The organism is Streptomyces sp. NPDC001407 (assembly GCF_042895325.1).
GTDB lineage: Bacteria > Actinomycetota > Actinomycetes > Streptomycetales > Streptomycetaceae > Streptomyces.
Genome location: NZ_JBIAWF010000022.1, coordinates 1 through 115343, shown reverse-complemented (window position 1 = coordinate 115343; position 115343 = coordinate 1). Strand labels below are relative to the sequence as shown.

The 115343-nt window shown below is 72.0% G+C and carries 95 protein-coding genes and 1 pseudogene; 44 read left to right on the top strand and 52 right to left on the bottom strand.

The window, feature by feature from the left end:
* Positions 1–172: 172 nt before the first annotated feature.
* A complete protein-coding gene (gene recQ, locus ACFY1P_RS26735; protein WP_361531621.1) occupies positions 173–2053 on the top strand; it encodes a DNA helicase RecQ in 1881 nt (626 codons plus the stop codon).
* Positions 2054–2324: 271 nt separating this feature from the next.
* On the opposite strand, the gene ACFY1P_RS26730 is transcribed toward recQ, so the two are convergent.
* Positions 2325–3425 carry a hypothetical protein gene (locus ACFY1P_RS26730; protein ID WP_390752071.1) on the bottom strand — a complete coding sequence of 367 codons (1101 nt, stop codon included), beginning with the start codon at positions 3423–3425 and terminating at the stop codon, positions 2325–2327.
* 70 nt (positions 3426–3495) lie between these two features.
* On the opposite strand from ACFY1P_RS26730, the gene ACFY1P_RS26725 reads away from it, so the two are divergent.
* Complete coding sequence (locus tag ACFY1P_RS26725; RefSeq protein WP_390752070.1) at positions 3496–4017, top strand: MarR family winged helix-turn-helix transcriptional regulator; 522 nt, start codon at positions 3496–3498, stop codon at positions 4015–4017.
* Here the strand turns inward: ACFY1P_RS26725 and ACFY1P_RS26720 are convergent.
* Together ACFY1P_RS26720 and ACFY1P_RS26715 are read right to left on the bottom strand one after the other, a co-directional pair.
* Positions 3935–4750, bottom strand: coding sequence for a class F sortase (locus tag ACFY1P_RS26720; protein WP_361531630.1), 816 nt, complete (start codon positions 4748–4750; stop codon positions 3935–3937). The genes ACFY1P_RS26725 and ACFY1P_RS26720 overlap by 83 nt on opposite strands.
* 367 nt (positions 4751–5117) lie before the next feature.
* Entirely contained in the window at positions 5118–5708 is a 591-nt protein-coding gene (locus ACFY1P_RS26715; RefSeq protein WP_390752069.1) for a hypothetical protein, read from the bottom strand.
* Positions 5709–6079: 371 nt separating this feature from the next.
* On the opposite strand from ACFY1P_RS26715, the gene ACFY1P_RS26710 reads away from it, so the two are divergent.
* The 4 genes from ACFY1P_RS26710 to ACFY1P_RS26695 are packed head-to-tail and all read left to right on the top strand — an operon-like array spanning position 6080 to position 13930.
* Entirely contained in the window at positions 6080–7879 is a 1800-nt protein-coding gene (locus tag ACFY1P_RS26710; protein WP_361531636.1) for a serine protease, read from the top strand.
* On the top strand, positions 7876–10176 hold the full coding sequence (locus ACFY1P_RS26705; RefSeq protein WP_361531639.1) for a tetratricopeptide repeat protein: 2301 nt from the start codon (positions 7876–7878) through the stop codon (positions 10174–10176). The genes ACFY1P_RS26710 and ACFY1P_RS26705 overlap by 4 nt, the downstream gene beginning before the upstream one ends.
* 14 nt (positions 10177–10190) lie before the next feature.
* Positions 10191–11666 (top strand): VWA domain-containing protein, encoded by a 1476-nt coding sequence (locus tag ACFY1P_RS26700; protein ID WP_390752068.1) that lies wholly within the window; start codon positions 10191–10193, stop codon positions 11664–11666.
* Positions 11663–13930, top strand: a complete 2268-nt coding sequence (locus ACFY1P_RS26695; RefSeq protein WP_390752067.1) for an ABC transporter substrate-binding protein — start codon at positions 11663–11665, stop codon at positions 13928–13930. The genes ACFY1P_RS26700 and ACFY1P_RS26695 overlap by 4 nt, the downstream gene beginning before the upstream one ends.
* 276 nt (positions 13931–14206) lie before the next feature.
* Here the strand turns inward: ACFY1P_RS26695 and ACFY1P_RS26690 are convergent, their stop codons facing one another.
* Both ACFY1P_RS26690 and ACFY1P_RS26685 read right to left on the bottom strand, forming a co-directional pair.
* Positions 14207–16069 (bottom strand): MFS transporter, encoded by a 1863-nt coding sequence (locus tag ACFY1P_RS26690; protein ID WP_361531980.1) that lies wholly within the window; start codon positions 16067–16069, stop codon positions 14207–14209.
* A gap of 203 nt (positions 16070–16272) precedes the next feature.
* On the bottom strand, positions 16273–18813 hold the full coding sequence (locus ACFY1P_RS26685) for a serine hydrolase (RefSeq protein WP_390752066.1): 2541 nt from the start codon (positions 18811–18813) through the stop codon (positions 16273–16275).
* Positions 18814–19093: 280 nt separating this feature from the next.
* On the opposite strand from ACFY1P_RS26685, the gene ACFY1P_RS26680 reads away from it, so the two are divergent.
* The 3 genes from ACFY1P_RS26680 to ACFY1P_RS26670 all read left to right on the top strand — a co-directional run bounded on the left by ACFY1P_RS26680 (position 19094) and on the right by ACFY1P_RS26670 (position 21535).
* Complete coding sequence (locus ACFY1P_RS26680; protein ID WP_361531986.1) at positions 19094–19870, top strand: GPP34 family phosphoprotein; 777 nt, start codon at positions 19094–19096, stop codon at positions 19868–19870.
* 408 nt (positions 19871–20278) lie between these two features.
* On the top strand, positions 20279–21139 hold the full coding sequence (locus ACFY1P_RS26675; protein WP_361532001.1) for a helix-turn-helix transcriptional regulator: 861 nt from the start codon (positions 20279–20281) through the stop codon (positions 21137–21139).
* 201 nt (positions 21140–21340) lie between these two features.
* Positions 21341–21535 (top strand): DUF397 domain-containing protein, encoded by a 195-nt coding sequence (locus ACFY1P_RS26670; protein WP_361531989.1) that lies wholly within the window; start codon positions 21341–21343, stop codon positions 21533–21535.
* A 539-nt stretch (positions 21536–22074) separates the two neighbouring features.
* Here ACFY1P_RS26670 and ACFY1P_RS26665 read toward each other — a convergent pair.
* The 4 genes from ACFY1P_RS26665 to ACFY1P_RS26650 all read right to left on the bottom strand — a co-directional run bounded on the left by ACFY1P_RS26665 (position 22075) and on the right by ACFY1P_RS26650 (position 28553).
* On the bottom strand, positions 22075–23196 hold the full coding sequence (locus ACFY1P_RS26665) for an ADP-ribosylglycohydrolase family protein (protein ID WP_361531992.1): 1122 nt from the start codon (positions 23194–23196) through the stop codon (positions 22075–22077).
* 93 nt (positions 23197–23289) lie between these two features.
* A complete protein-coding gene (locus tag ACFY1P_RS26660) occupies positions 23290–24348 on the bottom strand; it encodes a hypothetical protein (protein WP_390752065.1) in 1059 nt (352 codons plus the stop codon).
* An 82-nt stretch (positions 24349–24430) separates the two neighbouring features.
* Positions 24431–27025 carry a bifunctional FO biosynthesis protein CofGH gene (locus ACFY1P_RS26655; protein WP_390752064.1) on the bottom strand — a complete coding sequence of 865 codons (2595 nt, stop codon included), beginning with the start codon at positions 27023–27025 and terminating at the stop codon, positions 24431–24433.
* 670 nt (positions 27026–27695) lie between these two features.
* Positions 27696–28553, bottom strand: coding sequence for an LLM class F420-dependent oxidoreductase (locus ACFY1P_RS26650; RefSeq protein ID WP_390752063.1), 858 nt, complete (start codon positions 28551–28553; stop codon positions 27696–27698).
* A gap of 267 nt (positions 28554–28820) precedes the next feature.
* Between ACFY1P_RS26650 and ACFY1P_RS26645 the strand changes: the two genes are divergently transcribed.
* From ACFY1P_RS26645 to ACFY1P_RS26620, 6 genes are all read left to right on the top strand, one after another.
* Positions 28821–30290, top strand: a complete 1470-nt coding sequence (locus ACFY1P_RS26645; protein ID WP_361529958.1) for a CehA/McbA family metallohydrolase — start codon at positions 28821–28823, stop codon at positions 30288–30290.
* Between the two features lie 109 nt (positions 30291–30399).
* Positions 30400–30633, top strand: a complete 234-nt coding sequence (locus ACFY1P_RS26640) for a hypothetical protein (protein ID WP_361529955.1) — start codon at positions 30400–30402, stop codon at positions 30631–30633.
* Positions 30634–30799: 166 nt separating this feature from the next.
* Complete coding sequence (locus ACFY1P_RS26635; RefSeq protein WP_390752062.1) at positions 30800–31165, top strand: MarR family transcriptional regulator; 366 nt, start codon at positions 30800–30802, stop codon at positions 31163–31165.
* A 282-nt stretch (positions 31166–31447) separates the two neighbouring features.
* Positions 31448–32236 (top strand): maleylpyruvate isomerase family mycothiol-dependent enzyme, encoded by a 789-nt coding sequence (locus tag ACFY1P_RS26630; protein WP_390752061.1) that lies wholly within the window; start codon positions 31448–31450, stop codon positions 32234–32236.
* Positions 32237–32334: 98 nt separating this feature from the next.
* The gene (locus ACFY1P_RS26625; protein WP_390752060.1) at positions 32335–34050 is read left to right on the top strand and encodes an AAA family ATPase; all 1716 of its coding nucleotides are present in this window, start codon (positions 32335–32337) and stop codon (positions 34048–34050) included.
* The gene (locus ACFY1P_RS26620; RefSeq protein ID WP_390752059.1) at positions 34047–34907 is read left to right on the top strand and encodes an arylamine N-acetyltransferase; all 861 of its coding nucleotides are present in this window, start codon (positions 34047–34049) and stop codon (positions 34905–34907) included. Before ACFY1P_RS26625 ends, ACFY1P_RS26620 begins: the two co-directional genes overlap by 4 nt.
* Before the next feature lie 4 nt (positions 34908–34911).
* Here the strand turns inward: ACFY1P_RS26620 and tgmC are convergent, their stop codons facing one another.
* Both tgmC and ACFY1P_RS26610 read right to left on the bottom strand, forming a co-directional pair.
* The gene (gene tgmC, locus ACFY1P_RS26615) at positions 34912–36084 is read right to left on the bottom strand and encodes an ATP-grasp peptide maturase system methyltransferase (RefSeq protein WP_390752091.1); all 1173 of its coding nucleotides are present in this window, start codon (positions 36082–36084) and stop codon (positions 34912–34914) included.
* A complete protein-coding gene (locus ACFY1P_RS26610; RefSeq protein ID WP_390752058.1) occupies positions 36081–36647 on the bottom strand; it encodes a DUF6415 family natural product biosynthesis protein in 567 nt (188 codons plus the stop codon). Before ACFY1P_RS26610 ends, tgmC begins: the two co-directional genes overlap by 4 nt.
* 272 nt (positions 36648–36919) lie before the next feature.
* Between ACFY1P_RS26610 and ACFY1P_RS26605 the strand changes: the two genes are divergently transcribed.
* From ACFY1P_RS26605 to efeB, 5 genes are all read left to right on the top strand, one after another.
* Entirely contained in the window at positions 36920–37789 is an 870-nt protein-coding gene (locus tag ACFY1P_RS26605; RefSeq protein WP_390752057.1) for a helix-turn-helix domain-containing protein, read from the top strand.
* Positions 37779–38018 carry a DUF397 domain-containing protein gene (locus ACFY1P_RS26600; RefSeq protein ID WP_390752056.1) on the top strand — a complete coding sequence of 80 codons (240 nt, stop codon included), beginning with the start codon at positions 37779–37781 and terminating at the stop codon, positions 38016–38018. The genes ACFY1P_RS26605 and ACFY1P_RS26600 overlap by 11 nt, the downstream gene beginning before the upstream one ends.
* Complete coding sequence (locus tag ACFY1P_RS26595) at positions 38011–38232, top strand: DUF397 domain-containing protein (protein ID WP_390752055.1); 222 nt, start codon at positions 38011–38013, stop codon at positions 38230–38232. The genes ACFY1P_RS26600 and ACFY1P_RS26595 overlap by 8 nt, the downstream gene beginning before the upstream one ends.
* Before the next feature lie 205 nt (positions 38233–38437).
* Entirely contained in the window at positions 38438–40465 is a 2028-nt protein-coding gene (efeU, locus tag ACFY1P_RS26590; protein ID WP_390752054.1) for an iron uptake transporter permease EfeU, read from the top strand.
* A gap of 39 nt (positions 40466–40504) precedes the next feature.
* The gene (gene efeB / locus ACFY1P_RS26585) at positions 40505–41779 is read left to right on the top strand and encodes an iron uptake transporter deferrochelatase/peroxidase subunit (protein ID WP_361529922.1); all 1275 of its coding nucleotides are present in this window, start codon (positions 40505–40507) and stop codon (positions 41777–41779) included.
* Positions 41780–42029: 250 nt separating this feature from the next.
* Here efeB and ACFY1P_RS26580 read toward each other — a convergent pair whose 3' ends face one another.
* The 6 genes from ACFY1P_RS26580 to ACFY1P_RS26555 form a co-directional block, all read right to left on the bottom strand.
* The gene (locus tag ACFY1P_RS26580) at positions 42030–43583 is read right to left on the bottom strand and encodes an APC family permease (RefSeq protein ID WP_361529919.1); all 1554 of its coding nucleotides are present in this window, start codon (positions 43581–43583) and stop codon (positions 42030–42032) included.
* Positions 43584–43795: 212 nt separating this feature from the next.
* Positions 43796–45553 (bottom strand): D-aminoacylase, encoded by a 1758-nt coding sequence (locus tag ACFY1P_RS26575; protein ID WP_361529916.1) that lies wholly within the window; start codon positions 45551–45553, stop codon positions 43796–43798.
* A 773-nt stretch (positions 45554–46326) separates the two neighbouring features.
* Positions 46327–47445: an LLM class flavin-dependent oxidoreductase gene (locus ACFY1P_RS26570; protein ID WP_361531113.1), complete on the bottom strand. Its 1119-nt coding sequence runs from the start codon at positions 47443–47445 to the stop codon at positions 46327–46329.
* Between the two features lie 109 nt (positions 47446–47554).
* Positions 47555–48343, bottom strand: a complete 789-nt coding sequence (locus tag ACFY1P_RS26565) for an SDR family NAD(P)-dependent oxidoreductase (protein WP_390752053.1) — start codon at positions 48341–48343, stop codon at positions 47555–47557.
* Between the two features lie 13 nt (positions 48344–48356).
* A complete protein-coding gene (locus ACFY1P_RS26560) occupies positions 48357–49268 on the bottom strand; it encodes a TIGR03619 family F420-dependent LLM class oxidoreductase (RefSeq protein WP_390752090.1) in 912 nt (303 codons plus the stop codon).
* A gap of 67 nt (positions 49269–49335) precedes the next feature.
* On the bottom strand, positions 49336–50553 hold the full coding sequence (locus ACFY1P_RS26555; protein WP_361531119.1) for an amidohydrolase family protein: 1218 nt from the start codon (positions 50551–50553) through the stop codon (positions 49336–49338).
* Between the two features lie 154 nt (positions 50554–50707).
* Between ACFY1P_RS26555 and ACFY1P_RS26550 the strand changes: the two genes are divergently transcribed.
* The 3 genes from ACFY1P_RS26550 to ACFY1P_RS26540 all read left to right on the top strand — a co-directional run bounded on the left by ACFY1P_RS26550 (position 50708) and on the right by ACFY1P_RS26540 (position 55955).
* Positions 50708–53641, top strand: a complete 2934-nt coding sequence (locus ACFY1P_RS26550; protein ID WP_361531122.1) for a BTAD domain-containing putative transcriptional regulator — start codon at positions 50708–50710, stop codon at positions 53639–53641.
* A gap of 1078 nt (positions 53642–54719) precedes the next feature.
* A complete protein-coding gene (locus ACFY1P_RS26545) occupies positions 54720–54926 on the top strand; it encodes a hypothetical protein (protein ID WP_361531125.1) in 207 nt (68 codons plus the stop codon).
* A gap of 717 nt (positions 54927–55643) precedes the next feature.
* The gene (locus ACFY1P_RS26540) at positions 55644–55955 is read left to right on the top strand and encodes a hypothetical protein (RefSeq protein ID WP_361531128.1); all 312 of its coding nucleotides are present in this window, start codon (positions 55644–55646) and stop codon (positions 55953–55955) included.
* Positions 55956–56212: 257 nt separating this feature from the next.
* Here the strand turns inward: ACFY1P_RS26540 and ACFY1P_RS26535 are convergent, their stop codons facing one another.
* Positions 56213–57847: a FadD3 family acyl-CoA ligase gene (locus tag ACFY1P_RS26535; protein WP_390752052.1), complete on the bottom strand. Its 1635-nt coding sequence runs from the start codon at positions 57845–57847 to the stop codon at positions 56213–56215.
* A 93-nt stretch (positions 57848–57940) separates the two neighbouring features.
* Here ACFY1P_RS26535 and ACFY1P_RS26530 point away from each other — a divergent pair, with 93 nt between their 5' ends.
* The 3 genes from ACFY1P_RS26530 to ACFY1P_RS26520 are packed head-to-tail and all read left to right on the top strand — an operon-like array spanning position 57941 to position 60342.
* Positions 57941–59092, top strand: coding sequence for a lipid-transfer protein (locus ACFY1P_RS26530; RefSeq protein WP_361531137.1), 1152 nt, complete (start codon positions 57941–57943; stop codon positions 59090–59092).
* A 6-nt stretch (positions 59093–59098) separates the two neighbouring features.
* Positions 59099–59563 (top strand): Zn-ribbon domain-containing OB-fold protein, encoded by a 465-nt coding sequence (locus ACFY1P_RS26525; RefSeq protein ID WP_390752051.1) that lies wholly within the window; start codon positions 59099–59101, stop codon positions 59561–59563.
* Entirely contained in the window at positions 59560–60342 is a 783-nt protein-coding gene (locus ACFY1P_RS26520) for an enoyl-CoA hydratase/isomerase family protein (RefSeq protein WP_390752050.1), read from the top strand. Before ACFY1P_RS26525 ends, ACFY1P_RS26520 begins: the two co-directional genes overlap by 4 nt.
* Before the next feature lie 83 nt (positions 60343–60425).
* On the opposite strand, the gene ACFY1P_RS26515 is transcribed toward ACFY1P_RS26520, so the two are convergent.
* Positions 60426–62939, bottom strand: coding sequence for a PQQ-binding-like beta-propeller repeat protein (locus ACFY1P_RS26515; protein ID WP_390752049.1), 2514 nt, complete (start codon positions 62937–62939; stop codon positions 60426–60428).
* Between the two features lie 490 nt (positions 62940–63429).
* Between ACFY1P_RS26515 and ACFY1P_RS26510 the strand changes: the two genes are divergently transcribed.
* Positions 63430–64077, top strand: a complete 648-nt coding sequence (locus tag ACFY1P_RS26510) for a TetR family transcriptional regulator (RefSeq protein ID WP_361527648.1) — start codon at positions 63430–63432, stop codon at positions 64075–64077.
* A gap of 123 nt (positions 64078–64200) precedes the next feature.
* Here ACFY1P_RS26510 and ACFY1P_RS26505 read toward each other — a convergent pair whose 3' ends face one another.
* Entirely contained in the window at positions 64201–64680 is a 480-nt protein-coding gene (locus ACFY1P_RS26505) for a nitroreductase family deazaflavin-dependent oxidoreductase (RefSeq protein ID WP_390752048.1), read from the bottom strand.
* A complete protein-coding gene (locus tag ACFY1P_RS26500; RefSeq protein ID WP_390752047.1) occupies positions 64677–65894 on the bottom strand; it encodes an acyl-CoA dehydrogenase family protein in 1218 nt (405 codons plus the stop codon). The genes ACFY1P_RS26505 and ACFY1P_RS26500 overlap by 4 nt, the downstream gene beginning before the upstream one ends.
* 87 nt (positions 65895–65981) lie before the next feature.
* Between ACFY1P_RS26500 and ACFY1P_RS26495 the strand changes: the two genes are divergently transcribed.
* Positions 65982–67157 (top strand): acetyl-CoA acetyltransferase, encoded by a 1176-nt coding sequence (locus tag ACFY1P_RS26495; RefSeq protein ID WP_361527642.1) that lies wholly within the window; start codon positions 65982–65984, stop codon positions 67155–67157.
* A 74-nt stretch (positions 67158–67231) separates the two neighbouring features.
* Positions 67232–67915, top strand: a complete 684-nt coding sequence (locus ACFY1P_RS26490) for a pyridoxal 5'-phosphate synthase (RefSeq protein WP_390752046.1) — start codon at positions 67232–67234, stop codon at positions 67913–67915.
* Here ACFY1P_RS26490 and ACFY1P_RS26485 read toward each other — a convergent pair.
* Both ACFY1P_RS26485 and ACFY1P_RS26480 read right to left on the bottom strand, forming a co-directional pair.
* On the bottom strand, positions 67893–68492 hold the full coding sequence (locus ACFY1P_RS26485) for a GNAT family N-acetyltransferase (RefSeq protein WP_361527638.1): 600 nt from the start codon (positions 68490–68492) through the stop codon (positions 67893–67895). The two genes, ACFY1P_RS26490 and ACFY1P_RS26485, sit on opposite strands and share 23 nt — an antisense overlap.
* A gap of 9 nt (positions 68493–68501) precedes the next feature.
* Entirely contained in the window at positions 68502–68921 is a 420-nt protein-coding gene (locus tag ACFY1P_RS26480) for a Zn-ribbon domain-containing OB-fold protein (RefSeq protein ID WP_390752045.1), read from the bottom strand.
* A gap of 146 nt (positions 68922–69067) precedes the next feature.
* On the opposite strand from ACFY1P_RS26480, the gene ACFY1P_RS26475 reads away from it, so the two are divergent.
* The 3 genes from ACFY1P_RS26475 (at position 69068) to ACFY1P_RS26465 (ending at position 72970) form a co-directional block, all read left to right on the top strand.
* Complete coding sequence (locus ACFY1P_RS26475) at positions 69068–71314, top strand: acetate--CoA ligase family protein (protein WP_390752044.1); 2247 nt, start codon at positions 69068–69070, stop codon at positions 71312–71314.
* 37 nt (positions 71315–71351) lie between these two features.
* Complete coding sequence (locus ACFY1P_RS26470) at positions 71352–72227, top strand: enoyl-CoA hydratase/isomerase family protein (RefSeq protein ID WP_390752043.1); 876 nt, start codon at positions 71352–71354, stop codon at positions 72225–72227.
* A gap of 74 nt (positions 72228–72301) precedes the next feature.
* A complete protein-coding gene (locus ACFY1P_RS26465) occupies positions 72302–72970 on the top strand; it encodes a flavin reductase family protein (protein ID WP_361527630.1) in 669 nt (222 codons plus the stop codon).
* Positions 72971–72985: 15 nt separating this feature from the next.
* Here ACFY1P_RS26465 and ACFY1P_RS26460 read toward each other — a convergent pair whose 3' ends face one another.
* Positions 72986–73993, bottom strand: a complete 1008-nt coding sequence (locus ACFY1P_RS26460) for a hypothetical protein (protein WP_390752042.1) — start codon at positions 73991–73993, stop codon at positions 72986–72988.
* 289 nt (positions 73994–74282) lie between these two features.
* Positions 74283–74546: a hypothetical protein gene (locus ACFY1P_RS26455; RefSeq protein ID WP_390752041.1), complete on the bottom strand. Its 264-nt coding sequence runs from the start codon at positions 74544–74546 to the stop codon at positions 74283–74285.
* A 202-nt stretch (positions 74547–74748) separates the two neighbouring features.
* Between ACFY1P_RS26455 and ACFY1P_RS26450 the strand changes: the two genes are divergently transcribed.
* Entirely contained in the window at positions 74749–75777 is a 1029-nt protein-coding gene (locus tag ACFY1P_RS26450; RefSeq protein ID WP_390752040.1) for a GlxA family transcriptional regulator, read from the top strand.
* A 24-nt stretch (positions 75778–75801) separates the two neighbouring features.
* Here ACFY1P_RS26450 and ACFY1P_RS26445 read toward each other — a convergent pair whose 3' ends face one another.
* The 4 genes from ACFY1P_RS26445 to ACFY1P_RS26430 form a co-directional block, all read right to left on the bottom strand.
* On the bottom strand, positions 75802–76872 hold the full coding sequence (locus tag ACFY1P_RS26445; RefSeq protein ID WP_390752039.1) for an alcohol dehydrogenase catalytic domain-containing protein: 1071 nt from the start codon (positions 76870–76872) through the stop codon (positions 75802–75804).
* A gap of 48 nt (positions 76873–76920) precedes the next feature.
* On the bottom strand, positions 76921–78384 hold the full coding sequence (locus ACFY1P_RS26440; RefSeq protein WP_390752038.1) for an aldehyde dehydrogenase family protein: 1464 nt from the start codon (positions 78382–78384) through the stop codon (positions 76921–76923).
* Complete coding sequence (locus ACFY1P_RS26435; protein WP_390752037.1) at positions 78381–79541, bottom strand: acyl-CoA dehydrogenase family protein; 1161 nt, start codon at positions 79539–79541, stop codon at positions 78381–78383. Before ACFY1P_RS26435 ends, ACFY1P_RS26440 begins: the two co-directional genes overlap by 4 nt.
* 122 nt (positions 79542–79663) lie before the next feature.
* Positions 79664–80575: an SDR family NAD(P)-dependent oxidoreductase gene (locus ACFY1P_RS26430; RefSeq protein ID WP_361527618.1), complete on the bottom strand. Its 912-nt coding sequence runs from the start codon at positions 80573–80575 to the stop codon at positions 79664–79666.
* Positions 80576–80673: 98 nt separating this feature from the next.
* Between ACFY1P_RS26430 and ACFY1P_RS26425 the strand changes: the two genes are divergently transcribed.
* Positions 80674–81600: a cyclase family protein gene (locus tag ACFY1P_RS26425; protein WP_390752036.1), complete on the top strand. Its 927-nt coding sequence runs from the start codon at positions 80674–80676 to the stop codon at positions 81598–81600.
* A 324-nt stretch (positions 81601–81924) separates the two neighbouring features.
* On the opposite strand, the gene ACFY1P_RS26420 is transcribed toward ACFY1P_RS26425, so the two are convergent.
* The 4 genes from ACFY1P_RS26420 to ACFY1P_RS26405 form a co-directional block, all read right to left on the bottom strand.
* A complete protein-coding gene (locus ACFY1P_RS26420; protein WP_361527614.1) occupies positions 81925–82401 on the bottom strand; it encodes an ATP-binding protein in 477 nt (158 codons plus the stop codon).
* Positions 82402–82814: 413 nt separating this feature from the next.
* Positions 82815–83975 (bottom strand): acyl-CoA dehydrogenase family protein, encoded by a 1161-nt coding sequence (locus ACFY1P_RS26415; RefSeq protein ID WP_390752035.1) that lies wholly within the window; start codon positions 83973–83975, stop codon positions 82815–82817.
* Positions 83976–83977: 2 nt separating this feature from the next.
* Entirely contained in the window at positions 83978–85147 is a 1170-nt protein-coding gene (locus ACFY1P_RS26410) for an acyl-CoA dehydrogenase family protein (protein ID WP_390752034.1), read from the bottom strand.
* 6 nt (positions 85148–85153) lie between these two features.
* Positions 85154–86377: an amidohydrolase family protein gene (locus tag ACFY1P_RS26405; RefSeq protein WP_390752033.1), complete on the bottom strand. Its 1224-nt coding sequence runs from the start codon at positions 86375–86377 to the stop codon at positions 85154–85156.
* A 157-nt stretch (positions 86378–86534) separates the two neighbouring features.
* On the opposite strand from ACFY1P_RS26405, the gene ACFY1P_RS26400 reads away from it, so the two are divergent.
* Positions 86535–88109 (top strand): AMP-binding protein, encoded by a 1575-nt coding sequence (locus ACFY1P_RS26400; RefSeq protein WP_361527606.1) that lies wholly within the window; start codon positions 86535–86537, stop codon positions 88107–88109.
* A gap of 21 nt (positions 88110–88130) precedes the next feature.
* On the opposite strand, the gene ACFY1P_RS26395 is transcribed toward ACFY1P_RS26400, so the two are convergent.
* The 3 genes from ACFY1P_RS26395 to ACFY1P_RS26385 all read right to left on the bottom strand — a co-directional run bounded on the left by ACFY1P_RS26395 (position 88131) and on the right by ACFY1P_RS26385 (position 94973).
* Entirely contained in the window at positions 88131–90689 is a 2559-nt protein-coding gene (locus ACFY1P_RS26395) for a protein kinase (protein WP_390752032.1), read from the bottom strand.
* Positions 90690–90944: 255 nt separating this feature from the next.
* Positions 90945–92819, bottom strand: a complete 1875-nt coding sequence (locus tag ACFY1P_RS26390) for a protein kinase (RefSeq protein WP_390752031.1) — start codon at positions 92817–92819, stop codon at positions 90945–90947.
* Between the two features lie 447 nt (positions 92820–93266).
* A complete protein-coding gene (locus ACFY1P_RS26385) occupies positions 93267–94973 on the bottom strand; it encodes a glycerol-3-phosphate dehydrogenase/oxidase (RefSeq protein ID WP_361531104.1) in 1707 nt (568 codons plus the stop codon).
* Positions 94974–95273: 300 nt separating this feature from the next.
* On the opposite strand from ACFY1P_RS26385, the gene ACFY1P_RS26380 reads away from it, so the two are divergent.
* Complete coding sequence (locus ACFY1P_RS26380) at positions 95274–96545, top strand: nucleotide sugar dehydrogenase (protein ID WP_361531101.1); 1272 nt, start codon at positions 95274–95276, stop codon at positions 96543–96545.
* A gap of 39 nt (positions 96546–96584) precedes the next feature.
* Here ACFY1P_RS26380 and ACFY1P_RS26375 read toward each other — a convergent pair whose 3' ends face one another.
* The 6 genes from ACFY1P_RS26375 to ACFY1P_RS26350 form a co-directional block, all read right to left on the bottom strand.
* Positions 96585–97739, bottom strand: coding sequence for a rod shape-determining protein (locus ACFY1P_RS26375; RefSeq protein ID WP_361531098.1), 1155 nt, complete (start codon positions 97737–97739; stop codon positions 96585–96587).
* A gap of 247 nt (positions 97740–97986) precedes the next feature.
* Positions 97987–99114, bottom strand: coding sequence for a GuaB3 family IMP dehydrogenase-related protein (locus ACFY1P_RS26370; protein WP_116212340.1), 1128 nt, complete (start codon positions 99112–99114; stop codon positions 97987–97989).
* A 70-nt stretch (positions 99115–99184) separates the two neighbouring features.
* The gene (locus ACFY1P_RS26365) at positions 99185–99445 is read right to left on the bottom strand and encodes a hypothetical protein (RefSeq protein ID WP_390752030.1); all 261 of its coding nucleotides are present in this window, start codon (positions 99443–99445) and stop codon (positions 99185–99187) included.
* A gap of 48 nt (positions 99446–99493) precedes the next feature.
* On the bottom strand, positions 99494–100996 hold the full coding sequence (guaB, locus tag ACFY1P_RS26360) for an IMP dehydrogenase (RefSeq protein ID WP_361531092.1): 1503 nt from the start codon (positions 100994–100996) through the stop codon (positions 99494–99496).
* A 142-nt stretch (positions 100997–101138) separates the two neighbouring features.
* Positions 101139–101741 (bottom strand): sigma-70 family RNA polymerase sigma factor, encoded by a 603-nt coding sequence (locus tag ACFY1P_RS26355; protein WP_301886704.1) that lies wholly within the window; start codon positions 101739–101741, stop codon positions 101139–101141.
* Between the two features lie 369 nt (positions 101742–102110).
* Positions 102111–102722: a response regulator transcription factor gene (locus tag ACFY1P_RS26350; protein ID WP_003948568.1), complete on the bottom strand. Its 612-nt coding sequence runs from the start codon at positions 102720–102722 to the stop codon at positions 102111–102113.
* Between the two features lie 452 nt (positions 102723–103174).
* Here ACFY1P_RS26350 and ACFY1P_RS26345 point away from each other — a divergent pair, with 452 nt between their 5' ends.
* Entirely contained in the window at positions 103175–103486 is a 312-nt protein-coding gene (locus ACFY1P_RS26345) for a WhiB family transcriptional regulator (protein WP_361531089.1), read from the top strand.
* Positions 103487–103507: 21 nt separating this feature from the next.
* Here ACFY1P_RS26345 and ACFY1P_RS26340 read toward each other — a convergent pair whose 3' ends face one another.
* Positions 103508–104422: a LysR family transcriptional regulator gene (locus ACFY1P_RS26340; RefSeq protein ID WP_361531086.1), complete on the bottom strand. Its 915-nt coding sequence runs from the start codon at positions 104420–104422 to the stop codon at positions 103508–103510.
* A 284-nt stretch (positions 104423–104706) separates the two neighbouring features.
* On the opposite strand from ACFY1P_RS26340, the gene ACFY1P_RS26335 reads away from it, so the two are divergent.
* Complete coding sequence (locus ACFY1P_RS26335) at positions 104707–105480, top strand: SDR family oxidoreductase (protein WP_361531084.1); 774 nt, start codon at positions 104707–104709, stop codon at positions 105478–105480.
* A gap of 73 nt (positions 105481–105553) precedes the next feature.
* Here the strand turns inward: ACFY1P_RS26335 and groL are convergent, their stop codons facing one another.
* From groL to ACFY1P_RS26320, 3 genes are all read right to left on the bottom strand, one after another.
* Positions 105554–107176, bottom strand: a complete 1623-nt coding sequence (gene groL, locus ACFY1P_RS26330) for a chaperonin GroEL (protein WP_361526866.1) — start codon at positions 107174–107176, stop codon at positions 105554–105556.
* 136 nt (positions 107177–107312) lie between these two features.
* Positions 107313–107621, bottom strand: a complete 309-nt coding sequence (gene groES / locus ACFY1P_RS26325; RefSeq protein WP_215081936.1) for a co-chaperone GroES — start codon at positions 107619–107621, stop codon at positions 107313–107315.
* Positions 107622–107949: 328 nt separating this feature from the next.
* Complete coding sequence (locus tag ACFY1P_RS26320; protein ID WP_361526864.1) at positions 107950–108804, bottom strand: polysaccharide deacetylase family protein; 855 nt, start codon at positions 108802–108804, stop codon at positions 107950–107952.
* Positions 108805–108910: 106 nt separating this feature from the next.
* Between ACFY1P_RS26320 and ACFY1P_RS26315 the strand changes: the two genes are divergently transcribed.
* On the top strand, positions 108911–110098 hold the full coding sequence (locus tag ACFY1P_RS26315; protein ID WP_361526862.1) for a methyltransferase domain-containing protein: 1188 nt from the start codon (positions 108911–108913) through the stop codon (positions 110096–110098).
* A gap of 29 nt (positions 110099–110127) precedes the next feature.
* Positions 110128–110748 (top strand): Uma2 family endonuclease, encoded by a 621-nt coding sequence (locus tag ACFY1P_RS26310; RefSeq protein ID WP_390752029.1) that lies wholly within the window; start codon positions 110128–110130, stop codon positions 110746–110748.
* Between the two features lie 21 nt (positions 110749–110769).
* On the opposite strand, the gene ACFY1P_RS26305 is transcribed toward ACFY1P_RS26310, so the two are convergent.
* The 5 genes and pseudogenes from ACFY1P_RS26305 to ACFY1P_RS26285 all read right to left on the bottom strand — a co-directional run bounded on the left by ACFY1P_RS26305 (position 110770) and on the right by ACFY1P_RS26285 (position 113429).
* Positions 110770–111045 (bottom strand): DUF1876 domain-containing protein, encoded by a 276-nt coding sequence (locus tag ACFY1P_RS26305; protein ID WP_361526858.1) that lies wholly within the window; start codon positions 111043–111045, stop codon positions 110770–110772.
* 96 nt (positions 111046–111141) lie between these two features.
* Positions 111142–111447 (bottom strand): annotated as a pseudogene (locus ACFY1P_RS26300) (Uma2 family endonuclease); the annotation flags it as partial.
* 53 nt (positions 111448–111500) lie between these two features.
* A complete protein-coding gene (locus ACFY1P_RS26295; RefSeq protein ID WP_390752028.1) occupies positions 111501–112130 on the bottom strand; it encodes a hypothetical protein in 630 nt (209 codons plus the stop codon).
* Between the two features lie 322 nt (positions 112131–112452).
* A complete protein-coding gene (locus ACFY1P_RS26290) occupies positions 112453–112632 on the bottom strand; it encodes a DUF397 domain-containing protein (protein ID WP_390752027.1) in 180 nt (59 codons plus the stop codon).
* Complete coding sequence (locus ACFY1P_RS26285; RefSeq protein ID WP_390752026.1) at positions 112629–113429, bottom strand: Scr1 family TA system antitoxin-like transcriptional regulator; 801 nt, start codon at positions 113427–113429, stop codon at positions 112629–112631. The genes ACFY1P_RS26290 and ACFY1P_RS26285 overlap by 4 nt, the downstream gene beginning before the upstream one ends.
* A gap of 104 nt (positions 113430–113533) precedes the next feature.
* Here ACFY1P_RS26285 and ACFY1P_RS26280 point away from each other — a divergent pair, with 104 nt between their 5' ends.
* From ACFY1P_RS26280 to ACFY1P_RS26265, 4 genes are all read left to right on the top strand, one after another.
* On the top strand, positions 113534–113758 hold the full coding sequence (locus ACFY1P_RS26280) for a hypothetical protein (protein ID WP_390752025.1): 225 nt from the start codon (positions 113534–113536) through the stop codon (positions 113756–113758).
* Positions 113755–114150, top strand: coding sequence for a DUF6247 family protein (locus tag ACFY1P_RS26275; protein ID WP_390752024.1), 396 nt, complete (start codon positions 113755–113757; stop codon positions 114148–114150). Before ACFY1P_RS26280 ends, ACFY1P_RS26275 begins: the two co-directional genes overlap by 4 nt.
* 100 nt (positions 114151–114250) lie before the next feature.
* Complete coding sequence (locus ACFY1P_RS26270; protein ID WP_390752023.1) at positions 114251–114535, top strand: hypothetical protein; 285 nt, start codon at positions 114251–114253, stop codon at positions 114533–114535.
* Positions 114532–114780, top strand: coding sequence for a hypothetical protein (locus tag ACFY1P_RS26265; protein WP_390752022.1), 249 nt, complete (start codon positions 114532–114534; stop codon positions 114778–114780). The genes ACFY1P_RS26270 and ACFY1P_RS26265 overlap by 4 nt, the downstream gene beginning before the upstream one ends.
* Before the next feature lie 13 nt (positions 114781–114793).
* Here ACFY1P_RS26265 and ACFY1P_RS26260 read toward each other — a convergent pair whose 3' ends face one another.
* On the bottom strand, positions 114794–115159 hold the full coding sequence (locus tag ACFY1P_RS26260) for a hypothetical protein (RefSeq protein ID WP_361526846.1): 366 nt from the start codon (positions 115157–115159) through the stop codon (positions 114794–114796).
* Between the last annotated feature and the right edge of the window lie 184 nt (positions 115160–115343).

Here is a 115343-nt window from a genome sequence, read left to right as displayed (position 1 = left end):
GCCCGGCCGGCGATTGAGGCCACCCGCCGCAGGCGGCAACGGACCCGCACCCAAAAACCGCCCCCGCACCCAGCGGAAAGCGCAGGCGCACACAACCCGCACAAGACCACGGCCGAACCCCACTTATCCACAGTCACCCATCCGGGTAAGCCAACCCTCGTAGACTTCAAAAATGGCCGCTCCCACTGAGACCGCTCGTCCCGCCGACCCCACCGACCCCGCCAACCCCAGCGACGCCCTGCGCTGCCTCCAGCGCGTCTTCGGCTATGACGCGTTCCGAGGCGACCAGGAAGAGATCATCGAGCACGTCGTCGCAGGTGGGGACAGCCTCGTGCTCATGCCCACCGGTGGCGGCAAGTCGCTCTGCTATCAGATCCCGGCGCTCGTGCGGCCCGGTGTGGGTGTGGTGATCTCGCCACTGATCGCGCTCATGCAGGACCAGGTGGACGCGCTGCGCGCGCTCGGGGTCCGGGCGGGGTTCCTGAATTCGACGCAGGATCTCGACGAGCGGCGGACGGTCGAGGCGGAGTTCCTGGCGGGCGAGATCGACCTGCTCTATCTGGCACCGGAGCGGCTCCGGGTCGAGGCCACGCTGCGGCTGCTGGACCGCGGCAAGATCTCCCTCTTCGCCATCGACGAGGCGCACTGCGTGGCGCAGTGGGGCCACGACTTCCGGCCGGACTATCTGGCGCTGTCCCAGCTCCACGAGCGCTGGCCGGACGTCCCGCGCATCGCGCTGACCGCGACCGCCACGGAGGCCACGCACGCGGAGATCGCGGGGCGGCTGAAGCTCCAGGACGCCCGGCACTTCGTGGCGAGCTTCGACCGGCCGAACATCCAGTACCGCATCGTGGCGAAGGACGACCCCAAGCGTCAGCTGCTGGAGCTGCTGCGCACCGAGCACCCGGGCGACGCGGGCGTCGTCTACTGCCTGTCCCGCAGGGGCGTCGAGGACACGGCGGCCTTCCTCGTGCAGAACGGCATCGACGCCCTGCCGTACCACGCGGGCCTCGACGCGCGGACCCGCGCCGCGAACCAGGCGCGCTTCCTCCGCGAGGACGGCGTGGTCGTGGTGGCCACGATCGCCTTCGGCATGGGCATCGACAAGCCGGACGTACGCTTTGTCGCCCACCTCGACCTGCCGAAGTCCGTCGAGGGGTATTACCAGGAGACCGGCCGCGCCGGGCGCGACGGCCTGCCGTCCACGGCCTGGCTGGCGTACGGGCTCCAGGACGTCGTCCAGCAGCGCAAGATGATCGACGGCTCCGAGGGTGACGACGCCCACCGCCGCCGGCTCGGCGCGCACCTCGACGCGATGCTGGCCCTGTGCGAGACGGTCGAGTGCCGCCGGGTGCAGCTGCTGGCGTATTTCGGCCAGCAGAGCACCCCCTGCGGCAACTGCGACACGTGCCTGACGCCCGCCGAGACGTGGGACGGCACCATCGCCGCCCAGAAGTTCCTCTCCGCGGTGCTGCGGCTGGCCCGGGAGCGGCGGCAGAAGTTCGGCGCGGGGCAGATCATCGACATCCTGCTGGGCAAGAAGACCGCGAAGGTCATCCAGCACGACCACGACGGCCTGACGGTCTTCGGCATCGGCACCGAGCTGAGCGTCGCGGAGTGGCGGAGCGTGGTCCGCCAGCTGCTGGCGCAGGGCCTGCTGGCCGTCGAGGGCGACTTCGGCACGCTGGTCCTCACCGACGCGAGCGCGGAGGTGCTCGGCAGGCAGCGCGAGGTGCGGCTGCGGCGCGAGCCGGCCCGCGCCGCGAAGAGCGCGTCCCGCTCGTCGTCCGGTTCGGCCAAAAAGAGCGCGCCTGTCGACCTCCCGGCGGAGCTCGTCCCCGTCTTCGAGAAACTCCGCGCCTGGCGCGCGGCCACCGCCCGCGAACTGGGCGTCCCGGCGTACGTGATCTTCCACGACGCAACGCTGCGGCAGATCGCGACGGCCGCGCCCACGTCGCTGGAGGAGCTTTCGGGAATCAGCGGGGTGGGCGAGGGCAAGCTGGCGAAGTACGGGCAGCCGATCCTTGACCTGCTGGCGGCGTCGGCCGAGTAGCTGGGGCTGTTTTTGGTTCCCCAGCCCCGCCCCTTCCCGGCTGCGTCTGATATGCGGCTCCGCCGCGTGGGGGGTTCCGCCCCTGACCCCTGACCGCGCTTCGCGCGGTGTCCTCAAACTCCCCCAGCTACCTCCCCCAGACTCCGTCCGGGGGTGCCCCCAGAGGTGCCCCCAACGGGCTGAAATCAGCCCGTCCGGGGTTTGAGGACTAGCGCCGCAGGCGCTGCGCGTCAGCCGACGGACCCACACATCGGGGTCTAGGGCAGAGCCCCTACCCCACCACCGGCCGCGCCGAAATCCGCCGCTGCGCGGCAACCACCGCCGCCCCGAACCGCGCATCCGGCCGCAGCGCGTACTCCCTCGCGCACGCCTCCGTGAATTTGAGGACGTGTTCGTCGCCGTGGCTCACCGCACGGGCGATGAGTTCCTCGAAGGGCGGGACGTCCGCCTCCGCCGCGTCCCGGGCCACTGACGCCTCGCCGCCGCGGTCGCCGGTGAAGGCGAGCAGCAGGGCGGTGTGCACGTGCCAGAGCGCGGCGAGCGAGGGCTCGTGGAGCTCGTCGGGCAGGTGGGGCAGTACGAGGCGTACGGCGGCGGGCGCGGTGACGCCGTGCACGAGGGGGACCGCCGGGAGCTCCGGATGGGCGAGGTAGACCCCGGCGAACTCGGTGGTCATCTCGCTGAGCAGCCACTGCGTACGCGCGGGAGCGAGGGCGTCGAGGGCGTCGGCGTAGCCGGGGAGCGTGTCCACGACGGCCAGTCGCCGCGCGGCGACCCCGGGCACGAATTCGCCGGTGTGCGGGGTGCGGGGCAGGGCGGCGACGGCCCCCGCGAGGTCCTGCGTACCGCGCATCCGCACCTCGCCGGGCAGGTGGGCGAACCGGGCCGCCCAGTAGGCCAGGCCCCGGGCCAGCTCGGTGAGCTGGCCGGGAGTGGGCTGCGGCGCGGCGGCGAGGGAGCGTACGGCGTGGGCGGTGCGGATCACACCGTGGGTGAGGCCCGCGAGCAGTCCGGGCAGCAGCCGGGGCCACCAGCGGGCGAGCACCTCGCGCCAGGGGGCGTCGGCGAGTTCGCGGGCGAAGAGGACCTCCCAGTCGCCCGCGCGGGAGAAGTCCCCGAGGGCCGGGCGCCAGGAGGTGGCCTCGGCCGGGTCGAGCGCGAAGCGCGGCGCGGGCACCTCGTGGTGGGGCATGACGGTGCGGTAGCCCTCGACCCACGCGGCGACCTCGTCGCCGTGGCCGAGCACGGCGAGTGCCTCGGCGCCCATGGGGCCGTGGTTGGCGAGGTCGCCCTGGGCCCCGCGTTCGTAACCGAGGTCGTGCATGCGCTCCAGCGCGTCGTTGACCGCGTCCTGGTAACCGATGGACGGCATGGTGGAGCCCCCTGTCCAGAAGTTCGGATTTCCGAATGGTTTGGATTTACGAAGCATCTACAATCGCAGTATGCCGCACGCCGCCGAATCCGGGAAACACCGGCTCCCCACACCCGAGGAGACCGAGGCCATCGGCCTGGTCCCCCTGCTGGCGCCCTACATCCGCCAGGCGACCGCCGAGATGCCCGACGAGCTGCGCACGGTCTTCGAGACCCACAACCTCACCGCGCGGCACGGCGCCGTGCTGCCGCAGCTGATCGCCGAACAGCCGCTGGCCGTGAGCGAGCTGGCCCAGCGGCTGAGGCTGTCGCTGTCGACCACGAGCGAGCTGGTCGGCGCGCTCGACCGGGCCGGGCTGGTCGAGCGCCGCGAGGACCCCGCGAACCGGCGCCGCACGCTGGTCGCCGTCGCGGAGCACCGGCTGCCGGTGGTCGAGGCGTTCATCGCCACGCGCTCCCGGCCGCTGCTGCGCGCGCTCGACAGCCTGTCGCCGCGCGACCGCGCGGGCTTCATCGCAGGACTGACCGCATGGGCGCGAGAGGTGCGGGACCGGCCGGCCGGGCGCGAGGGAAAGGCTCCCGCACCGAAGTGAGGTGCGCGTAGACGACGACGTTGCCCAGATACGCGTGCGCGTCCGTGTCGAAGCCGCCACCACAGGTGATCAGCCTCAACTCGGCCCGGGCGGAGGGTCCGTAGACCTTCTCGGACGGGAAGTCGTCGTTGCTGTACACCTCGATCGCGTCGATCGTGAAGACCGCCGTCCGGCCGTCGGCGCGGGCGACCTCCACGGCCTGCCCCTTCTTCAGGGCGCCCAGGCTGTAGAAGACGGCGGGGCCGGCGGCCGTGTCGACATGCCCGGCGACGATCGCGGTCCCGGGCGCTCCGGGCGTGGTGCCGCCCGCGTACCAGCCGGCGAGGTCGCGGTCGTCGTCCGGCGGACTGGCGAGGCCGCCGTCCGGCAGCAGCGAAAGGGGCCACGTCGGGGCGTCGACCTGGATATCCGGGATGCGGATCCGCGTCGGCGGCGAGGGCGGCAGCGGCGGCACGCTGGGGCCCATGCGGGGTACGGGGGCGCCGGGGCGGTACGGGGCGAACGCCTGGGCGGCGGACGGCTGCGGGGGCGGGCCCTGGGTTCCCGCGCCGTGCCGGATCAGCCAGCTGCCGATGCACAGGGCGATGGCGAGTGCGGTGGCGACGATCGCCTTGCGGCGGGCTTCCGCGGCGGGTGTACGGGGCGGGGGTGCGGTCGCTGCGCGGGCTTGCCGGGATCGTTCGGCGCGGGCGGTGCGGGCTCGGGCGTGGCGGGTCTTCCGCGTCTCGCCCATCGTGGCCTCCGCGTCGCTTTTCCGGGTGCGGGTTGCTTGCGCCTGCGGCGGGCTTTGTTCCCCTACCCCGCCCCTTCCCGAAACTGGGGCTCGTGCCCCAGACCCCCGACTGCGGGTCCGTTGCCGCCTGCGGCGTGAGCGCCCTTCGGGCGCGTCCTCAAACGCCGGACGGGCTGATTGGTGCGGACCGTAGCCAACACATCCAGCCCGTTGGGGGCACCTCTGGGGGCACCCCCGGACGGAGTCTGGGGGAGGTAGCTGGGGGAGTTTGAGGACACCGCGCGAAGTGCGGTCAGGGGGGGCCGGGGTCTCCCCGGTTTCGGGAAGGGGCGGGGTGGGGAACAAAGCCCCGCCGCAGGCGCGAACCTCAGATCCGCCCACCCCCACGCCGCCGCAAGAACAACGTTCCCCCCACCGTCGCCGTCGCCAGAAGAGCCGCTCCGGCCATGATCTCCGTCAGGCCCGAGTTCTCGCTCGTGGAGCCGACGCCCGTCTTCACGCCGCCCTTCGGCGGCTTCGTGGTCATCGTGCCCGCGCTCGCGCCCATGCTGGGGCTGCTGCTCATGGCATTGCCACTGCCGCTGCCACTGCCGTTGCCGCTGCCGCCTCCGCCCACCATCAAGTCCCCCGTCGCCTCCTTGCCGTTGCGGCACTTGACGCCGATGCCGTACGTGCCGGACTTCGCCTTGGCCGGGACGTTGAACTGGCCGATGACGGACTCCTTGCGGTTGTCCGGCTTCAGGGCGAAGGAGGCCGGGCCGCCGACCGCGCTGGCGTCGCCCGTGCCCGAGCCGTCGGGGCCGCAGGCGGTGGTGTTCACCGTGACCATGCTGCCGGGCTGGGCGGGGCTGGGGCTGACCTCGAGTTTCCCGAAGTCCCCGGCGAGCGCGGGGCCGCCCGCCAGCCCGAGGGCCGTCATGGTCAGAGCGGCCCCGGTGAGCACTCGTGCAGTACGCATGCTTGTCCTCCGAGAACGCGGACGCGGCACACCGATGTGCCACCGAAGGCGTGAGGAATTCCGCGCTCCTATGAAGCCGAGAAAAACCGCGTTCCGGCCCCGCCGCACCTTGACGTCACATCAGATCCGCCGCCCCCGGCGAGCCGCCCGGAAGGCGTAACGGCAGGTCACCGGGGGTGACCGTACGACGACCGGAGCAACCTCCGGCGGGCGTGGCGAACGGGTGAATCCCGCGGCGCCCGCCCGCCGCGCACGCTGCCGGTCACGCCCCGGGGCACGCGGACGCAGGTCCGGACCGCGACCACACAGAACGGTGACCCCTGGGTCACAAGGGGTCACTTCGCGCCGGGTCGCGCGTATGCTCTGCGCCCATGGGGGAGGAGACCGAGGTCCCCGTCAACGGCCATACGTTCGAGGAGACTTGGCGGGTTCGTATTTCCACGCCCGGCGGCGAGATGCTGGGCGCGGGCATCCTGGTCAGCGCGGACACCGTCCTGACCTGTGCCCATGTCATTCCCTGGGACGGCGGCCCCGAGCCCACCGCCGAGGTGGTCGCGGAGCTCGTCGGCGTGGCCGGGGCGCCGGCCGTGCGGGCGCGGGTCGCCGAGCGGTGCTGGGTGCCGGAGCTGGCGGACTCGCGGGGCGACGTGGCGCTGCTCAGGCTCGCCGAGCCGCAGGACGCCCGGCACGCGGCGCCGCTGCACCGCGTGGCGCCGTCGCCCGGCCGGGCCGTGCGGATGTGCGGCTTCCCGCGGACGAAGGGGCTGGCGGACGGGGTGTGGTTCCGGGCCACGATCGCGGGCCCGAGCGGGCCGCGCGGCGAGTGGGTGCAGCTCTTCCCGGCCACGCCGGAGGAGACGGTGCGGCCCGGTTTCAGCGGGGCGGCCGTCACCGACGCGGAGACGCACCGGGTGCTGGGCATGGTCGTCAGCCGCTACGACGACCGGAGCTCCGCGGCGCCGGACGGCAAGCTGCACCTGTCGTACATGATCCCCATCGAGACCGTCGTGCGGTACCTCCCGCTCATCGGCGACCACGTGACCGGACGGCCCGGCAACTCGCTGCCGCCGGTGCCCTCCGGGGCGCCCCGCGACCGGGAGTTCGGGCGCTGGCTGGCCCGCTGGTTCCGCGCCGCGGAGGGCATGCGCGACGTCGAGGCGATCGTCATCAAGAAGGGCGAGGCGGCCCGCGCCGCGACGCTGAGCCGGGCGGTCGCGCTGGCCGACCGCGAGGTGGTGGCCGACCCGCCCCCGCCGCTTCCCGCGCGCGCCGGAAGGGATCCGCGCGTCCCCGCGCCCCGCTCCCCCGCCCGGCCGGGCGGGGGCACCAACGGGCACGTCGTCACCCGGGCGCTGGACGACACCGTGCCGCCCGTCGGCAGCGTCGACCTCGCGCTCGAGGTGTCCGGGGAGACGGTCGCGCAGTTCGCCGAGCGGGTCGCCGACCGGCTCGGACTGCGGACCGGGAACGGCGACTCCGTGGTGGGCCGGTTCGGTGACATCCGTGCCGTGCCGCTGACGATCGTCGCGGAAGGGGTGGACTACGCGGCCGACCCCGTCGCGCTCGTCGAGTTCACCGACCTGCTCGCCGCCCGGGGCGCCCGCCTGTTGCTCGTCTTCCGCAACCCCGACTCGCAGAGCCTGGAGCTGGCGCTGAGGATGGCCGACCCGAGCAAGGACGAGATCGCCGCACGGCTCGACCGGGTGCGCGAACGGATCGAGCACATCGCCCGCCGCGAACGCACCGCGTACGACAGGGCCTCCCTGATCGCGCCCGTGCGCCCGGCGCCGCGGGAGGCGGCCGGGCTGCGCCTGGATCTGACGGGGCTGCGGCACGACCCGGAGCTGGGCAGCAGACGGTTCCTGCCGAAGCTCGCGGCGTTCGAGAGCGCGGTGGAGTCGGGGCTGCTGCGGGTCGAGGAGGCGATCGGCCGGGCGGAGGCGGCGATCGCGCGCCGCGACGAACTGCGCGGCCGGCTGGAGGCGTTCTTCGCACTGCTCGCCGCCCGCAGCCTGGAGGAGGAGCAGGCGGCGGCCCCGCTCTACCGCACGGCCCACAACCTCCTCTACCAGGCGCCCTGCGAGCTCACCGAGGCCGAGGAGGCGGTGGAGGGCTTCGCGGAGGCCGTACGGCGGCACACCCACCGCCCGCGAGGAGGCGACCGGCCATGACCGTGCCAGGAGGAGCCCGGCCACCCGACTGCGACCGCCCCGGCTGCGAGGGCTGCTCCGCCGACGGCACGGGCTTCTGCCGGGTCACCGGGCGGCGGATAGGGCCTCCGGCGCAGCGCTCCCCCGTGGAGAGCCCGCCCACCGCGGGCACCCGGCGGCGGATCGCCGCCGACCGGCTCTTCAGCGTGGAGCCCGCGGGCGACGGCCTGCTCGACCTGCCCTTCGTGCGCACCCCCTCCCCCGAGGCGCTCGTCGTGCCCGACCCCCAGGTGCCGCTCGGCGGCAAGACGTGCGGCTACGAAGGCTGCACCGCGGTCGTCGGCCGCCCGCACGCCGGCCAGCCCGCCCTCGCCACCGGCTACTGCTCCCACTGCGGGCACCCCTTCGACTTCACCCCGCGCCTCGCCGCGGGCGACCTGGTGGGCGAGCAGTACCGCGTCGTCGGCTGCCTCGCCAACGGCGGCCTGGGCTGGGTCTATCTCGCCCACGACACCCGGCTGGAGAACCACCCCGTCGCCCTCAAGGGCCTCATCCACACCGGGGATCCCGTCGCCCTCCACCTAGCCGGCGAGGAACGGCGCTCGCTCACCCGCCTCGACCACCCCGGCATCGTCCGCATCATCAACTACGTGACGCACCCGGCCCGGGGCACCGCCGAGGACGACGGGCGCACCGGCTACATCGTCATGGAGTTCGTCGGCGGCATGCAGCTGTCCCAGGTCAAGGACCGGATCGGGCGCGGGGACGGCCCGTTCGGCGGGCCGCGCGTCTTCGAGTACGTCCTCGCGTACGGCTGCCGCGTCCTCGACGCGCTCGGCCACCTGCACCGCGAGGGCCTGCTCTACTGCGACCTCAAACCCAACAACGTCATGCACCACGAGGACCGGGTCAAGCTCATCGACCTGGGCGCGGTCCGCCGGATCGGGGACCGGGACGGCACGATCCTGGGCGCCCGCGGCTTCGTCGCGCCCGAGGTCGCGCACCACCGGGCCGCCGGGCTGTCGCCGCGCTCGGACCTCTTCAGCGTGGGGATGACGCTGCGGGCGCTGTCCGACGAGGCGTCCCCCGCCGACCGCCCGCCGGGCCTGGGCGGCGAGTCCTACGAACGCGCCATCGCCCGCGCCACCGCCGAGGACCCGCGCGGCCGCTACGCCTCCGCCCGCGACATGGCCGAGCAACTGCGCGGCGTGCTGCGGGAGATCCGCGCGCTGCGCACCGGGCGCGAACACCCCGAGCCGTCCACGCTGTTCGCGCCGACGGCCGCCCTGATGGACGCCTCGCTCGGGCGCGTGCCGCCGCTGGAGCGCTGGCTGAGCGGGCCGCGACGGCCGGTACTCGACCACGGGCTGCCCGAGCCCGACCGGGTGCCGCTGGTCCTGCCGGTGCCCTATCCGGACCCGGCGGACCCGGGCGCGGCGCTGCTCGGCCAGCCGACGGCCAGCGGGCCGCGCCGGCTGATCCAGCAGCTGTACGCGTCGGACCGCAGCTCGGTGGAGATCCCGCTGCGGCAGTGCCGGGCCCATCTGGAGCTCGGCGAGCTGGAGGAGGCGGCGGAGCGGCTGGCGGCGGCCCGCTCGGTGGTCGGCGCCCCGGCCCCGTACGACTGGCGACTGAGCTGGCACCGGGGCCTGTTGCACCTGGCCCGGCGCGAACCGGCCGAGGCGGAGGCCGAGTTCGACCGGGTCTACGCCGACCTGCCGGGTGAGTACGCGCCGAAGCTGGCGCTGGGCTACTGCGCGGAGCACCGCGGGGACGCGCCCGCCGCCGAGCGCTACTACCAGGCCGTGTGGCAGCGGAACCGGTCGCAGGGCAGCGCCGCCTTCGGCCTCGCGCGGCTGCGGCTCGCCACCGGGGACCGCGGGGCCGCCGTCGAGGTGCTGGGCGGCGTGCCGGCGGTCTCCCGGCACCACGACGCCGCCCGTACGGCGTGCGTGCGGATCCTCGCCGGGCGGCTGCGCTCGGAGGGCGGGCCGCGCCTGCCGGAGGCGGCCGACCTCACGGAGGCGCTGGCGCGGCTGCCGGAGCTCTATCTCGACGAGGGCCATGCCGCGGGCCCGGCCCGCGACCGGCTGGAGGCCGAGCTGCTCGACGTGGCCCTGGACCGGGTCCGGGCGGACTCCAGGGCCGATGCCGAGCGGCGCGGCGGCACGCTCTTCGGCACGGACGACGAGGAGTTCACCATCCGCACCCGGCTCGAACAGCGGCTGCGCGGCCTCGCCCAGCAGGCCCGCACCCCGGACGGCCTCGGCGCCCTGGTCGACCTGGCCAACCGCGTCCGCCCGACGACCCGCGTCTGACCAGGGGGAGAGCGATGAACCGAGCGAACGGCGCCGCCGGTGCGGGCAGGCCCGCGCTGAGCGCGCTGATGGGCCAGAACTGGTATCTGCCGGCCGGCTCCGGCACCGTGCCGGCGCACGCGATCCTCACCGTCGAGGCCGGGGGCATGCGTCCGCTGGCCCGGCGGGCCGAGTCCGCCGAGGTCATCGTCATCGACTGCTCGGGGTCGATGAACTCGCCGAGCACGAAGATCGCGGCGGCCCGGCGGGCGGCGGCCGCGGCGGTCGACGTGCTGCGCGACGGCACCCGGTTCGCGCTCGTCGAGGGCACCGCGCAGGCCCGCGTCGTCTATCCGGGGCCCGGGCGGATGGCGGTCGCCGGACCCGACTCGCGGGCCGACGCCGCGCATGTGGCGGCCGGTCTGGTGGCTGCGGGCGGCACCGCGATCGCCAGCTGGCTGGACTGCGCGCACGGCCTGCTCGCCGCCGAGGACGCCCCGATCCGGCACGCCCTGCTGCTGACCGACGGCCGCAACGAACACGACCGGCCGGGCGAGCTGGAGCGCGTCCTGTCCGCGTGCGCGGGCCGGTTCCGGTGCGACGCGCGGGGCATCGGCGAGGCGTGGGCGGCCACGGAGCTCCGCGAGATCGCCGCCCGGCTGCACGGGGTGGCCGACGCGGTCGAGCACGACTCCGACCTGGAGGCGGAGTTCCGCACGATGATGACCAGCGCCATGGCCAAGGCCCTGCCGGACGTACGGATCCGGGTCAGCCTTCGCGACGGCAGCGAACTCCGCTTCGTCAAGCAGGTCTTCCCCACCGAGCTCGACCTGACGGCCGAGGGCGTGCGCACGGACAGCCGCACGTGGGAGTTCCCGACCGGGGCGTGGGGCGACGAGTCCCGCGACTTCCACCTGTGCGTCACGGCCGACCCGGACGGGGACCCGCCGGGCGAGGAACTCCAGCTCGCCCTGGTCACGTTGGTGGCGGCCGGCACCGACGCGGCACAGGCGCCCGTCGCCCTGCCGGACCCCTGTCAGCTGAAGGTCGTGTGGACCGACGACCGCGCCCTGTCGACCCGTATCCACCCGCGCGTCGCCCACTACGACGGGCACGCGGAGCTGGGCCGGTCCGTGGTCGCCGGGTGCGAGGCGTACGAACGCGGCGAGCCGGACGCGGCGGAGGCCGCGTGGGGGCGGGCGGTGCGCCTGGCGCACGAGCTGCGCGACGAGAAGACGCTGCGCAGACTGCAACGCCTGGTGACGGTCACCGACGCGGCCCGCGGGGAGGTCCGGGTGCGGCCCGGCCTGTCGACCGGTGACCTCAACGCGGCCTGGGTGACGGCCGATCACAGCACCCTGTGGACCGAGGAGGCCCAGCCGGCGCCGCCACCGCGGGAGGCCCCGGACCTGGTGTGCCCGCGCTGTTCCCGCCGTTCGGCGGCCGGGGCCAACGTCTGCACCGAGTGCGGGCACCGCTTCGCCCCACCGCCCGCCGGCCCGACGGCATGAGCGGCACCTCCGGCACCCGCCCGTACCTCATACGGCGCCTGGCCGCCCTTCTCGTCGGCACCCTCGTCACCTGCGCGGCCCTGCTCACCGCGTACTACGGCGTCAGCCGCAACTCCCCGGCGGTGAACGGCCGGACGACCCCGGCCGTCGTGGAGGTCGCGGCCGCCGAGACCTCGCTGAAGGCGTCGTTCGCCGCCGCGGAGGCCGCACTGACCGGGCCGACCGGGCCGGTCGAAGGGGCCGGCGAGGAGTACCGGGCCCAGCTCGACGCCGCCAGCCAGGCGCTGGAGAAGGCCACCATCAACACCGTCGCGGGCGTCGACGGCCGGCAGACCCTGCGCACGGCCTCCGGCCTCGTCTCCTCCTACGGCTATCTCATCGAACAGGCCGTCCGCAGCGGCGGCGACCCCGTGCTGCGCGACGCGTACGTGGCCGCCGCCCACTCCACGCTGACGCGCCCCCGCAGCGGCATCATCGACCGCCTCGAAGAGGTCCAGCTCGACCAGCGCGGGACGCTGGACCAACAGGTCTCGTTCGGCTGGCTGCTGACGCTCGCCTGGGCCGTGGCCCTCGTCCTGTGCGCGGGGCTTGTCTGGCTGCTGGCCGACACCCAGCGCACGCTGCGCCGCCGGTTCCGCCGCCGCGTGAACCCGGCCCTGGCGGCGGCCACGGCGCTGCTGGCCGCGCTCGCGCTGACGCTCGCCCTCTTCGCCGTCCAGATCCAGGGCAGGCTGCACGCGGCGGCCGCGCACATCGAGCACGACCGCACGCACGGCGGGATCCGCGCGGAGACCCTGCACTGGGTCAACGGCGCCTTGCGGAGCACGCAGTGGAGAGCGTCGTTCACAAGCTGCGTGGGGCTCGCGGCCGTGCTGATCGCCGCGCTGGTCATCGTCGGGCTCCAGCCGCGCATCGACGAATACCGCTTCCGGCACCCGGTCGGGGCCCGGCCCGCCGAGCACCCGATGAGCGTGGTGCTGGGCACGCGGGACCGCGGACAGCCGGTCACCGCGGCCCTGCTCGCCTTCTGGCTGGTGGCGATCGGCGCCATGGCTTACGGCGACCGGCAGGGCGAGCACCCGGGCCGGGTGACGGTGCTCGCCTCCTGGACCGGACTGGAGCAGCAGCGCTTCGAGAAGGTCCTGCGGGCCTTCGGGCGCACCCACCGCGGCATCAGCGTCAGCTATCAGGGCACCACCGCCCAGCGCGAGCTGCTGCTCTCCCGCGAGCGCACGGGCGACCCGCCCGACATCGCCATCCTGCCCAGCCGCGGCGAGGCCGCCGACTACGCCGCGCGGAACGCGCTCACGCCCCTCGACGGCGTCCTGCCGAAGAACACGCTGGACGCGTACGGCCCGCAGTGGACGTCCCGGGCGGGCGGCCGGGTCTACGCCGTACCGGTCAAGGCCGACCTGAAGAGCATCGCGTGGTACGACGCCGCCGCCCCGCCCCGGGACCTCACCGCCCTCGCCGCCGACGGCGCCCACTGGTGCGCGGGCATGGGCGGCGACGACACGTCCGGCTGGCCGGGCACCGACTGGATCGAGGACATCCTCCTCCAGCAGAGCGGCACGAAGGTCTACGAGCAGCTGGCGAACGGCGAGCTGAAGTGGGACGCCGACGTGATGGCCAGGGCCTGGCGGACCTTCGGATCCGTCTTCTCCACGGGCCCGGCGCGGACGGCGCTCGCCGGGGACTACACCCAGGGGCTCTTCCACTCCACCGGGCCCGGCGCGTGCGCGCTGGAGCACCAGGGCACCTTCATCCGCAGCGGCTACCCCAAGGACCGGCACCCCGACTTCGTCCCCAGTCCGCGGCTGCTGCCCGGCGCGGACCCGAACTCCACCGCACGCGAGGTCTCCGCGGACTACGCGGCGCTCTTCCACGACAGCCCCGCCGCGCGGGAGCTCCTGCGCTTCCTGACCACCGACGAGGCAGAGCGCGTCTGGTCCGAACCGGACAAGGACCGCCCCGGGAACCCCTTCCGGCCCTTCTTCCCCTTCACCAAGGGACGCCCCTCGGCACCCATCCCGCCCGACGAGCAACTGAACGCCCACATCGACCGGGAGCTGCGGGGGGCGGGCGCGCTGTGCCTGGACGCGTCCGACTCCATGCCGCCGCGGATGCGGTTCGCTTTCCAGCACGGCGTGCTCGACTATCTGAGCGCGCCGGGGGAGTCGAAGCTTTCGGCTGTGCTGCGGGACTTGGAGACGGTGCGCGGGGGGATCCCGCCGCGTGGGGGGCATGTCTGCGGGGGTACGTAGGGGGCCCTGCGGGCGGCTTTTTCCCCAGCCCCGCCCCTTCCCGAAACCGGGGAGACCCCGGACCCCCACCCGGCTTCGCCGGGTGTCCTCAAACGCCGGACGGGCTGAAAACCAGCCCGTTGGGGGCACCTCTGGGGGCACCCCCGGACGGAGTCTGGGGGAGGTAGCTGGGGGAGTTTGAGGACAGCGCGCGAAGCGTGCTTCGGGGGTCTGGGGGCGCAGCCCCCAGTTTCGGGAAGGGGCGGGGTGGGGAAAAAAGCAGCCCGCCGCAGGCGGTCAACGTGCCAGATTCTCCGGGCAGCCCGTCCCCCGCGGCAGCTTGTAAGGCGAGGCGATCCGATACGTGCCGGCCCGCGGAGCGTAAAGCATCGTCCAGTCGTCCTCAGGCTCCCCCGCCCGCGGCTCCTGCACCTGCTTCATCAGGCACCCGTTCACATTGACCGCCGGCTCCCCGTGCGGGCCCGGCCTGGGCGGCTGGACGGCCTTGCCGTCCTTGTCGACGACGCTCAGCCACGGGGAGTAGGGGATCCGGATGAGCACCTGGCCCGCGGACTTCACGGTGATCGTGACCTCGTTGGCCTCGACGCGGTCCACGACGGCCGGCGGGTCGGCGAGCGGGGTCGGCGCGTCGACCTCGTAGACCCGCCAGTTGTCGTCGGACCACACCTGCCGCAGATACGGCTGGCCCTTGACGACGAGCTTGGCCTCCGCCTTGGCCGCGTCGTCCGGCTCGTCGGTGGGCAGCACGACGTAGTGCACGGCCCAGCGGTCGAGCCAGGCGCGGTAGCTGGAGGGGTTGAGCAGGTCGGGCTCGTAGAAGAGCGGGTTGCGCTCGCGGTCCGCCTGCCGGTTCCAGCCGCGGGCCAGGTTGACGTACGGCGCGAGGGCCGACGCCTCGCGGTGGCTGCGGGCGGGGACGACCTCGACGCGCCCGCGGTCGGCGTCCAGCTTGTGCAGCCGGTCGACCAGCGGCGCGAGTTCCCGCGCCCAGGAGGCGGCGGGCGTGGTGTGCATGATGTCGCCGATCGCGCTGGTGGCCTGCCAGATCGTGCAGGTGAGCAGGGCGAGGACGAGCGCGGTCCAGTTCCGGGCCGAGCGCAGCAGCTCCGCGCGCGGCGGAATCTTGCGCTCCGTGAGGACGGCGACGAGCACGATCCCCCCGAAGACCATGCCGAGCCGGGAGATGTTCGTGCCGATCTGCGACGGGATCAGCCAGACCAGCAGCACGCCGAGGACGTAGAGCGCGGAGACGGTCCGCACCGTGCGCCACTGCTTGGGGACGAAGACCACCCCGAAGATCCCGCTGAGCAGCGGCAGGATCGCCGAGGGGAAGAACATCGGCTGCTGGCCGGAGAAGGGGAACAGCCAGGCGGACAGGGCGACCACCGCGACCGGCGGCAGCCCCAGCGCGTACGCGGCCGGACGGCGCTTGCCGAGCCACAGCGCGGCCGCCACTATGCCCACGAAGAGACCGGCGACCGGGCTGCCCGCGGTGGCCAGCGCGGCGGCCGCCCCGGCGAGCGCGGCCCGCCCCCACTTGTACCTGCCCTCGGTGCGCCAGCGCACGGGCCACGCGAAGATGGCGGCCACGGCCGCCAGCCCGAACATCGTGCCGAGCCCGAACGTCACCCGCCCGGAGATCGCGTTGCAGGTCAGCGCGAGCGCGCCGTAGAGCGCGGGCCACAGGGGGCGCCGCACGGCGCGGCTGCGCACCAGCAGGAGGGCGATCAGCCCGGCGGACACCGTGCCCGCGATCATCATGGTCGGCCGGACGCCGAGCTGGGCCATCAGATACGGCGAGATCGCGCTGTACGAGACGGGGTGCATCCCGCCGTACCAGGAGAGGTTGTACGCCGAGGACGGGTGCTGGAGCGCGAACTCCGCCCAGGCGTCCTGGGCGGCCAGGTCCCCGCCGCTGTTGGCGAAGACCAGGATCCACAGGATGTGCAGCAGCGCGGCCACGAGGAGCGTGGCGAGCACCGGACGCCCGGCGAGGGTGCGGGCGGCGTGCAGCAGGCGCTCCCGCACGCTCCCGCCGCCCTGCGGCGGGTGGTCGGGTACCCGTATCCGGGAGGGGGTGTCCTTCTTGCCGGACGGCTCCTCCGGTTTCCCGGCGCGCGTCGGCCCCACGGTGGTCACTGCTGCTCTCCCCGTCTCCCCCGAGGTCTGTCCCCCATCTTCACGCTGTCCCGGTTGCCACGGGTAGCGGCACGGCCTTCCGGCCGTACTCAAACCCTCGCGACGCTAGCACGCCGGGCAGATCCGCCCTTCACCGAGAAACGGCTCCTGGTCCGTACGCACTCGTACGGACCAGGAGCCTTGTGTCCGGTCTGCCGGGCGGCTCAGCCCAGGCGGGTCAGCTTCGCCCCGAAGCCGGGCTCCGCCAGGTCCTTCTGGAGGGCCACCGGCACCTTCATCGCGCCCGGGCCGCTGCCCACGGTCAGCTCGCCGACCTCGGTGCCCGCCTTCGCGCTGTGCGGCACGGGCTTGCCGCCCTTGCCGACGACGAGCTTCGCGGTCATGCCGGGCCAGCCGACACCGGTGAGGTCCCGGGTGGCGACGACCGGCGTCTTCCCGCCCAGACCGTCGTCGACGTAGCCGACGACGTCGCCCTTGCTGACGAGCTTCGCCGAGGTCAGCGCGTTCTGCACGTCCTCGATCATCTTGTAGCTGACCCTCTTGACCAGCTTCAGGCTCATCTCGGCGTTGACGTCGGGACCGCCCTTGAAGTGCTGGGCCATCGTGACGCCGAGGATCAGGTTCTCCTTGCCGTTGATGGTCCGCTTGGCGGCCCACATCAGCGTGCCGCCCGCCGGGGTGGAGGAGCCCGTCTTGATGCCGAGGCCGCCCGGCTTGATCAGCAGCTCGTCGTTGTTGTTGTTCAGGTGCTGACCACCGGCGACGTTGGTGTTGGGCTTGCCCACGATCTCCCGGAAGACGTCGTCCTTCATGACCTCCTCGGCCAGCTTCAGCTGGTCGACGGCCGTGCTCTTGGTCGTCTCGTCCAGGCCGCTGGGGTCGGTGTAGGTCGTGTGGGTCATGCCCAGCGACTTCGCGGCGTCGTTCATCTTCGCGACGAACGCCTCCTTGGACTGGGCGTCCCAGCGGGCCAGCAGACGGGCCGCGTTGTTGCCGGAGGGGATGAGCAGCATCTGGAGCAGGTCGTACTCCGAGACCTTCTCGCCCTGCTTCAGGGTCACCAGCGACTCGTCCTTGGCGTGCGAGTCCTGCTCCGCCTGCGCGTCGACCGTGATGTCGGGACCCTTGTCGCCCTTCTTGAGCGGGTGGCCCTTGAGGATCACGTACGCGGTCATCACCTTGGCGACGCTCGCGGTCGGCGTGGGCGTCTCGTCGCCGTACGTGCCCAGGCTGCCGACGCCCGCGACCTTGGCCGCGGCCTGGCCCTGGTCGGGCCACGGCATGGCGAACTTCGGGCCCTGGAAGGTGTACGTGGCCTTCGCGGAGGCCGTCGTCAGCGTCGGGTCCGGCAGCGGGCGGAACGCCTGCACCACGCAGAAGATGATCGCCAGCAGCGCCACGATCGGCGTGTAGATCTTCACCCGGCGCAGCGTGCTGCGGACCGGGGTCGGCGGGGGCGGCGGCGTGTTGGTCAGCTGCGCGAGGAGGTCCAGCGGCGCGGCGGGCTGTGCGGGCGCCTCGTCCGCCGCGGGCTTCGGCGGCACCGGCTCCTGGGGCTTCGCCGCCGCCTTCGGCCTGTCCTTCGGCGGGGCGGCGGGCGGTGTGACCGTGACGGGTATGGCCGGCTTCTCGCCGGACTTCGCGGGCGCGCCGTCGAGGGACTTCAGCGGCACGAACTGGCTGGTGCGCTCGGAGTCCGACTCGGCCTCGCGCCTGGCGGGCGCGTCAGGTGCCTTGGGCGCCTTCGGCGCCTTGATCAGCGCGGTGGGCTGGTCGTCGGAGCCGGCCTTGGCGGGGGTCTTCGCGGGGGCAGCCTTCGCGGGCGCTTCGGGAGCCTTGATGAGCGCGGTCGGCTGATCGTCGGAGGCGGGCTCGGCGGGGGCCTTGACCGCGCCGAAGACGGCGGTGGGCTGGTCGGCGGCGGGCTTCTCCGCACCGTCCTCGGACTTCTTCGCCGCGCCGTCGGTCACCCGGACCCAGGAGGGCTTCTGGGCGCCGTCGCCGGAGCCCTTGCCGGAAGCTTCGGCGGACTTGCCGGTGCCGGCCTTGTCTGCGCTCGGCTTGTCGCCGTTGGGCTTGTCCGTGTCGGCCTTGGGGCGCAGGGTGCCGAAGACGGCGGTGGCGCGGTCGGCGGCGGGCTTGCCGTCGTCGGACTTCGCCTTGCCGGACTTTTCGGCGTCGGACTTTTCTGCGTCGGACTTCTCGGCGTCGGGCTTCGGGCGCACGGCGCCGAACACGGCCGTGGCGCGGTCGGCGGCAGGCTTGCCGGAACCATTCGCCGGCTTGTCGCCGCCGGACTTCTCGGCGCCTTCAGCCTTCTCGGCGCCGTCCTTCGCCTCGTCGCCCTTCGCCTTCGGGCGCAGCGTGCCGAAGACGGCGGTGGCGCGGTCCGCGGCGGGCTCGGGCTTCTTGTCGCCGTCCGCGGCGTCGGCCGCACCGGCGGCGCCGTCCGCCTCGTCCGCGCCGTCGGCGGCCGCGTCGGCCACCCATGCCGCGACGGCGGCCTTCAGGCGCGCGTCGCCGCCGCGCACGGCCGCCTTGCCCGCGTCCTCACCCGGCGAAACGGGCGGCTTTTCGTCGGAATCCGCGCGCTCGGGGGTTTCCGCGGACTTCGAAGGCCGCGCCTCGGACGCGGCGGGGGTTTCCGATTCCCGGAAAACCCCCAGCCGCGGGTCGCGCTCGCCGCCAGTCGTCTCCCCCGACGACTTCCGCTGCTCCGACTTGTCGGGGGACTCGCCCGCCACCGATGCCTCCTCGAATTCCCACGCCATAACACGCCATACACGCCATACACGGCCGTCACGGGGCGCAACTGCCCCGCCCCGGACGTTCACAACGCTTACCAGTGTCCTTCGTCGCCACCTCGCCACCGCGCAACCGCACCGTCAAAGGGCTTCGACTGGCCTCACCGACGTGCTAGACGAGACGACATACCTACCGGTTCCCACCCGAAGCCACCACGCACTCTCGACAGACCAATGTGAGAGGGGTCACCCTGTCACTCATCCACGCGGGGAGGCATGGATGGGCAGGAGCCGCAGAACAATTCCGGAGGAGCTTCTGCTGCTCGCCTTGGACCCGGCCACGGGTACCACGGCGCAGCCGCAGTCGCTCGACCTCGGTCTCGCCGGGGCGCAGCTCGTCGAGCTGGCTCTGGCCGGACGGATAGCCCCAGACGGGGATCGTATCGCCGTGGTGATGCCACGGCCGACAGGAGATCCGACCCTGGACTCCGCACTGGAGCTGCTGCGCCGTCGCGGCAGCCCGGTCCGCGCCGTCCACTGGATCGGCGGGCCCCGGCTGGGGCTGCGTCAGACGTATCTCACGCACCTGGAGCGGTGCGGCATGGTGCATGCCGTGGCGGGCCAGATGTGCGGGGTACTGCCGACGACCCGCTATCAGGCCACGGACACGGCCATCAGCCGGGAGATCAGGGCCCGGCTGGACAGCGCGATCCGCACCGGCGTCCCGCCGGACCCGCGGACCGCGGCGCTGGCCGCGCTGGCCCACGCGGTGGGTCTGGGCAAGCACCTCTATCCCGGAAACGAAGGGCGGTCGTCCCGCTCCCGGCTCCGGGATCTGATCAGGCACGACCCGATGGGCGGGCTCGTGGCCCACGCCGTCATGGACGTGCAGAACGGCGTCGCGGCCCAGCCGCGGCGACAGCCGGCCGCGGCCGGCGGCAGCAATGGCTCCGGGCGCCGCACGACGTCCGTCCGGGCCGCGGTGGAGCCCTCCGGGGCCTCCGCTCAGCAGGTGGCGCACGGGGCGGGCGTGATGGCCCGCGCGGGTGCTTCCTGATCCGGTCCCCCAGCCGGTGAACCGACAAGCCGCCAGGCAGTCCGGCATCGCGGCGATGCCGCGGCCGGCACCGCCGGCGGCCCCGGCAACACCCTCGGCACGACCCGCAGTACGAGCTTCGGCACATTTCTGACACACCCTCAGCTCCACCGACCGCACCGCAGTCCTCCGGCCCGGTTCGGGAGCCGCGGAACCGCGCGGGGTGGTGGGCCTGTCGCCCGGGACGGCGGCACGGTCCGCCGCCCCGCGCGCGCATCTGCCGTCTCACCGCGCCGCCGCACGTCACGGCCCTTGCCGCGGGTCACCGCCGGTGGACCCTGTGTAGGCCATTTTCCAGCGCCGCCCCGGCCAGTGGTGGCAGGCTGCGAGGTCAGGAGACAGAGCATGACGGAGCCGGAGGTGCGTCCCGTGGCGTCCAGTGTCAATCCCACCGTTAGGCGACGCCGCTTGGGGCAGGAGCTGCGCAAGCTCCGCGAACTCAAGGGCATGACAGCCGAGGAAGTGGCCGAGCGGCTACTTGTCTCGCAGTCGAAGATCAGCAGGCTGGAGAACGGCCGACGGAGCATCAGCCAGCGTGACGTCCGCGACCTGTGCGGGGTGTACGGGGTCGAGGACCACCGCATCGTCGATTCGCTGATGCAGATGGCGAAGGAGTCGCGCCAGCAAGGCTGGTGGCACGCCTTCGGCGACATCCCCTACAGCGTCTACATCGGCCTGGAGACCGACGCCGCCTCGCTGCGGGTGTACGAGGCTTCGCTGGTCCCGGGCCTGTTGCAGACCCCCAACTACGCGAGCGCGGTGACGGAAGGCTCCTGGCCGGAGGCCACGGCGGCCGACATCGAGCGCCGCGTGCAGGTCCGCATGCGACGGCAGGAGCGCATCACCGACCCCGACAACCCGCTGCGCCTGTGGGCCGTCATCGACGAGTCCGCGCTGCGCCGGATCGTGGGCAGCCGCGCCATCATGCAGGAACAGATGCGCAAACTGGTCGAGTTCAGCATGGAGCCGCACATCACCGTGCAGGTGCTGCCGTACGACGTGGGCGCGCACCCGGGGATGTACGGCAAGTTCTGCATCCTCGAATTCAATGACCCGCAGGACGCCAGCACCGTCTATCTGGAGGGCATCACCAGCGACCTGTATCTGGAGAAGCCGAATGATGTCCAGACCTACAGCGTGATGTATGAGCATTTGCGTATGCAGGCACTCAATGCCGAACACTCACGGCAGTTCATCGACCGGGTCGGCGAGGAGTGGGCGGCCGGCTGAGACGCGAAAGGGCCGCACGGTACACCGCACATCCTGTTTCAGGGAAGAGGCTTCCGGGATATGCCATCCGGTCGAGTGAATGGGCCATTCGTCAGCTGATGTTGGCGCGTACCGTCGGTGGCGTCGGGGAAATCCGGCTCGGCAACGGGCCTGCCACCCAGGCGATATCGACAGCGACTCACCCAAGGCATGGGAGCAATCATGGCGATCCAGCAGGGAAACACCACGTGGCGTAAGTCTTCGTACTCGCTGGCCAACGGCGACTGCGTGGAGGTCGCCTCCCCCCTCCCCCGGACCATCGCGGTTCGCGACTCCAAGGAGCCGGAGCGCGCGGCGCTGAGCTTCAGCCCGGACGCGTGGTCCGCGTTCGTGGCGACCGTCACCGACGCGGTCTGATCCATCGGCCGATCCTTCTTTTGGCAGTCCCGTGCGGAGCCCTCTCATCCTGGCGGCTGAGAGGGCTCGGCCGTTTCCGGGCTCCTGTTGGTGGCGCCTGCGGCGGGCTTGTTCCCCAGCCCCGCCCCTTCCCGAACTGGGGCGCTGCCCCAGACCCCGATGTGCGGGTCCGTCGGCTGACGCGCAGCGCCTGCGGCGCTAGTCCTCAAACTCCCCCAGCTACCGCTGGGAGGTGCCCCCACGGGCTGGATTGCAGGGACCGTAGTCCGCACCATCCAGCCCGTTGGGGGCACCTCTGGGGGCACCCCCGGACGGAGTCTGGGGGAGGTAGCTGGGGGAGTTTGAGGACACCGCGCGGAGCGCGGTTGGGGGTCTGGGGCGAAGCCCCAGTTTCGGGAAGGGGCGGGGTAGGGGAAGAAAGCGCCGCAGGCGCCCACCCACCCGCAGCCGGGGGCCTGGGGCACTCGCCCCAGTGCGGGAAGGGGCGGGGCTGGGGAACAAGCCCGCCGAAGGCGCCCACCGGCCCGCAGGCCAACCCCCTACCTCGGATACCGCGTCAGCCAAGCCGACTTCGACACCGCAGGACCGTGCAAGCTCGCCCCCTGCGTCAACTCCATCGCAAAATCATCCGCCAGCTCAAGGATCGTCGCCCGCCCCTCAAGCTCCGCCACCCACCCCGCAGGCAACGCCGTCTCCCCATGCAACGCACCGAGCAGATTGCCGCACAGAGAGCCCGTCGAGTCCGAATCCCCGCCGTGGTTGACCGCGAGCAGCAGGCCGTGGCGGACGTCTTCCGCCACCAGCGCGCAGTAGACGCCCATGGCCAGCGCCTCCTCCGCCACCCAGCCCTCGCCCAGGGAGGCGACCCGTTCCGGTGACGGCATGCCCTGGCGTACCGCGCCGAGTGCCTGCTGGAGGGCGCCGCTGGTCTCCTCGTGGCCGGGGTGGGTCGCCAGGATGGCCAGTGCCCGCTGGACCGCGCCGTCCAGGCCGTCGCCGCGCGCCGCGCCGTGCACGATGACGGCGAAGGCGCCAGAGGCCAGATATCCCGACGGGTGGCCGTGCGTCTGCACGGCGCACTCGGCGGCGAGCTGGAAGACGAGTTCCGGCTCCCAGCCCACCAGCAGCCCGAAGGGTGCGGAGCGCATCACCGCCCCGCACCCCTTGGAGCCGGGGTTCTTCGGCGCCGCCAAGGTGCCCATCGTGGTGTCGGCGAGGCCGGACAGACAGGCGTTGCCGGGTGCCCGCCGCGCGTACAGCCACTCCTCGCGCGCCAGCCAGCCGGCGTCCGGCTCGCGCTCGTCGGGACCCCAGGCACGCTGGGTGGCGGCCCAGCGGAGGTGGGCGCGGTGCACGTCGGTGGGCGGGTGCCAGGCACCCGTGTCCCGCCGCACGTGGGCCCGTATCAGCCCGTCCACGGTGAAGAGCGTCATCTGGGTGTCGTCGGTGACGGCGCCACGCCGCCCGTACGCGGGCACGTAGTCGGTGACGCCCTCCGGTCCGTGGGCGGCGCGGATCGCGTCGAGGGAGTCGAACTCGATCCCCGCGCCGAGCGCGTCACCGATCGCCCCGCCGAGCAGGCAGCCGCGCACCCGGGCGCGGAAGTCCTGCTGTTCTGCCCGGCTCCACAGCGCGGGGGTCGCGCCGGCGGTCGTGGTCACGTCCTGGCCTCCTGGCGTCGCTCGGTCGCGTCGTCATCTCTGTCGCCGTCCGACACGGCTACAGCACTGTAATCGAGCCCCTCAAGGGGGCCTTCAGCCCTTGACCGGCCGGACCGTGGCCATGATCTTGTCGATCTCGGCCTCCGGCAGCGCGTCGGGCACGCCCTGGTCTGCGTAGATGACCCAGCTGTGGAACTTCCCGTCCGGCAGCTTCTCCACGATGCTCTTGGAGATCGCGGTGGCCGGAACGCACGTGCTCGGGCGGTTGGTCACGGTCACCTTGGCGGTCGCCGTCCAGCCGTCGATGCCGTTGTGCTTCCAGGGCTTGGCCTCGGACACCTCGATCTTCGGCTTGTTCGTCTTGCCGCCGTAGGCGAAGAAGCCCCAGTTGCCCGCCCAGTTCCGGGCGTTCTCCTGGATGCTCAGCGAGGGGTCGCCTCCCATGGTGCCGACCGTGGCGAGCTGGCCCTTGCCCGCCTCGCCGAGCGCCTTGGGGTTGGCGCTGGAGGCGCAGCCGCCCTCACGGAAGTGGGCGACGTCGCGCATCGTGATCTCCGGCTTGCCGGACTCGTCGACGTACGAGTTCATCGTGTCCTGCGGCAGGAGGTTCCACTTGGCGTCCTTGCCCGGCACGTCGTAGCGGAAGCGGTACTCCCTGGCGGTCTGCGTCTGCCAGCCGGCGACCATCGGCTGCGCGCCGGTGGGCGCCGGGCTGTTGTCACCCGCGGGCTTGTCGCCCTTCTTGGCGCCCGGGTCCGGAGCGATGACGCTCTGGTCCTTGTCGTCCTTCTTGGCCTCGTCGCTCTTCTTGTCGTCCTTCAGCAGGAAGAACGCGCCACCGCCGATGACGGCCAGCGCCACGACGCCGCCGACGACGGCGAGCAGGGTCTTGTTGCCGTTGCGCTGCGGCGCGGGAGCGGGCGCCTGCGGGAGCGGCTGCATGCCGTACGGGGGCTGCTGCATGCCGGGCGGCGGAGGCGGCGGCTGCATGCCCGGCGGCGGGGGCGGCGGGGTCACGGCCGGCTGTGCGAAGACGGTCGGCTGGGCGTGCAACCCGCCGCCGGGCGGCGGCACGGCGGGCTGGTCGACGGCCGTGGCCTCCGGGTGCTGCTGAGGATTGTGAGGCTGCTGTGAATTCTGAGGCCAAGACATGCGCGCCACTCTATGCAGCGCACTGTTGCTGATCTGTCGAGGCAAATCAACAGATCAGCAACGTTCGCGGGGAACCGTGTCCCTAATCCTCCAGGACCGGCAGCAATTCCGGCAGATGTCCGTCCGACCTCTCCGCGGCCGCCAGCCTTTCCGGCGGCACCTCGCCGTAGAGCGTCGTACGCGCGCGTGCCGGGCGGCCCGCCGACTCCGCTATGGCGACGAGGTCCTGGACAGAGCGGTACGAACCGTAAGAAGAGCCCGCCATCCGGGAGATGGTCTCCTCCATCAGCGTGCCGCCCAGGTCGTTCGCCCCGGAGCGCAGCATCTCCGCCGCCCCGTCCGCGCCCAGTTTGACCCAGCTCGTCTGGATGTTGGTGATGTGCGGGTGCAGCAGCACCCGGGCCATCGCCGTGACCGCCCGGTTGTCCCGCATGGTCGGGCCGGGGCGGGCGATGCCCGCGAGGTAGACGGGGGCGTTGGTGTGGATGAAGGGCAGGGTCACGAACTCCGTGAAGCCGCCCGTCTCCTGCTGGATGCGCGCGAGCGTCCGGAAGTGGCCGAGCCAGTGGCGGGGCTGGTCCACGTGTCCGTACATCATCGTGGAGGACGACCGGATGCCCACCTCGTGCGCGGTCTTCACGACGTCGATCCACGTCGCGGTGGGCAGCTTGCCCTTGGTGAGGACCCAGCGGACCTCGTCGTCGAGGATCTCGGCGGCCGTGCCGGGGATGGTGTCGAGCCCGGCCTCCTTGGCGGCGGTCAGCCACTCGCGGACGGACATGCCGGTGCGTGTCGCGCCGTTGACGACCTCCATCGGCGAGAAGGCGTGCACGTGCATGCCGGGGACGCGCTCCTTCACCGCGCGCGCGATGTCGAAGTAGGCCGTGCCCGGCAGGTCCGGGTGGATGCCGCCCTGCATGCACACCTCGACCGCGCCCACGTCCCACGCCTGCTGGGCCCGGTCGGCGACCTGCGACAGGGACAGGGTGTAGGCGTCGGCGTCCGTACGGCGCTGGGCGAACGCGCAGAAACGGCAGCCGGTGTAGCAGACGTTGGTGAAGTTGATGTTGCGCGTGACGATGTACGTGACGTCGTCACCCACCGTCGCCCGGCGCAGGTCATCCGCGATGCGGCACAGCGCGTCGAGCGCGGGGCCGTCGGCGTGCAGCAGGGCGAGCGCCTCGGAGTCCGTGAGCTTCGTGGGGTCGTCGGCGGCCTGCGACAGGGCGGCACGCACGTCGCCGTCGATGCGGGACGGCACCATGCCGGGGGCGGCGGCCTCGCGCAGCGCCTCCCAGTCGCCGTACACCTCGTCGAAGTCCTCGCGCCGGTCGCCGGTGCGGCCCTCGGTGTCGACGGCGCGGTGCAGGTCCGTACGGCCCGCGGCGACGAAGACGTCCTCCGGCTCCTGCCAGGGGTGGCCCTCCACCACGGCGTCCTCGCGGGCCAGGCCCGTCGCCGGGTCGGCGAGGGCGCGGACGTGCGGCAGCAGCCGGGGGTCCAGCCAGGGCTCGCCGCGCTGGACGAACTCGGGGTAGACGGCGAGACGTTCCTTCAGCCGGAAGCCCGCGGCGGCCGAGCGCTCGGCCAGCTCCTCGATCTGCGGCCAGGGGCGCTCGGGGTTGACGTGGTCGGGGGTGATCGGCGAGACGCCGCCCCAGTCGTCGATGCCCGCGCCGATGAGCCGCGCGTACTCGTCGTCCACGAGGTTGGGCGGCGCCTGGAGGCAGGCGGACGGGCCCATGATGTGCCGGGCGACGGCGACGGTGGCCACCAGGTCGTCGAGCTCCGCGTCCGGCATGCCGCGCATCGCCGTGTCCGGCTTGGCGCGGAAGTTCTGCATGATGAGTTCCTGGATGCCGTGGTAGGCGCGGGAGACGCGGCGCAGCGCGAACAGCGACTCCGCACGCTCCTCGGGCGTCTCCCCGATCCCCAGCAGCAGCCCGCTGGTGAACGGCACGGAGCTGCGGCCCGCGTCCTCCAGGGCGCGCAGGCGCACGGCCGGCTCCTTGTCGGGCGAGCCGTAGTGCGGACCGCCGGGCTCGCTCCACAGCCGCTCGGCCGTGGTCTCCAGCATCATCCCCATCGAGGGGGACACCGGCTTGAGCCGCTGGAAGTCCGTCCAGGTCATGACGCCCGGGTTGAGGTGGGGCAGCAGCCCGGTCTCCTCCAGGATGCGGATCGCCATGGCGCGGACGTACGCGATGGTGTCGTCGTACCCCTCGGCCTCCAGCCACTCACGGGCTTCCGGCCAGCGGTCCTCGGGCTTGTCGCCCAGGGTGATCAGCGCTTCCTTGCAGCCGAGCTCGGCGCCCCGGCGGGCGATGGCCAGCACCTCGTCGGGCGACATGAACATCCCGTGCCCCGCGCGGCGCAGCTTGCCCGGCACGGTGGCGAAGGTGCAGTAGTGGCATTTGTCCCGACACAGGCGGGTGAGCGGGATGAACACGCTCTTGGAGTACGTGATGACGCCCGGGCGCCCGGCGGCTTCCAGCCCGGCGTCGCGCACCCTCGCCGCCGACGCGCACAGGTCGTCGAGGTCCGCGCCTCTCGCTTGCAGCAGCACGGCCGCCTCGCCGACGTCCAGCGCCACGCCGTCACGTGCGCGCCTGAGCGCGCGGCGCATCGCGTTCGCGGTCGGTCCTGCCTGCGAGTCTTCGTGCGCACGGGAAGTCATTGTCCGAGCCTATGCGACGGGGTCGCGGGCGGTTCTGGGGCACCGTCAGTAACCCACGCGGCGGCGCCTTTGCCTGCGGGTCGGTGGCCGCCTGCGGCGGGCTTGTTCCCCACCCCGCCCCTTCCCAGCTGCGTCTGATATGCGGCTCCGCCGCGTGGGGGCTACGCGCCCCGGAACCCCGCCTCCGGGTCGGTGGCCGCCTGCGGCGGGCTTGTTCCCCACCCCGCCCCTTCCCGAAACTGGGGCGCTGCCCCAGACCCCGACGTGCGGGTCCGTTGCCTCCCCCAGCTACCTCCCCCAGACTCCGTCCGGGGGTGCCCCCAGAGGTGCCCCCAGCGGCGGGAGCGCCCTTCGGGCGCGTCCTCAAACGCCGGACGGCTGAAAGCAAAAGCATGGCGCCCCCACAACCTGATCTCGCTCTCCGGCGGGAGGGGGTGGGGTCGGAGGGTGGGGTTCTGGAACGCGGTGCGTCGTCACAGCAATCAATACGTCCAAGGGTGCCCGCACCGCGTTCCAGGTCCTCAGCCCGGAGGCCCCACCCCCGGCACCCACCACAACCCAGCCCGGCCAGCGATTGAGGCCACCCGCCGCAGGCGCACACAACCCGCACAAGACATCGGACCCGCACCCAAAAACCGCCCCCGCACCCAGCGGAAAACGCCCCCACAGGTCACAAGAAATCCGCATGCGCATCCAGCGCCCGAAGCACCTCCCCCTCCCCCGCCGACGGCAACCCCACCACAACCTCCCGCAACCCCAACTCCGCGAAATGAGCGAGCTTCCCCGCAGAAGGCCGCACCGCATACGGCACAACCTCCGGCTCACCAGGACGCCCCGCCGAAGCCCACGCCTCCCGGAGCTGCGGGATCGCGTCCCGCAGCCCGCTCCCACCCACAGGCAGCCAGCCGTCCGCGTACTCCGCGATGTGGGCGAAGAGCTTCGGGCCGGCCGCGCCGCCGAGCAGGATCCGCGGCCCGACCAGCGGCTCGCCGTTCTTCCGGGCGCGCGGCGGCCGCACCGGCTTGGGGTGCGCCCAGCTCGCGCGCACGGAGCCGAACTCGCCGTCGTAGGAAGTGGGTTCGTCCGTCCACAGCGCGCGCATCAGCGCCATCCGGTCGCGGACGAGCTCGCGCCGCCGCGCCCAGGGCACGCCGTGGTCGGCGGCCTCCTCCTTGTTCCAGCCGAAGCCGATGCCGAGGGTGAACCGGCCGCCGCTGACGTGGTCGAGCGTGGCGGCCTGCTTCGCGAGGTGGACCGGGTCGTGCTGGGCGACGAGCGCCACGCCCGTGCCGAGCGTGATCCGTTCGGTGACCGCCGCCGCCTGGCCGAGCGCCACGATCGGGTCGAGCGCGCGGCCGTACTCGCGCGGCAGCGGTCCGCCCATCGGCGCCGGGGTGTCACGGCTGACCGGGATGTGCGTGTGCTCGGGGAGGTAGAGCCCGTCGAAGCCGCGCTGCTCCAGCTCGCGCGCGAGCCGGACGGGGCTGATCGTCTCGTCGGTGAGAAAGACCGTGGTGGCAATCCGCATCCGGGGCACCTCCGTCGTGGCTGTGGCTGGCGCGGGGTGACGTGGGTCACCCCCGGGTTCCGGCTGTGGTCACCGTATGCCCAACCGGGCGCCGGCGGAGCCGACCGGGCGGCCGTGCCATGCGACTGTCGTAATCCCGCCTTCCCCGTACGGCCCTCCCGGGACCGTACGCGGGCCGCAATCCACCCGCCCGCACCCGTTCCCCCGCGCGCCACCCGGGCGTACAACGGTGTCCCTGGCGGCCCTCCCTTCCAGCCGGAGGCACAGATGCACCGACGTGAACTGCTGAGGATCACCGCGGGCGCCGCGGGCGCGCTTACGCTCGAAGGCGTGACGTTCGCCCATGCCGACGCGCGGAGCGGCGGTGAGGAGTCCCGCAAGGTCACCGGGCGGCTGCCGGCCGGTGCGCCGGACTTCGTCTATCTCCCCGTGGAGGTGCCGCGCGGTGTGCGGGAACTGGCCGTGTCGTACACCTACGACCGGCCGGCCGTCCCGCCCGGCACGCAAGGCAACGCCTGTGACATCGGCGTCTTCGACGAGCGCGGCACGGAGCTGGGCGGGCGCGGCTTCCGGGGCTGGTCGGGCGGGGCGCGCACGGAGTTCGCGATCAGCGCCGAGCGGGCGACGCCCGGCTATCTGGCGGGTCCGGTGCGGGCGGGCACCTGGCATGTGGTCCTGGGCCCCTACACCGTCGCGCCGCAGGGCCTGGCGTACGAGGTGACGGTGACCCTCCGCTACGGTCCGGCGGGCCGTACGCCGGCCCCCGTCCACCCGCCGCAGCGGGCGAAGGGGCGGGGGCGGGCGTGGTACCGCGGTGACAACCACCTGCACAGCGTCCACTCCGACGGCCTGCGCACCCCGGCCGAGATCGCCGCCGCCGCACGCGCCGCCGGGCTCGACTGGATCACGACGACCGAGCACAACACGACGTCCGCGCACGGCGCGTGGGAGGGGCTGTGGGGTGACGACCTGCTGATCCTCACCGGCGAGGAGGTCACCACCCGCAACGGTCACGTGGTCGCCCTCGCCACCGACCCCGGCGTCTTCGTCGACTGGCGCTACCGCGCCCGCGACCACGCCTTCGCCCGCTTCGCGCGCGTCATCCACCGCGCGGGCGGCCTGGTCGTCCCCGCGCATCCGCACGCGACCTGCGTCGGCTGCGGCTGGAAGTTCGGCTTCGCCGACGCCGACGCGGTGGAGGTCTGGAACGGCCCGTTCACCTCGGACGACGAGATCGCGATCGCCGAGTGGGACAACACGCTCGTCGCCTCCGTACGCGAGGGAAGACCGTGGCTGCCCGCCATGGGCAACAGCGACGCCCACCGCGAGCCGCAGGTCGTGGGCCTGCCCCAGACGGTCGTCCTCGCCGACGACCTCTCCCGCCCCGCGCTCCTGGAGGCCATCCGTTCCGGCCGCAGCTGGATCGCGGAATCCTCGGCGGTGAAGCTGTCGTTCACGGCGACGGGCGACCGGGGCGCGCACGCGGGCATCGGCGAACGGCTGCGGGTGGACGCCGCCTCGCAGGTCACGGTGCGGCTGGAGGTGGCGGGCGTGCCGGGCTGCACCGCGCGCTTCGTGACGGACCAGGGCCAGCTCTTCACGGCGCCCGTCCCGGCGGACGGCCGCGTCGAATGGCGGACGACACCGGCGTACGCGGCGTACGTACGGGCGGAGGTCCGGCACGCGTCGGGCGACATGGCGGCGATGACGAACCCCGTCTTCCTGGGACGCGAGTGATGCGGCTAGGAGGGGGACCCTTACGGGGCGTTGCCCGGCCCGGAGCACCGTGACCCCCCGAAGATGGGCCGAGCCGCCCGGCTCACCCATCACGAGGAGGAGGCGTTTCATGCGCGCTCACATCCGTAAGCCCGTCACCGCCGGTGTCCTGACCGCCGCGGTACTGCTCACCGGCGCCGGCACCGCGCGCGCCGGCGACGGCGCCCCGGGCCGGGACAGCGGAGCGGCCGGAATGATCTCGGGCCAGAACCTCCAGATCCTCAGCAACCTCCCGCACGCGTGCGAGACCGACCTCGCCACCGCCCACTTCACCCACGCGGCGGCGAGTTGCGTGAGGAGCTGAGCGGGGCGGTCACCGGCGCTTGACCTCAAGTTCGCTTGAGGTCCTACGTTCGTCCTCACCAGCAAAGATCCACAACGGGGAGGGCGACACCATGGAGTTTTCGCACAGCGACGCCGAACTGGCCAAGCAGCCGATCGGCTACTGAGCCACCGCGGCCGGCCGTGCCGTGGTCGGGAACATCCGCGCCGGACTCGCGCAGTACGGGATATCGCAGCCGCAGTGGTGGGTGCTCAACCGCAACGGCGAGACCCGAGAGGAAGCGACGTCGGTGCTGCTCCACTACGTCATGCCGGGCGACGACCTCGACGCGGAGATCGACGACCTGCTCGACCGGGGACTGATCACACTCGGCGAGGGGAACCGCATCGCCCTGACCGGCGAGGGCGAAAGGGTCCTCGCCCTGTGCACAGCCTGGCAGAGGGCCGCGCATGACCGCACCCACGACGGCATCACGGACGAGGAGTACGTCTCCACCCTCAAGGTGCTCCAGCGGATGATCCACACCGTGGGCGGCAAGGCGTGGCACCACTGAGCGGGCTCGGCGGCCGGCCGCGAACCACCCGCGGCTGACGCACGGGACTTCCGGCGGAGCGCCCAGGCAGTACCTGATCCACAGGCTGACCGCGTCCCGCGGCTGCCGCCACCGACCCATCACGCAGGCCCCTTTCGAGTGGTTGGCGTTTCTCGGATGATCCGAGCGGTGAAGACGAAGGCAGCAGCCGAGCCACCCCCGCCCGGACCCACCAGCCGCGGGCCCGGTCGGGGGCAGCGCGGCTCCTTCGCGGCCGGGGCACGGCGGGACTAGCCTGCCCGCATGCCCCTCAGCCACGAGCGCCTGTGCACCGAGATCCTCACGCAGGCACGCCTGCTGAGGTCCCGTCTCGAAGGCGCGGACCTGACCACTCCGGTGCCGTCGTGTCCCGGGTGGAACGTCGGGCAGCTCGTGCGGCATCTCGGTGGTGCGCACCGGTGGGCCGAGGCGGTCGTGCGGACACGGGCCGGCGAGGCGGTGCCCGACGGGGACTTCAGAGACCTGTCCGCCTACACCCGCGAGGACCCCGCCGTGGTCGGGCCGTGGCTCGTGGAAGGAGCCGAGCACCTGGTCGGGGCACTGCGCGACGCCGGGCCGGACGCGCGCGTGTGGACTCCGGTCCCCGGCGGGAACGCGGCCTTCTACGCGCGCCGCTTCACGCACGAGACGGCCGTCCACCGGGCCGACGCGATCCTGGCCCTCGGCGCGGAGTTCGGCATCGCCGAGGAAGTCGCCCTCGACGCCCTCGACGAGTGGATGGAACTCGGCTCACTGCCCATGCACTTCGAGGTGCACCCGTGGATGCGCGAGTTGCTCGGCCCGGGCCGGACGATCCACCTGCATGCCACCGACACCGCACCGGAGGCGGCGGCCGAGTGGCTGGTCGACCTCACCGGCGACGCCATCACCTGGCGCCGGGCGCACGAGAAGGCAGCGGTCGCCGTACGCGCCCCGCTGACCGACCTCCTGCTGATCGTCTACAAGCGCCGGCCCGCCCACACCGAAGGTGTGGAGATCCTCGGCGACGCGAGCCTGCTCGACTTCTGGCTGGAACGCGTCGGTTTCGGCTGACCATGCCGGGGCCCCAGGGCCTCCGTCGCCCACCCCGTAGCATCGAACCCCGCGTGTGATCCCAGGCCTCCGCGGGACGACTTCCGGGGAGGACAGACGTGTCGGGCGGAATCATGAACCGGCTCGCGACGAAGCGTGCCGAGCGCTCCTGGCTGCAAGGCGTCAATCTGCTGAGGCAGGGGGCCACCGCGCAAGCCGCCGGGCTCTTCGGACAGGCGGTCCGGGAGGACCCCTCGGCGGCCGATGCCTGGCTCGGCCTGCACGCGGCGGGTGAGCGCAAGGAAGAGGCGCTGGGCGCGATGGCGTACCACTCGGCGTCGTTCGGGGCCCTGCGCACGAAATACCAGAGCCCGCTGAAGTCACGCTTCCAGATCGGCGAGTTCGTCACCTTCCGCCTGGAGACCCCGCGGGACCTCTGGCTGGCGACGCAGACGGCACTCCTGGACGCGGGCTCCCTCGACGCTGCGTGGGCGGCGCTGTCGGAGGCGTACCTCGACTGCGACGAGACCCGTTTCGTCTGTACGCGCTATGCCTACCTCAAGCAGGACTGGCAGAAGGTGCTGACCTTCTCCCCCGCGATCCAGGACTCCTTCCTCCGCGACGAGAGCCAGCTCTACGTCGCGCAGGCGCTCATCCGGCAGAACGTCTGGCACGAGGCGCTGAACACCCTCGCGCCCCTGCCCCAGGCCGTGCAGAAGGGCAGCCAGTTCGACGCCGAGGCGGCGTACTGGCGGGGCCGGGCCCACGAGGGTCTGGGGGCGCACGAAGCGGCTCTCAAGAATTACCAGTACGCGTTCCGCTATTGGCCCGGGCTCTACGACGTGGCCGAACGGGCCAAGGCGGCCCCCGCAGGACCGGCTGTCGTCACGGCGCCCGCCCCGGCCGCCGCCACCGCGCCGGAGCCGGCACCCGCCACGGCGGCGGACCGCTCGCCGGACGAGGAACGCGCCGACATGCTGGCGGAGGCCCGTGCCGAACTCGACGGCATGATCGGCCTGGAGTCGGTCAAGCAGCAAGTGCGCACGCTCATCGCCCAGTTGGAGATGGCGATGCTGCGCGAGAAGGAGGGGCTCCCTTCCCGGCAGCAGTCCCAGCACTTCGTCTTCGCGGGGCCTCCCGGCACGGGCAAGACCACCGTCGCCCGCATCGTGGGAAAGATTTTCGCCGGGCTCGGCCTGCTGGAGAGCGGGCACGTCGTGGAGGCCCAACGCGTCGACCTCGTCGGCCAGCACCTCGGATCCACCGCCCTGAAGACCACGGAGGTCATCGACAGGGCGATGGACGGCGTGCTGTTCATCGACGAGGCGTACGCCCTCCACAACACCGGCTACTCCGGCGGTGACGCCTTCGGGGCAGAGGCCGTGCAGGTGCTGCTGAAGCGCGCCGAGGACGACCGCGACCGCCTGGTGGTGGTCCTGGCCGGCTACCGCGAGGAGATGGAGCAGCTGCTCGCCACCAACCCCGGCCTGCGGTCGCGCTTCACCACCCGCGTCGACTTCCCCTCGTACACCCCCGACGAGCTGCGCCGGATAGCCGGGACGATCCTTTCCGGGAGCGGTGACGAACTCTCCCCGGAGGCGGCCGACGCGCTCGACGAGACCCTGAAGCGCGCGGCCGACAGGGTCGACACCCTCGGCAACGGGCGTTTCATCCGCAACCTCTGCCAGAAGGCCACCGCCCAGCGCGACCTCCGGCTCTCGGCGGCCAGCCGGCAGGGGGCCGGACCGACCCGCCAGGACCTCGTCACCGTGACGGCACCGGACATCCTCACCGCCGCCGACGAGCTCCTGACGACGGCCCGGGAGGCACCATGAGTACGACGCGACGGCACAAGGAGACCCACCGCATGTGGAACGGCGACGCACTCGACCTCGACGCCTATCTGGCGCACCTCGGCCACGATGGCGACCGCGCGCCCACCCTCGCGACGCTGCGCGCGCTGCACCGGGCGCACGTCCTCTCCGTGCGGTGGGAGAACGTGGAGGCGGTGCTCCGCAAGAGCCGTTCGCTCGACCTGACTTCGGTCCAGGCCAGGCTGATCGGCAGCCCGCTGGGCGGCACCTGCTTCGAGCACGTCACCCTCTACGCGGCGGCCCTGGAGCGCCTCGGCTTCCGGTTCTCCGCGATCCAGGGCCGCGTCCAGATGGGCGCGACCAGCATCAGGCCGGCGACGCACGCCATGGTCGTCGTGGAGCTGGAAGGCAAGCGCTGGCTCAGCGACATCGGCTTCGGCGCGAGCCCGCTGGAGCCCATCGAGCTGACCGACGCGACGGACACGACCGACGGTGTGTGGGCGTACCGGCTGCGCCGCGAGGAGGTCACGCCCGGTGCGGACGGGTGGGCGCTCTACCAGCCCACGGACGAGGGCGACGGGTGGCTGGTCCGGCACACGTTCACGCTCGACCCGCAGTACCCCATCGACTTGCGGGTGACGAACCACTACGGCGCGAGCAGCCCGCAATCCCCCTTCAGCGACCGCCTCGTGGCGCAGCGCATCCACCCGGACCGGCGGCACATGCTGGACAACCGCACACTGACGACGACCCGTCCGGGGGTGCGACCGGAGACGCGGGAGCTGGAGCGGCATGAGGTGCCGAAGGTTCTGGCGGATGTCTTCGGGGTGGAACTACCGGTGGATGATGCGGCGTTGCTGGTGTCGAAGCTGACTTGATGCCTCAAAGGGTCAGGCTGTGCTCCCAGCGCAGGTGCGGGTTCCCGCCGATCTCATAGGTGTGCGCCTGCATGGTGACGTGCAGTCGCACTGAGTCGATCTCCGGACGGCCGGCATCCTGCCAGGTCGCGAGCGCGCTCTCGATGTCGTCCCAGAGGGCCACCGGGCCGCCCTGCCGGACCGTCCAGTCGTCACCGTGCGACGTGAGCTCCGCGAAGGACTCGCGCTCGGTGTCGAAAAGGTACACCTTCTCGGCGTCATCGTCCGGGACGAGGCGGATCAACTGGGCGCCTGGAGCGGCGAGCTGGGCGAGGAAGGCGGGCATCCACTCCTCCAGCAGCCGCGGGCTCACGGAGGTGGCGCGCTCGCTGTCCGCGTCCGCGGTCCGGGCCGTCAGATCGCCCACGTGCGGTACGACGGCCTGCGAACGGGCCGGCATGAACGACGAAGGGCCGGTGATCCGGCCCTCGGCCGTGCCGTCTCCCCGCACGGTGAGCTTGGCCAGCCCGGTCCCGTACGACCAGGAGCCGACAGTGGCCAGGATGATGCCGCCGGGCTTGGTCTGGCGGACCCACGCGTAGGGGATCCGGCGGACCGCGCAGGTGGCGATCACGCGGTCGTACGGCGCCCGCCAGGAGTGACCGAGGAGCCCGTCCCCGACGACCGTCCAGGTCGAATATCCGGCCGTCTCCAGTGCGGCGTCCGCCCGGGCCGCGACATCGGGGTCCACCTCGACGCTGGTGACGTTGTCCTCGCCGAGCCGGTGACACATCAGCGCCGTCGAGTAGCCGGTCCCGGTACCGACCTCCAGTACGGAGTGGCCGTCCTCGACGCCCAGCGCCTCGATCATGCCGATCACGGTTGCCGGGATCGCGGAGGAAGACGTCGGGAAGCCGCGGACGGTCTCGTCGGCCTGATCGGCAGTGAGGAGGCCGTCGAGCTGGGTGACCAGCGACTGGTCGCTGTAGGCGATCTCCACCCACTCCTTGGGGTCGGCCCCGAGCGCGGTGACCGGCCTCCAATGACCGTCATCAGTAGGCAGGAAGACCCCGGGCCGCAGGAACAGCTCCCGAGGCACGGCCTCGACCGACGCCCGCCACGCGGAATGGGACAGGTCACCGCTCGCCTCCAGCCGGTCGGCGAGCGCGCGGCGGTGGAGGGCCTTGCCATCGCTCAGATTGCCAGCGGTGCTTCACCGTGCGCAGCCGTTCGGTGCCCGGCGAGGCGGGTATTCACTTCGCGCGCACCGAGCCAGTCTCGTTTGACCTCCAACTCGTAGCGCTGTTCGACGAGTTCGTGGCACGCGGGGCAGGGTTCCGAGTCTCCCAGGGCGATGACGCCCGGCCCTGAGGAGCCCGCCACCGGGACGAGGCCGCGGCGCAGGCGGCGCTGCTCGTGGCGGAGGGCTTCGGCGGCTCGGCCGAGGCTTCTGACGCAGGCGATCGCGGATACGTATCCGTCGCCCGGCCCGAGCCGCAGCCGGTAGCGGGCTTCCCGCACGACCGTGAGGGCCTCCAGCCGTACGGGGTCTCCGGCGGGCCGGGCGCTCGCAGTGGCCTCGACGGCGTCGGCGGTGGCGCCGATGAAACGGCGAAGGCGAGCGGTCAGCCACGTCAGCCGGCCTGGGGGTGCGAGGAGGCGGTCCATGGCGTTGGCTTCGCGGATCACGTCCTCGATGACGGACTCGTCGGAGCGGATGGGCTTTTCGCCGAGGTGGCTGGTGTGGGGGAACGGGGGCATGGCTGTGCTCCTTGGAGAGCGATTGGGTGGTTTGCCGACGCTTCAATCAGGCTTCCGCACCGGCGACTTGATTAGCAACCGCTCCAGCAAAACGCCGCTCACATTGGCATATGACAAACCTCAGGCAAAGGTTGTCCGAGGGGATGCAGGGGGTGGAAGACTGCCAACAGGGCGGCCAGGAGTACCAACACGGCCCCTGTGGGAACCAACAGGAACGCGCCGTCGGGGTACAGACACCCGCTGACGGGGAACAGCACCAGGAGGGCTCAAGGGTGGCAGCACGACGCGGTCCGACGTTCAGAAGGCGAGAACTCGGCAAAGAGCTCCGGCGCCTGCGCGAGAAGCACGGGATCAGCGTGAAGGACGCGGCAGCTCACATCGAGGGCTCCGAGACAAAGCTCAACCGGGTCGAGACGGGACAGAACCAGCTACCACGCGTCCGCGACCTGACGGACCTGCTCGACCTGTACGGCGTCACCGACCAGGTCGACCGCGAACTGCTGCTCACGCTCCACCGGGACTCGCTCAGCAAGGACTGGTACAGGCCGTACCAGAACGTGATGCCATCGGGCACGACGATGTACGTCGGACTGGAGGCCGACGCTCGCACGATGCGCGCCTGGAACTCTCAGGTGATCTTCGGTCTTCTGCAGACCGAGGCGTACGCACGAGCCCTGTTCATGACGGCGAAGCACGTGGAGGAGAGGACGAGCGAATTCGTCGACAAATCCGTGGCGCTGCGCATGGAGCGCAAGGCCATCCTGACCGGAGAGGATCCCGTCGAACTGCGCGTGATCCTGGACGAAGCAGCTCTGCGCCGAATGATCGGCGATCCAGAGATCATGCGTGAGCAGTACGCGGAGATCGAGCGGGTCGCCGAGCTGGATCATGTGACAGTGCAGATCCTCCCGCTGGCTCTCAACACCTTCCGTGCGAGCGCGAACTTCGTTCTGCTGGATTTCGATCACAACCTCGATCCCGTTGTCATGGAAGAGGGGTCTGCGGTCATGACCGTGTCCGACAGGAAGCGCGAGGTCTGGAAGTACGACCGGAGGTTCGACGCGATGCGCGACGGAGCTCTGGCCCCGGCCCAAACGCCTGAGTTTCTGCACCGACTGACAAGAGAGATCGATGACCACTAACGCCTGCCTGACGGCCCTCGAAGTGGCTGACGAGAACTCCTGGTTCAAGTCCTCGTACAGCGGTCAAGACAACGGCGGCGGCTGCGTATCGATCGCCGCGCTCCCGGAGGACGTCGCCATCCGCGACTCGAAACAACGAAACGGCGCCGCCCTGGTCGTACCGACCGGGGCTTGGTCCTCATTCATCACCGGGGTCCGGACCGGGCGGCCCGGGCTCGGCCGTGTCTGACGCTCGCCCGGCCGCTCCGCGCGACCACGCCTGGGTCACGTCTTCCTACAGTGGCGACAACGGGGGCGGGGGATGCGTATCGATCGCCGCACTCCGCGAGTACGTCGCCATCCGCGACTCCAAACAACAAACCGGCCCCACCGCACTCGTCCCCACCGACACCTGGGCCACGTTCATACACAGCCTGAGGACCGGCCGGCTGGGCCCCCTCTGACCGGAAGCGATCTCTCACGCCCATTACCCATTCGTCAAGCGGATTACCAGACCAGAACCATCTATTGACCGCACCCTTGACATTCATCCCCGCACCCCCCACTAAGGTTTGGCTTCGCTAACCAAAGTGCCATCACGGTCGCGTCGCCGACGCCTCCGCTGCCCCGGCCGAGAGACCAGCCGGCGTCGTGCCGGGGAGGACGCCCATGTGGGACGACGCGTTTCCCAGTTTTCTGATCGGGCTCAGGGAAGGGCTCGAAGCCGGGCTCATCGTTTCCGTGCTCGTCGCCACGCTCGTGCGGGCAGGCGCGAAATCGCGGCTGCCCCAGGTGTGGACGGGAGTGCTGGGCGCGATAGCCCTGTCGCTGAGCTTCGGGGCCGTGCTCACGTTCACCGCCGCCACGCTTTCGGCCACCGCGCAGGAAGCGTTCGGCGGCACGCTCAGTGTCATCGCGGTCGCCTTCGTCACCGCGATGGTGTTCTGGATGCGGCGCTCGGCCCGCAACCTCTCCGGGGAGATCCGGGAGAAGGTCACCAGCGCGCTCGCCATGGGCACGGGGATGCTGATCATCACCTCGTTCCTGGCCGTCGGCCGGGAGGGGCTGGAGACGGCGCTGTTCCTGTGGACGACGGCGCGCGCCGCCGGTGAGTCCGCGGGGCCGATGACCGGCGCCGGTGCCGGGCTCGTCATCGCGGCGGCGCTCTGCTGGGGGCTCTACCGGCGCGTACTGAAGATCAACCTCACGAAGTTCTTCACCGCCACCGGCATCGTCCTCGTCGTCATCGCGGCGGGCGTGCTCGGGTACGGACTGCGTGATCTTCAGGAGGGCGGCGTGCTGCCCGGGAAGAGCGCGTTCGCGTTCGACCTGAGCCAGAGCATCGACGCCGGTTCCTGGTACGGCACGCTCGCGCAGGGCGTTCTCAACCTGACGCCGTCCATGACCTGGCTCCAGGTGATCGCCTACGTCGCCTACCTGACTGTGGTGATGACCCTCTTCGTACGCGGCGTCCGCACGAAGCCGGCCAAGGCGGAAAGCCCGAAGGCGGAGAAGGCCGAGAAGACCGAGAAGGCACCCAGCAGCCGCCCCGCCTGGGTCGTTCCGGCCGCCGTCGTGGCCGTGCCCGCGGTCGTCGCCGGTGCCGTCGTCGCCTTCAGCGGCTCCAAGCCGGCCGGTGACCAGACCGTCGCCGTCTCCGAGAAGGACTGCGGCAAGGGCTTCACCGCCCCCGAGCCCGGCCGCCGGACGTTCCAGATGCACAACACCGGCGACAAGGTCTCCGAGGTCTATCTCGTCGAGCCGTCGACGAACGCGGTCCACGGCGAGATCGAGGGCCTGGCCCCCGGCACCACCCGCGAGCTGGTCGCCACCGTCGGCGGCGGGGAGTACGCCTGGCGCTGCGTCCCGACCGGCGGGAAGACGGTCACCTCCACGCCCGTACGCGTCAACGGCGCCGCCGCCAAGGCCGTCGTGCCGGTCTCCGAGAAGGACCTGGCCGCGCCGCTGGCCACGTACAAGGAGTACGTGGACAAGGGCCTGGCCACCCTCACCGACCAGACCGGCAGGCTCGACCAGGACATCGAGAGCGGCGACCTCGACGCCGCCCGCAAGGACTGGCTGACCGCCCACCTCTCGTACTCCTCCCTCGGAGCGGCCTACGGCACCTTCCAGGACTTCGACAAGAAGATCAACGGGCGGACCGCCGGGCTCGCCGACGGCGTCAAGGACAAGGACTTCACCGGCTTCCACCGGCTCGAATACGGCCTGTGGCACGGGCAGTCGGCCGACGACCTGCGCGGCCCGGCGCAGCAGCTCGCCAAGGACACGGACGGTCTGCGCAAGGCGTTCCCGGACCAGGACTTCGACCCCGGCGACCTGCCGCTGCGCACGCACGAGATCCTGGAGAACACGCTCCAGTTCGAGCTGACCGGCGACGCCGACCAGGGCAGCGGCACGACGCTGGCCACCGCCGACGCCAACCTCGCGGGCACCCGTGAACTCCTGGACGTCCTGCGCCCGCTGCTCACCGCCCGCGACACCAAGCTGCTCCCCACGGTGGACGCCGATATCGCCCGCGTGCAGAAGCTGCTGGACGCCGCGCACCATGACGACCGGTGGACGCCGGTCGACAAGCTCGACGCGGGCGACCGGGCCCGGCTGAACGGGGCGACGGGGCAGCTACTGGAGGATCTCGCCCCGATCCCCGACCTCCTTGAGATCCGCAAGGCCGGCTGAACCGTGCCCACCGCCGACCGCCCCGAAGGGAAACCGCACATGACCGCCGACTCCGCCCGCCCGCAGGGCTGCCCCGGCCCCGGCCGCCGCGGCTTCGTCAAGACGGCGCTGGGGACGGGCGCGGCCGGCGTCGCCCTCGCCGGTGGCGGCTTCGCCCTCGGCCAGACCGTCGGCGCGCAGCCGGCGCGGGCCGCCGACAGCGAGGCGCCGGGGAAGACGGAATTCCACGGCGTGCACCAGGCGGGCATCACCACCCCGCAGCCCGCGGCCGCCGCCTTCATATCCTTCGACGTGATCGGCGAGAACCGCAAGGACCTCGCCGGCCTGTTCAGGACGATCACCGAGCGGGCCCGCTTCCTGACCGCGGGCGGCGCCCCCGCCGACCTCGGCGTCGGCGCGCCGCCCTCCGACAGCGGGATCCTCGGCCCGACCGTCCCCGCCGACGACCTCACCGTCACCCTCGGCGTCGGCGCGTCGCTCTTCGACGGGCGCTTCGGGCTCGCCGCCGCCAAGCCGCGCCGCCTGACGCCGATGCGCACCTTCCCCAACGACAATCTGCGCGCGGCGGAGTGCCACGGCGACCTGTCACTCCAGATATGCGCGGCCCGGCAGGACGTCGTGCTGCACGCCCTGCGTGACATCGCCCGGCACACGCGTGGCGCGATGCAGGTCAAGTGGCGCATCGACGGCTTCCAGAACGCGCCGCGCCCGACCGGCGCGCAGCGCAACCTGCTCGGCTTCAAGGACGGCATCGCCAATCCGGACACGGATTCCTCGCGCGAGATGAGCCGTCTGGTGTGGGTGACGGACCAGCTCGGGGAGCCCGCCTGGGCCGTGGGCGGCAGCTATCAGGTGATCCGGATCATCCGGATGCTCGTGGAGTTCTGGGACCGGGTCTCGCTCACCGAGCAGGAGAAGATGTTCGGCCGCCGCAAGGACACGGGCGCGCCGCTGGACGGGGCGAAGGAGACGGACAGCCCCAACTACGCCAAGGACCCCAAGGGCGAGGCCATTCCGCTCACCGCCCACATCCGCATGGCCAACCCCCGCACGGCGAAGTCCGACGACTCCCGCATCCTGCGGCGCGGTTACAACTACGACCGGGGCATCGACGCCGTCGGGAACCTCGACATGGGCCTGGCCTTCTGCTCCTACCAGCAGGACGTGAAGCGGCAGTTCGAGGCCACGCAGGAGCGGCTGATCGACGAGCCGCTCGTCGACTACATCTCGCCGACCGGCGGCGGCTACTTCTTCGCGCTGCCGGGCGTCAGGGACTCCCGGGACTGGCTGGGCAGGGCGCTGCTGGAGGGCTGACGCCCAGGGCTGCCAGGTGGCCTCGGACCGTTGCCCGACTGCGGGTCCGTTGCCGCCTGCGGCGGGAGCGTCCTGCGGTCGGCCGCGTCCTCGAGCGCCCCAGCCTTCGTCCGGGGTGCGCCCCATGGGCTGAATTGTGCGACCGCATCAGCCACATCAAGCCCGTCCGGCGTTTGAGGACACCGCCGCGCAGCGGTGGTACGGGGACAGCACAACCCGCAGTCCACTCGCGAGGTCCGCCGGGATCGGTCTAGTCCTCCACCACCAGCGCCGGCGTCGACCGCGTCAGCACCTCGCCGCGGAAGAACGCCGGGCTCCTGCGCCGCATCACCAGCATCAGCACCACACCGAGCAGCAGCAGGCCCACGCCGATCACGAACACCGACCCTACTCCCATGACCGAACTGCCGCTGCCGTACGCCGGGTTCCACATGTCGTAGAGCGTCTTGCCGAAGACGGCCGCCAGCAGCACGCCGCCCAGCAGGGGGAAGACGCCCTTGAAGAGCGCGTCGCGCGGCGAGCGGCCGAGCTCGCGGCGGAAGTACCAGGCGCAGGCGAAGGCCGTGATCGAGTAGTAGAAGCAGATCATGAGGCCGAGGGCGTAGATGGTGTCGATGAGGACGTTCTCGCTGAGGAAGCTCATGACGGCGTAGAAGGCGCCGGTGGCGGTCCCGGCGGCGACGGTCGCGCGGCCGGGCGACTTGAAGCGCGGGTGGACGCGGGCGAAGGACGGCGGCAGGGCCTGGTACGTACTCATGGCCAGGACCGTGCGGGCCACGGGCAGGAACGTCGTCTGGAGGCTGGCGGCCGCCGAGGCGAGCACCGCCACGAAGAGCAGCACGCCCAGCGCCGTGCCGAGCACGGGGTCGGCGAGGGCGGCGAAGACGTTGTCGGCGGTGCCGGGGTTGCCCAGGCCCGTGCCCTCGGTGCCCACGCCCGCGAACATCTGGGCGGCGACGGCGGTCAGCAGATACGAGCCGACCAGGACGGCCATGGAGATGAGCGCGGCACGGCCGGGTGTCTTCGCGCTGCCCTGGGTCTCCTCGTTGACCGTGAGGCACGCGTCCCAGCCCCAGAACATGAAGATCGAGAGCGAGAGCCCGGCGGTGAACGCCGCGAAGGACTCGACGGCGAAGGGGTTGAGCCAGCTCCACGAGAAGGCGATGGAGCCGGGCAGGCCGCCGGTGCGGGCCTTGACGAGCGCCATGGTCACGAAGGCGGCGAGCACGGCGAGTTGGAGGCCGACGAGCGCGTACTGCACACCCTTGGTGGCCGTCATCCCGCGATAGCTGACGGCGGTCGCGACGGCGATGAAGGCCAGACACGTCAGGACGTGGACGGGCCGGTTGCCGTCGAGGCCGGCGACGGTGCCGCTGCCGGTGATCTGCCCGAGGAGGAGATAGAAGAACGAGGTCGCGACGCCCGCGAGGTTGGACAGCACGATGATCGTCGCGATGACGAGGCCCCAGCCGCACATCCAGCCGATCCGGGGACCGAAGGCCTGCACGGTCCAGGTGAAGGACGTGCCGCAGTCGGGCACGGCCTTGTTGAGCTCGCGATAGGCGAAGGCGACCAGCAGCATCGGCAGGAAGCCGGCGAGGAAGACGGCGGGCATCTGCACGCCGACCTGGCCGACGGTCGGGCCGAGCGTCGAGGTCAGACAGTAGACGGGGGCGACCGTGGAGATCCCGATGACGGCGCTGCCGAGCAGCCCGACGGAATTCCCGCTGAGACCCTTGGCGCGCCGGTCGCCGACGCTCGTTACCGTGTCTCCGGCCCTGGGCCGTGGGGCTGTCTGAACCATGAACAGGACGTTAAGTGCTGCTGTTTCCGCAACCGGAGCCTCGCAATCCAGCGGCGCCCCCTTGAATAGGGGCCGCCTTAGGGGCAGTTGACCTGGCTTTAAAAGGCGGCCTGGTCATTACGCCAGGTAACACCAAGGAGTAACCCCCTCCCGGCCGCCCTGCGATAACCGCAGCAGTGCACGATTTGTCCCGTTTCAAAAATTTCCCGCGCTCAGCCCTTCGTGGCCACCGTCTCCGTGTCCCGCCCCGACCGCAGCACCCTCCCGGGCACCTTCCCCGTCACCACGTCGTGCCGCACGGTCTCCACGCCGTTGACCCGCACGCTCACCACCCCCACGGCCCGCGCGTCCAGCCGCGGCCCGTCGCCGGGCAGGTCGTGGACGAGCGTGGCCGGGCCCGCGTCGACGCGCTCGGGGTCGAAGAGGACGAGGTCGGCGCACCACCCCTCCGCGACCCGGCCCCGGCCGCGGAGCCCGAAGAGCCGCGCCGGATCGTCCGTGAGCATCCGTACGGCCGCCGGCAGCGGCACCAGCTTCCGGCCGCGCAGGCAGTCACCGAGGAAGCGCGTCGTGTACGGGGCTCCGCACATGCGGTCCAGGTGCGCCCCGGCGTCCGAGCCGCCGAGCAGCACGTCCTCGTGCTCCCAGGTGCGGCGGCGCAGCTCCCAGCTGTCGGGGTCGTCGTCGGTGGGCATGGGCCACAGGACCGTACGCAGCCCGTCGGCCGCGCAGATCTCCACCAGGCAGGCGAAGGGGTCCAGACCGCGCTCGGCGGCGATGTCGCGGACGACGCGGCCGGTGAGGCCGTCGTTCTCCCGCGCGTACGTGTCCCCGATGACGTACCGCCCGAAGTCGGCCAGCCGCCGGAATACCCCGGCCTCCTCGCTCCGCGCCCGGCGCAGCAGCTGGGCCCGTACGTCCGCCTTGCGCAGTTCGGCGATGCGGCGCGGCACCGGCAGGGCGAGGACCTCGCCCCAGCCGGGCAGCAGGTTGAGCGCGCAGAAGGTGCCCAGGGACATGTTCATCGGCGTGAGGATCGGCATCGTGAGCGCGACGATCCGGCCGCCCGCGCCCCGGGCCCGCTCACTCGCGGCGAGCTGCCGGGGCACGCGGGCGGGAACGGCGGCGTCGACGGTGAGGACGTTCCAGTTCAGCGGCCGCCCGGCGGTGGCCGTGAGCTCCACCAGCAGATCGGTCTCGTCGTCCGAGAAACGGTCGAGGCAGCCGGTGACGATGGCCTCCAGCTGGGTGCCCTCGTGCTCACCGACGGCCCGCGCGAACGCGATCAGCTCGTCGGGCCGCGCGTGCCGCGAGGCGACGGGCCTGCCGTCCCCGTCGGAGTGGGTGGTCGAGCGCGTGGTGGACAGCCCCCAGGCCCCCGCTTCCATGGCGTCATGGAGAACCGCGGTCATCCGCTCCAACTGCTTCCCGTCCGGCACCCCGCCGACGGCCTCGGGCCCCATCACATAGCGCCGCAGCGCGCAATGCCCCAGCATGAACCCGGCGTTGACCGCGATACGCCCCTCAAGCGCGTCCAGATAATCCCCGAACGACGACCAGCTCCAGGGCGCGCCCTGCTCCAGCGCGGTGAGCGGCATCCCTTCGACCTTGCTCATCATCCGCCGTGTGTAGTCGGCGTCTTCGGGGCGCGAGGGGTTGAGCGGCGCGAGCGTGAACCCGCAGTTGCCGCCGACGACGGTCGTCACGCCGTGGCTCATGGACGGCGTGGCGTACGGGTCCCAGAAGAGCTGCGCGTCGTAGTGCGTGTGGGGGTCCACGAAACCGGGTGCGAGCATCAGCCCGCTCGCATCCTCCTCCGTTCGCGCGCGCTCGCCTATGCGGCCGGCCAGGGCCCGTCCGGGACGGCCGATTGTCGCAATACGGCCGTCCTTTATTCCTACGTCGGCGACGTAGGGGGCGGCTCCTGTGCCGTCTACGACTGTGGCGCGGCGGATGAGATGGTCGAGCATGGTCGGTCACCTCTGTCTCTGACGGATGGCTGACGCCGGCGGCGGGCTTGTTGCACAGCCCGCCGCTATCCGCACTGGGGCACGCGCCCCAGCCCCCTGACTGCGGCGGGCTTTTTCCCCCTACCCCGCCCCTTCCCGGCTGCGTCTGCTGCGCGGCCGTGGGGCTCCGCCCCAGACCCCGAACCTGCACGCCCGTTGCCTCCCCCAGCTACCTCCCCCAGACTCCGTCCGGGGGTGCCCCCAGAGGTGCCCCCAGCGGGCTGAAGACAAAAGCATGGCGGACCCGGGCTGGCATGAGCGCCCCGGACGGGCGAAAGGAAAAGCGTGGCGCACCCCACGACCCGATGTTGCCCTCCCGGGGGAGGGGGTGGGGTCGGAGGGTGGGGTTCTGGAACGCGGTGCGACTTCACGGCACCCAATACGAGTAAGGGCGCCCGCACCGCGTTCCAGGTCCCCAGCCCGGAGGCCCCACCCCCGGCACCCACCACAGCCCAAGCCCGGCCGGCGTTTGAGGCCGCTCGCCGCAGGCGCACACAACCCGCACCCAGCGGAAAGCGCACCGCGTTCCAGGTCCCCAGCCCGGAGGCCCCACCCCCGGCACCCACCACAGCCCAAGCCCGGCCGGCGTTTGAGGCCGCCCCGCCGCAGGCGGCAACGCACCCGCACCCAAAAAGCGCCCCCGCACCCAGCGGAAAGCGCACCCACCACACACCCAGCCCGGCCGGCGTTTGAGGCCGCCCGCCGCAGGCGGCAACGCACCCGCACCCCACCGCTCAAACCCCCCGCATACGCCCAGTCCGATGCAAAGGATCCACATCAATCTTCGGAATCACATGCTCCCCGATCAACCGAATCGTCCGCAGTGTCGCCTCCCGCGGCACCCCCACCGGCAGCCCGAAGGACAACTGATCAGCCCCCGCCTGCTCCCACCGCTTGCACTGGCGGAAGACCTCGTCCGGATCGCCGCAGATCATCAACTCCTCGGCGATCAAGAGCTCGATGATCTCCTCCGTGTACTCCGGCAGCAGCTCCGGCCACCGAGGGATCCCCTCGGGACGAGGAAACGTGTCGTGATAGCGGAAAAGAAGAGACTGAAGATAGTGCAGCCCACCGCTCACCGCCGTGGCCACAGCCTCCTCGTGCGTCTCGGCGCAGATCGCCGTGGACGTCACCATCACATTGTCGTTGACGAAGGCCCCCACCGGCTCCGCCTCCTTGATGGCCGACTTGTAGGAGTCGACGACCCACTCCATGTCGGAGACCTTCTGCACACTGAACCCCAGCACGCCGAGCCCCTTGCGCGCGGCCATGGCGTACGACGACGGGGAACCGGCCGCGTACCACATGGCAGGGTGGGCGGAGCCGTACGGCTTGGGGAGGATCTTCCGGGGCGGCAGTGACCAGTGCTTTCCCTGGAAGCCCGGGTATTCGTCCTGGAGCCACATCCGGGGGAATTCGGCGATCGTCTCCTCCCAGATCTCCTTGGTGCGGTCCATGTCGGTCACGCCCGGCAGGAAGCCGAGGATCTCGTGGCTGCCCGCACCCCGCCCGGTGCCGAACTCGAAGCGGCCGCCGGAGAGATGGTCGAGCATGGCGGCCTTCTCGGCGACCTTGACGGGGTGATTGACCTGGGGCAGGGGATTGAAGATCCCGGAGCCGAGGTGGATGCGTTCGGTGGCGTGCGCGAGGTAGCCGAGGAAGACGTCGTTGGCGGAGAGGTGCGAATACTCGTCGAGGAAGTGGTGCTCGGACGCCCAGGCGTATTTGAAGCCGGACCGGTCCGCCTCGATGACGTACTCGGTCTCCTCCAGCAGCGCGTGGTGCTCGGCCTCGGGGTCGGTCCGCTGCCTGCTCGCGGGAACGTAACCCTGCACAAAGATCCCGAATTCCACGGAGGTTCACCGTCCCTAGATTTCTGACGCACCGTCAGATCCACGACTGTGGCATCGGCGGCAGGGAGCGTCAAGGGAACGTGCTCGCAGGGTGCCGACCAGGCCCCGGTCAGGAGAACAGCCGCGTTCCCGCCAGCCACCCGCCGTCCACGACGAACGGCTGCCCGGTGACGTAGGAGGAGGCGTCGGAGGTCAGGAACAGCACCATCCGGGCCACCTCCGCCGGCTGCCCGATCCGCCCCATCGGCACCACCTCGCGGTAGAGCTCCGCGGCCGCGGCCCCGGCCCGTTCGGCGTCCGCGGCGGGGTCGAGCCGGGCGGGGTTGGTCATCGCGGTGTCGATGCCGCCGGGGCAGACGGCGTTGACGCGGATCCCCTTGTCGGCCAGCTCCAGCGCGGCGACGCGGGTCATGGCCACGACGGCGGCCTTGGTGGCGGCGTAGGAGGCGACGTACGGAAGCCCCGCGAGCGCGGCGAAGGAGGCCGTGTTGACGATCGTCCCGCCACCCGCCGCCACGAGCTCGGGGATCGCGGCACGCATGCCGAGGAACGTACCGAGCTGATTGACGCGCACGACCTCCAGGAACTCCTTCTCCGGCGTGTTCACCAGCTCGTTGAAGCGCAGGATCCCGGCGTTGTTGACGAGCCCGTCGAGCTTCCCGAAGGCGCTCTTCGCGGTGGCCACGGCCCCGTCCCAGCCGGCCGCCTCGCCGACGTCGAGGTGGACGTACGCGGCCCGCTCCCGGCCGATCTCCGCGGCGACGGCCCGCCCCTCGTCGTCCAGCACGTCGGCGAGGACGACCCGCGCGCCCTCGGCGGCCAACAGGCGGGCCTCCTCGGCGCCTTGGCCGCGCGCGGCGCCCGTGACGAGGACGACCCGGCCGTTCAGTGGGGACATGGGCGTACGCCTCTCATTCCGCCAGCAGGGGGGCGATCTCGGACGCGAACCGTTCCATCTGCTCCAGCAGTTCCTCCGGCCCGCGGCTGCGGAAGCGGACCTGGATCTGGTCCGCCCCCAGCGAGCCGTACACGCGCAGCGACTCCGCCAGCGTCCCCGGCCTGCCGGATAGCGTGCGCGGGCCGACGTCCCAGCCCGGCGTGCCGATGTAGAGCGCCTCCGTGATGGCGCCGATGGCGAACGGGCCCTCGCGGCCCGCTTCGGCGCGCAGGTGACGCAGTTCGGCGACGCGCAGGGGCAGTTGCTCGCGGGAGTCCCCCTGCGAGAGCCAGCCGTCACCACGCAGCGCCGCGCGGCGCAGGGCCGCCGGGGAGGAGCCGCCGACCCAGATGGGCGGGCGCGGCGTGCGGACGGGGCGCGGGGCCTGGCCCAGGCCCCGGAAGGCGAAGCGGGAGCCGTGGAACTCGGGGAACTCCTCCGGCCCCAGGGCCGCCTTGAGGGCGTCGACGGTCTCGTCCAGGATCGCGCCGCGCCGGTGGAAGTCCACGCCCAGCGCCCGGAATTCCTCCGGTACGTGCCCGGCGCCCACGCCCAGGACCAGCCGCCCGCCCGAGAGCCGGTCGACGGTGGCGTACTGCTTCGCCAGGGCCAGCGGGTGCCGCAGCGCGGCGACGGAGACGTGGCTGAGCAGCAGGGTCCGCTCGGTGACGGCGGCGAGGTGGGCGAGGGTCGCCACCGGGTCGTACCACGTGGTGCCCATGGCGGCGGCGAGCCGCTCGGGGACGGCGACGTGGTCGCAGGTGGCGAGGTAGGTGAAGCCGAGGCGGTCGGCGGCGCGGGCGATGCCGCGGAGCTCGGCGGGCCCGGCCTCGACCTCCCAGGGCTCGGCGTAGAGGGTGCTCAGCGAGGTGACGGGCACCTGCATCCCGTAGCCGAGCCGGCCGGCGGGCAGCACGTCCAGTCCGTTCACCTCAGCCCTCCCCAGGCCGTGCTCAGCCGGCCCACAGGCCGTCCTCCGTCAGGCCGAGCAGGGAGATCGCGTTGCCCCGGACGATCGCCTCGACGACGTCGTCCGCGAGGTGTGCCATCTGCTCCCGCGCCACCTCCCGCGAGCGCGGCCAGGTCGAGTCGGAGTGCGGGTAGTCCGTCTCGTAAAGGACGTTCGCCGTGCCGATCGCGTCGAGGTTGCGCAGGCCGGCCGGGTCGTCGAAGAAGCAGCCGTGGACGTGGCCGGCGAAGAGCTCGGAGGGCGGGCGGCGGACCTTGTCGGCGACGCCGCCCCAGCCGCGGTTCTCGGACCACACGGCGTCCGCGCGTTCCAGGATGTAGGGGATCCAGCCGATCTGCCCCTCGGCGTACATCACGCGCAGCCCGGGGAAGCGCTCGAAGGCGCCCGACATCAGCCAGTCCACCATCGAGAAGCAGCAGTTGGCGAAGGTGAGGGTGGAGCCGACGGCGGGCGGCGCGTCGTCGGAGGTGGACGGCATGCGCGAGGAGGAGCCGATGTGCATGGCGACGACGGTGCCGGTCTCCGCGCAGGCGCGCAGGAAGGGGTCCCAGGCGTCGGTGTGGACGGACGGCAGACCGAGGTACGGCGGGATCTCCGAGAAACAGACGGCCCGCACGCCCCGTGCGGCGTTGCGCCGCACCTCCTCGGCGGCGAGGGCTGCGTCCCACAACGGGACGATGGTCAGGGGGATCAGGCGTCCGCGCGCGTCCGGGCCGCACCACTCCTCGACCATCCAGTCGTTGTAGGCGCGGATGGCCAGCAGGGCGAGAGTGCGGTCCTTCGCCTCGGTGAAGGTCTGTCCGCAGAAACGCGGGAAGGTGGGGAAACAGAGCGCGGACTGGACATGGTTGCGATCCATATCGGCCAAACGTTCCGGGACGTCGTAGGACCCCGGACGCATCCGCTCGTAGGTGATGGCCTCCAGCTTGATGTCGTCCCTGGAGTATCCGACGGCGGTATCCAGCCGCGTGAGCGGACGGTGCAAATCCTCATAGATCCACCAGTCGGCCACCGGACCGTCGTCCCCGGGGCCGCCCATGACCGGGGTGAACCGCCCCCCGGTGAAGGTCATTTCCCTGACCGGCGCGCGCACCACACGTGGTCCGACGTCGTGGTACTTCGCCGGAAGCCTGTTCCGCCAGACGTGCGGGGGCTCGACCGTGTGGTCGTCCACCGAGATGATCCTGGGGAAGCTCACCATGGCTGACACGGTAGCGATGAACTGACGATCCGTCAGCACTGTGGTGAGGCAGTCTCTTGCAGGGCTTGTGGAGAGGCCGGACCACTGCTGACGTAGAGGCCACGGACAAGGCAGACTGGCCGGTGCGACCGAGCGGGACAGGCAGGGGGTCACAATGGCCGGCGACACAGGGCACGGGCACCATCTGCGCTTCACCGTGCTCGGGCCCGTGCGGGCCCGGCGCGGCAGGGAACTGCTGCACATCGGCTCGCCCCAGCAGCGGGCGCTCCTCGCCGCCCTGCTGCTGCGCGGCGGCCGCACCGCCACCGCGCCCGAGCTGGTGGACGCGCTGTGGGGCGAGGAACCCCCGCACGCCGCCCTCGCCGCGCTGCGCACCTACGCCTCCCGGCTGCGCAAGGCCTTCGGCCCCGACGCCGACGCCCTGGTCAGCGAGTCCGGCGGCTACGCGATCCGGGTGGGGCACGGCTGCCTCGACATCGACAAGGCCGAACACCTCGCCACCGAGGCCGAGAAGTCCCGCGTCGCGGGCGACCGCACCCGCGCCCGCGAGCTGATCAACGAGGCGCTCGGCGTCTGGGACGGCGAGCCGCTGGCCAATCTGCCAGGCCCGTACGCCGAGACCCAGCGCGCCCGGCTGGAGGAGTGGCGGCTCACCCTCATCGAGACCCGCCTCGACCTCGACCTGGAGGTCGGCGCCCACGCCGAGGCCGTCTCCGAGCTCACCGCCCTGACCGCCGCCCACCCGCTGCGCGAGCGGCTGCGCGAGCTGCTGATGCTCGCCCTCTACCGCAGCGGCCGGCAGGCCGAGGCCCTCGCCGTCTACGCCGACACCCGCAAGCTCCTCGCCGAGGAGCTCGGCGTCGACCCCTGCCCCGAGCTCGCCGAGCTCCAGCAGCGCATCCTCCAGGCCGACGCGGACCTCACCCTGCACCTCACGCCGGACGACCGGCCGCACGCGGGCCCCACGTTCATCCGGCCCGCGCAGCTCCCCGCGACGGTCTCCGACTTCACCGGGCGCACCGGCTTCGTCGACGAGCTCAGCGACCAACTGGTCACCGCCGAGGGCCGGATCATGGCCGTGTCCGCCGTCGCGGGCATCGGCGGCGTCGGCAAGACGACGCTGGCCGTGCACGTCGCGCACGCGGCCCGGCACCACTTCCCCGACGGCCAGCTCTACGTCGACCTCCAGGGCGCCGGGCCGGTGCCCGCCGAGCCGGAGGCCGTCCTGGGCTCCTTCCTGCGGGCCCTGGGCATCCCCGACTCCGCGATCCCCGACGGCCTCGAGGAACGGGCCGCGCTCTTCCGCTCCACCCTCGACGGCCGCCGCGTCCTCGCGCTGCTCGACAACGCCCGCGACGCCGCCCAGATCCGCCCCCTGCTGCCGGGCACGGAGGGCTGCGCCGCGCTGGTCACCAGCCGCTCGCGCATGGTGGACCTCGCGGGCGCCCACCTCGTCGACCTCGACGTGATGAGCCCCGAGGAGGCGCTGGTGCTCTTCACCCGCATCGTCGGGGCCGAGCGGGTCGGCGCCGAGCGCGACGCCGCGATGGACGTCGTCGCCGCCTGCGGCTTCCTGCCGCTCGCCATCCGCATCGCCGCCTCCCGGCTCGCCGCCCGCCGCACCTGGACCGTCTCCGTCCTGGCCCGCAAACTCGCCGACGAGCGCCGCCGCCTGGACGAGCTCCGCGCCGGCGACCTCGCCGTCAAGGCCACCTTCGAGCTCGGCTACGGCCAGCTGGAGCCCGCCCAGGCCCGCGCCTTCCGCCTGCTCGGCCTGGCCGACGGCCCCGACATCTCCCTCGCCGCCGCCTCCGCCGTGCTCGACCTCGACGCCGACGCCACCGAGGAGCTCCTGGAGTCGCTCGTCGACACCTCGCTCCTCGAATCCGCCGCACCGGGCCGCTACCGCTTCCACGACCTCGTCCGCCTCTACGCGCGTGCGTGCGCGGAACGCGACGAGCAGCCACCGGCCGAACGCTCCGCCGCCATGTCCCGGCTGCTGGACTTCTATCTGGTCACGGCCGCGGGCGCGTACGTCCTGGAGCGCCCCGGCGACCAGCTCCTCACCCACCTCGCGCCCACCACGCACCCCGGGCTCACCTTCGTCGACGGCGGGGCGGCCAGCGACTGGCTGTTCGCCGAGGCCGGCTGCCTGCTCGCCTGCGTGCGCCAGCAGGCGGGCGAGGGCGGCGACACGCTGCGGCGCGCCGTCGACCTGCTGCTGGCGGCGAAGGACCTCGCCGAGTCCGGCGCCGACTCCCGGCAGTACGAACAGGCCGCCAGCGCCCTGCTGACCACGGCCCGCGCCACCGGCGACACCCGGGCGGAGGGGCGGGCCCGGACCGTCCTGGCCCACGTGGACCGCATCGCCGGCCGCTTCGCCCCCGCCGACGAGCACGCCCGGCTGGCGATCCTGCTCGGGCACGCCTGCGGCGACGTCGTCCCCGTCTGCCACGCCACGAACATCCGCGGCATCATCGCCATCTACCAGCACCGCTACGACGACGCGGAGCTGTATCTGGAACAGGCCCTGGTCGCCTTCCGGGGCGACGGCAACCGTCCGGGCGAGGCGAGCGCCCTCAGCAACCTCTCGCGCGTCCTCCTCGACACCGGCCGCACCGCGCAGGGCGTGCAGATGGCGGAGCAGGCGGTCGCGCGCTACCGCGAGATCGGCGCGTCCTGGCGGATCGCCAACGGCCTCTACGCCCTGGGCGTCGCCCTCACCCACGCCCGCCGCTACGAGGAGGCGCTGAGCCGCCTCTCCGAGGCCCTGCCGATCTTCCGCGACAACCGCCAGCGGCTGTGGGAGGGCATGACCCACTACCGCATGGCCAACGTCCACCTGGGCGCCGACCGCCCGGCCGCCGCGGCCCACCACGCGGAACAGGCCCTCAAACTCCGCTACATCGGCGGCGCCTGGCGCCGCGCCAACATCCTCACCATCCTGGGCCGCTCCCTCGACGCCCTGGGCCAACCGGGCCGCGCCCGCGCCTGCTGGACGGAGGCCCTGAGCATGTACGAACAACTGGGGGCCTCGGAGGCGGACGAGGTACGGGGGTTGCTGGCGGGGGTGGTGGCGGCGGCGTAGGGGGGGGTGGAGCTGGGTTCGGGGGCGGAGTCCCGGCTCGGGGACGTGAATCCCGGCTCGGTGGCGAAGCCCCGGCTCGGGGACGGAGCCCCGGCTCGGTGGCGAAGCCCCGGCTCGGTGGCCGGGGTCGGTCGGCGGACAGCAGGGGCCGGGGCGGTCGCCGGCGCGGTGCGCTGCTTCGGTGAACGGGCCCGAGGGCGGGGCCGAAGGCCCTGCGCAGGGCCGCGATTTGGCGTCAGGGGTCGCGACCCGGAACGGCCGGTTCCGGGGCCGGGTGCCGGCTCGGTGGCCGGGCCGGGGGCCGGGGGCCGGGTGTTGGTTCCTGAACCGGGTGGCGGCTCAGTGGTCGGCCTCGGGAGTGGGTGCGCGCCCCCTTCCGGATGCCGGGCCGGGCCACGGCTCGGGGCGGCCCCGACCTGGCAGTCGGCCTGTTCCGGCGCCTGCCCGGCCACCGGGCACAACGGGGTCCGGGGCGGAGCCCCTGTTCCTGGGGTGCGGGGCGGAGCCCGCTTTTCTTTTCAGCCCGTTGGGGGCACTTCTGGGGGCACCCCCCGGACGGAGTCTGGGGGAGGTAGCTGGGGGAGTTTGAGGACAACGCGGCGAAGCCGTGTTGCGGGGTCTGGGGCAGCGCCCCAGTTTCGGGAAGGGGCGGGGCTGGGGAACAAACCCGCCCACTGAGGGGGCACCCCCAGGCAGCAACGAACCCGCCGGGGGGCCCAGGGCGGAGCCCCGGTTTCGGGAAGGGGCGGGGTGGGGAATATCCGCCGGACACCCCCCGCACACCCCCGCGGCCCACAACCGCCACCCCCACCCCGCCCCCGCGAAGCGCCCCGCACAACGCGCTCACGTGCCCGTTCATCGATCGTTTATCGGCGCACGGCAGTCTTACTCATGTCGATCCGTCGCGTCGGGGGGCAGGCGGGTCGTAGGTGAAACCTCACCTAGGGGTGATCAACCTGATCAGCCCTCATGCCCGTCCGGCGATCCTCGGGGGAGTCGCCGGGCGGGTTCTGCAATCCCCGAGGATCACCTCCCCTTCACACCAAGAGACTCGCACTGACCAACGGAGTTGATCGACATGAGCGATGAGCGGAAGCTCAAGCCAGTCGTGGCCACACCGCAGGACGATCACGTGACGGGCGGAGGCGGCGGCACCCTCGCCGCGGCCAAGGAGTTCGCCCCGGAGTTCGCTCCGGAATTCGCGCCGCCGCCGGACGACCACGCCACTGTGGGTGAGCCGGTGATCAAGCTGGACGACCACGCGACGGACAGTCCGCTCACCTAGACCTGATCCGACCGGGCTCGTCCTGGTGGCAACACGGACGAGCCCGGGAGGGCAGCAGGACCGACAGGACCGCGGAGCGACACGGGGGAACACGGGGGCCCGCGGCCCGGTCAGCAGGGAAAGGCCCTACGGGGGACGTTCGACGGGGGAACCGTCCAGGGGGACGGACGGCGAACGGCCAAGGGCCCGGCCCTGATCACGGGGGAACGCCGCACGGGGGGAAGAACGGAGGGGGCCGACCACACACGGGGGACGCACGGGGGGGGGACACGGGGGAAACCGACGGGGGAAGACACGGGGAAACCCGACAGGGGAAAAGCGCGACGGGGGAAGCGCGAACGGAAACGGGAACGTTCGAGGGGACCGGCCGAAACGGGGGACGGTCCCACGGGGGAAACGTTCACGGGGGGCCGTTCGCGCAGGAACAGAGCGACGACCGAGCCCGGGGAGCGACGGGCACCCTCCGCCGGGGGGTGCCACGGGGAAGCTCAACGGGCTGCTCGACGGGGGAAGTTCCGCGTACGACAACTGAAAAGGAACGTCCCGAGGGGGGACAGACCAACGGGGGACTGTCAGGGGCCGGCGTCGGCAGCACGGAGGGGGAGCCGTCGACGCCGGCCCCTGCGGTCATGTTCAAGCGACGTCGGAATTCGTCAGGACCGCAGGCGCCGAGCGCGTCACCACCGCATTGCCACCCCCGATCCAGAGGAGTCGAAAATGAAGAGCTCGACCACGCGCATGAAGAAATCCGCCGTCATAGCCGCCTTGGCGGTGACGGCCGCCCTCGCCGCCGCGGTCCCGGCTGCCGCCGACGACCATTCGACGCTCGCCGGCGCCCACCTCCAGATGCCGTTCGCCGGTCAGGCGAGCCCGCACGACGACCACACGACGGGCAGCACGGACGACCACTCCACCCTCGGCGCGGACGACCACACGACAGGCGGCGTGGACGACCACTCCACCCTCGGCGCGGACGACCACACAACGGGCGGCGTGGACGACCACACGACCTCCGGCGACCTCGGCTGACGCCACCCGGACGGGCTCGACCACCGCGCTCCCGCACGACGCGCGACCGGACCGAGCCCGTCCGGCACGTGCGGCCCGCCCAGCGCATGCGGCACGTCCGCTCGCACGCCCGGCCCACCCAACGCATCCGGTGCGTCCGGCTCGCCCGGTGCATCCAGGTCACCCGGGGCGTCCAGCGCATCCAGCGCGTCCAGCGCATCCAGCGCATCCGCGAGACGTGTCCCCAGAGCGTCAGCCGAGGGCCGGGATAGCCGAACTCACCCCTCGTCGCCCACCAGCCGCCGCAGCTCCCCCTTGCGCACCTTGCCCATCGCGTTGCGCGGCAGCGCCCTCAGAAACTCCACTCCCCTGGGCACCTTGTAGTTCGCCAACTCCCCACGTACCCAGCGGATCAGCTCCTCCTCCGTGGGCGAACCGGCCGCGCCCCGCCGGACGACGAACGCCCTGCCCACCTCCCCCAGCCTGCCCTCCGGATCCGGCACTCCGACGACCGCCGCCTCGATCACCCCGGGATGCCGGGTCAGCACCCGCTCCACCTCGGCCGGATAGACGTTGAAGCCACCGACCACGTACATGTCCTTGAGCCGGTCCGTGATGCGGAGGTTGCCCGCCCTGTCCAGCACGCCGACGTCCCCGGTGCGCAGCCAGCCGTCCGCGTCGACCACCAGCGCCGTCGCCTCGGGGTCCTCGAAATAGCCCGGCATCACCTGATAACCGCGCACCAGGACCTCCCCGCGCTCACCGGCCGACAGCGTCCCGCCGTCCGGCCCGACCACCTTGACCTCGGTGTCCGGGACGGCGCGGCCCGACGTGCGGGCCACCACCTCGTCCGGGTCGCCGCGCCGGCACATCGTGACCAGCCCGGTCGCCTCGCTCAGCCCGTAGGCGGTCAGCACCGTCACCCGCCCCAGCTCGTCCCGCAGCCGGGCGACCAGCCCGCGGTCCACCGTCGCCGCGCCCGTCACCACGACCCGCAGCGACGAGAGGTCGTACAGCTCCCGGGCCGGGTGGTCGAGCAGCGACCGGAAGAGCGTGGGCGGCCCCGGCAGCACCGATATGCGTTCCGTGGCGATCCGCGCCGCCACCTCGTCCGCGGCGAAGACCGGCTGCGGCACCATCGTCGCGCCCCGCATCAGGCAGGCGAGCACGCCCGCCTTGTAGCCGAAGGTGTGCGAGAAGGGGTTGACGATCAGGCAGCGGTCCCCCGCCCTGAGCCCGGCGAGATCCGCCCAGGCGCCGAAGGCGCGCAGGCTCTGGGCCTGGGTGGCGACGACTCCCTTCGGCTCGCCCGTGGTGCCGGAGGTGAAGACGATGTCGGACGGCGCGTCCGGGGCCACGGCGTTGGCCCGCGCCCGCACGGCCCAGGCCGGCACCTCGTCCCCCGCGGCCAGGAACTCCTTCCACCTACGGAACTCCGCGGGCGCCTCCCCGCCCAGGACCACGACCTGCCGCAGACAGGGCAGCTCCGCCAGCGGCGGCCCGTCCCCCCGCTTCCGCGCCCCAGCGCCCGCCGCACGGCGCAGCGCGGCGACATAGGACGTACCGAGGAAGGTGCCGGTCACGAAGAGCAACTCGGCCCGCGTGCGCTTCAGCACCTGCACCGCTTCGGCGCCCTTCAGCCGGGTGTTGAGAGGGACGAGGACCGCGCCCGCCGAGACGGCACCCAGTGCGGCGACGATCCAGTCGAGGGTATTCGGGGCCCAGACGGCCACCCGGTCGCCGGCCTGGACCCCCGCCGCGAGGCAGCCGGCGGCGGCGCGCTCGACGCGGTCCCCGAGCCGCCCGTAGCTGATCCGGGTCCGGCCGCAGACCACGGCCTCGCGGTCGGCGTACCGCGCTGCGGCCGTGCGGACCAGCCGGGGTACGGACATGAATTCCAGGTCCCCGCGCATCGCGCCCCCTCACCCACTAGCTGACTAAACGTCAGATTAGCGATAGCCTTCCGCGCTGTCAGCAGCGACAGCAGCCACAGCGTGGAGGTGACGATGGCGGCGGCACTCAAGGACTCCACTGCGATCGTCGGCATAGGACAGACTCCCTTCGCACGTCAACTCCCCTCATCCGAGAAGACTTTGGCCTGCCAGGCGATCCTGGCCGCGCTCGACGACGCGGGCATCCCTCCCTCCCAGGTCGACGCCTTCGCCTCCTACACCATGGAGGAGACCGACGAGGTCGAGGTCGCCAAGGCGATCGGCGCGGGCGACGTGACCTTCTTCTCCAAGGTGGGCTACGGCGGTGGCGGCTCCTGCGCGACCGTCGCCCACCTGGCCGCCGCGATCACCACCGGGCAGGCGACCGTCGGCGTGGCCTGGCGCTCCCGCAAGCGCGGCTCCGGTCCCCGCCCCTGGCGGAACACCGCCGTCCAGCTGCCCACGCCCGCGCAGTGGACCCGTCCCTACGGCCTGCTGCGCCCCGTCGACGAGATCGCCGTGCTCGCCCGCCGCTACATGCACGAGTACGGCGCGACGCGCGACCACTTCTTCAACGTGGCGCTCGCGTGCCGCAACCGCGCCAACCAGAACCCCGCCGCGATCATGCACGAGCGCCCGCTGACCCGGGAGACGTACATGACCTCGCGCTGGATCAGCGAGCCCCTCTGCCTCTTCGACAACTGCCTGGAGACCGACGGCGCCCTCGCCTGCGTGGTCACCTCCGCCGAGCGGGCCCGCGACTGCCGCCGGAAGCCCGTGCTGATCCACTCCGTCGCCCAGGGCCTCCCCGCCCAGCACCACGGCATGGTCAACTACTGGAACGCGGACCCGCTGTCGGGCCCCGCCTGGACCGCCGCCCGGCACCTCTGGAAGGCGGCCGACTTCGGCCCGCACGACGTCGAAGTCGCCCAGATCTACGACGCGTTCACCCCGCTCGTCCTGCTCTCCCTCGAAGGCTACGGCTTCTGCGGGCGCGGCGAAGGAGCGGCCTTCACCGAGGGCGGCGCCCTGGAGACCGACGGGCGCCTCCCGCTCAACACGGCGGGCGGAGGGCTCAGCGAGGCCTACGTCCATGGCTTCAACCTCATCAACGAAGGAGTCCGGCAACTCCGCGGCAGCTCCACCGCGCAGGTGCCCGGCGCCTCGACCTGTCTGGTCACGGCGGGCGAGGGAGTCCCCACTTCGGCGCTGCTGCTGAGGAGTTGAGTCTTCATGTCCTCCATCATGAGGGGCACCACTGACAACGGGCTCCTCGCGCCCGCCCCGGACGAGGACGGCGCCCCCTTCTGGGAGTTCGCCACCCGCGGTGAACTGCGGATACAGGCGTGCGCCGACTGCCGGCGGCTGCGCTTCCCGCCCCGGCCGTGCTGCCCGCACTGCCAGTCCTTCGCCACCGAGTGGCGCAGGATGAGCGGCCGCGGCCGCATCTGGTCGTACGTACTGCCCCACCCGCCCCTCCTGCCCGCCTACGCCGCGCACGCCCCGTACAACGTCGTGGTCGTGGAGCTCGCCGACGCCCCGCTCATCCGCCTCGTCGGCAATGTCGTCGCCGCCCCCGACGCGCCGCCCGACTCCGTCGACCCGGCCCGGCTGCGCATCGGCGCGCCCGTCCGCGTCGTCTTCACGGAGCTCACCGACAGTGTGACGGTGCCGTGTTGGCTGCTGGAGCGCTCATGACGGCCGACAGCGCACCGGTGCGTACGGAGGTGGGAGAGGACGGCGTCGCGCTCGTCACCCTCGACCGGCCCGCCCGGCACAACGCGATCGACCTGGCCACGGCCGCCGCCCTGGCCGCCGTGTGGCACCGCTTCCGCCGCGACGACGGCGTACGGGCCATCGTGCTCACCGGCGCCGGTGACCGGGCGTTCTGCTCCGGCATCGACCGGTCCGTGAGCGTGCCCCAGCCCGGCTCGCCCTACTCCGTCGACGACCCGCTCCTCGCCGTCGGCCCCAAGGCCGCCGACCTGTGGAAGCCGGTGATCGCCGCGGTCGGCGGGCTGGCCTGCGGAGGGGCCTTCTATCTCCTGGGCGAGTCGGAGTTCGTCGTCGCCGACCTGAACGCGACCTTCTTCGACCCGCACACCACCTACGGCATGGTCAGCGCGTACGAGTCGATCCACATGGCCCAGCGGATGCCGTTCGGCGAGGCCGCGCGCATGGCGCTGATGGGCACCGCCGAACGCCTCTCCGCGCGGCGCGCGTACGAGATCGGGCTCGTCTCCGAGCTGACCGCCCCCGGCCAGGCCGTGCCCGCGGCCCTGCGCGCCGCACGCGTCATCGCCTCCTGCCCCACCGAGGCGGTCCAGGGAACCGTACGGGCCCTGTGGGCGGCCAAGGAAGCGGCCCGCGACCGCGCCCTCGCCCTGGCCCCCCACCTGATCTCCCTGGGCAACCTGCCGCCGGACGGCCAGGAGCACCTCTTCACCACCCGCGACCGGACGTACCGCCTGCGGTGAACCGCCGACGGCTGGCCCGCGCGGACCCGCCCGCCACCGGACGGCCCCGGGGTCAGTCGGCAGCCGACCGCGCGGCGGTCACCTCAACGCCGGGACAGGCCGGTCCCCTTGGCCGCGTCCAGCGCGTACACACAGCGGTCCTTGCTACAGGCATAGACCACACCGCCCATGGCCACCGGAGACCCGGTGATCTCACCGCCGGTGGCCAGCTTCCAGCGGAGCTGGCCGCCCGCCGCGTCCACCGTGTACAGGCAGTGGTCCGCGGAGCCGAAGTGGACCCGGCCCTCGGCGACGACGGGCGCGCCCACCACGTCACCACCGGCCGCGAAGCGCCACCTGGGCGTGCCCGTGACGGCGTCCAGCGTGTACAGCGCGCCACCGCTGCCCAGGTGCACCGCTCCGGACGCCACGAGCACCGGCTCCGTGGTCTGCCGGGGCTCCGTGGCGATGCGCCAGCGGTCGCGGCCGGTCGCCGCGTCCAGGGCGTAGACCGTGCCGAGATAGTCCGCGATGTAGACGCCGCCGCCCGTGACCGCCGGGCCCGGTGCGAAGGCGGGCGGGCTCAGGAAGACCGCCGGTGCCTCGAACCGCCAGCGCACGTCGCCGCGCGCCACGTCGATCGCGAGGACACGCGTACCGGCCGCGACGTACACCACGCCGTCCGGCGCGGCCAGCAGCCGCACCGGCACACCGCCGCAGGAGGCGGTGTCACCCACGGGATACGACCAGCGCTCCGTGCCCGTACGCGCCTCCAGGGCGCGCAGCCGCCCGTCGGCCCAGACGTACACCGTGCCGTCCTGCGCGAAGGGGCCGCAGTCCGGGGTCTCGAAGTCGGTCTGGAGGCCGCTCATCTCCCACAGCAACTCGCCGTTGGCCGCCTCCCACGCCTGGACACCGCCGCCGCGCGTGCCGGTGACGATCGTGCCGCGGTCGGCCCTGAGCGAATACACCCAGCCGTCCGTGGCCAGCCGCCAGCGCTCGGCGCCGTCGGCCGCGTCGAGCGCGTAGAGCGTGGGCCCGTCGGAGGCGTGGATGCGGCCGTCCGCGACGGCCATGGCCCAGGCCACGTCCCGCGTCTTGAACTGCCGCCGCCCGCTGGCCACATCGAGCGCGTGGACCTCGAACGACGTCACGTAGAGCAGGTCTCCGGCGACGGTCGGCGTGCCCCACACGTCGTTGGACATGCGGAACCGCCAGGGCCGCCAACGGCCCTGGTCACCCGGCGTGTTGCCGGCGTCGGCGGAGGGGGCGGGGGGCTGCGCGGGCACGGGTGCCGCGCCCGTCGTCCCGGCGGGCGGGCGCACCCAGCCCGTCGCGGGCCCCGCGCCGGGGTGGACCTGTGGCTCGCGGACATCGGCGACGCGCGGGCCGGGCCCGATGGGGACCTGTGAACCGGCCAGCCGTACGGAACCGTCGGGCACGGCGGGCGCACCCGCGTGCCTGCCGTGTGCGGCGGCCACGACGGGGGCCTCGGCGGAACCGCCCGGCCCGCCCCGCGGATCGGGGGCACCGGCCATCCCGGAACGGCCGGTCTCGCCGCCCAGGTGCCCGCCGCCCCAGGCGGGCCCGCTGCGCGCGCCGGGTGGCGCGTAGGAGGCAGCGGGCGCGCGGGACGGCGTCGGGGGCTGCGTGGGTCGGGGCGGCACCCCGGAGCGGTTGCGGCCGCTCCGCGCGGCCGCGGCGGCGGGCGCGGGCCGGGTCCCGGCGCGGCGCTGCTCGATGAGGGTGACGGCGTTGTCCGGCAGCCAGGCCGAGGCCGTGCCGCTGTCGTCGTCCCCGCCGGAGGCGAAGAGGTGCGGGGCGAGCTGTGCCTGGAGGTCGGCCGGGGTGGGGCGGTGCTCCGCGGCCATCTGCATGCAGGAGTCGATGAGCGGACGGAGCTCGTCGGGCAGCCCGGCCAGGTCCGGGCCCTCGCGCAGCAGCATGAAGACGGTCTCCACCGGGTTCGCGCCGTGGAAGGGCGCGTGACCGGTCGCGGCGAAGACGAGCGTCGAGCCGAGCGAGAAGATGTCGCTGGCCCCCGTCACGCTGCGGGAGTCCCGTGCCTGCTCGGGTGACATGTAGGCGGGCGTGCCGACGGCGACGTTGGTCATCGTCAGCCGGGTGTTGGAGACGCCGGAGGCGATGCCGAAGTCGATGACCCGGGGGCCGTCCTCGACGACCAGGACGTTCGACGGCTTGAGGTCGCGGTGCACCAGGCCGGCGCCGTGGATGGACTGCAGCGCCTCCGCGACACCGGCGGCCAGCCACCGGACGGCCTGGGCCGGGAGCGGACCGCACTCGTTGATGATCTCCTCGAGCGAGGGCGCGGGCACATAGGCGGTGGCCAGCCAGGGCACGGCGGCGCGCGGGTCGGCGTCGACGACGGCGGCGGTGTAGAAGCCGCTGACCGCGCGGGCAGCCTCCACCTCACGGGTGAAGCGGACCCGGAAGAGCTGGTCCTCGGCGAGCTCCGTGCGCACCGTCTTGATCGCGACCCGCCGGCCGGACGCCGAGCGGGCGAGATAGACCAGCCCCATGCCGCCGGCGCCGAGTCGGCCGAGCACCTCGAACGGGCCGATCCGTCTCGGGTCGTGCTGCGTAAGCTGCTCCACCACTGGCCTGCCACCTCCCCGTGGGGGCTTGAAGGGTTTCAGCCCCGTGCAGCGTCTCACCGCGAATTATCTCCGGGGTACGCATACTGATTCTTCCTGGCGACGGGCGCGGTTGCGAACCCGGGTCGCGCTTCGCCGTGTCTCCACCACATGCGGAACGCCCGGCCCCGCACGCCGCACCCCCACCTTCCGTCCCGTTACTCCGCGTAGCCGTCGCGAGGCGTGGGCGCCGCTCCGCGAGGTGTTCCGTCCGCAACGTTATCGGGGTCCCGCCGTTTCCACGCGGCCTGTGGATAACTGTGCGAAGAGCGCCCCGACCGGCCTTGTCCACAGCCTGTCGATAGGACGATTCACCGGTACGGGCCAATCCGCCCCGGCGCTCGCGGCGACCCTCACATGCCGCCTGAGCTGGCCTTACGTACCACCTCGCACCCCTCCCCCCATTTGCATGCGGCCGGATCGCGCTCCGATCACCCCTCGGTAAGCTGACGGCATGACAGGACAAGTACGCACCGTCGACGGCCGCGTGGCCGGACGACGCGGACAGGCGACGCGGCAGAAGCTGCTCGACTGCCTCAGTGAAATGCTCAGCTCCTCGCCGTACCGCGACGTGAAGGTGATCGACGTCGCGCGCAAGGCCGGCACCTCGCCCGCCACCTTCTACCAGTATTTCCCGGACGTCGAAGGCGCCGTCCTGGAGATCGCGGAGGAGATGGCGAAGGAGGGCGCGAGCCTGACCGATCTCGTCGCCGGGCGCTCCTGGGTCGGCAAGTCCGGCTGGCAGGCCGCCGAGGAGCTGGTCGACGGCTTCCTCGGCTTCTGGCGCAAGCACGACGCCATCCTGCGCGTCGTCGATCTCGGGGCAGCCGAGGGCGACAAGCGGTTCTACAAGATCCGCATGAAGATCCTCAACGCCGTCACCAACTCCCTGACGGACTCCGTCAAGGAGCTCCAGTCCAAGGGCAAGGTCGACAAGGACGTCAGCCCCGCCGCCGTCGCCGGTTCGCTCGTGGCGATGCTCGCCGCGGTGGCCTCGCACCAGAAGGGCTTCCAGAGCTGGGGCGTGAAGCAGGCCGAGCTCAAGCCGAACCTCGCGCTGCTCGTACACCTGGGCATCACCGGCAAGAAGCCGGCCAAGTAGCGCGTCCGCGCCTCGCACGTCCTGTCATCGCAGCGGCGGGCCGCTCCCGGCTCGGGCCGGAGCGGCCCGCCGCAGTGACATCCCCCACCTCTTCGCCTCCGGCGGGGACGACAGCGGCACGGCCTAGCGCCGCTCCAGCCGGAACAGCCGGATCTCCCGTTCCACGCGCGCCTGGTAGCGCGCGTACGGAGGCCAGAACCTCACCACCGCCGCCCACGCGGCCGCCCGCTCCGCGCCGCTCAGCAGCCGTGCCCGTACGGGGATGTCCCGTCCCTTCCAGCTGATCTCCGCATCGGGGTGCGCCAGCAGGTTCGCCGTCCAGGCAGGGTGACCGGGCCTGCCGAAGTTGCTGCCGATCAGCACCCAGGCGCTCGCCGGATCGCCTTCCCGCATGCAGGCGAGCGGAGTCTGCCGCCGCTGTCCCGTCCGCGCGCCCGTGGACGTGAGGACGACGCTGGGCAGCAGACGCGCGCTGAGCATCGTCTTCCCGCCCGACAACCGGTGCACCACGCGATCCAGCGCCGGCACGACGTACGGCGCGATCCGCGCGAACGCGCGGGTCGAGGACACCTTCTGCACCACTCGTTCCACGGTGGCCGTCATAGCGCCACGGCTTCCCGCTCGTCCCCGGCGGCAAACAGCCCGGCTCTCTCCGCCGCGAGCTCCCGGAGCCGGTGCACGGGTCCGAACAGCAGCTCGTCCGACGCGGCCCGTTTGAAGTACAGCTGCACGTCGTGCTCCCACGTGACCCCGACGCCGCCGTGCAGCTGGACGGCCGCCGCCGCGGCCATCCGTTGCGCCTCCAGCGCCTGCGCGAGCGCGAGCCCTCCGGCAGCCTCCGACGGCTGCGACCCGGCGGCCCAGGCGGCGTAGTACGCGGCCGAACGCGCCGCCTGCACCACCACGTGGATGTCGGCCAGCCGGTGCTTGACCGCCTGGAAGGAACCGATCGGCCTGCCGAACTGTTCGCGGGAGCACACGTACTCGACCGTCCGCTCCAGCACCCTGCCCGCCGCGCCCACCGCTTCCGCCGCCACGGCCGCCGCGACACCGCCGCTCAGCCGGGCGAGCGCGCCCGGCACATCGGCGTCCTCCCCGGCGGGCCCCAGGAGTTCGGCCGCGGCATCGCGCAGTTCGATGCGGGCCTGCGACCGTGTCTCGTCCAAGGTCGTCAACCGGGTGCGCGTGACGCCTCGCGCCGGTCGGGGCCGTAACGCGAACAGGAGCGTCCTGCCGCGCGCGTAGCCACCCGCACGGGCCGCGACGAGCAGCAGGCCGGCACTGTGCCCGTCGAGCACCTGTGCCGCCTCGCCGTACAGCCGCCAGCCCTCGCCGCCGGAATCCGGCCGCGCCTGGATGCCGCCCGCGCGGCCGCCTCCGGCCCACTGCCCGTCGCACGCCCCTGTCAGCCCGAGCGCGGCCGTCAGGTGACCGCCCGGCAGCACCAGCGCCCCCGTCAGCTCACCGGAGGCCAGTGACGGCAACAGCCGCGCGCGCTGTGCCTCCGTGCCGAGCGCCGCGATCAGCGGTGCCACCAGAGCGGCGGTTGCCAGCAGAGGGGACGGCAGCAGCACCCGGCCTGTCTCCTCACAGGCCAGGGCCGCTTCCGTGGGACCGCAGCCCACTCCGCCGTAGCGCGCTTCCACCGCCAGGCCGGGCAGCCCCAGCCGCTCCGCGAGGAGTGCCCACAGGGCCTCGTCGTAACCGGCCGCCGTACGGACCGCCGCTCTGACCTCTTCCGGACCGCAGCGTTTGAGCAGCAGCTCGCGCAGGGTGCGCCGGATCTCGTTCTGCTCGTCGCTCAACTCGGCATCCATGGCGGACTCCTCCCGAAGCCGAAGGGCCGTCATGGTAGGCAGCGCGACCGCACTTTCCCAGAGCAGATCTGATGTACCGTCAGATTCATGAGCCCGGACCGCCCGCGCAAGGTAGCCGTCGTCGGTGTCTCCCTCTCGGACTGCGGCCGTGTCGACCACGCCACCGCGTACGCCCTGCACGCCCAGGCCGCCCGCCGCGCCCTCGCCGACTCCGGCCTCGGCCGGGACGTCGTCGACGGGCTCGCCTCCGCCGGGCTGGGCACGCTCGCCCCCACGGAGATCGCGGACTATCTGGGACTGCGGCCGCTGTGGGCCGACTCCACCGGCGTCGGGGGCGCGACCTGGGAGGTCATGGCCGCGCACGCGGCCGACGCCATCGCCCTGGGCCACGCGAACGCGGTCCTGCTCGTCTACGGCTCCACCGCCCGGGCCGACCTCAAGGCGGGCCGCCGCACCGCCGCCCTCTCCTTCGGCAGCCGGGGACCGGCCCAGTTCGAAGCGCCGTACGGGCACACGCTCATCGCCAAGTACGCGATGGCCGCACGCCGCCACATGCATCAGTACGGGACCACTCTTGAACAGTTTGCCGACGTCGCGGTTCAAACCCGTGCCAACGCGTTTTTCAACCCCCATGCCATGTACCGCGATCCGATCACGGCCGACGACGTGCTCGGCGGACCGGTGATCGCCGACCCCTTCACCAAACTCCAGTGCTGCATACGGTCCGACGGCGGCTGCGCCGTGCTCCTCGCGGCGGAGGAGTACGTGACCGGTACGGCGAAGTCACCCGTGTGGGTGTTGGGAGCCGGAACCGCGCTCTCTCACTCCACGTTGTCGGAGTGGGACGACTTCACGGTGTCCCCGGCCGCCGCCTCCGGGCGGCTCGCCTTCCAGCGCGCGGGCGTCACACCTGAGGAGGTGGATCTGGCCGAGCTGTACGACGCGTTCACCTACATGACGCTGGTGACGCTGGAGGATCTGGGCTTCTGCGCAAAAGGCGAAGGCGGCGCGTTCGTGGCGGGAGGCCGACTGACGACCGGTGGCGGGCTGCCGGTCAACACCGACGGCGGCGGGCTGTCCGCCTGTCACCCCGGCATGCGGGGCCTCTTCCTCCTCGTCGAGGCGGTACGCCAGCTCAGGGGCGAGGCCGAGGAGGGCCGCCAGGTGCGGCGACGCGACGGCGCCCTGCCACAGCTGGCCGTCGTCTCGGGGACGGGCGGCTGGTTCTGCTCCTCGGGCACGCTGATCCTGGCGCGCGACTGACCTGCCCCCGCTTCCCACTCGCCCACCGCGCAATGGAGTCGAACGAAACATCCGCAGCGGGTTGGATGGACGCCATGAGCGACGAAACGGCCGACAGCCGCCAGGATTCCTTCCATGAGCTGCTGCGCTCCCTGCGGGTGTGGGACACCGAACTGCCGCACTTCGACCCCGCCCACGCCCCCGCCGACCCCCTGCCCCTCTTCCAGCAGTGGCTGCGCGAGGCCGCCGAGGCCGGGACGCCCGAGCCGCACACGATGACCCTGGCGACCGCCGACGCGAACGGCACCCCGTCCGTGCGGACCGTCATGCTCCACGACGCGGACGCGCGCGGCTGGCACTTCGCCACCCACCGCACGAGCCGCAAGGGCCGGGAGCTGGCCGCCCGGCCCGAGGCGGCACTGGGCTTCTACTGGCCCGCGGTCGGCCGTCAGGTGCGGGTGCTGGGCACCGTGACGGCCGCGGGCCCCCAGGAGAGCCGGGCCGACCTGGCCAAGCGGTCGCCCGGCGCGCTGGCGGCCGCGCTGGTGGGACGGCAGAGCGAGCCGCTGTCCTCCCTCGCCGAGCTGGAGCGCTCCTCGGACGCGGCCTGGGAGCGGGCCCTGCGGGAGCCCGACGCCCCGGTGGACAGCTGGACGCTGTACGTCCTGGAGGCGGACGAGGTCGAGTTCTTCCAGGGCGACGCCCGGCGCCGCCACGTGCGCCTCCGCTACCGCCGCGCCCGAGGAGGCCGCTGGGTCACCGAGCTGCTCTGGCCATGAGATCGGGCTCCGGGTCGGTGGCGAGCCGGGCGTGGAGATGGATGTCCCACATCCCTCCGTCACTGCCCGGCAGCGCACCCCGCAGCGTGCCTTCGAGGCCGTACGCGCACCGCTCGGCCACCCGGCACGAGGCGTCATGGCCGAGGGCGTGCCCCAGCTCCAGCCGGTGCAGCCGCAGCTCCTCGTGGAACGCCCACCGCGTCAGGGCCTCCAGGGCCCGGGAGGCATAGCCGCGGCCCCGGAACTCCGGCAGGATCCAGTAACTGACCCGGGCGCTGCGCTGCACGCGGTCGATCGCGGACAAGCCGACGCTCCCCACGACGACGTCCGGCCCCTCCGCCTGGGCGGTGACCGCGAACCCCACCGAGTCGCCCTGCTCCCACCCGTCCGCACGGCGCCCCAGGAAGGCCCGCGCGCCCTCCTCGTCCGGTGGTGGCACGCTGATGGCGTTCCAGCGCCGGAACTCGGGGTCCGCTATGCCACGCAGAACAGCCTCGAGATCCCCGTCCTCCCACGGGCGCAGCAGGAGGTCGAACTCACCGATCCAGGCGGGGGCCAATGCCTTCGTTTCCTTCATGTCCGACAGTCAACACAGACGGAAGACCGGCAACTTCAGCGGGGTTCCGGGCACCGCGCGGAAGGTCACCCGCAGGTCCATGCCGATCCGCAGCCGGCCTTCGGGGCAGTCGACGATCTCGGTCGCCATGCGCGGCCCTTCCGCGAGATCCACGACGGCGGCCACGTAGGGCAGCCGCTCGCCGAACGGCGGGAGGTCGTTCACGTGGACGACCGACCAGGTGTGGAGCGTGGCGCGGCCGGCCGCCTCCTCCCAGACGACGTCCTCGCTCCAGCAGCGAGGGCAGATCTCCCGTGGGTGGTGATGCGCTCTGCCGCACCCGGGGGCACGGCAGCGGCGTATGAGCAACCGGCCCCGCGCGGCGGCGTCCCAGTAGGGCTTCGTGAACACATCCACCTCGGGCACGTCGTGACGCACCTCGGCGTTCACATCTTCAACCTCCCTGTCCTTTTGCGGCACTTGAAGCCGCTACGACCCCCTCGGGGCATCCCGCACATCTTTCCTGACGTGACGTCAGATCGGTAGCCTGAACTTACGTCAGTCCGTCGGCCCTTGAGCAGGAGTGGACGAGAACGATGCTTGGATCGACTCACGGCACCCTCACCACCACCTCCCGCCCGGCCCGCGTGGCGGCCTGCGGCGAGCACCGCGGCCCCGCCGTCCACGGCCTGGCCGACGGCGCCCGGGACCTCGATGTCAGCGGGCGCCCCCTGCGCTCGGACGTGCCCGACCTGGACCGCTTCTTCCGGCCCGAGACCGTTGCCGTCGTCGGCGCCTCGGACGCGGAGGGCCGGCCCAACACCGGCATCACCCGGCAGCTCATCGCCTGGGCCGACCGGGTCGGGGCCCGCCTCCATCCCGTGCACCCGACCCGCGAGAGCGTCTTCGGCCGCCCTTGTCATCCGTCCGTCGCCGACCTGCCCGAACGGATCGACCTCGCCGTCCTCCTCGTGGGCGATCCCCTCCCCGTCATCGAGCAACTGGCTTCCCCCGGCGCCGACTCCACGGACGGCAAGGCGGCGTTCGCCGTCGCGTTCGCCTCCGGCTTCGCGGAGACCGGCCCGGAGGGCGCCGCCGCCCAGGCCCGGCTCGCCGCCGCGGCGCGGCGGGCAGGGGTCCGGATGCTCGGCCCGAACACCAACCTCAACGCCTTCGAGCACTTCCGCACCGACCTCGACGGCCCCGCGATCGCCCTGGTGACCCAGTCAGGCCACCAGGGCCGCCCCGTCTTCTCCCTCCAGGAGATCGGCGTCCGGCTCTCGCACTGGGCCCCGACCGGCAACGAGGCCGACCTGGAGTGCGCGGACTTCATCTCCTACTTCGCCACCCGGCCCGAGGTCGGAGCCGTCGCCGCGTATGTGGAAGGGCTCAAGGACGGCCGCTCCTTCCTGCTGGCCGCCGACCGTGCGGCCCGGCACAAGGTGCCCGTCGTCGCCGTCAAGGTCGGCCGCACCGAGACCGGCGCCCGCACGGCCGCCTCCCACACCGGCAAGCTGACCGGCGCCGACGATGTGGTGGACGCGGCCATGCGGCAGTTCGGCGTGATCCGGGTCGACGGTCTCGACGAGCTCCAGGACACCTCGGCCCTGCTCGCCCGCGCCCGCCCGCCGCGGGCCCCCGGCGTCGCCGTCTATTCGATATCCGGCGGCACGGGCGCCCACTTCGCCGACCTGGCCACCGCGGCCGGCCTCGACCTCCCCGTCCTCCCCGCCGCGAAGCAGCACGAGCTCCACCAGTGGATACCGGACTACCTCTCCGTCTCCAACCCCGTCGACAGCGGCGGCCACCCCGTCGGCGACCGGCGCGGCCGCAAGATCATCGACGCCCTCCTCGAGGACCCCTCCGTCGGCGTGCTCATCTGCCCGATACCCGGCCCCTTCCCACCCATGAGCGACACCCTCGTACGCGACCTGGTGGCCGCCGCGGAGCAGACGGACAAGCTCGTCTGCGTGGTCTGGGGCTCCCCGGTGGGCACCGAGGACGCCTACCGCGAGACGCTCCTCGGCTCCTCCCGCGTGGCCACCTTCCGCACCTTCGCCAACTGCGTCACGGCCGTGCGCGCCTATCTCGACCACCACCGCTTCGTCGCCCACTACCGCTCCCCGTTCGAGGACGCCCCCCGTGCCCTCTCCCCCTCCGCCCGCAAGGCACAGGCCCTCATGCGGCCGGGCGAGCAGCTCAGCGAACACGCGGCCAAGCAACTCCTGCGCGCGTACGGCATCCGCGTGCCCCGGGAGCAGCTGGTGACCAGCGCCGCGGCTGCCGTACGGGCCGCGGGGCTCGTGGGCTACCCCGTGGTGATGAAGGCATCGGGGCCCCGGCTCGCCCACAAGACCGAGCTCGGCCTGGTGAAGATCGGCCTGACCTCGGCGAGCCAGGTCCGCGACGCGTACCGCGAGCTGACCGACATCGCCCGCTACGAGGGCCTGCCCCTGGACGGCATCCTCGTCTGCCAACTCGTCGGGCACGGCGTGGAGATGGCGGTCGGGATCTCGCCGGATCCGCTCTTCGGTCCCACCGTGACGGTGGGGCTGGGCGGGGTGCTGGTCGAGGTGATGCGCGACATCGCCGTGGGCGTACCCCCGTTCGGCGAGGAACGGGCCCGCGCGATGCTCGGCGAACTGCGCGGCAGCGCCCTGCTGGACGGGGTCCGGGGAGCGCCCCCGGCCGACGTGGACGCGCTCGTGGAGACCGTTCTGCGCGTGCAGCGCATGGCTCTGGAGCTGGACGGCGAGCTCGCCGAGCTCGACATCAACCCCCTCGTGGTGCTGGACCGCGGCCAGGGCGCCGTGGCCCTGGACGCGCTGGCCTTCTGCCGCTGAGCCACCCGCGGCGACCCCGATGACCAGGAGCTTCTCCATGTCCGTCTCCCCCCGTGAAACGTCCGACGACAGCCCCGGAGCGGACGGGCCCACCGAGCCCCCCGGGCCCGTCCGCTCCGATGCCTCAGTGATACTCCACGCCACTGACAACGGGGTCCTGCGGATCACGCTCAACCGCCCCGAAGCGCTTCACGCCATCACCGCTGACCTGCGGGAACAACTGATTTCAAAATTTTTTGACGCCTCCGCGGACCCGGCTGTGCGGGCCGTCGTCGTGACCGCGACCGGCAGGGCCTTCTGCGCCGGAGCCGATCTTCGCGCGGCTTCCGGAGCCCGGCCGGCCGAGCCCGTACCGGGCGATGTCGCCCGCGTGCTCCAGCGCGGCGCGCAGCGCCTGATCGGCGCGGTGCTGGACTGCGAGAAACCCGTGATCGCCGCCGTGAACGGCATCGCCGCCGGGCTCGGCGCACACCTCGCGCTGGCCTGCGATCTTGTGATGGCGGGCGAATCGGCGCAGTTCATCGAGGTGTTCGTGCGCCGCGGCCTGGTCCCCGACGGCGGCGGCGCCTACCTCCTCCCGCGCCTCGTGGGCCCGCGGCGCGCGAAGGAGCTGATGTTCTTCGGCGACACCCTCTCCGCCGCCGACGCGGAACGGCTGGGGCTGGTGAATCTGGTGGTGCCGGATGGCGAGCTGGCCGGGGCCGCCCGCGCCTGGGCGGAACGACTGGCCGCCGGGCCGACCCGCACCCTCGCCCTGACCAAGCAGCTGGTCAACGCCTCTCTCGACACCGACCGTGCTACGGCGTTCGCCGCGGAGGCCGCGGCGCAGGAGATCAACATGTCGACGGCGGACGCCCGGGAGGGCCTGGCGAGCTTCACGGAGCGCCGCGCTCCGCGCTTCCGTGGCCGTTAGCGCGTACCCCGGACCTCCAAGCCGACCGTCACCCGGGGCTTCCAAGCTGATTGCTCGTCAGTTTCAATGGAGTCATGATGGGACACGCGGGCATGGCGGCAGCCGCCGTGCGGTATCTGCGGTCGACCGGAGCGCCGACCTCCGCACCACCGCACCCCGCAGGCCCGCCACGCCCGCAGTCGCCGCCCGTCGATCCCCTGCCACGCCCGGAACTCCGGGCCGTACGGGCGGACGAGCGGGTTCCGCCGGCGCCGGACGAACTGCGGCGCGTGCTCGGCCACTTCGCCAGCGGCGTCACCGTCGTCACCGCGCCGGGCCGGGAGGGGGAGCCGCCCGCGGGCTTCTCCTGCCAGTCCTTCGCCTCGCTCTCCCTCGACCCGCCGCTGGTCGTCTTCATGGTGGCCCGGACGTCCTCCACCTGGCCGCGCATCGCCCGCGCCGGCGTCTTCTGCGTCAACATCCTCGGCGCCGGCCAGGAGGAGCTCTGCCGGGCCTTCGCGGTCAGCGGCGCGCGGACGGCCGACAAGTTCGCGGGCGTACGGCACGAACCGTCCCCCGCGACCGGTTCACCCCGCCTCGCGGACGTCCCGGCATGGGTCGACTGCACGGTCCACGCCGTGCACACCGGCGGGGACCACCTGATCGTCGTCGGGAGCGTCGAGGCACTCGGGGCGGACGGAGGCGCGGCCGGAGCGCGGCCGCTGCTCTTCCACCGGGGCACGCTCGGGACATTCGCTCCCTGAGTGCGCCCCGCCCGGCTACTTCTTGTGCCCGGCCACCTTCGTCAGCACGTAGCGCTTGCCGGAGCCCGGCTTGCCGATCTCGTGGGAGATATGCGGCTTCTTCTGTGTGCCGCCGACGCTCCAGTCGCGGTTGAGCTCACAGGACTTGATGCGCAGGGCCACACTCTCGATCTTGCCGTTCTCCCGGAGGGGCTTCCAGTTCCCGGAGCCGTCGCAGTCCTTCGGCCGGTCCTTGCCCGTCTCGTCCCAGACGTAGTTGTCGAGCCCCTGGGCGACGGCACCGCCGTCCGAGTCCAGCTCGACCGTGCCTCCGTGGCCGTCGGTCCAGGTGCCGGCCAGGTCCGACTTGTGCAGCCGCGGCGGCTCGTACACCTTCACCAGTCCGGTGCCGTAGACACCCGCGCCCACCACGGCGACCGCCAGCCACGCGAGTGCCCCGTCGCGCGCGATCCTGCGGACCAGGCCCTTGGGGCGGCCCGTGCGGACGCGCCGCCCGGCGACAGCCGCGACAAAGGCGGCGGGCAGCAGCCCGGCGGTGAGACAGGCCCACCACAGGACGTAGGACAGCGCGGGGGCGAACGCGCGACTGCCGAGCGCCGCCACGCCACCGAACGCGATCACCAGCGCGGCCGCCACCACCGGCACCGCGGCGAGATCCAGGCGCAGGCGCTCGGCCCTGCCTGTGCGCCGTGCCACGCGCCGCGCGAACCCCAAGGCGGGCATCACCGCGACACCCGTGACGAAGCCGCTGACGAGGACGGCGAAGAACGCGATGCCGAGGACCGCCGCGATGATCACGGCCACGTTGCCCGGCAGCCCGTCGTGCTCGCGGGAGAGCATCACCAGGACGGCGATCGTCCCACCGATCACCGCCTCCGCGCACAGCCCGGCCATCGACGCGCAGAACGCCGCGCCGAATCCGTCCGCGTGCATCGCGCGCTCCGCCGCCCGAGCGGGCTGCTCGGGTGTGGCTGTCTCCTCCGCCTCGACCGGCTTCGCGTCCGGCTCGGCCTGCTGTGTCATGACCGCCCCTCTCTCCAAGAAAAGATTCCCCCAGAGGCCGGGAGGTTGCTTCCGCGCACAGACCGTGACCAGTGCTTCGTCCGCCGGGCCGTCGGCTCGCGCCGGTGAGGCGGCCCGAACGCGCACCGCACCGGCGCGGGACACGGCGGACCATTCTTACCGATTGCCCGCCTTGACCGGAATGAGGACCGATAAGGACGCACACGCCGGATGGCCCCGGCAGGCACGAGCCAACAACACCTCGAGGCCGTGACCGGCGCAAGACCGCGGGCGCGGATCGCAAGAGGGATCACACGGCGGGGGCAGCAGCCGGGACCCGGACCGGCCTCCTCCGGATGGCGAGGGCCGTGAGCACGGCCACCGCGCACAGCGCTCCGGAGGTGTACCAGACGAGGTCGTACGAACCGAGGGCGTCGCACGCCACACCACCCAGGAACACGACCAGGGCGGCACCCAGCTGGCAGGAGAACCAGGCGCGGTGGATCCGGGTCCGGCGCATGCCGCGCGGCGCGCGCCCCGCCGGACGGGCGGGACGAGAAGTTGTCTGGGTCACGTCATCAGCATCGGGAACACACTGGACACGAGCGAGTGGCCGGATGGACAGTATTCGCAAGGATCGGGCCATCATGGTCCGGAAGGCCGCGGGTCTGCGGCAGCCTTGCCGGTGCGGACGGGGATTGTCAGTGCCTGGCCGCAGACTGGTCGGAGAGGGACGGGAGACCGCCCGGGAAAGGATGTGGGGGAACGATATGGACATGCCGCGGACCACCGATGCCGGGCGTACGGACAGCCGCCCGGACGCACGGCCGCACCGTGTCGCGGTGCTCGCCCTGGCGGGCGTCATCCCCTTCGAACTCTCCATCCCGTACCGCATCTTCGGCCAGGCGAAGACGCCGTCCAATGAGCCGTTGTACGAGGTGGTGACGTGCGCGCTCGCACCGGGCCCGGTGCGGACCGACGCCGACTTCACCATCACCGTCGAGCGCGGCCCGGAGGCGCTGGCGGAGGCCGACACCGTCGTCGTCCCCGCGTGCTACGGGCTCGGCCTTCCCTACACCGAGGGCAGGCTCGAGGACGCCCAGGCCGCCGCCCTCGCACACATACGCCCCGGCACGCGCCTGGTGTCCATCTGTACCGGGTCGTTCATCCTGGCGGCCGCCGGACTCCTCGACGGGCGCCCGGCCACCACCCACTGGAGCAGCACCGATCACTTCCAGCGGCTGTTCCCGTCGGTCCGGGTGGACGCCGACGTGCTGTTCGTCGACGACGGCGATCTGCTGACCTCCGCGGGGGTGGCCTCCGGCATCGACCTGTGCCTGCACATCGTGCGGCGTGACCACGGGTCCGCGGTGGCCAACGAGGTGGCCCGGCGCAGTGTGGTGCCTCCGCACCGCGACGGCGGGCAGGCGCAGTACATCCACCGGCCCGTGCCGGAGCCGCAGTTCGCGACGACCACGGCGGCGCGCGCGTGGGCGCTGGGGAGACTGCACGAGCCCATCCAGCTGCGGGACATGGCCGAGCAGGAGGCGATGAGCGTACGGACCTTCACGCGCCGTTTCCGGGAGGAGGTCGGGATCAGCCCCGGGCAGTGGCTGACCCAGCAGCGGGTGGAGCGGGCGCGGCACCTGCTGGAGGACAGCGACCTCTCCGTGGACCAGATCGCGCGGGACGCGGGATTCGGCACGGCGGCGTCCATGCGGCAGCACCTCCAGGCCGCGCTGGGCGTGTCACCGACGGCGTACCGGCGTACGTTCCGGGCGGCACCGGCGGCATCCCGCCACTGAACCCTGCCCCCGGCTCAACGGCGGTCAGGCGAAAGTCAGTACGGCGCGTGCCACCCGTCGGCCCAGGGTGTCGTCGACGGCCTTCGCGAAGTCCTCGACCGGGTAGACCGTGGTGACCAGTTCGTCCAGCAGGAGACGGCCCTCCCCGTACAGTCGCGCGTAGAGGGCGATGTCGTGCTGGGGACGGGACGAGCCGTAGCGGCAGCCCAGTATCGACTTGTCCAGATAGAGGGACGAGACGGGGAAGGACGCCTCCGCGGCGGCGGGCGGCACGCCGAGCAGCACCGCCTGTCCGTGCCGGTCGAGGAGGCCGACCGCCTCCCGCACGAGACGGGTGTCCCCGACGCATTCGAAGGCGTGGTCCGCTCCATCGGGCAGGATCGCGCGCACGGCCGCCCGGGTGCCGTCCGGGTCGGAGGCGTCGACGAAGTGTGTCGCACCGAACTGCCCGGCCATGGGCTCCTTTCCGGGGTTCGCGTCGACGGCGACGACGACCGAGGCGCCCGCGACGCGCGCGCCCTGGAGGACGTTCAGCCCGACGCCGCCCGCGCCGATGACGACGACGGAATCACCCTGGCGGACCCTGGCCCGGTTGAGGACCGCGCCGACGCCGGTCAGGACGGCGCACCCGATGACGGCCGCCGAGGCCGGTGGCACGTCGGCGGGGATCCTGACCGCCTGGACGGCCTTGACGACCGTCCGCTCGGCGAAGGCGGAGGTGGACGCGAACTGGTAGAGCCTGCCCCCGCGCCGGGAGAAGGGCCTGTCGGGCATACCGATCGACCTGCGGCACATGGTCGGGCGGCCGCGGTCGCACTCGGCGCACGCGCCGCAGCTGGCGAGGGTGGAGAGCGCGACGTGGTCGCCGCGCGCCACATGGGTGACGCCGGCACCGGTCTCCTCCACCACCCCCGCCCCCTCGTGGCCGAGCACGGCCGGGACAGGGAAGGGGATGGTGCCGTCGATGACGGACAGATCGCTGTGGCAGAGACCGGCGGCGGACACGGCGACGAGCACCTCGCCGGGGCCCGGTGCGCGGACGACGAGATCGTCCACGACCTGGGCGCGCCCGCCGTCGAAGATGACACCTTTCATGGCTGGTCCGTCCTCTCGGCGGCTGGGTACGGGGCGGAGCCGGGCGGTTCAGGCGGACCAGACGACGGACTGGAGTTCGCTGTACGCGTGCAGCCCGAAGGAGCCGCCGTCCCGGCCGATCCCGCTCTCCTTGCTGCCCCCGAACGGTGTCTCGGGGTGCCGTTGCAGGGTGTTGATCCCGACGTTGCCGCAGCGCAGGCGGGCGGCGAGGGCCCAGGCGCGGCCGGCGTCGGCGCTGAAGACGTAGTCGTAGAGGCCGTACGAGGTGCTGTTGGCGATGCGGACGGCCTCGTCCTCGTCCTCGAAGGGCAGGGCCACGACCACGGGTCCGAACAGCTCCTCGCGGGCCACGGTCATGTCCGGGGTGGCGTCCGTGATCAAGGTGGGCGCGACGTAGAAGCCGCGGTCGAGGCCGGGGCGGGCGCCGCCGACGGCGACGCGGGCACCTTGCGCGCGGGCTCCGGCGATGTACGCCTCGACGCGGTCGCGTTGCGCGGCGGAGATCAACGGGCCCACGATCGTGGAGTTATCCACAGGGCTCCCGATCTTCAGCGTCCGCGCGTAGTGTGAGAGACCGGTGACGATCTTCTCGTACGAGGACCGGTGGACGAGCACCCGGGTCGGCGCCGTGCAGATCTGCCCGCTGTGGAAAGACCAGACCGAACCGACCGCCCCGATCGCCGACTTGAGCACTTCGTCGTCGGCATCCTCCAGGACGATGGCCGCGCCCTTGCCGCCCAGCTCCATCAGGGTGCGCTTCATCGACCTCCCCGCGGCTTCGGCGATCTTCTTTCCGACAGCGGTGGACCCGGTGAAGCTGACCATGTCGACACCGGGGTGGGAGACGAGCGCCTCGCCGGTCGCGGGGGAAGAGCCGGTGACGACGTTGAAGACGCCGTCCGGGAGGCCCGCTTCCTTGAGGACAGGACCCAGCGCGAGGCAGCAGAGCGGGTCCTGCGGCGCCGGCTTGGCGACCACCGTGTTCCCCATGGCCAGGGCGGGTGCGACCTTGCCCGCGAGATTGACGACCGGGAAGTTGTAGGAGGTGATGCAGCAGACGACGCCCACGGGCCGCCGGACCGCGGCGGCACCCAGCAGGCCGCCTGGCGCCAGCGGGGTTCCCTTGAGGGGGCAGGGTGCGAGCGGGACGACGACCGGCTCGAGCGCGCCCCGCGCGTAACGACGGAACCGGTCGACCGCCGGGGGCAGTTGCAGGGCGGTCGTGACCCGGACCGTGGCACCCGTCTCCGCCTGGAGGAGAGGTATCAGTTCCTTCGCACGTTCATCGAGCAGTTCCGCTGTCCGGTCCAGAACGGCCGCGCGCTCGCGCGGATCCGTACGGGACCAGCCGTCCTGAGCGGCCCGCGCGGCGGCCACGGCATCGGCGACTTCGGCGGGAGTCGCCTCCGGGGCCTCCCCGACGACCTCTTCGGTCGCCGGATTGACAACTGCATAGTGCCCTTTTTCCGGTGAGCGCCAGGAGCCGTCGATCCACAGTCCGTACGCCGTCATGGACGCGGCTCCTTCGGCAGGCCGAGCACGCGCTCGGCGATGACGGTGCGCTGGATCTCGTCCGAGCCGCCGTAGATGGTGTCGGCACGCGAGAAGAGGAACAGGCGTTGCAGAGCGTCGAGTTCATAAGGGCGACCGGGATCCCAGGCGCCCAGGCCGAGGGTGGCGGCCGGGCCGCGGATCTCCATCGCCAGTTCGCCGAGCTCCTGGTGCCACCGGCCCCACAGGAGCTTCGCGACGCAGGGCGCACCGGGGTCGCCGGGCGACCCCAGGGTGCGCAGGGCATTCCAGCGCATGGCCTGCAACTGGGCCCAGTGCCGTACGATCCGGTCGCGCGTGACCGGATCCGCTGCGGCCCCCGTCCGGAGGGCGAGGCGGACGAGGCCCTCCAGCTCGGCGGCGAAGCCGATCTGCTGGGCGAGTGTGGACAGTCCTCGTTCCCGCCCCAGGAGGTCCATGGCGACCCGCCAGCCGTTGCCCTCCCCGCCGACGAGGTCTTCGGCGTGGGACTCGGCCCCGTCGAAGAACACCTCGTTGAAGTCGGCCGCCCCCGACATGTCGCGGATCGGGCGGACCTCGATCCGGCCGGGCTGGTCCATCGGCACGAGCAGAAGGGAGAGTCCGTGGTGCCGCCGTGACCCCTCGGTGGTGCGGGCCAGCAGGAAGCACCAGTCCGCCTCATGCGCGTGGGAGGTCCAGATCTTCTGTCCGGTGATCCGGTAGGCCCTGCCCGAGTCGGCGAGGACGGCGGAGGTACGGAGGGCGGCGAGGTCCGAGCCGGCGCCGGGTTCGCTGTAGCCCTGGCACCAGATGGCCTCGCCCCGGGCGATGGCGGGGAGGAACCGGTCGCGCTGGGCGGCGGTGCCATGGGTGAGGAGCGTGGGGGCGAGGAGGTTCTCCCCCATGTGACCGAGCCGGGCGGGGGCCCCGGCCCGCGCGTACTCCTCGGCCCAGACGATCTGTCCGGTCAGGCCGGCGGTGCGGTTGCCGTAGTTGCCGTGAGCGGGGTCCCAGGCGAGGCCGATCCAGCCGCCCGTCCCGAGTTCACGCTCCCAGGCGCGGGGAGTCGGGGCCGGGTGGGAGGCGAGGTGTGCGGCGAGCCAGCTGCGCGCCTCTTCCCGGAGGGCGTCGTCCTCCGGCCCGAATGTGAAGTCCACGCTCTGTCCTCTCCCTGCGTCGCCTTTCCGCGCTCACTCGGCACGAAGGCGATGGGTGATCGCGATCCATGGCGCCTGAGGGTGCCGTGACCCGGACAAGCACCCCGCGCCACCGCGCGCGGTCAGGCGTTGGGTCGCTCATGGGCGGCAGCGGCCTTGGCCATCGCTTCCAGCGTGGCGAGCAGGGGCATCGGGTCGGTGCCGACGGTGCTGGGGAGATGGTCTGCGATCTTCTGCGGGGTCCAGGCGCCGTCGGCGTAGGCGGCGCGCAGTTCGCGCGGCTGGGCCCATACCGCGATCTTGGGGCCGGCGACGGTGTAGACCTGCCCGGTGATGCCGTGCTCGCGCGCCCGGTCACCGAGGAGATAGACCACCATGACGGCGACGTCCTCGGGTTCGCCGATCTCGGTCAGCTCCATCGGCACCCCGGCGGACATCCGCGTACGGGCCACGGGAGCCACGCAGTTGGCGGCGACCCCGTATTTGTGCAGGCCCAGGGCGGCGCTGCGGACGAGCGAGATGATGCCGCCCTTGGCGGCGGAGTAGTTGGCCTGGGCCACGCTGCCCTGGTGGTTGCCGCTGGTGAAGCCGACGAGCGCGCCGTGGCCCTGGCGGCGCATGAGAGCGGACGCGGCGCGGAAGACGGTGAAGGTGCCCTTGAGGTGGGTGGCTATGACCGGGTCCCACTCCTCCTCGCTCATGTTGAAGAGCATCCGTTCCCGGAGGATGCCAGCGGCGCACACGGCTCCGTCGAGCCGTCCGTAGCGGGCCACCGCGGTGTCGACGACCCTTTGTCCGCCCGCCATGGTCGACACGTCGTCCGCGAGCGCGGTCGCCCGGCCGCCCGCCGCCTCGATCTCCTCGGCCACCGCGGCGGCGACCTCGCTCGCCGGTTCCGCGCCGTCGACGGACACGCCGTAGTCGTTGACGACGACGCTCGCCCCTTCCGCCGCACAGGCCAGGGCGACCGCACGCCCGATGCCACGGCCGGCGCCGGTGACAGCGATCACCTTGCCGGTCAGGAAGTCACCCATGCGGCACCCCTTCCGGGTTTCTGACGGACCGTTAGATTTTTGAGCAGAGCGGGCCCGGACACAAGACCCGGCGGGGCCCGGATCCGGGGAGGGGACGCATGTCTTTGCCGGCGGTGTTCTACGACATGGCCAAACGGGTCAACAACTGGGGCCGTTGGGGCGAGAGAGACGAGATCGGTACCCTCAACCTGATCACGGACGAGGTCGTCCGCGACGCCGTGTCGACAGTGCGCACGGGCCGCCGCGTTCCACTGGCCGTGCCGCTGCGGCAGGAGGGGATACAGACCGGGATGATCCCCGGCAGGGTCAATCCCCTGCACACGATGGTCTCGATCAATGTGGAGCTGTTCGGCCCGGGTGCCGTGGCCAGCAGCGACGACGCCGTGACCATGGGCCTTCAGGCGGGGACGCACTGGGACGGGCTCGCGCACATCTCGCACGGCGGCAAGATCTACAACGGCCGCCCGGCGAGCTCGATCACCGCCCACGGGGGCGCGGCGTGCCACGGCATCGAGAAGGTCCGGCACATCGTCTCGCGCGGCGTCCTGCTCGACGTCGCCAGCGCCCGCGGGGTCGAGCGGCTCGCCACCGGGCACGCCGTCGGCCCGGAGGATCTGGACGCCGCCGAGGAGTTCGCGGGCGTCACGGTACGGACGGGGGACGTGGTGCTGGTGCGCACGGGGCAGATCCAGGTGTATCTGGCGGGTGCCCGGCGGGCGTACGGCCATCCGTCACCCGGACTGTCGTTCCGCACCCCCGAGTGGTTCCACGCCCGGGACGTGGCCGCGGTCGCCAACGACACCCTGACGTTCGAGATCGTCCCGCCGGAGATCACCGGGCTCTGGCTTCCGGTGCACGCGCTCGACCTCGTCGAGATGGGGATGCCTCAAGGGCAGAGCTGGAACCTGGAAGAGCTGTCGCAAGTGTGCGCGGAAGAGGGGCGTTACGCCTTCCTGCTCGCCGCTACACCGGAGCCCTTCGCGGGCGGGACCGGTTCACCGGTCGCACCGGTCGCGGTGCTCTGACCCCCGGAGCCGGCCGCAGCTCCTGACCCGGCCATATTCCCCCGGCTGGAGCAATCACGAGTCGACCGTCGAAGCGAAAACGGGAACTCACCCGCGCCCACGAAGAGGTGGGCGGGCGGCGGCGCGCCGATGCGCACCCCGAGCACGGCACCGCACGCCGCCGCCGGCTCCGGCGCGCAAGCCTTGTCCGCGCCGGACCGCGACCCGTACTCGCCAAGCAGCCCAGTACGAACGGGCCCCTCGACGTCCCCTCGCAACGAATCGCTGCGTCCAAGGGTGATCACGTGGACACTTCACGTCAACACCTGGTCTGGACTTTGTCGACTAAGCCCGATTTGTGACGGCGCGTGGCGACTCGAAAGCGCCGACCCACGGGGCCCGCCCCCGGTCGACCTCGCACCAGATGCGCTTGCCGGCCCCCTCGGGCTGCCAGCCCCAGCGGTCCGCCAGGCCGTCCACCAGCTCCAGGCCCCGGCCGCCGGTGTCGTCACCCTCGGCACGCCGGGGGCGGGGAGGGCGGGCGCTGATGTCGGCGACCTCGACGCGGACGGTGCCCGCGCAGAGACCGGCCTGACCGGAGGTGTCGGCGGCGTCCGGGAAGAGCATGCGCAGCACGGCCGGACAGCCGGTGTGCACCACGGCGTTGGTGACGAGCTCCGAGATGAGCAGGATCAGCGTCTCCGCCAGGGGCTCATCGACGCCTATGCCGGAGCCGGCCAGTCGCGACCTCGCCCACCTGCGGGCCCGTCCCACCTCCGCGGGATCGGCCCGGACCTCCATCTGCATCTGAAGCACCTGCACCGCTCACACCATCCGAACCGGCGGACACAACGCCTCGCGTCTCCATGGGGTCACGGAACGTGATCCCGCTCCGAGACAGCATGGTTGACGCACAGTCACCTCAACAAGCGCTTCGGGCATATTCCGGCGCAAAGGAGTATGCGTACTGCATACTGTGCGACGCGCGCCGAGGAGACTCGAACATCGGAGGGCCACAGGCCCCGTTCCGGGACGAGCGTCAGACATTTTCCCGCCCGGCGCTGCCGCGTGGACAACCCCTGACTTGTTGCGCCTATGAACCACTCACATCCAAGGGAGAGTACCCGAGGGCGGGACCGACTCCACCCCGTGACGAATAACGCCTAGGACACAGCCCGATATCGACGTTCTGTGAGCGGTTAGGTATGACATGAGCGGCATTTCACCCATGCCGATTAAGACTGGACATTTTCGCCGCCCAGGGTGCCCCACCAAACATCTGGCGCATTTTCGTCAGCGGCGTCCATCAACAGTTCATTCGCAAGGAATTCCTCCGATTCTTCGGTCGACTGCCACTGAAAGGCCCTTACCCAGGTGCGTTTGAGATGCAGATGAATGTCCGCTTCCCATGTGAAGCCCAGGCCACCGTGCACTTGCAGACAGTCACGGGCGTTGCGGATAGCAGCACTGTCCGCAAGCAGCTTCGCACCCGCGGTCTCGGCAGGGTCCTCGGTCACGGACGCGGCGTAGACGCTCGCGCGGGCGAGGTCGGTGCGTACGAGCATCTGGGCACACAGGTGTTGCACAGCCTGGAAGGAGCCGACCGGTCGCCCGAACTGGACGCGGTGGCGGGCGTGGGAGACGGCGAGCGCGAGGGTGGCGCGGGCACTGCCGAGTTGCTGGGCGGCGGTCAGCAGTGCCGCTTCACGGCGCAGCCGCGCGGCATCGGCCTCCGGGGCAAGCCCGCCCGCACACGCGGCAGATGGCAGGTCCCGCACGCGGTGCAGGGGCGTGAGCGGGTCGACGGAGCGGAAGGGGGCGGCCCGCAGGGCGCGCGGGCCCGCACCGGCGTCCACGGGCAGCAGCCGGGCCGTGTCGCCGGTGAGCAGCAGTACGGCGTCTGCGGAGGCGAGGTGCTCGGCGACGCCGGGGCCGTCCAGCGCGGTGACGATCCGGGTGCCGTCGGCCGCGCCGGGTGCCAGGCCGGCGGCAAGGTGGGTGGCGACCAGGGGGCCGGGCAGCAGGGCCCGTCCCGCTTCCTCGAAGAGGAGTACGGCTTCCGGCAGGCCGAGGCCCGTCCCGCCGTCCTCCTCGGGCAGTCGCAGCGCGAAGAAGCCGGCGTCCCCGAGCGCCGCCCACAGCTCCCGGTCCACGGGAGACTCCGCTGCCTTGCGAGCCCCCGGTCCCCCGGCAGCCTCCTGGGCCTCTGGCGCCCCGCCCAGGACAGCCGGGGCATCCACCACAGCGTCCACCACCGCGCCCACAGTCACGTCCTCGGCCGGGCCCTCAGACGCATCCACCGCGGCCCGCAGCTTCTCGTGCGGGTACCGGGCCGCCAGGAGGGCGCGCATTCCCGCCTGGAGGGCGCGTTGGTCGCCGGTCAGCCGGAAGTCCATGGTCACCGCGCCTTGGGCAGGCCGAGGACGCGCTCGGCGACGATGTTCCGCTGGATCTGGGAGGTGCCCGCGGCGATCGTGTAGGAGAGCGAGGAGAGCCGGTCCGCCGTCCACGCCTGACCGGCGTCCAGGGACTCCGGGCCCAGGACCGCGGCCGCGGCCTCGTACAGTTCCTGGCGCGCTTCGGAGTAGCGCAGTTTGAAGACCGAACCGGCCTCGCCCGGCACACCGCTGCCGCCGGTGCGCGCCGCGTGGTCCGCCTCGCTCACGTTCCACTGGATGAGCCGCCACAGCGCCGCGAACTCGGCGTTGAGCCGCCCCAGGCGGCGGCGGAGCACGGCGTCGTCCCAGCGGCCGTTGGCACGGGCCGTGCGGGCGAGCCGGGTGAGGGTGCGGCGGCAGGCGATGACCTCGCCCGCGAAGGCCGTGCCGCGCTCGAAGGCGAGGGTGACCATGGTGACGCGCCAGCCATCGTTCTCCGCGCCGACCCGGTTGGCGACCGGCACCCGCACCCCGTCGAGGAAGACATCGGCGAACTCGTCGGACCCGGCGAGGGTCCGCAGGGGCCGTACGGTCACGCCGGGCGCGTCCATCGGCAGGGCGAGCCAGGTGATGCCCCGGTGCCGGGGGGCGGAGGGGTCGGTGCGGACGAGCAGTTCGCACCAGTCGGCGACCTCGGCGTGCGAGGTCCAGATCTTGCTGCCGGTGACGACGTAGGAGTCACCGTCGCGGACGGCCCGGGTGCGCAGGGCGGCGAGATCGGATCCCGCCTCGGGCTCCGAGAAGCCCTGGCACCAGATCTCGTCGCCGCGCAGGATGGGCGGCAGCCAACGGGCCCGCTGTGCGGCGTCGCCCTCCGCGGCGATGGTGGGGCCCGCGTGCAGCAGTCCGACGAAGTTGGCGCCCACGTAGGGCGCGCCGGCCCGTTCCGTCTCCTCCAGGAAGATCAGGTGCTGCGTGGGGGTGGCGCCGCGGCCCCCGGCGTCGGAGGGCCAGTGGAGTCCCGCGTACCCGGCGTCGTACAGGGCCCGTTGCCAGGCGCGGTCGTGGGCGAGCCGGGCGGGCCAGTCGGTGGCGGGCGGGTTCGGCGGCAGCTTCGGCAGCGTCTCACGCAGCCACGCGCGCAGCCGGTGCCGGAAGGCTTCCTCCTCCGCCGTGGCGCCGAGGTCCACCGGTGATCACCGGCCCGGCCGGTCGAGGCCGAGGTCCAGGTCGAGGTCCAGGTCGAGGCCGAGCATGCGGATGGCGTTGCCGCGCATCAGTTTGTGGACGGTCTCCTCGTCCAGGCCGCGGACGTGTTCGAGGGCGACCTCCTTGGTGTGGGGGAAGGTGGAGTCGACGTGGGGGTAGTCGGTCTCGAAGGTGGCGTTGTCACGGCCCACCGCATCGAGTGACGCGATGCCATGTTTGTCGCGGAAGAAGCAGCAGAAGACCTGCCGGTAGTAGTAGGTGGAGGGCGGTTCGGGGATCAGGTCCCGCACGCCGCCCCAGGCACGGTGTTCCCGCCACACGTCGTCGGCGCGCTCCAGGGCGTAGGGAATCCAGCCCATCTGCCCTTCGCTGTAGGCGAGTTTGAGCTCCGGGAAGCGCACGAGCACGCCACTGAAGAGGAAGTCGGCGAGTGACGCCATGGCGTTGTTGAAGGACAGGGTGGCCTGCACCGCGACCGGGGCGTCCGGTGAGGCGGCGGGCATCTGCGAGGACGACCCGATGTGCATGTTGACGACGGTGCCCGTCTCCTGGCAGGCGGCGAAGAAGGGGTCCCAGTAGCCGGAGTGGATGCTGGGCAGGCCCAGGTGGGTGGGGATCTCGCTGAAGGTCACGGCGCGCACGCCGCGGGCGGCGTTGCGGTGGATCTCGGTGACGGCGAGCGAGACGTCCCACAGGGGGATGAGGCAGAGCGGGATGAGCCGGCCGCCGCTGTCGCCGCACCACTCCTCGACCATCCAGTCGTTGTAGGCGCGCACACAGGCGAGCGCGACCTCCTTGTCATGGGCCTCCGCGAAGGTCTGGCCGCAGAACCGGGGGAAGGACGGGAAGCACAGCGACGCCTCCACGTGGTTGAGGTCCATGTCTTTGAGGCGCTCCGCCGGGTCCCAGCAGCCGGGGCGCATCTCCGCCCGGGTGATGCCCTCCAGGGTCATCTCGTCGCGGTCGAAGCCGGCGGCGGCGATGTTTCGCTTGTACGGGAAGGCGAGGTCCTCGTAGATCCACCAGTCGGCGGGCGGGCCGTCGGGGTCCATGGAGACCACGTACTTGCCGCCCTTGTAGACGAGTTCACCGATGCCGGTGGTGACGGGCCGGGGCCCGCGGTCGTGGTAGCGGGCGGGGAGCCAGGAGGCGAAGAGGTGGGCCGGTTCGATCACATGGTCGTCGACGCTGACGATGCGGGGCAGTTCCACGGCGGCCCTCCAACTCTTTCTGACGCTCCGTCAGAAATGAGGCTAGCCTCGACTCCATGGACCGACAAGGCGTGGCGCCCTACGCTTCGCGCCCGCCGCACACCGCACGCCGCACACCGCACACCGCACACCGGAGCAGCGGACGCTGGGAGCCTCCATGACCGGTACCGATGACGATCTCGCCGCCTCCCGCACCCTGTGGGAGCTGCTCGTACGCCGCGCCGCCCGCACCCCCGGCGCCACCGCGCTCGTCCAGGCCGACGACCCCGGCCCCACGGGCGCCGACCGGCGGCTCTCCTTCGGCGCTCTGCGCGGGCGGGCGGAGCGTACGGCAGCCGGGCTGTACGGGCTCGGGGTGCGCCCCGGCGACCGCGTCGCCTGGCAGCTGCCCACGCGGATCGAGACCGTCGTGCTGACCTTCGCCCTGGCCCGCCTGGGTGCCGTGCAGACGCCCGTCGTCCCCTTCCACCGCGACCGCGAGACCGGTCACGCGTTACGGGCCGCGGAGGCGGCCTTCTTCGCGACTCCCGGCACCTGGCGGGGCTACGACCACGCGGCCATGGCCTCCCGGCTGGCGCTCGGACTGCCCACGCCGCCGCTGGTGTTCACCGCCTACGACGCGCTGCCGCAAGGGGACCCGGCGGTCCTTCCGCCACCGCCCGCCAACGGCGACACCGTCCGCTGGATCTACTGGACGTCCGGCACGACCGCCGACCCCAAGGGCGCCCTGCACACGGACCGCGGCCTGATCGCCGCCGGCGCCTGTCTCGCCCGCGCGCTCCGCCCGACCCCGGCGGACATGGGCTCGATGGCCTTCCCCTACGCGCACGTCGCCGGGCCCGACTACACCGTGATGATGCTGCTGTGCGGCTTCCCCGCGCTCCTCCTGGAGCACTTCGCGCTCCCCGCCGCACTCGACGCCTACCGCAGGCACGGCGTCACGATGGCGGGCGGCTCCACCGCCTTCTACTCGATGTTCCTCGCCGAACAGCGCAAGGACCCGGACCACAGGCTCATCCCCACGCTCCGCCTGATGGCAGGCGGCGGGGCGCCCAAGCCGCCCGCGCTGTACCACGACGTCGTACGCGAGCTGGGCTGCCGGCTGACCCACGGCTACGGCATGACCGAAGCGCCCATGATCACCATGGGGGACCCGGACGACACCCCGGAGAACCTCGCCACCACCGAAGGCCGCCCGGCCGCAGGGATGGAGATCCGGGTCGTCGACGCCGACGGGCGACCCGTCCCGCCGGGCGTGGACGGAGACATACGGCTGCGCGGCGAGGCCGTCTGCCGCGGCTATCTCGATCCGGCGCAGACCGCCGAGGCGTTCGACGCGGACGGCTTCCTGCGCACCGGCGACCGCGGCCACCTCACGGCCACCGGGCACCTTGTGCTCACCGGGCGCGCCAAGGACGTCATCATCCGCAAGGGCGAGAACATCTCCGCCCGCGAGATCGAGCAGCTCCTCCAGGAGCACCCGGCCGTCGAGGACGCCGCCGTGATCGGGCTCCCCGATCCGGCGCGCGGGGAGCGCGTCTGCGCCGTCGTCCAGCAGGTCGCGGGAACGATGCCTCTCACCCTCGACGACATCGGCACCCACCTGCGGGGAGCGGGCCTGTCCGTGCACAAGCTCCCCGAGCGGCTGGAGCTCGTCGACGAGCTGCCGCGCAACGCGACCCTCGGCAAGGTCCTCAAGCAGCGGCTGCGCGAGCGCTTCTCCGAGGAATGACGAAGAAGGGCGAGGGCCGACTCAGCGGGTCCGGTAGCTCGCGGTGGCCTGGTCGAAGTACCCGTCCACCATGCGCTGTTCGTCCATCGGGCCGATCACCTGGAGCACGTGATAGCGGCCGCCCAGGATCATCGCGGAGTTGCGCACATAGACCTGCCGGCCGCTGCTGTCGTTCCAGTTGAACGTGCCCTCCGCCGACGCCCGCTGTCCGACGTCGATACGGCGCAGCCCGGACGCGCCCGCCCAGGAGGACGAGCGGTAGGCGTCGAGCTCCGGTTCCTTGTCCTGCTGATAGGCCATGGGGTCGCTGCCGAACTCCGCGACCTTGTCCCGGCCGGGCACGACCAGCAGTTGGCAGTCACCGCCGGAATAAACCACCTGACCCCGGTCGTTCTCACCGCGCCGCTGCCAGGCCTTGGCCACGGCCACGGTGAAGCCCTTGGGGTCCTGCCGCAGCGCGAAGCCCTTGGCGAGCCCCTCGGCCTCGGGGGACGCGTCGTCAGAACTCACCGACGCCTGCCCCGCCTTGCCGGTGGCAGGGGCACTCGGGACCCCGGAGGCCGCGCCCGTGTGCTCCGTCGGCGCCTTCCCCTCGCTCTTGTCGGCGCCCGGCATCAGCAGCACGGCGTACAGCACCACCCCGATCAGCACCAGCAGGATCAGCCCCAGGAGTAACCGGCCGAGGCTGAGCGGCCCGCGCCGTACGCGCTGCTCCTGGAGGTGCCCCGTGGTGTGGGCGCGGGCGCGCGGCTGGAGTTGGTCCTTGGCGCTCTTCTTGTGCCGCCCGTGCGCGACGGAAGCCGCGTCCACCGCCGTGACCGGACGGCCGCGCCTGCGGCGCACGAGCTCGCCCTTACGCCGTATGACCGGCAGCCGGTGCTGGTCGGCGGGGACGCCCGGTCCGATCGAGGGGACGGTGACGGTGCGGCTGCCGATGTCGGGTTCTGGTGCGGAGCGGATGAGGGACCGGAGCCAGCCGCGCAGCTCCTCGAACTCGGGCCGCTCGGCCGGGTCCTTGCGCATGAGGGACTCGACCACCGGCCGCAGCGCGCCGCACTCCTCGGCGTACGCGGGGGGCTCCACACAGACGAGCTGGAGGAGGTCGGCCGTGCTGTTCTCGGGGTACGGCGCGTGGCCCTGCACCACGCGGAAGAGCAGGGCGCCCAGGGCCCACAGGTCGGCCGCGGGCCCGACCGGAGGGGCGAGCTGCCAGCTCTCCTGCACCGGCCACGCCTGCTCGGGCGACCAGCGCTCGGTGACGGCGCCGACCACCACCATCCGCGCCTGGCGCGCCCGTTCGGCGGCGTGCGCGCTCCCCGCCGGACCGCTGTCTCCCCACCCGCCGGGAGCGGCCGCGGGGGCCTCGTCGCCGTCGGCCGGGGAGGGACCCTGCGCGCGGGGCGCCGGAAGCGCCGCCGTGCTCGCCGGGCCGGGGACTCGGGGTGCGCCGGGGCGCGGGGACGGCGCACGGCCGGCGGGCGCCGGCGCGGGTGCCGTGCCACTGGCCGCGCTGCCACCGCCCCAGGTGGAGGCGCCGGCCGGGCCGTGCGCGGCACTCTCCGCGGCCGCCCGCGCGGCCGCGGCGCGGGCACCCGCGCGGTACGCGGCGATGGCTCCGGCCCGCGCCGCCCGGGGGTCCTGAGGAGTGCTCCCGGGAACAGCTGCACCGGGCGGCCGCCCCGAGCCGCCGGCCGCCGGGCCACCCGGCGTCGGGAATCCGCCCGCGGCGCCCTGGTCGCGGTACGCGGGCCCGCCCTGCGCGGCGCCCGGGGCACCCGGTCCCGGCACGCGGCTGCCGCCGCCGGAGGCACCGTACGCCGACGGCCCGGCCTGCGTCGCGGGAGCGCCCGGGACGCCCTGCGCCGTCTGCGGCGGAACGCCGTTGCCCGGCGCGCCACCCGGCGGCGGCCGGTCACCACCACCGTCCGGCCGCGCGGCAGACGGCGCCCCGGCGCCCGCGCCTGCCGCCGGGGCCGGTCCGCCGGGCACCGGGTCGTAGCCGCACAGGGCCTCTTCCGCCGCGCCCGCCGCCAGGCCGGTGAGGATCGCGCGACCGTCGTCGCAGATGAGGACCGTGCGGGTGGTGATGTTGCGGTGGGTCCAGCCGTGGGCGTGCAGGGCGCGCAGGGCGGTGAGGACGTCGGCGGCGACCTCGGCGGCGCGGTGCGGGGAGAGGGCGCGCTCGGCGAGGAGCGCGGCGAGCGGGCGGGCGGAGACGAGCTCACTGATGATCCACAGGCTGCCCCCCTCCGCGAAGACGTGGAAGACCTGGTCGAGCCTGGGGTGGTCGGGAACCTGCGCGGCGGCACTGGCGGCCGCGAGCGCCCGGAGCATCGCCGGGTCGCCGGAGCCCTGGCGGCCGCTCCCCCCGCGCGCGGAGGCGGCGGGTCCGGTGCCGTGCGCCCGCTCGCCCCCGACGACCTCGGCCTCCACGACCTCCGGCAACGGGATCTGCCGGACGAGGACTTCCTGGCCGCTGTAGGTGTCGAAGGCGCGGGTCTCCACGAGCTCGAACACATCGGACGGCGGCAGTGGCAGGCGATAGCGGTCGGCGAGCACCCGTCCCGCGTAATCGTCCACGACGCCTCCCCACGCGCGTGATCCGCACCGTCGCCCGGATGACGGTCGAACGGCCGTCAACACCGGTCAGCTTGCTGCCTATTGTGGTTGCGTACCGTCCACGGCAACTCACGATACGTGCCCAACCCGCCCCTTCGGGGCCGTACGGCTCAGTACGGCCCCGCGTACGCCGCACGTTCCACCCCACGGGCCCGGGGAGTACACCGCGTCCCCTCAGGCCACGTGCACCGGCCGCCAGGGCGGGGTCCGTGTCCCTCAGTCCTCCGGCGTGAACGTCCTGAAGGCCGTGTCGCGCAGGGAGCGGCACTCCGCGCCGTTGCACTTGCCCTTCTCGCACGTGATCATGATGGCGTAGCCGTGCTCGTCGTCCACCTTGAACCCGCGGTCGAGGACCTGGACGCGCCTGCCGTCCTGGTCGCGCTCGAAGGACCAGTCGGCCACGGTGGGGTAGTCGTGGCCGTCCCAGTTCCGGACCTCCTTGATGCCGAGGCCCTTGTAGTTCTTCATGCTGTGCTTCGCGCCGGACTCGGACTCGCGCCACGCCTTGACGGCGTCCGCCTGCGGCTCGGGCCCGAAGTCGACCTGGAGCCGGGGGAAGCCGCCCTCCGCGCTGTAAATGGCCCCGGAGTGGTCGCCCGCCGTGCCGGTCTGCTTCCAGCCCTTGGGCATGTCGATCTCGAACTCGTACGCGTCGTTCTCGACCCGCCCGAAGCCGGCCTTGGTGCCGTGCCTGGCGTCACCGGGTGCCTGCCGGTCCACCACGCCCGGCAGTTCGCCCGTCGCCGACGCGGAGGCGGGCTTGACGGCCTTGCCGGTCCTGGCGCCCTTGTCCTCGCCGCCCCCGTCGTTGCCCACCGCGAAGGCGAGCACCGTGCCGACCACGGCGAGCACGACCACGACCGCCACGATGACGAGCGTGCGGCGCGGCACGACCTCCATGACCGAGGCCCGCTCCCAGGTCACCCGCTGCAGCCCGCCCGTGCGGGGCGCGCCGTCGTGGGAGACCCGCGTGGCGGCACCCGCGTCGCCCACGGCGGCGGCCTTCGCGGCCGACTGCTTCGGCGAACCCTCGGAGGCGGAGGCGGCACCGGCCTTCTTCGAAGACGGCTTCAAGGACGGCTTCAGGGACGACTTCAGCGACGGCTTGCCCGAGGGCTTCGCCGACGCCGCCTTCTCCCCGGCCCGCGCCGCGGCGGACCGCGACGGCGGCTCCGGGATCGCCGGTATGGCGATCGCCTGCGTCGCGTCCAGCTCCGGCTCCGGCTCGGGCGGCTTCGGCAGCCGCTCGTCCGGGGCGTTGACCGCGCCGGTCAGCAGCGCCCGCGCGCCGGCCTCGTCCAGCCGCTTCTCGGGGTCCTTGGCGAGCAGTCCGTACATGACCTCCGCCAGCGGTCCCGCGTTCCGGGGCGGGCCCAGCGGCTCGGTCATCACGGCGGTGAGGGTGGCTATGGCCGAACCCTTGTCGTACGGAGGGGCGCCCTCGACGGCCGCGTACAGCAGGCCGCCCAGGGACCACAGGTCCGCCGGAGGGCCGGGCTTCTGGCCGCGCGCCCGCTCCGGGGATATGTACGAGGGGGCGCCGACCAGCATTCCCGTCGAGGTGACCGACGGGTCGCCCTCGACCTGCGCGATACCGAAGTCGGTGAGCACCACACGGCCCTCGTCCGCGATCAGCACGTTGGACGGCTTCACGTCGCGGTGCAGGATGCCCTGGCGGTGCGCGGCGCCGAGCACGTCCAGGACGGCCAGCCCGACCTCCGCGGCGCGCCGCCACTTCAGCGGCCCGTCCTCACGGATGACGTCGGCGAGCGAGCGGCCCTCGATGAGCTCCATGACGATCCACGGCCGGTCGTCCTCGTGCACCACGTCGTAGACGGTGACGGCGCCCGCGCTGCGGATGCGGGCGATCGCCTTGGCCTCGCGCAGCGTGCGCGTGATCAGGCGGCGCTTCTCGTCCTCGTCGATGTTGGCCGGGAACCGCAGTTCCTTCACCGCGACCGTGCGCCCCAGGGTCTCGTCGGTCGCCCGCCAGACCGTGCCCATGCCGCCGCGCCCGAGGACGTCCCCGAGGCGGTACCGCCCGGCCAGGAGGCGCCCTGCCGTGCCCTGCGTCTGCTCCGCCTCCGACATGCGTCCCCTCTGGCAATCAGCTCTGCGACCAACCCACCCTGGCAGAGCCACCATTGTCTCTCATCCGCGGACCGGTGGAAGGCCAGGGTCCGAGGGCCCCCGGATGATGGCCGCATGCCGACACCCCGCCACAGCCCCGCAGCACGCCCCGACAGCAACCACGCGGACCCCGCCTGACCTGCGCCGTCGTCACAACGGTGCTGACGGTGGCACAGCGCTGTGCCACTCCGCCCGGGTCTTCACTGAGGGACCCGCTTTCGGCCGGAGCGGTTCCCGGACCGGCCGGGCTGTCACGGGATGCTCATGCGTGCCCTGTTAACGGACCGTATGTGCGGATCGGTAGGCGATGCCCCCTCAGTTATCGCGTCAACAAGGACACTCCCCGCTCACTCACACGAAGACGAGCTCACCCACACGAAGACGGCCGGTTCCGCTTGAACCGGCTCATCAGATCGGCTGGACGTCCGGCGCGCCCAGCCGCGCCGCGTCCGCCGTCAGGTCGTCCGGCTGCAGCTGCGATTCGCGCTCCGCCTCCACCCGCTTCTCGTACCGCTCGACCTCCTTCTCGACCTGCGTGTGGTCCCAGCCCAGCACGGGCGCCATCAGCTCGGCGGCCTCGCGCGCGGAGCGGGTGCCGCGGTCGAAGGTCTCGATGGAGATGCGGGTACGGCGCGTCAGGACGTCGTCCAGGTGGCGCGCGCCCTCGTGCGAGGCGGCGTAGACGACCTCCGCCCGGAGGTAGTCGTCGGCCCCGGTGAGCGGGTCGCCCAGGGTCGGGTCGGACATGACGAGGTCCAGCACCTCGTTCACCATCGAGCCGTACCGGTTGAGCAGGTGCTCGACGCGGGCCACGTGCAGCCCGGTGCGCCGGGCGAGCTGCGCGCGGCCGTTCCACAGCGCGCGGTAGCCCTCGGCGCCCACCAGCGGCACGTCCTCCGTGACGCACTCGGCCACCCGCTGCGTGAGCCCGTGCACCGCCTCGTCCACGGCGTCCTTGGCCATCACCCGGTAGGTCGTGTACTTCCCGCCCGCGACGACCACCAGCCCCGGCACCGGGTGTGCCACCGTGTGCTCGCGGGAGAGCTTGCTCGTGGCGTCCGACTCCCCCGCCAGCAGCGGCCGCAGCCCGGCGTAGACGCCCTGCACGTCGTCGCGGGTGAGCGGCGTCGCGAGCACGGAGTTGACGTGCTCCAGCAGATAGTCGATGTCGGCGCTGGACGCCGCCGGGTGCGCCTTGTCCAGGTCCCAGTCGGTGTCGGTCGTGCCGATGATCCAGTGCCGGCCCCAGGGGATCACGAAGAGCACGCTCTTCTCCGTACGGAGGATCAGGCCCGTGCTGGAGTGGATGCGGTCCTTGGGCACGACCAGGTGGATGCCCTTGGACGCCCGTACGTGGAACTGGCCGCGCTCGGCGATCAGCTTCTGGGTGTCGTCGGTCCACACACCCGTGGCGTTGACGATCTGCCGGGCCCGGATCTCGAACTCGCCGCCCTGCTCCAGATCGTGCACCCGGGCGCCGACGACCCGTTCACCCTCGCGCAGGAATCCCACCACGCGCGCCCGGTTGGCCACGTCGGCGCCGTAGGCCGCCGCCGTGCGCACGAGGGTGGTGACGTAGCGGGCGTCGTCCATCTGGGCGTCGTAATACTGCAGCGCGCCGACGAGGGCGTCCTTCCGCAGGCACGGCGCGACCCGCAGCGCGCGCTTGCGGGTGAGGTGGCGGTGGGTGGGCAGGCCGCGGCCGTGGCCGGAGGAGAGGGACATGGCGTCGTAGAGGGCGACGCCCGAACCCGCGTAGAAGCGCTCCCAGCCGCGGTGCTGGAGGGGATAGAGGAAGGGGACGGGCTTGACCAGGTGCGGCGCGAGGCGTTGCAGCAGGAGCCCGCGCTCCTTGAGCGCCTCGCGCACGAGGGCGAAGTCGAGCATCTCCAGATAGCGCAGGCCGCCGTGGATGAGCTTGCTGGAGCGGCTGGAGGTGCCCGCCGCCCAGTCGCGCGCCTCGACGAGCCCCGTCGACAGACCGCGGGTCGCCGCGTCCAGCGCGGTGCCCGCGCCCACGACTCCGGCGCCGACCACCAGGATGTCCAGTTCCCGCTCCGCCATCCGGGCGAGCGCCTCGCCGCGTTCGCCCGGCCCGAGTGTCGCTGTCCTCACCGCTGCCTCCCGCTCGACCGCTGTCACTGCCGTTCACTTCAGCCGCGCTCCCGTCCGGGTCGCGGCCGTACACCGAGCTCTGATCCCACCTCGTGTCACTGCCGTCCGGAGGGCCCGCCGTGGGGGCGGGGACCCGCTCTCCTTCGATGCTGCCTCAGATCGCCCGCTCCGGCCGTGCCGGAACCACACGGGCGCGAGCCACGGCGCCGCAATCCCTCATAACAGTCATATATCCGCTTAACCTGATGTACGCCCTCCAGGTCGTCCAAGGACCGGCCCTCCGGGAAGGACCGCCTCGCCATGCCCGCAGATCTCGCCGTCATCGGTCTGGGCCCCCTCGGCCTCCCTCTGGTCCGGGCAGCCACCGCCGCCGGCATCGCCACCATCGGCTACGACCCCGACCCCTACACGGTCGCCGAGCTCCGCGCCGGGCGGCTGCCCTCGGAGGGCGTCGACGGCACCCTCACCGCCGCCGACGTCCGCCGGATGCTCGCCGCCGGCTTCCGGCCGACGACCGCGGACGCCGAGCTGGGCAGGGTCCGTACGGCCGTGATCTGTGCCCCCACCCGGCTGGGCGAGGACCGGGCGCTGGACCTGACGCCCGTCGGGGACGCGGCCCGTACGCTCGCGGCGCGGCTGCGCCCGCACACCACGGTGCTCCTGGAGTCAGCCGTCTACCCAGGAGCCACAGAGGAATACCTGCTTCCCTTGCTGGAGGCCGGCTCCGGTCTGTGCGCCGGGCGCGACTTCCACCTGGCGTACTCCCCCAGCCGCGCCGACCCCGGCAACCGCCGCCACAGCTACACCACCATCCCCAAAGTGCTGGGCGGGCTCACCCCGGCCTGCACAGAGGCCGCCGCCACCTTCTACGGGCGGATCTGCGAGAAGATCGTCCGCGCGCGCGGACCGCGCGAGGCGGAGACCGTGCGGGTACTGGAGACCAACTACCGGCACGTCAACATCGCACTCGCGAACGAGATGGCCGTCTTCTGCCACGACATCGGCGTCGACATGTGGGACGTCGTGCGGTGCGCCGAGACCAAGCCCTTCGGCTTCCAGCCGTTCCGCCCGGGCCCCGGCGTCGGCGGCCACGGCGTGCCCGTGGACCCCAACTACCTCTCCTACAAAGGCCGCAGCCTCGGCTATCCCCTGCGCATGGTCGAACTCGCGCAGGAGGTCAACGGGCGGATGCCGCGCTACGTCATCCAGCGCTGTGCCACGCTCCTCAACGAACACGGCAAGTCCGCGCGCGGCGCGCGCGTCCTGCTGCTCGGCGTCAGCTACAAGGCGGACATCGCCGACCAGGAGGGCTCGCCCGCCCGCGAGATCGGCGCCCGGCTGATCGAACTGGGCGCCCAGCTCAGCTATCACGACCCGCACGTCGCGCAGTGGCGCGTGCTCGGGCAGCCCGTGCCGCGCGCGGACTGCCTCTACGAGGCCGCGTCGGAGGCGGACCTGACGGTGCTCCTCCAGCACCACCGCACCTATGACCTCCAGGGGTTGGCGGTGAAGGCGCAGCTCCTGCTGGACACCCGGGGGGCGACGCCGGCCGGGGCCGCCCACCGGCTGTGAGAGCCCACCGGAGCGCGGCGGGCGGCCGCCGCTGCCCGGCTACAGCCGGCCCGTGCCCAGCAGCCGGTTCGGCTGCGCGTCCAGGACCGTCTTCAGCGACGCGAAGTCCTCCACACAGCGCCCCGTGCCGATCGCGACGCAGTCCAGCGGCTCGTCGGCGACGATGACCGGGATGTCGAGCTCCTTGCTCAGCCGCACGTCCAGGCCCCGCAGCAGCGCGCCGCCACCGGTGAGGACGATGCCGCGGTCCATGATGTCGCCCGCGAGCTCCGGCGGCGTCTCGTCCAGGGTCTGGCGGACCGCCATGACGATGGCGTCCACGGGCTCGGCCAGCGCGTGCCGGATCTCGTCGGCCGTCAGCTCCAGCGTCTTCGGCAGACCACTGACCTGATCGCGACCGCGAATGGTGAAGCGGTCCGGCGGCAGCAGGCCCTGCGTCTCCTCGGGGTCGCCGCCGACGTCCTCCAGACCGTCGTTCTTCTCCAGCTGCTTGGCGAGCGCGGTGAGCCCGGCGGCGGTCCAGGAGCCCGTGGGCGAGGCCGAGCCGATGCTCATCTTGATTTCCTCGGCGGTGCGTTCACCGATCGCGAGGGCGAACTGCTTCTTCACGTACGACGTGATCGCCGTGTCCATCGCGTCCCCGGCGGTGCGCACGGAGCGGGCCGTGACGATGCCGCCCAGCGAGATCACCGCGACCTCGGTGGTGCCGCCGCCGATGTCGACGACCATGCAGCCGGTCGGCTCGCTGACCGGCAGCCCCGCGCCGATCGCCGCCGCCATCGGCTCCTCCACCAGGTGCACCTGGCGGGCGCCGGCCCGGGACGCGGCCTCGATGACCGCGCGCCGCTCGACACCCGTGATGCCGGACGGCACGCACACCACGACGCGCGGACGCGTGAAACGGCGGTTGCCCAGCACCTTCTTGATGAAGTGCCGCATCATCCGCTCGGCTATCTCGAAGTCGGCTATGACGCCGTCGCGCAGCGGGCGGACGGCGACGATGTTCGAGGGGGTGCGGCCGATGGTCTCCTTGGCCTCCGTACCGACCGACAGCACGCTGCCGTCCTCGGCGTTGACGGCGACAACTGATGGTTCGTTGAGCACAACCCCCTTACCCCGCACGTACACCAGCGTGTTCGCCGTGCCGAGGTCGATCCCCATGTCCCTGCCGCTGAACGACTTGCTTTGCGCCATAAGGTGCCATTATTCCTTAGAGTCGAACTTTTATACGGAGTTCACAGCGGGCCGCTCGCTGTCGGTGACAGCGGTGACCGCACTGTCGCGGCGCCCGCTCCCTCTTGTCCTGCTCTTTCGCACAAGAGGTCACACTCCCCATGAGTCACCCCCGGCATCAGCGGTTCCCGCAAACGACCTGCCGACGGCGAAACGACGAAGGGCCCGGACCGCCGAAGCGGTCCGGGCCCTTCCGCCCTGCTGAAGGTCAGCGGTTGTCGTGCTGCGACGGCGCGACCGTCACCTCGACCCGCTGGAACTCCTTGAGCTCGCTGTAGCCCGTGGTGGCCATGGCACGGCGCAGCGCGCCGAACATGTTCATCGACCCGTCCGGCGTGTGCGAGGGACCGGTGAGGATCTCCTCGGTGCTGCCGACCGTGCCCAGGTTCATGCGCTTGCCGCGCGGCACGTCCTCGTGGACGGCCTCCATGCCCCAGTGGAAACCGCGGCCCGGCGCGTCGGTGGCGCGGGCGAGCGGGGAGCCCATCATCACGGCGTCCGCACCGCAGGCGATGGCCTTGGGCAGGTCGCCGGACCAGCCCACGCCGCCGTCGGCGATGACGTGGACGTAGCGGCCGCCGGACTCGTCCATGTAGTCCCGGCGGGCGGCGGCCACGTCGGCGACCGCGGTCGCCATCGGGACCTGGATGCCCAGGACGTTACGGGTGGTGTGGGCCGCGCCGCCGCCGAAGCCGACGAGGACGCCCGCCGCGCCCGTGCGCATCAGGTGCAGCGCCGCGGTGTACGTGGCGCAGCCGCCGACGATGACCGGGACGTCGAGCTCGTAGATGAACTGCTTGAGGTTCAGCGGCTCGGCGGCGCCGGAGACGTGCTCGGCGGAGACGGTCGTGCCGCGGATCACGAAGATGTCCACGCCGGCGTCGACGACGGCCTTGGAGAACTGCGCGGTGCGCTGCGGGGAGAGCGCGGCGGCGGTCACGACACCGGAGTCGCGGACCTCCTTGATGCGCTGCCCGATCAGCTCCTCCTTGATGGGAGCCGCGTAGATCTCCTGGAGGCGCCGGGTCGCGGCGGTCTCGTCCAGCTCGGCGATCTCGGCGAGCAGCGGCTCCGGGTCCTCGTAGCGGGTCCACAGGCCCTCGAGGTTGAGCACGCCCAGGCCGCCCAGCTCGCCGATGCGGATGGCGGTCTCGGGCGAGACGACCGAGTCCATGGGCGCGGCCAGGAACGGCAGCTCGAAGCGGTAGGCGTCGATCTGCCAGGCGATCGAGACCTCCTTCGGGTCGCGGGTACGGCGACTCGGGACGACGGCGATGTCGTCGAATGCGTACGCCCGGCGGCCGCGCTTGCCGCGCCCGATCTCGATCTCAGTCACGTGTGTGGCCTTTCCCTACGGTTACGCCCCCAGTATCCCCGACCGGGGAGGATGGGGGCGCATCCCGTACTTACTCTTCGTCTTCGAGGAGCACCTGCGTGGAATCCACCACGTGGACCACGATGACGATCAGCAGACCGTCACTGATCACGTACTCGATCGCGATGTTCTGGGTGAGCGCCAGAGACCGCGTGTTCTCGTCGCTTGAGATCGGGACCGAGATCTTCGGCCGCGGATCGTCCGCAAGCTTCTTGAGGCCCCGCTCCAGCGACGCCTTGCGGTCCTCGGGCAAACTGTCGCGGATTTGAGCCGCGCGCTCGCTGAAACTCACTCCGCACAACATCCGACCCCCTCGATCAGGCGCCTCAAGCGTACCGACTCAGCGCCGCGAGTAGTTCGGCGCCTCGGTCGTCATCTGGATGTCGTGCGGGTGACTCTCCTTGAGGCCCGCCGCCGTGATGCGGACGAACGTGCCCTTGTCCTTGAGCTCCTGGACGTTCGCCGAGCCGACGTAGCCCATGGAGGCGCGCAGGCCGCCGATGAGCTGGTGGGCGACCGAGGACAGCGGGCCGCGGTAGGGCACCTGGCCCTCGATGCCCTCGGGGACGAGCTTGTCCTCGGAGAGGACGTTGTCCTGGAAGTAGCGGTCCTTGGAGTACGAGCGGGCCTGGCCGCGCGACTGCATCGCGCCCAGCGAGCCCATGCCGCGGTACGACTTGAACTGCTTGCCGTTGATGAAGACCATCTCGCCCGGCGACTCCTCGCAGCCCGCGAGCAGCGAGCCGAGCATCACCGTGTCCGCGCCGGCGGCGATCGCCTTGGCGATGTCGCCCGAGAACTGCAGGCCGCCGTCACCGATCAGCGGGACGCCCGCCGCGTGGCACGCCTTCGCGGCCTCGTAGATCGCGGTGACCTGGGGGACGCCGATGCCGGCGACGACGCGGGTGGTGCAGATCGAGCCCGGGCCGACGCCGACCTTGACGCCGTCCACGCCCGCGTCGATCAGCGCCTGGGCGCCGTCACGCGTGGCGACGTTGCCGCCGACGACATCGACGTTGATGTTGGACTTGACCTTGGCGATCATGTCGAGGATGCCGCGGCTGTGGCCGTGGGCGCTGTCGACGACCAGGAAGTCGGCACCGGCCTCGACCAGCGCCTGCGCGCGCTCGTACGCCTCGTCGCCGACGCCGACGGCGGCACCGACGACCAGGCGGCCCTCGGAGTCCTTCGCGGCGTTGGGGTACTTCTCGGCCTTGACGAAGTCCTTGACCGTGATGAGGCCCTTGAGCACACCGGCGTCGTCGACCAGCGGCAGCTTCTCGATCTTGTGGCGGCGGAGCAGCTCGATGGCGTCCTCGCCGGAGATCCCGACCTTGCCCGTGACCAGCGGCATCGGGGTCATGACCTCGCGCACCTGGCGGCCGCGGTCCAGCTCGAAGGCCATGTCGCGGTTGGTGACGATGCCGAGCAGCTTGCCCGCCGGGTCGGTGACCGGCACACCGCTGATGCGGAACTTCGCACACAGCGCGTCCGCCTCGGCCAGCGTGGCGTCCGGGCGGACCGTGATCGGGTCGGTGACCATGCCGGACTCGGAGCGCTTGACCAGGTCGACCTGGTTGGCCTGGTCCTCGATGGAGAGATTGCGGTGCAGGACACCGGCGCCGCCCTGGCGGGCCATGGCGATGGCCATGCGCGCCTCGGTCACCTTATCCATCGCCGCGGACAGCAGCGGGATGTTCACCCGGACGTTGCGCGAGACCCGGGAGGAGGTGTCGACGCCGTTCGGCAGGACCTCTGAGGCGCCCGGCAGCAGCAGGACGTCGTCGTATGTCAGACCGAGCATCGCGAATTTCCCGGGCATTCCGTCGACGTTGTCAGTCATGACACCTTCCCAATGGTCTTGCCCCAGCGCGGACTCCCATGCTAACGGCCGTCACAGGTGTCCCATTCCACGACGACTGAGTCCCGCATCACTTGGATATTCCTACGAAGAGGGGGTACCGAGCGGTTCGGAGCCCCTTCCGTCACTGCTCGGCGAGCGCCCGCAGCCTGCTCAGCGCGCGGTGCTGGGCGACCCGCACCGCGCCCGGGGACATGCCCAGCATCTGCCCCGTCTCCTCCGCGGTCATGCCGATGGCGACGCGCAGCAGCACCAGCTCGCGCTGGTTCTCCGGGAGATTGGCCAGGAGTTTCTTGGCCCACTCGGCGTCGCTGCTGAGCAGCGCCCGCTCCTCGGGGCCCAGGGAGTCGTCCGGCTGCTCCGGCATCTCGTCGGAGGGCACCGCCGTGCTGCCCGGGTGGCGCATGGCGGCGCGCTGGAGATCGGCGACCTTGTGCGCGGCGATGGCCACGACGAACGCCTCGAAGGGGCGGCCGGTGTCGCGGTAGCGCGGCAGCGCGCAGAGCACCGCGAGGCAGACCTCCTGCGCCAGGTCGTCCACGAAGTGCCGGGCGTCGCCCGGCAGCCGCGAGAGGCGGGTGCGGCAGTAGCGCAGCGCGAGGGGGTGCACCAGCGCGAGCAGATCGTGCGTGGCCCGCCGGTCCCCCTCCACGGCGAGGGTCACGAGTGCGCCGATCTCCCCGGGGGCGGCAGCCGCGGGTGACCCCGTCGTGTCGTCGTCGCGCATCGGTCCATGGTGCCTTGACGCCAAGCGATCCACGGCACCGCCTTCATAGTCGTGCATCGAACCGTTACGCGTAGGTGTCCTCGTACTCACGTCTCGCGTCTCCCCCTTCCGGGTATACCCGCCCCCGCCCTCACGACTCCACCGATAGCTTGTGCCGGTAGCGCGCGGCACAGGACAGGGCTTGTCCGTCATGGGGTCATTGCCGGCCGAGTGAGAAGCCTCGGCCTCCGGCCGGGGAGGGGTCACACTCCAAGGATGCGGCATCCCTCGGAGTTTCGGCGCTGGACGGCCGCGCGATGAGGTCACGGCACGGTCACCCACCCGGGTGGCGCGCACCGCGACCTCACGGCGCTGCGCGCCACTCCCGGCTCAGCGGACCAGGCCCCAGCGGAAGCCGAGGGCCACGGCGTGGGCCCGGTCCGAGGCGCCCAACTTCTTGAAGAGCCGCCGGGCGTGGGTCTTCACGGTGTCCTCCGAGAGAAACAGCTCACGGCCGATCTCCGCGTTGGAACGGCCGTGGCTCATCCCCTCCAGCACCTGGATCTCGCGCGCGGTGAGGGTGGGCGCGGCACCCATCTCGGCCGAGCGCAGCCGCCGGGGGGCGAGCCGCCAGGTCGGGTCGGCGAGCGCCTGCGTCACGGTGGCCCGCAACTCCGCGCGCGAGGCGTCCTTGTGCAGATAGCCACGCGCCCCGGCGGCGACCGCGAGCGCGACGCCGTCGAGGTCCTCGGCGACCGTGAGCATGATGATGCGTGCGCCGGGGTCCGCGGAGAGCAGCCGGCGGACCGTCTCGACACCCCCGAGTCCGGGCATCCGTACGTCCATCAGAATGAGGTCCGAACGATCGGCGCCCCAGCGGCGGAGGACTTCCTCGCCGTTGGCCGCCGTCGTCACACGCTCGACGCCGGGCACGGTCGCCACCGCACGGCGGAGCGCCTCTCGGGCAAGCGGGGAATCGTCGCAGACGAGGACGGATGTCATGGCCGTCCTCCGCAGCTGATGCGCGTCACCTTGAGCCTCCAGGCTGGTACTGATCGTCACCTGTGCGATCGACGCTCTCCGGCAGGCTCGGACATCTGCCCGACTGCTTCATCCGTCAACCGCCTCCGCCCTCTCAACGACGGTCACCCGAAAGAGTTACGGGCTCGGTCGGCCACGTTCGGCACTCTACGTGAGGGCTCGGACACGGAGCAGGGCGCATTGGGGGCGCCCTTCGCGGCGCACAAGCTATGCCCCATTTGCCCAGGCAGACCAGTCTTTCTTCCCATTTGCCGGTGTCTATGACTAGATTCGCAATCAGTCATATTTACATCTGCTTCCACGGCAGACGTAGACGGCACAGGCAGTGCGTCCGCATCAGATCGCTCGTGCCGGGCCGCTTCCGCCGGATCCTCCGGCGGATCGCCCCGGCGGATCGCTTCGAGGGGATAGCCATGGCAGATTTCTCCCGCCTTCCCGGTCCCAACGCCGACCTGTGGGACTGGCAGCTCCTGGCGGCGTGCCGCGGGGTCGACAGCTCGCTGTTCTTCCACCCCGAGGGCGAGCGCGGCGCGGCCCGCAGCGCGCGCGAGACCTCGGCGAAGGAGGTGTGCATGCGCTGTCCCGTGCGGGCGGAGTGCGCGGCCCACGCCCTGGCCGTGCGGGAGCCCTACGGCGTCTGGGGCGGCCTCACCGAGGACGAGCGCGAGGAGCTGATGGGCCGCGCGCGGCACCGGGTCATCGCCGTGACCCCCACCAGCGCCTGAGCGCCTCCGGACCGCCCTCCGCTACGAGCGCCCGGCCGCCGTCGCCAGCTGGTCGAGCATCGCCGCCACCGCCGGCACCCGCGCCAGGTCCGGCAGCGTGAGGGCCACGATCTCGCGCTGCACCACCGGCTCGACCGGCACGGTGCGCGCACCCTTGGGGCGTACGGACTCCAGCGCCAGCTCCGGCATCACCGCGACCCCGAGCCCCGCACCGACGAGCCCGAACACCGCCGGGTAGTCGTCCGTCGCGAAGTCGATCCGGGGGGTGAACCCGGCGCCCTCGCAGACCTCCACCAGATGCTTGCGGCAGCGCGGGCAGCCCGCGATCCAGGGCTCCCCGGCGAGCTCCGTGATCCCGATCCGGTCCGCCCCGGCCAGCCGGTGGCCCTCCGGCACCACGCCGATGAGGCGGTCGGTGAGCAGCGGCCGTACGACCAGGTCGTCCCACTCCGCGGCCGCGGCCGGGTCCGCACCGCGCACCTCGGGATAGCGGAAGGCCAGCGCGATCTCGCAGTCGCCGTCGCGCAGCATCTCCACCGAGCGCGGCGGCTCCGCCTCCACCAGCGAGATCCGGGTGCCGGGGTGCGCGGCGCGCATCCGCGCGAGCGCGCCCGGGACCAGCGTCGAGCTGCCGCTGGGGAAGGACACCATCCGCACCCGCCCCGCCCGCAGGCCGGCGATCGCGGCGATCTCCTCCTCGGCCGCGGTCAGCCCGGCCAGGATCCCGGAGGCGTGCCGGACCAGCGCCTCGCCGGCCTGGGTGAGGCGCATCTCGCGTCCGGTGCGGATCAGCAGCGGGGTGCCCGTGGACTGCTCCAGGGCCTTCATCTGCTGGCTGACGGCGGGCTGGGTGCACCCCAGCTCGCGGGCCGCGGCCGAGAAGGATCCGGTGGCGGCCACCGCGCGCAGCACCCTCAGATGACGAGCCTCGATCATTCTTCGAGCATAAGCCCACCTTGGGGGCGATCGTAAATATCGGTTCACTACTTTGAGCGACGTCGCCGGGCTTCCCCATGACCTGCTCCCCGTGGACCTCGGGTGACCGCCCCCGCCCTCGGAAGGGACCTGCCGCCCGGCGTTTCGGCAGCTGGTGACGGGCTGCCCGCCGGGATCCACGAGAAGGCGCTCGCGCACGCGGCGGCCGGGTGAGCCCGATCGGAGACCGGCGAAAAGCGGACAGCGCACCGCCGCGGGGCGTCCCCGGGCTCTAACGTGCCTGTATGACGACTGTATTGATCACAGGAGCGACCGCCGGGATCGGCGCCGCCTTCGCGCGCAAGCTCGCGGCCGACGGCCACGACCTGGTCCTCGTCGCCCGCAACGAGGAGCGCCTGCACGAGCAGGCGACCGACCTCCACGACCGGCACGGCGTGGAGGTCGAGGTCCTCCCCGCCGACCTCGCCGAGGACAAGGGCATCGAGGCCGTCGAGGCCCGGCTCCGCGACGCCGCGCGCCCGGTGCATCTGCTGGTCAACAACGCCGGTTTCGGCAACAAGGGCGCGTACCTCGAAGTGCCGATGGCCGACGAGCTGCGGATGCTCAAGGTGCACTGCGAGGCGGTGCTGCGGCTGACCTCGGCGGCGGCCGAGGGGATGCGGGAGCGCCGGCGGGGTGCTGTCATCAACGTCGCGTCGGTGGCCGCCTTCACCCCGCGCGGCACGTACGGCGCGAGCAAGTCGTGGGTGGTGCAGTTCACCCAGGGCGTGGCCCGGGACCTGGCGGGTACGGGCGTGCGGCTGATGGCCCTGTGCCCCGGTTTCGTGCGTACGGAGTTCCACCAGCGGGCCGGGATGGGCACGGAGAACGTCCCCGGCTGGCTGTGGCTGGACGCGGACAAGCTGGTCGCGGCGGCGCTGCGGGACCTCGCGCACGGCAAGACCCTCTCCGTGCCGGACCCGCGCTACAAGGCGCTCACGGGTCTGATGCGGCTGGCGCCGCGCGGCGCCGTGAGCCGGGCGTCGTCCACGACGGGCCGCAGGTACGGCCCCAAGTGACCGGCCGGCAACGGCCGCGGCCCGGCACCCCTGGGAAGGGGTGCCGGGCCGCGGCCGTGCGATGCGCGTGGCGTCAGTGCGAGTGACCGTGGCCGTGACCGGCCTCGGGCTCCTCGTCGGCCGGCTTCTCGACGACCAGGGTCTCGGTCGTGAGCAGCAGCGACGCGATGGACGCGGCGTTCTCCAGCGCGGAGCGGGTGACCTTGACCGGGTCGATGACGCCGGCCTTCACCAGGTCGCCGTACTCGCCCGTCGCGGCGTTGAAGCCCTGGCCCTTGTCGAGCTCGGCGACCTTGGAGGTGATGACGTAGCCCTCGAGGCCGGCGTTCTCGGCGATCCAGCGCAGCGGCTCGACGGCGGCGCGGCGGACCACGGCGACACCGGTGGCCTCGTCGCCCTCCTTGCCGAGGTTGCCCTCGAGCACCTTGACGGCGTGGACCAGAGCGGAGCCACCACCGGAGACGATGCCCTCCTCGACCGCGGCGCGGGTCGCGGAGATGGCGTCCTCCAGACGGTGCTTCTTCTCCTTGAGCTCGACCTCGGTGGCCGCGCCCACGCGGATGACGCAGACGCCACCGGCGAGCTTGGCGAGGCGCTCCTGGAGCTTCTCGCGGTCCCAGTCGGAGTCCGTGGCCTCGATCTCGGCCTTGATCTGGTTGACGCGGCCGAGGACGTCCTCGGAGCTGCCGCCACCGTCGACGATGGTGGTGTCGTCCTTGGTGACGGTCACGCGGCGGGCGGTGCCCAGCACGTCCAGACCGGCCTGGTCGAGCTTGAGGCCGACCTCCTCGGCGATGACGGTGGCACCGGTGAGGGTGGCCATGTCGCCGAGCATCGCCTTGCGGCGGTCACCGAAGCCGGGCGCCTTGACGGCGACGGCGTTGAAGGTGCCACGGATCTTGTTGACGACGAGGGTGGAGAGCGCCTCGCCCTCGACGTCCTCGGCGATGATCAGCAGCGGCTTGCTGGCGCCGGCCTGGATGACCTTCTCCAGCAGCGGCAGCAGGTCCTGGATCGAGGAGATCTTGCCCTGGTGGATCAGGATGTACGGGTCGTCGAGGACGGCCTCCATGCGCTCCTGGTCGCTGACCATGTAGGGCGAGAGGTAGCCCTTGTCGAAGGCCATGCCCTCGGTGAAGTCCAGCTCCAGGCCGAAGGTGTTGGACTCCTCGACGGTGATGACACCGTCCTTGCCGACCTTGTCCATCGCCTCGGCGATGAGCTCGCCGACCTGCTTGTCCTGCGCGGAGAGCGCGGCCACGGCGGCGATGTCGGACTTGTCGTCGATCGGACGGGCGGTCGCGAGGAGCTCCTCGGAGACGGCCTTGACCGCGGCGTCGATGCCCTTCTTCAGGGAGGCCGGGGAAGCACCGGCGGCGACGTTGCGCAGACCCTCGCGGACCAGCGCCTGGGCCAGGACGGTCGCGGTGGTGGTGCCGTCACCCGCGATGTCGTTGGTCTTGGTCGCCACCTCCTTGACGAGCTGGGCGCCAAGGTTCTCGTAGGGGTCGTCGAGCTCGACCTCGCGGGCGATGGTGACACCGTCGTTGGTGATCGTCGGGGCACCGAACTTCTTGTCGATGACGACGTTGCGGCCCTTGGGGCCGATCGTCACCTTGACCGTGTCGGCCAGCTTGTTGACGCCGCGCTCGAGGGCGCGACGGGCGTCCTCGTCGAACTTCAGGATCTTCGCCATGGTTGCTTCAAGTCCTCTCGTTGCGATCCTCGGCCACGCGTCAGTGACCGGCTATCGCTTCAAACGAACTGCGCCCCGGGCGCCCGGCCGGTGAAGAGCGGGAGCACGGGGCGCAGATCAAAAAACTTCGGGTGAATTACTTCTCGACGATCGCGAGGACGTCGCGGGCCGAGAGGACGAGGTACTCGTCGCCGTTGTACTTCACCTCGGTGCCGCCGTACTTGCTGTAGAGCACGACGTCGCCGACGGTCACGTCGAGCGGAAGACGGTTGCCGTCCTCGAAGCGACCCGGACCCACGGCCAGGACGACGCCCTCCTGGGGCTTCTCCTTCGCGGTGTCCGGGATGACCAGGCCAGAGGCCGTGGTCTGCTCGGCGTCGAGCGGCTGGACCACGATGCGGTCCTCGAGCGGCTTGATGGCAACCTTGGAGCTGGCGGTCGTCACGATCCGACCTCCCCCTTCGGAGATCTCACGGGGTTAACTGTCTGAGGTGGCGACCAGGTCGGATCCGTCGTCGCGGGTGCCGGATCTGCCCGTCGCTGTGTTTGGCACTCCCGGGTGGAGAGTGCCAACGGAAGCGAGACTATGACGCGGTTAGCACTCGGTCAAGCGGAGTGCCAATTCGCCTGCGGCGCGCGCCGTGGCGTGGGGGTGGATCTTCCCCTGGGCCGTCGGCCGTAATCGTCACCCGCACCACCGCTTCGCGGCGGTTGTCCTCAATCGCCGGACGGGCTCGATACGCCGCAGTCAGCGACGGAGCCGCGCCCCTCACTCAGACGTAGTCCTCCAGGCGGGCCACCGTGTAGCCCTGCTTCTGGATGCTGCGCAGCATGTTCGTCACCATCTTGGTCATCGAGGTGCCCTTGAGTTCCTGCGGACCGCGGAAGTGCGCGAGGACGATGTCGCCGGGGCGCAGCTTGTCGCCCTCGGCGTAGCGCATGTCGTTGATCTGCATCGTCGCCTCCCACAGCACGACCGCCTTCACCCCGCAGCTGCCGGCCGCCGTGAGTGTCGCGTCGTTGTAATTGCCGTACGGCGGGCGGAACAGCGGCGGCTTGACCCCGGTCCGCTTCTCCAGCCGGTCCTGCTGCCCGCATATCTCGTGCCGCTGCGCGTCGGGCGAGAGGGTGCGCAGGTTGGGGTGGGAGAGGGTGTGGTTCTCGATGGTGTTCGGGTGGCCGGCATCGCCCCGCAGCTGCTCGAAGTAGCCGTAGCCGCGGCCCGCGCGGGCGATGTCGTCCGTCAGGAACATCGTGAAGGGCAGCTTCAGGTCCTTCGTCATCTTCACGAACTCCGGGTCCTTCTCCGCCCCGTCGTCGAAGGTCAGGAAGACGACCTTGTCCTTGGTGTCCACCCGCCGCACGACCTTGGGCTTCTCCCCCGGCTTCATCCCGTCCGTCACCTTCGCCGCGGGCGGCGCGGGCGGCGCCGCGAGGGGCGCGTCCAGCCCCCAGCGGCGGTACGCGCCGGTGTCGGTGGAGGGCGAGGCCGAGGGCGCTTCCGTACGACCGGTGGCCGACGGCGCGGGCTTCCCCGGGCCGGACGACGATCCGGAACACCCGGAGACGAGTCCGGCGAGCAGCAGGGCGATGGCGGCGACCCGGGGGCCGGATATGGAGGAGCTCACCCTTCCGATTCTTGTTCACTCGTTCGAGTGAAGCGAGGCGGGTGGGCCCTGCCGCTCCCCGGAGCCCGATTACGGAAAGGAGCGGGGCTGGGGAAAGAATGAAACCGTGCCCGCACCGAACCAGCCGACCGAAGCCTTCGCCGCTCTCCTCACCGACGAAGGGCGGCGCCTCCTGGACGAGCTCCGCGATTACGACCCCGCCCAGGAGCTGGCCACCGCCACCCGGCTGCGCCGCGAGCACCCGGCCGAGCTGGTCTCCGCGGCGATCGGGCAGGCGCGGCTGCGGCAGCGGGCCGTCGCGAAGTTCGGGGCGGAGGACGCGTACCGCATGTTCTTCACGCCCAACGGCGTCGAGCAGTCGACGCGCCGGACCGTGGCGGAGTACCGCGCCGCCCGCTTCGCCGCGCTCGGCGTCCGCTCCGTGGCCGACCTCTGCTGCGGCATCGGCGGCGACGCGCTCGCGCTGGCCCGCGCGGGCGTACGGGTCCTCGCCGTCGACCGTGACCCGCTGACCTGCGCGGTCGCGGTCGCCAACGCGGAGGCGCTCGGCCTGGCCGACCTCATCGAGGTGCGCTGCGCGGACGTCACGGAGATCGACACCGCCGCGTACGACGCCGTCTTCGTCGACCCCGCGCGCCGGGGCGGACGCGGCCGGATCTTCGACCCGGAGGCGTACTCACCCCCGCTGTCCTGGGCCGTCCGGGCCGCCCTCTCCGCCCCGCGCGCCGCGCTGAAGATCGCGCCCGGCATCCCGCACGAGGCGATCCCCGACGAGGCGGAGGCCGAGTGGATCTCGGACGGGGGCGACGTCAAGGAAGCGGTGCTGTGGTTCGGCACGGCGCCCGGCACCCACCGCTCGACGCTGCTCCCCTCGGGCGCGACCCTCACCGGCCGCGGCCTGGCCGACCCCGCGGTCCGCCCGGTCGGCCGCTACCTCTACGAACCGGACGGCGCCGTCATCCGCGCCCACCTCGTCGCCGAGGTCGCGGAAGACCTCGCCGGCGGCCTGATCGACGAGACGATCGCCTACGTGACGAGCGACGAACTCCGCCCGACGCCGTACGCGACGCCCTACGAGATCACCGACGTGCTCCCCTTCAACCTCAAGCACCTCAAAAAGCTGGTGCGCGAACGGGAGATCGGCGTCGCGGTCATCAAGAAGCGGGGCTCGGCGGTGGAGCCGGAGGAACTGCGCAAGAAGCTGAAACTCGAAGGGGTGAACTCCTGTGTGATCGTACTTACGCGCGTGGCGGGGGCTCCGACAATGCTGCTGGGGCACCCGGTCCAGGCGTAGCCTGGCAACAGCGACAAGGGAGGACAGCGATGACCGCCGATCCCGTCACCGAACCGGTGAAGAAGCCGCAGGACCCCATCGATCTGTTGATCGCGGTCGAGAAGGCATTCGATGTGCCTGTCCGGCCCGAGTGCATCGAGGGGATGGTGGTCGTGCCACCGCAGCCGGACGATAACCACAACGACAGTGCGGCAGAGCTTTACTTCCAATTGCGCTCAGCGGGCATTCGGCAAGCGGGATACGGCAATGGCTTCCGGCTCGGCTTGAAAGGCGAGCGCACCCGCTCGTTGCTCATCCCCGATTTCTACGTGAAGCGACGCAAGCCCACCGAGGTGGACGAGGCCTACCGCCGGGCTCACCGGGGCTGGTACCCCATCGACCTGCTCGCCCTCGTCGGCGAAGTCACCTCGACCAACCATGAGTCGGACACGGGCCCCAAGTACCGCAGCTACGCCGCCGGCGGAGTGCCGGTCTATGTCGTCGTTCACCGCCAGACGAACCGGGTGTACGTGCACTCCGAGCCCGTACCCGACGTGGACAACCCCGCTCTCAGCCACTACCGGACGACCACGACCACCGAGATCGGCGGCAAGGTCCACCTCCCGGACCCCTACCCCGCGTTGGACACCGCGTTCCTGCTGGAAAGCTGAGGCTCAAGCCCCGGCGCGGGATCACTCGTCGCTGATGCCGTGCACGCGTTCGCGGGTGTGGGCCTGGATGTCCTTGATCGTGATGTCCAGCAGCTGGCTGGACAGGTGGTGCAGAGCGCGGGAGGCCGCCAGTTCGTCGCCGATCGCCGGGACGTTCTCGTCGGCGGGGTGGCAGTGCGCGGTGCCGTCGCCGACCATCGGGCCCGGGGCCCTGCCCGTGAGGCGGGCCTCGGCGGTGACCACGTGGTCGTGTTCCTTGATGCTGACCTCGACAGTCCAGACCTTGTTGCCGCTCACGGGTGGACCTCCTTGCGCGCGCCGGTGCGGTCCCACCACGCTGACACGCGGGTGCGGGGCGCGCACGGGGCCATGGGCCGAACGGGACTTCGCGGTTCAGTGGGTGTAGTCCTTGAGCTCCTCTGTCGCCAAGGTGATGCCGACCGGGTCGGGGAGCGTGACGGTCTCGCCGTACGGATGCGACTTCCGGCTGAGGTACTTCCCGTTCATGGGCTCGCTGTAGACGGTCACCATGCACTCGTCGCGGTCGACGAGGAGGTACACCGGGATGCCGACGGCGGCATAGCCGTCGCGCTTCTCCTTCCGGTCACGGCGATCGGTGTCCGAGTCATGTGAAGTCACCTCGACAGTCATCAGAACACCATCGGGATCGGCCCACTCTCCTTGTCCAGCGAGGAGCCGTATGACCGCGTCGGCGGGCGCCAACTCCACCCTTTCCGGTGGCATCTTGTCGGTCAGGCGCGTACGGGCCATGCCGCGCGCGAAGTGCACCACCGGGGGCAGCCCCGCCGTGAGTTCGCGTACGAGGTCCTTCGGCGACGCGCCTCTCGCCAGCCACTCCGTGGCCAGTTCCTCCAGCTCGCGGCAGTCGCCGCCGACAGCGTCATCCGGGGGTCGGTGCGGCCCAGGGACGCGAGCGCGTCGTACGCCTCCGAGCGCGCCGGTGGCTCGTGGCGCGCCTCCGGGACGACGTCTCCCCTCAGGAACGCCTCCCACCACGCGTCGCCCCGCGCCGTGCGCGAGAAGTACGTCCGCGTCACCCAGTGCATGCTGCCGCCGTCACCCTTGCGGTGCTCCTTCACCATCCGCAGGTGACCCGCCTCCGCGAGGCGGCGGATGGCCGTACGGCACGCGGCCTGGCCGTACGCGGGGATGTTCGCCGCCAGAGTCTTCGCGTCCATGGCCGCACCCTCGGGCAAGCGGTCGACAAACGCGGCGATCAGGGCCTCGCGGGCGGGCAGATGTGCGAAGTCGCCCGCGCGGCGGGGCTCCTGTTCGGGAGCGCTCCGCTTGCCGTAGCCGGGAGTGGCTTGCGGGTGCACGTGCGTGGGGCGCGCGGCGCCACTAGAGTTGGCGTAAGCCATGAGATCAGCCTTGGTGATCTTGTGGGTCAGACCCCGGTTCGGTGCTGCTAACACCTGCCGGGGTCGCTTTGTCGCTGCGAACGCTAGAGCGTGGCGACGAGCCGTCGCAACCCGACCACTGGAAGTTAACTCGTGTGGTGTGCGCGGGGGTTGGAGAGAGGGTGGGTGGGCGGGTGATACCCGCCGTCCATTCCTTTAAGACAGGGCTCGGGGTCCGGACCCCGGATCCCGGAGCTCAAGTCTCGGCCGGGGGGTGAGGCGGCTTTTTCTCCCCTCCCCGCCCCTTCCCGAAACCGGGGGCCGACCCCTGGGCCCCCGGAGCTCAAGTGGTCGCCGCGTACGCGACGAATTCGGCCCAGGCGGTTGCCGGGGTGACCAGCTGGGGCCCGGGTATTCGCTTCGAGTCCCGGACGTGGACGACGTGCGGGCGGGCGGCGACCTCTACGCATTCGCTTTCCGTGTCGCTGTAGCTGGACTTCAGCCACAGCATCGCATCACTCATAGCTCCTCCATCAACTTCCTGATGTAGCACGCAGATTCCTTGGGGCTGAGAGCCAACCGACCGATCAACGCATGGCGTTTGACCGCGATGTTGATTTTTTCGGCTTCCGCATACAGCAAGGCCACCGTCTGACCTTCCTCGAAGCCGAGTCGATCATGTTCGGCCGTCTCCAGCAAGACAAGCGGCCCGTTGAGTCCGACGTGAGCACCGCCGGCAGGCAGGACCTGAACGGTCACGTTGCGCTGCTCCCCCACGTCCAGGAGGCGCTGAAGCTGGCGCTTGTGAGCATCCATGCTGCCGACGGGGTAGCGCACGGCCACCTCACCGATGACGAACTCGAAGGACGTACCCAGCCTCTCCAGCAACTTCTGGCGAGCCAGCCGAGCCACGATTCGGTCCTCGATCGTCTTGTCGTCCACCGGCGGCCAGGTACCTTCGAGCAGCGCACGCGCCGTCTCCTCGGTCTGGAGCAGTCCGGGGATGAGCTGCGGCTGAAAGGAGCTGATGGCGATCGCCTCGGCCTCGTACAGCATGAAGTCGTGCGTCAACCTGTCGGACTTCTCCGGCCCCAGATAGGCGTGCGACGCCAGCAGCAGGCCGTTCGCTCCGCACATTTCGTCGGCCACCTGAAGCAGGCGCAGCGTGGGCCGACGCCTCCCCTGCTCCATCGATTTGACGGTCTCGGCGCCGTAGTTGGCCTCCTTGGCCAAGTCCTCCCGGGACACCCCTGCCAGAGCCCGCCAGAGCTTCATCTGGTTACCGCAATAGCGCCAGTTGATCGGCGGCAGAGAACTCATACCCGTCAACGCGCCCGCCCTTCCCAGTGCCTGAACGGTACGCGCGACGCACGTCCCGCAATCGTCACTTACGAGGCTAGCCACGCCCCGTAACCCTAGGTAGCGTGAACAGAGAAATTCCGCCGCGTGGGGCATACGTCATCGACAGCAGGACCGGAGCGGTCGGCCAAGTCATCGGCCACACACGTGACTTCGCCTTCGTGCGGCTACGCCAGCCCGGAGGGGGCCAGGAGTGGAGCTGCCCCGCTGCCTCCGCTCAGACCACGACGCTCCGCGCCTACCTGCGCGCGCAGGTGTCGGAGATCAACAACCGCCGGAGGCTTGTATGACCACCGGCCCGACGGACGGCCACGAGGCGACGGATGGGCCTGACACCCCGCTGATCCCGCAGCCTGCCAACACTCCGGAAGACCTGCGGGCTGCCGTTGCCAAGGTCATGCCCTCTTCGCTGACGACCTTCGACACCGAGCGCGCTGAAGCTCTGAGAGAAGCGCGCAGCACGGGTAACGCAGGGCCGATGCGCCGGCTCGTCGGCCAGTGGGCGGTGTATGTCGCCATCGCGCGGCACCCGCAGCGTGCGGCAAGATTTCACCACCTCGAAGCCACGGCCGAACGGGCCGATACCGACGCGGAAGCCTGGGCGGCGGCCTCCGAGCTCGGCTGCATCCTCGACCAGGCGTTCGCCGAGGCCGGGCTCCTTCGCGGGCCAGCCGACGAGTGAGCGGCCGCGGCAACCTGCGTCATTCACCACACCCCGCACCCCACAGCGGGCATAGTCGGAAGCGGCCACCCCGAAGCATCGGAGACCGCAGGGAGCAGGCATGGCGAAGACGTTCACGACAACGATCGGCGGCCGGGCCGTGGAGCTGCCCGGAACCATCCACGCCATCCGCGAGGCACTGCCCGCGCAGCAGCGCGAGGAGTTCGCGCACGAGGCCGAGCAGGCCGGCGCGGACGAGATCTCCGGCGTGCTGGCCCGGTGGGCCCTGCGGACGCCGCAGGCACACGACCCGGACGAAGAGGCGCTGGTCGCACGCCTGAAGGCCGGGGACTTCTCCGGTGTCCACTTCGACGACGAGTCGGACGAGTACAGGAGCGCTGGTTGACGTATCGCATCGCCTACACCGACGACGCCGCGGCCGGACGCCGGAGCTTCACCGCCGAACGGCGCAAACTCTTCGAGAACGGGATGGCTTCCCTGGCCCAGGACCCCTACGGCTGCGGTTCCAGCACCGTCCGGGGCGACCGCGACCGGCGCGACGCGACCATCGGCGGCATCGCCTTCATCACCTACCTGGTCAGCATGTCCGTGGTGACCGTGACCGTCGTCAAGCTCGTACCCCTGCCGTAGCGGTCCCGGACACTCACGCCAGATCCGTCAGATCCTCCGCATAGAACGTCGTCAGCGGCTGCGGGCCTATGTACTGCTGGCAATTGCACTGGCCCCGCTCATAGCTCGTCGGCTTCTTCTCCGCGTCCCAGGCGACCGGGACCTCCACCGACTCGTGGCAGCGGCCCTTTTTGTCGTGCTTGGCCAGGTGGTGGGTGCAGCCGCAGACCGGCTCCGGGGGCCTGGACGCGGATTCGAGTGCCTCGTGCTGCCGGCGCTCGGTCTCCAGGAGCTCAAGCTTGCGCTCGTGGCGCGTGCGCAGGGCCATGCGGCCCATGTCGGCCGCCTTGGTGAAGCCTCCGACACCGAAAAAGATCAATACCCACCAGAGCCAATTCACGTCCGGCTCCTCCCCGTCGCCCTGCCCGGTCTCCAGAATAAGTGTTCACCCGGAGGCCCGTGCAGGGCTGTGGATAACTCGCTACCGGCTAAGAGCTCGTAACAGGATCATGGTTTGCGGTTGTTGAGGCGTCTCCAGCAGATGAGGCCGCAGGCCAGGGAGACGAGGGCGTCGTGGAGTTCGA

Excerpts from the sequence above, each read along its gene's own strand:
- ACFY1P_RS26670 (WP_361531989.1), top strand. The coding sequence starts at position 21,341 with ATGGCGATCCAGCAGGGAAACACCACGTGGCGTAAGTCTTCGTACTCG.
- ACFY1P_RS26655 (WP_390752064.1), bottom strand. The coding sequence starts at position 27,025 with ATGACTTCCCGTGCGCACGAAGACTCGCAGGCAGGACCGACCGCGAAC.
- ACFY1P_RS26565 (WP_390752053.1), bottom strand. The coding sequence starts at position 48,343 with ATGTCCCCACTGAACGGCCGGGTCGTCCTCGTCACGGGCGCCGCGCGC.
- ACFY1P_RS26345 (WP_361531089.1), top strand. The coding sequence starts at position 103,175 with ATGGCAGATTTCTCCCGCCTTCCCGGTCCCAACGCCGACCTGTGGGAC.
- ACFY1P_RS26710 (WP_361531636.1), top strand. The coding sequence starts at position 6,080 with ATGGGGGAGGAGACCGAGGTCCCCGTCAACGGCCATACGTTCGAGGAG.
- ACFY1P_RS26465 (WP_361527630.1), top strand. The coding sequence starts at position 72,302 with ATGATGGGACACGCGGGCATGGCGGCAGCCGCCGTGCGGTATCTGCGG.
- ACFY1P_RS26505 (WP_390752048.1), bottom strand. The coding sequence starts at position 64,680 with ATGACGGCCACCGTGGAACGAGTGGTGCAGAAGGTGTCCTCGACCCGC.
- ACFY1P_RS26295 (WP_390752028.1), bottom strand. The coding sequence starts at position 112,130 with ATGGCTTACGCCAACTCTAGTGGCGCCGCGCGCCCCACGCACGTGCAC.
- ACFY1P_RS26355 (WP_301886704.1), bottom strand. The coding sequence starts at position 101,741 with ATGCGCGACGACGACACGACGGGGTCACCCGCGGCTGCCGCCCCCGGG.
- efeB (WP_361529922.1), top strand. The coding sequence starts at position 40,505 with ATGACCGCCGACTCCGCCCGCCCGCAGGGCTGCCCCGGCCCCGGCCGC.
- ACFY1P_RS26530 (WP_361531137.1), top strand. The coding sequence starts at position 57,941 with ATGGCGGCGGCACTCAAGGACTCCACTGCGATCGTCGGCATAGGACAG.
- ACFY1P_RS26400 (WP_361527606.1), top strand. The coding sequence starts at position 86,535 with ATGACCGGTACCGATGACGATCTCGCCGCCTCCCGCACCCTGTGGGAG.
- ACFY1P_RS26630 (WP_390752061.1), top strand. The coding sequence starts at position 31,448 with ATGCCCCTCAGCCACGAGCGCCTGTGCACCGAGATCCTCACGCAGGCA.
- ACFY1P_RS26310 (WP_390752029.1), top strand. The coding sequence starts at position 110,128 with ATGACCGCCGATCCCGTCACCGAACCGGTGAAGAAGCCGCAGGACCCC.
- ACFY1P_RS26485 (WP_361527638.1), bottom strand. The coding sequence starts at position 68,492 with ATGAAGGAAACGAAGGCATTGGCCCCCGCCTGGATCGGTGAGTTCGAC.
- ACFY1P_RS26440 (WP_390752038.1), bottom strand. The coding sequence starts at position 78,384 with ATGACGGCGTACGGACTGTGGATCGACGGCTCCTGGCGCTCACCGGAA.
- ACFY1P_RS26415 (WP_390752035.1), bottom strand. The coding sequence starts at position 83,975 with ATGGACTTCCGGCTGACCGGCGACCAACGCGCCCTCCAGGCGGGAATG.
- ACFY1P_RS26610 (WP_390752058.1), bottom strand. The coding sequence starts at position 36,647 with ATGCCCCCGTTCCCCCACACCAGCCACCTCGGCGAAAAGCCCATCCGC.
- ACFY1P_RS26275 (WP_390752024.1), top strand. The coding sequence starts at position 113,755 with ATGACCACCGGCCCGACGGACGGCCACGAGGCGACGGATGGGCCTGAC.
- ACFY1P_RS26445 (WP_390752039.1), bottom strand. The coding sequence starts at position 76,872 with ATGAAAGGTGTCATCTTCGACGGCGGGCGCGCCCAGGTCGTGGACGAT.
- ACFY1P_RS26705 (WP_361531639.1), top strand. The coding sequence starts at position 7,876 with ATGACCGTGCCAGGAGGAGCCCGGCCACCCGACTGCGACCGCCCCGGC.
- ACFY1P_RS26700 (WP_390752068.1), top strand. The coding sequence starts at position 10,191 with ATGAACCGAGCGAACGGCGCCGCCGGTGCGGGCAGGCCCGCGCTGAGC.
- ACFY1P_RS26600 (WP_390752056.1), top strand. The coding sequence starts at position 37,779 with ATGACCACTAACGCCTGCCTGACGGCCCTCGAAGTGGCTGACGAGAAC.
- guaB (WP_361531092.1), bottom strand. The coding sequence starts at position 100,996 with ATGACTGACAACGTCGACGGAATGCCCGGGAAATTCGCGATGCTCGGT.
- ACFY1P_RS26375 (WP_361531098.1), bottom strand. The coding sequence starts at position 97,739 with ATGGCGCAAAGCAAGTCGTTCAGCGGCAGGGACATGGGGATCGACCTC.
- ACFY1P_RS26545 (WP_361531125.1), top strand. The coding sequence starts at position 54,720 with ATGAGCGATGAGCGGAAGCTCAAGCCAGTCGTGGCCACACCGCAGGAC.
- ACFY1P_RS26575 (WP_361529916.1), bottom strand. The coding sequence starts at position 45,553 with ATGCTCGACCATCTCATCCGCCGCGCCACAGTCGTAGACGGCACAGGA.
- recQ (WP_361531621.1), top strand. The coding sequence starts at position 173 with ATGGCCGCTCCCACTGAGACCGCTCGTCCCGCCGACCCCACCGACCCC.
- ACFY1P_RS26470 (WP_390752043.1), top strand. The coding sequence starts at position 71,352 with ATGTCCGTCTCCCCCCGTGAAACGTCCGACGACAGCCCCGGAGCGGAC.
- groL (WP_361526866.1), bottom strand. The coding sequence starts at position 107,176 with ATGGCGAAGATCCTGAAGTTCGACGAGGACGCCCGTCGCGCCCTCGAG.
- ACFY1P_RS26525 (WP_390752051.1), top strand. The coding sequence starts at position 59,099 with ATGTCCTCCATCATGAGGGGCACCACTGACAACGGGCTCCTCGCGCCC.
- ACFY1P_RS26380 (WP_361531101.1), top strand. The coding sequence starts at position 95,274 with ATGCCCGCAGATCTCGCCGTCATCGGTCTGGGCCCCCTCGGCCTCCCT.
- ACFY1P_RS26495 (WP_361527642.1), top strand. The coding sequence starts at position 65,982 with ATGAGCCCGGACCGCCCGCGCAAGGTAGCCGTCGTCGGTGTCTCCCTC.
- ACFY1P_RS26720 (WP_361531630.1), bottom strand. The coding sequence starts at position 4,750 with ATGGGCGAGACGCGGAAGACCCGCCACGCCCGAGCCCGCACCGCCCGC.
- ACFY1P_RS26695 (WP_390752067.1), top strand. The coding sequence starts at position 11,663 with ATGAGCGGCACCTCCGGCACCCGCCCGTACCTCATACGGCGCCTGGCC.
- ACFY1P_RS26555 (WP_361531119.1), bottom strand. The coding sequence starts at position 50,553 with ATGGTGAGCTTCCCCAGGATCATCTCGGTGGACGACCACACGGTCGAG.
- ACFY1P_RS26425 (WP_390752036.1), top strand. The coding sequence starts at position 80,674 with ATGTCTTTGCCGGCGGTGTTCTACGACATGGCCAAACGGGTCAACAAC.
- ACFY1P_RS26730 (WP_390752071.1), bottom strand. The coding sequence starts at position 3,425 with ATGCCGTCCATCGGTTACCAGGACGCGGTCAACGACGCGCTGGAGCGC.
- ACFY1P_RS26620 (WP_390752059.1), top strand. The coding sequence starts at position 34,047 with ATGAGTACGACGCGACGGCACAAGGAGACCCACCGCATGTGGAACGGC.
- ACFY1P_RS26550 (WP_361531122.1), top strand. The coding sequence starts at position 50,708 with ATGGCCGGCGACACAGGGCACGGGCACCATCTGCGCTTCACCGTGCTC.
- ACFY1P_RS26430 (WP_361527618.1), bottom strand. The coding sequence starts at position 80,575 with ATGGGTGACTTCCTGACCGGCAAGGTGATCGCTGTCACCGGCGCCGGC.
- ACFY1P_RS26500 (WP_390752047.1), bottom strand. The coding sequence starts at position 65,894 with ATGGATGCCGAGTTGAGCGACGAGCAGAACGAGATCCGGCGCACCCTG.
- ACFY1P_RS26650 (WP_390752063.1), bottom strand. The coding sequence starts at position 28,553 with ATGCGGATTGCCACCACGGTCTTTCTCACCGACGAGACGATCAGCCCC.
- ACFY1P_RS26535 (WP_390752052.1), bottom strand. The coding sequence starts at position 57,847 with ATGCGCGGGGACCTGGAATTCATGTCCGTACCCCGGCTGGTCCGCACG.
- ACFY1P_RS26540 (WP_361531128.1), top strand. The coding sequence starts at position 55,644 with ATGAAGAGCTCGACCACGCGCATGAAGAAATCCGCCGTCATAGCCGCC.
- ACFY1P_RS26350 (WP_003948568.1), bottom strand. The coding sequence starts at position 102,722 with ATGACATCCGTCCTCGTCTGCGACGATTCCCCGCTTGCCCGAGAGGCG.
- ACFY1P_RS26580 (WP_361529919.1), bottom strand. The coding sequence starts at position 43,583 with ATGGTTCAGACAGCCCCACGGCCCAGGGCCGGAGACACGGTAACGAGC.
- ACFY1P_RS26520 (WP_390752050.1), top strand. The coding sequence starts at position 59,560 with ATGACGGCCGACAGCGCACCGGTGCGTACGGAGGTGGGAGAGGACGGC.
- ACFY1P_RS26475 (WP_390752044.1), top strand. The coding sequence starts at position 69,068 with ATGCTTGGATCGACTCACGGCACCCTCACCACCACCTCCCGCCCGGCC.
- ACFY1P_RS26640 (WP_361529955.1), top strand. The coding sequence starts at position 30,400 with ATGCGCGCTCACATCCGTAAGCCCGTCACCGCCGGTGTCCTGACCGCC.
- ACFY1P_RS26645 (WP_361529958.1), top strand. The coding sequence starts at position 28,821 with ATGCACCGACGTGAACTGCTGAGGATCACCGCGGGCGCCGCGGGCGCG.
- ACFY1P_RS26290 (WP_390752027.1), bottom strand. The coding sequence starts at position 112,632 with ATGAGTGATGCGATGCTGTGGCTGAAGTCCAGCTACAGCGACACGGAA.
- ACFY1P_RS26270 (WP_390752023.1), top strand. The coding sequence starts at position 114,251 with ATGGCGAAGACGTTCACGACAACGATCGGCGGCCGGGCCGTGGAGCTG.
- ACFY1P_RS26725 (WP_390752070.1), top strand. The coding sequence starts at position 3,496 with ATGCCGCACGCCGCCGAATCCGGGAAACACCGGCTCCCCACACCCGAG.
- ACFY1P_RS26335 (WP_361531084.1), top strand. The coding sequence starts at position 104,707 with ATGACGACTGTATTGATCACAGGAGCGACCGCCGGGATCGGCGCCGCC.
- ACFY1P_RS26340 (WP_361531086.1), bottom strand. The coding sequence starts at position 104,422 with ATGATCGAGGCTCGTCATCTGAGGGTGCTGCGCGCGGTGGCCGCCACC.
- ACFY1P_RS26660 (WP_390752065.1), bottom strand. The coding sequence starts at position 24,348 with ATGTCTTGGCCTCAGAATTCACAGCAGCCTCACAATCCTCAGCAGCAC.
- ACFY1P_RS26390 (WP_390752031.1), bottom strand. The coding sequence starts at position 92,819 with ATGTCGGAGGCGGAGCAGACGCAGGGCACGGCAGGGCGCCTCCTGGCC.
- ACFY1P_RS26715 (WP_390752069.1), bottom strand. The coding sequence starts at position 5,708 with ATGCGTACTGCACGAGTGCTCACCGGGGCCGCTCTGACCATGACGGCC.
- ACFY1P_RS26460 (WP_390752042.1), bottom strand. The coding sequence starts at position 73,993 with ATGACACAGCAGGCCGAGCCGGACGCGAAGCCGGTCGAGGCGGAGGAG.
- ACFY1P_RS26560 (WP_390752090.1), bottom strand. The coding sequence starts at position 49,268 with ATGCAGGTGCCCGTCACCTCGCTGAGCACCCTCTACGCCGAGCCCTGG.
- ACFY1P_RS26680 (WP_361531986.1), top strand. The coding sequence starts at position 19,094 with ATGGGCAGGAGCCGCAGAACAATTCCGGAGGAGCTTCTGCTGCTCGCC.
- ACFY1P_RS26510 (WP_361527648.1), top strand. The coding sequence starts at position 63,430 with ATGACAGGACAAGTACGCACCGTCGACGGCCGCGTGGCCGGACGACGC.
- ACFY1P_RS26490 (WP_390752046.1), top strand. The coding sequence starts at position 67,232 with ATGAGCGACGAAACGGCCGACAGCCGCCAGGATTCCTTCCATGAGCTG.
- ACFY1P_RS26285 (WP_390752026.1), bottom strand. The coding sequence starts at position 113,429 with ATGAGTTCTCTGCCGCCGATCAACTGGCGCTATTGCGGTAACCAGATG.
- ACFY1P_RS26450 (WP_390752040.1), top strand. The coding sequence starts at position 74,749 with ATGCCGCGGACCACCGATGCCGGGCGTACGGACAGCCGCCCGGACGCA.
- efeU (WP_390752054.1), top strand. The coding sequence starts at position 38,438 with ATGTGGGACGACGCGTTTCCCAGTTTTCTGATCGGGCTCAGGGAAGGG.